Raw genomic sequence first — 111,425 nt, 5'->3', positions numbered from 1 at the left:
CCGCGCTCGCGGCCGGTGCCGACGCCATCCACCCCGGCTACGGATTCCTCTCCGAGAACGCCGGATTCGCCCGCGCCGTGCAGGACGCCGGACTCCTCTGGGTGGGCCCGCCGGCCAAGGCCATCGAGCTGATGGCGTCCAAGACCCGTGCCAAGGGCCTGATGGCCGCCGCCGGGGTGCCGCTCCTCGCCCCCGTCGACCCGGAACGGGTCACCGCCGACGACCTGCCGCTGCTGCTCAAGGCGGCAGCGGGCGGCGGCGGACGCGGGATGCGGATCGTACGCGAACTCGCGGAACTGCCCGCCGAGTTGATGGCAGCGGCCGCGGAGGCGGCAGCCGCTTTCGGGGACGGCGAGGTCTTCGCCGAGCCGTACGTGGAACGCGGCCGGCACGTCGAGGTCCAGGTCATGGCCGACGCGCACGGCGGGGTCTGGGCGCTCGGCACCCGCGACTGCTCGCTCCAGCGACGCCACCAGAAAGTCATCGAGGAAGCCCCCGCCCCCGGACTCGACGACGCGCTGCAGGGCCGGCTGCACGACGCCGCCGTGGCCGCCGCGCACGCCGTCGGCTACCAGGGCGCGGGCACCGTCGAGTTCCTGCTCGCCGCCGACGGACGCCCGTACTTCCTGGAGATGAACACCCGCCTCCAGGTCGAGCACCCCGTCACCGAAGCGGTCTTCGGCCTCGACCTCGTCGCCCTCCAGCTCCGCATCGCCGAAGGCGAACCACTGCCCACCACCGCACCCCCCGCACCGCACGGCCACGCCGTCGAGGCCCGCCTCTACGCCGAGGACCCCGCCCGCGACTGGCAGCCGCAGACCGGAGCACTGCACACGTTCCACGTACCCGGGGAACCCGGACTGCGCCTCGACACCGGGTACACCGACGGCGACACCATCGGCGTCCACTACGACCCGATGCTCGCCAAGGTCGTCGCCCACGCCCCCACCCGCACCGAAGCCGTACGGCTGCTCGCCCGCGCCCTGGAACGCGCCCGCATCCACGGCCCGGTCACCAACCGCGAGCTGCTCGTACGGTCCCTGCGCCACCCCGACTTCCTCGCCGCCCGCCTCGACACCGGGTTCTACGACCGCCACCTGGACGCCCTCACCCGGGCCCCGGCCCAGGCCGATCCCGAACCCCGCCTCGCCGCCCTGGCCGCCGCCCTCGCCGACGCCGCCGCCCGGCAGCAGGCACCCGGCGCCGGCCCGGCCCGCTTCGGCGCCTGGCGCAACATCTCCTCCCAGCCCCGGACCAAGCGCTACCGCACCGAACCCGACGGCACCGAACACGAGGCCGCCTACCGCACCACCCGCACCGGCCCCGTCCCCGAAACCGGAGAACGCGTCGTCGCCGCCCGGCCCCGCCGCGTCACCCTCGAAGCCGACGGCATCACCCGCCACTACGACATCGCCGTCCACGGCGACAAGGCGTACGTGGACACCGCCACCGGCTCGTACACCCTCACCGCCCTGCCCCGCTTCACCGACCCCACCGACCGCACCGAACCCGGCTCGCTGCTCGCCCCCATGCCCGGCACCGTCGTCCGCGTCGCGGACGGGCTCGCCGAAGGGGCGGCGGTCACGGCCGGACAGCCGCTGATCTGGCTGGAGGCGATGAAGATGGAACACCGCATCCTCGCCCCCGCCTCCGGCACCCTCACCGCACTCCACGCCGCACCCGGCCTCCAGGTGGAGGTCGGCACCCTGCTCGCCGTCGTACAAGACGCACAGACCGTCGTGCAAGACGTACAGGAGGAACCGAAGCGATGAGCACCGTCCTCGAAACCGAAGAGCACCAGGCCCTGCGCGCCGCCGTCGCCGCACTCGGAAAGCGCTACGGACGCGACTACATGACCTCCGTCGTACGCGACGGCGCCCACCCGCGCGAACTGTGGACCGAAGCCGCCAAGCTCGGCTACCTCGGCGTGAACCTCCCCGAGGAGTACGGCGGCGGAGGCGGCGGCATGGCCGAACTCTCCATCGTCCTGGAGGAGTTGGGTGCGGCCGGCAGCCCGCTGCTGATGATGGTGGTCTCCCCGGCGATCTGCGGCACCGTCATCGCCCGCTTCGGCACCGAGGCCCAGAAGCAGCAGTGGCTCCCCGGCCTCGCCGACGGCAGCCTCACCATGGCCTTCGGCATCACCGAACCCGACGCCGGATCCAACTCCCACCGCATCACCACCACCGCCCGCAAGGACGGCGAGGACTGGCTGCTCACCGGCCGCAAGGTCTTCGTCTCCGGCGTCGACATCGCCGACGCCACCCTCATCGTCGGCCGCACCGAGGACGCCCGGTCCGGCCGGCTCAAGCCCTGCCTCTTCATCGTCCCCCGTGACGCCCCCGGCTTCGGGCGCTCGCAGATCGACATGGAACTCCAGGCCCCGGAGAAGCAGTTCGAGCTGGTCCTCGACGACGTACGCCTCCCCGCCGACGCGCTCGTCGGAGACGAGGACGCCGGGCTCCTCCAGCTCTTCGCCGGGCTCAACCCCGAACGCGTCATGACCGCCGCGTTCGGCATCGGCATGGGCCGCTACGCACTCGCCCGCGCCGTCGACTACGCCAAGACCCGCCAGGTGTGGAAGGACCCCATCGGCTCCCACCAGGCCATCGCCCACCCGCTCGCCCAGGCCCACATCGAACTCGAACTGGCCCGGCTGATGATGCAGAAGGCCGCCCGGCTCTACGACGACGGCGACGACATCGGCGCCGGCGAGGCCGCGAACATGGCGAAGTACGCGGCGGGCGAAGCCTGCGTCAAGGCCGTCGACCAGGCCGTGCACACCCTCGGCGGCAACGGCCTCACCCGCGAATACGGCCTCGCGTCCCTGATCACGGCGGCCCGCGTCGCCCGGATCGCCCCCGTCAGCCGGGAAATGATCCTGAACTACGTCTCCCACCAGTCCCTGGGCCTCCCCAAGTCGTACTGAGCCACGGCAGTCCGTCCCCGATACAGCCGCTCCGGTCTCCCGCACCGCCGCCCCGAAGGGACCCGCCATGGTGCACGTGTTCCACAGCGACTACCCCGCCGTACCGGTACTCGACCTGCCCATCCATGACGCCGTCCTGGGAGAGGCCACCGCCGCGTACGGCGACACGGTGGCCCTGATCGACGGGACGGACGACGGCTCCGCCCTCACCTACCGGCAACTCGACGCCTTCCACCGCAAGATCGCCGCGGCGCTCGCCGAGGCAGGGCTGCGCAAGGGCGACGTACTGGCCCTGCACAGCCCCAACACCATCGCCTACCCGGCCGTGTTCTTCGGCGCGACCCGGGCCGGCGCCACCGTCACCACCGTCCACCCGCTGGCCACGGCGGAGGAGTTCGCCAAACAGCTCCGCGACTCCTCCGCCCGCTGGATCGTCACCGTCTCCCCGCTCCTGGCGACGGCCCGCGAGGCCTCCGCACTCGTCGGCTCGATCGAGCAGATCTTCGTCTGCGACCGGGCCGAGGGACACACCTCCGTACTCGACATGCTCGCCACCACCGCCCCCGAACCCCGCGTCACCGTCGATCCCGGCGAGGACGTCGCCGCCCTGCCCTACTCCTCCGGCACCACCGGCACCCCCAAGGGCGTCATGCTCACCCACCGCTCCATGGGCACCAACCTGGAGCAGCTCCGCCCCTTCATCCCCATGGGCCCCGGCGCCCGCATCCTGGCCGTTCTGCCCTTTTTTCACATATACGGGCTCACTGCCCTGATGAACGCCCCGCTGCGAATGGGCGCCACCGTCGTCGTACTGCCACGCTTCGACCTGGACCAGTTCCTCGCCGCGATCGAGAAGCACCGGATCACCGGCCTGTACGTGGCCCCGCCGATCGTCCTCGCCCTCGCGAAACACCCCTCGGTCGAGCGGTACGACCTCTCCTCGCTGGAGTACGTCGTCAGCGCCGCCGCCCCGCTCGACGCCGCGCTCGCCGCCGCCTGCTCCCGGCGCCTGGGACTGCCGCCGGTGCGCCAGGCGTACGGCATGACGGAACTCTCGCCCGGCACCCATGTCGTCCCGCTCGCCGCCGAGAACCCGCCCCCGGGCGCGGTCGGCAGGCTACTGCCCAGCACCGAGATGCGGATCGCCCCGCTCGGCGGCGACGGCTCCGAGGACGCCCCGGCCGGCACCGACGGCGAGATCCTGATCCGCGGCCCGCAGGTGATGAAGGGCTACCTCGGCCGTCCCGAGGCCACCGCAGACATGATCGACGCCGACGGCTGGGTGCACACCGGCGACATAGGACACGTCGACGCCGAAGGCTGGCTGTACGTCGTCGACCGGGTCAAGGAACTCATCAAGTACAAGGGCTACCAGGTCGCCCCCGCCGAACTCGAAGCACTGCTCCTCGGCCACGATTCGATCGCGGACGCCGCCGTCATCGGCGTGTACGGCACCGACGGCAACGAGCTCCCAAAGGCCTACGTCGTCCGGCAGCCGTCCGCACCGGACCTCACGCCGGACGACGTCATGTCGTACGTCGCCGAGCGCGTCGCCCCGTACAAGAAGATCCGGCAGGCCGAATTCATCGACGCGATCCCGCGCGCCACCTCCGGCAAGATCCTCCGCCGCGAACTGCGCGACCGGGAGAAGGCCCGCAGGACCACCAACGGTCAAGGAGACCACCGACCATGACGGCGCTCGCCGACCCCACCCACGACAGGGGCATCACCACACTCACCCTCGACTCGCCCGCCAACCGCAACGCACTCTCCGCGGCCCTGGTCGGCGAGCTCACCGCCGCCCTGGACGCCTGCGCGGCCGACGACACCGTACGGGCCGTCGTCCTCACCCACACCGGCAACACCTTCTGCGCGGGCGCCGACCTGACCGCACCGCCCGACCCGGCGGCCTTCGTCGCACTGATGCGGCGCATCGTCGCCCTGCCCAAGCCCGTCGTCGCCCGGGTCACCGGCCACGTACGGGCGGGCGGCCTCGGCCTGCTCGGCGCCTGCGACATATCGGCGGCCGGCCCGGGGGCCTCCTTCGCCCTCACCGAATCCCGCCTGGGCCTGGCCCCCGCAGTGATCTCGATGCCCCTGCTGCCCCGCACCGACCCGCGCGCCGCCGCCCGCTACTACCTCACCGGCGAACGCTTCGACGCAACCGAAGCCGCCCGCATCGGCCTGATCACGCTCGCCGCCGGGCCCGCCGAGGACGCCGAGGACGCCGAGGACGTCGACCAGGCACTCGCCCCCGTCCTGGACGGCCTGCGCAAGGCGTCCCCGCAGGGGCTGGCGGCGTCGAAGGAGCTGGTCACAGCTACTGTGCTGAGCAACTTCGACCAGCATGCCGAAGACCTCATCGCCCGGTCGGCGGCCCTCTTCGCCTCCGCCGAGGCCCGGGAAGGAATGACGGCCTTCCTCGAACGACGGGACCCCGCATGGGTGTTTTGACTGCTCCCCTTCCCTGAAGGAGGGGATTTCTGGCTCAGGCCGCCTTCCGGAGCGGCGCTCCGGAAGGTCCTATGCCCTCAACACCAGCCGGATTCAGACCAGCCCGGATGAGCATCACGTGGGCGGAGTTCTTGTCCCTGGGGGACACGGCTCCGCACGCGGCACAGGTGTAGATGCGTTCCGAAAGAGGGAGTGCGTGCTTGGTTCTCGCTCCGCACGAAGCGCAGTCCATAGTGGTGTGCGCGGGATGCACGAGACGGAATCCACCGGCACCGGCCCCACTCCGCCATCAGCGCCGCATGAGCAGTCGACGACACACGAAGCCGATACGCGTACCGGGCATGCCCGGTATCTTTGAGCGCATCTGGTGTCACCATGACACCACGGTACCACTAGAGTTCGTGACATGGATCACGAAGTGCGCGTCACGCTCAGGCTGCCCGCCGACCTCCATGCCCGGCTGGTCGAGGAGGCCAAGTCCGCCCGCAGATCCCTCAATTCCGAAATCGTGCACCGCTTGGAGAGCGGTCGTGTCGCGACTGGGATGGACAGCGAATCACCCTGACGGCGAATCACCTTTCCCTGCCCTGCTCCACAGGAGCCCTAATCCTTCCCGGCCCGAAGACCAGGGCATTCTCGGAGGTTCCCCGTGACGCCCCCCACCGACCGGACCCCCAAGCAGGACCGCAGCCGCGCCACCCGCCGCCGGCTCCTCGAAGCGGCCGTCGCCTGCCTCGCCGAGCACGGCTGGGCGGGCTCCACGGTCTCCGTCGTCGCCGAACGCGCGGGCGTCTCGCGCGGCGCCGCCCAGCACCACTTCCCCACCCGCGAGGACCTGTTCACCGCAGCCGTCGAGTACGTCGCCGAGGAACGCTCCGCCGCCCTGCGCGCCCTGCCCGTCCAGGGGCGCAGGGACGTCGTCGCCGCCCTCGTCGACCTCTACACCGGCCCGCTCTTCCGCGCCGCGCTCCAACTGTGGGTGGCCGCCTCCAACGAGGCACAACTCCGCCCCCGCGTCACCGAACTCGAAGCCCGCGTCGGCCGCGAGACCCACCGCATCGCCGTCGAACTCCTCGTCGCCGACGAGACGAAGCCCGGCGTACGCGAAACCGTCCAGGGCCTCCTCGACATGGCCCGGGGCCTGGGCCTGGCCAACGTCCTCACCGACGACACGGCCCGGCGTCAGAGGGTCGTGGCACAGTGGGCGCTGCTGCTGGACGACGTACTCGACTGACCGCGGGGGACCTGTGGGCGACTACTTCCAGACCATCGTCGACCTCGACGCCACCGAGCAGGACGCCGCACGGCTCGGCGCCGGGCTCCTTGACCGGCTGGTCGCCGACGGGATCGTCGCGGCCGAGCGCACCGACTGTGTCCTCGGCGGGGACGGCCACGGCAACCCGCCCGGACCGCACTACGCCAGGGCCGTCGACGACCCGGAACCGGTCGAGCTCTGGAGCAACGGCCTCCACATCACGACCGGAAGAACCGTCTTCGACAGCGGCCAGGGCGAGCCCCAAGCCGCCACCTGCCCGCTCTGCGCCACCGGGATTCGCCTGGTCGACGACACCTGGACCCCGGTCGACGGCGCCTGGGAACCCTTCGCGGGCCGGTTCGCGGACTGGGAGAAGGGCGGCGAAGGAGCCGTGGAATGCCCCGCCTGCCACCGGCCCTCCGGCATCGCCCGATGGAGCTGGGAGGACGACTACTACGCCTGCGGGCAGCTCGGCCTCACGTTCTGGAACTGGGCTGAGCTGACCCACGACTTCGAGCAGGAGGTGCGGCGCCACCTCGGCGGACACCGCACCGTCACCCTCCGCGGCAAGCTCTAGAAAGCCGTCCGCAAAAGCCGTCTGACCAAAACCGGCGCTCAGTTCCCCAGAGCCGCGAGCTGGTCGTACCCCTCGATCTCCCGCGGATCACGCGAGCCCGGACCCACGTAACGCGCCGAAGGACGCACCAGCCGGCCCGTCCGCTTCTGCTCCAGGATGTGCGCCGACCAGCCCGCCGTACGGGCACACGTGAACATCGACGTGAACATGTGCGCCGGAACCTCCGCGAAGTCCAGCATGATCGCCGCCCAGAACTCCACGTTCGTCGCCAGCACCCGGTCCGGGCGCCGCGCGTGCAGCTCCTCCAGCGCGGCCTTCTCCAGCGCCTGCGCCACCTCGAAGCGCGGCGCGCCCAACTCCTCGGCAGTACGCCGCAGCACCCGCGCCCGCGGGTCCTCCGCCCGGTAGACCCGGTGCCCGAAGCCCATCAGCCGCTCGCCCTTGTCCAGGGCCTTCTTCACGTACGCGGTGGCATCGCCCCTCCGCTCGATCTCCTCGATCATGCCGAGCACCCGGGACGGCGCGCCACCGTGCAGCGGACCCGACATGGCACCCACCGCACCCGACAGCGCCGCCGCCACATCGGCGCCGGTCGACGCGATGACGCGGGCGGTGAACGTCGAGGCGTTCATGCCGTGCTCGGCGGCCGACGTCCAGTACGCGTCGACGGCCTTCACGTGCTTGGGGTCCGGCTCGCCCCGCCAGCGGATCATGAACCGCTCGACCACGGAGTTCGCCTTGTCGATCTCGCTCTGCGGGACCATCGGCAGCCCCTGCCCGCGCGCCGACTGGGCGACGTACGACAGCGCCATCACGGCGGCCCGCGCCAGATCGTTGCGGGCCGTCTCCTCGTCGATGTCGAGCAGCGGCTTCAGACCCCACACGGGGGCGAGCATCGCCAGCGCGGACTGCACATCGACCCGGATGTCCCCGGAGTGCACCGGGATCGGGAAAGGCTCGGCCGGCGGCAGACCGGGGTTGAACGCCCCGTCGACCAGCAGGCCCCAGACGTTGCCGAACGACACATGGCCGACGAGATCCTCGATGTCGACGCCCCGGTAACGGAGCGCACCGCCTTCCTTGTCCGGTTCGGCGATCTCCGTCTCGAACGCGACGACTCCCTCTAGTCCCGGTACGAAGTCGGACATGGCGGCTCCCTCGGTCGACGGCTCTGCGCGGGCCACAGTGGCCTGCCTCAGATACTGGCGGGTCACCCGGGACACGGGAAGCGTGACATCCGGCACAGGACCTCGAATCGGCCCCGCTCCCGCGCCACCCTCCTTGCCGGGCCCGGCCCGCCGCTGCGGCAGGATGACCCCGTGCCCACCGCAGATTCACCCTCCGATTCCATCACCGATCCGGCCGCGATGCGCGAGCAGTACCGCTCCGAGGGCTTCACCGAGGACACGCTGGCCGCCGACCCGATGCAGCAGTTCGCCCACTGGTTCCGGCAGGTCGCCGTCGGCGGGCTGCTCCACGAGCCCAACGCCATGGTGGTCTCCACCGCCACCCCCGAGGGCCGGCCCTCCTCGCGCACCGTGCTGCTGAAGAAGTACGACGAGCGGGGCTTCGTCTTCTTCACCAACTACGAATCCCGCAAGGGCCGCGAGCTGACCGCCAACCCGTACGTCTCGCTGCTCTTCCCCTGGCACCCGATGGCCCGCCAGGTCATCGTCACCGGCCGGGCGGACCGCGTCGGCCGCGACGAGACGGCCGCCTACTTCCGCACCCGCCCGCACGGCTCCCAGCTCGGCGCCTGGGCGAGCCCCCAGTCGACGGTGATCGGCTCCCGAGAGGAGCTGCTCACCCGCTACGAGGAGCTCGCGGCCCGCTACCCCGAGGGCCAACAGGTCCCCGCGCCCCCGGACTGGGGCGGTTTCCGCGTCGTCCCCGACACGATCGAGTTCTGGCAGGGACACGAGAACCGGTTGCACGACCGGCTGCGGTACGTACGCGAGGAAGGCAGCGAGGACTGGCGCGTGGAGCGCCTGTGCCCGTAGCAGCCCAGCCCCATCTGGACATGCAGAGACCCGCAGGCTCTGGACCCTCCTTGCGGAGGAGCCGGCCGGACTTACCGGCGAGCCTGCGGGTCGGTGACTGCTTGGGATTGGCCGACGTCCGGCCTGCACTGCAAAGTGCGCGACAACGGGCGTCAGCCCGCAGCCACCTCACGAGTCCGAGAAGAAATCACTTCCGGAACACCTCCTTTCACGTGTGGCAGCAGCCTAGGAACGTCCCCGGCACCGCACAAGCGAATTAATGCGCCGGTCGATTTCCGGGAAGTCGGTGTGTGCCGGGTCACCTTCGAGTTCAATGGTCTGACGTGCGGAAATGCCGGATGCGTCCTGCGGGGGGTATGGGGTGAGTGCGTCCACAAGCAGTGGAACGGCCGACGCGCTCGGACCCGACGAGGGGCCGGGGGCGGGGCCCGGGGCCGAGTTGCTCGCGGCGTTGCTCGACGGGATGGACGCCGCGCTCTGCGCGTTCGACGCGGACGGCACGATCACCCACTGGAACCGCGAGGCCGAGCGGATCCTGGGCTGGTCCGCCCAGGAGGCCGTGGGTCGGCCCGGGTTCGCCGGGTGGGCGGTGCGGCGGGCGGACGCGGTGGAGGTGCAGGGGCGGCTGATGGCGGCGATGGATGCGCCGGGGCGTCGGGTGCATGAGTTCGCGCTGCTGCGGAAGGACGGCGGGCGGGTGCTGGTGCGGACCCAGTCGGCCGGGGTCCGGGGCGCGGACGGCAGACCGGCCGGGGTGTACTGCGCATTCAGCGAGGTGCATGCGCAGATCGATCTGGAACGGTCGATCGCGCTGAGCGAGGCGTTGTTCGAGGACGCGTCCTGGGGTGTGGTGCTGGTCGACGCGGATCTGCGGCCGACGATCGTCAACGCGCACGCGGCGCGGGCGTTGGGCGGCGGCCGTACGACGCTGCTGGGGCGCCCGCTGGGCGAGCTGATCGTGCAGGGCGTCGAGGACCTGGAGGGCGCGTTGCAGCATGTGCTCGCCGAGGGCGCACCACCGGCGCCCGCCGAGCTGTGGGTGACGCTGCGGACGGCGGAGGGGCAGCGGCGGCGGTGCTGGCGCAGCGGATTTCTGCAGCTGGCCTCGCCGCTCGCCGAGGAGCCGGTTCCGCTGGGGGTGGGCTGGCTGTTCCAGGACGTGACGGAGGAGAAGCTGGCGGCGCAGGAGGCGGCCCGGATGCGGTTCCGGTCGAACCAGCTGCACCGGGCCTCGCGGTCGGCGTCCGAGTGCGAGGACCCGATGGAGGCGGCGACGTCCTACCTGGACTACGCGCTCGCGGGCTTCGCGGACCACGCACTGGTCGATGTGGTGGCGGGGGAGCGGCTGGTGCGGGTGGCGGCGACCCCTGCCGGTGAGCCGGGGCCGTGCCTGCCGGTGGCCGGCGGTTCCATTCCGCTGCGGTACGCGGCGGGGCATCCGGCCCTCCAGGCGGTGGACCGTACGGGGTCGGTGCGGGCGAGCGCGGATGCCGGGTCCGGGGCCGCGGTGTGGGCGGCCGAGCGGCAGTGGCCGGGCGACGCCGTGCACGCGCTGTGCGCGGTGCTGCGGAGCCGGGGGCGCACGCTGGGCGTGGTGACGTTCCTGCGCTCCGCCCACCGCGCCGCCTTCGAACGCCCCGACGCGGCGTACGCGGAGAGCGTGGCGGTGCGGGTGGCGGCGGCGGTGGACCTGGCGCAGGTGACGAAGCGGCCGTAGGAGACGCGGTCCGGCCAGGGTGTGCCGGGCCCCGGCGTGGAGCCCGGCACCGACCCCGGCCGGGGCCGTCCTCACGCCGCGTGCAGCGCCAGCGTCGGTGAGAGACGGGACGCCCGCACGGCCGGGTAGAGGCCCGCGATCGTGCCGATCACCAGCGTCGCTCCGAAGCCGCCACCGACCGCCCACGGCGGCACCACCCAGGGCAGCCCGCCGGAGTACACGTACACCCCGGTCGCTGCCGCGCCGAGCGCCACGCCCGCCAGGCCGCCCAGGCCGGAGAGCATCAGCGACTCCGTGACGAACTGGACGCGGATCTGGCCCCGGGTCGCGCCGAGCGAGCGGCGCAGCCCGATCTCGTACCGTCGCTCCAGCACTGAGATGATCATGGTGTTGGCCACCCCGACGCCGCCGACGAGCAGCGCGATGCCGCCCAGGCCCAGCAGCAGGCTGCTGAACGCCCCCTCGGTCGCCGCCTTGGCCTGGAGCGCCGACGACGGGTCGGTGACCTTCACGTTCTGCGGGTTCTGCGGGTCGACCGTCGCCGCCATGACCTTGCGCACGTCCTGCACCGCCGCGTCGGCCGAGCGCTCGTACACCGACGTCGGGTGGCCCTCGAAGCCGAGCAGGCGCTTCGCACCCTCCCAGCCGACCAGTGCGGAGCGTTCGATCTCCGGGGCGAGCGGCAGCGGGGCGAGGATGCCGACCACGGTGAAGTACCGGTTGCCGATCCACACCTGCTGGCCCGGAGCGGTGATGCCGAGACGCTCCGCGGAGACATGGCCGAGCACGACGGAGGGGTAGCGTCCGGTCGCGTTGTTGAGCCAGCTGCCGCTGTGGACCTCGCCGCGCAGCACCCGCAGCAGGTCGCCGGTGGTCGCCTTGACGACGATCCCGCCCGTGTCGTCCTTGTCGATCTTCTCGTGGCGGCGTGCGGTCGTGTCGAGGTCGGCGGTCGCGCCCACCTCCTGGACGCCCTTGATGCGGCCCACCATCCCGACCGCGTCCTCGGGCAGCTTGACGTCCTGCCCGGCGAACATCGAATCGCCGGGGGAGGCCACGAGCAGGTTGGTGCCCAGCTTGTCGAGCTCCCGGAGCAGCTGGGCCTGGCTGGAGGCGGAGATGCCCACGACCGAGATCATCGTCGCGATGCCGATGGCGATGCCCAGGGCGGAGAGCACGACCCGCATCGGCCGGTTGCGTAGTCCCGCCGAGCCGACGTGCAGCACGTCCCGGGGGCCGAGCCGGGCCGCTTTGAGACGCCCCCGGCCGTCGGCGCCGCGGTCCGCGCGCCGCGCCCTCACCGGTCCGCTCCCGTCGTGGCGGGCGAGCGGCCGTTTCCGGAGATGTCGCGCACATCCGCGGACGGATCGCGCATGCCCGGGGGCTGATCGCGTGCGTCCGCGGACGGGTTGCGTACGTCCGCGACCACCTGGCCGTCCCGGATGCGCACCTCGCGCGGCAGGTCCCGGGCGATCTCGGTGTCGTGCGTGATGACCGCGATGGTGGCGCCCTCCCGGTTGAGGTCGCGCAGCAGCTTCATCACCGCTTCCCCGGACGCCGAGTCGAGCGCCCCGGTCGGTTCGTCGGCCAGCAGCAGCGCGGGTTCCCCCACGACGGCCCGCGCGATGGCGACCCGCTGTTTCTGTCCGCCGGAGAGCTGGTGCGGCTTGTGGTCGAGGCGGTCGGCGAGCCCGACCCGCTCCAGCGCGGCGGCGGCTTTGCGGCGGCGTACGGTACGGGAGAGGCCCGAGTACAGCAGGCCCTCCGCGACGTTGTCGCGGGCGCTGACGCCCGGCACCAGGTGGAACGCCTGGAAGACGAAGCCGACGTGCTGGGCACGCAGCGCGGAGAGCCTGCGGTCGGAGAGCGCCGCCACGTCGTGCCCCGCGATGTGGACGGACCCGGCGGTGGGGCGGTCCAGGGTGCCGATGATGTGCAGCAGCGTGGACTTGCCGGAGCCGGACGGGCCGACGATGCCGAGGAGTTCGCCCTCCTCGACGGTGAGGTCCACCCCGCGCAGGGCGGCGACCGGGCCCGGGTACTCCTTGGTGACGCCGCTGAGGCCGACGACCGTGCTCATACTTTCGGCACCCCGACCTTCATGCCCTCGCGCAGCCCGCCGCCGGACACCTCGACCCGGCCCTCGGCGAACATGCCGAGCTCGACCTTCACCTCGCGGACCGTGCCGTCCTGGACGACCTGGAGGCCGAAGCCGCCGCCGGGCAGCGCGAGCAGCGCGTTCACCGGGACGCTGAGGACGTTCTTGTGCAGTTCGCCGGTCAGGTTCACCGTGACCGGCGACTGGTCGAAGCCGCCGACCTGGTCCGGCTTGTCGAAGGAGACGGTCAGGGTGACCTTGGGGCTGTTGTCCTGCGGGTTCTTGCCGGGCTTCGCCGTCCGGCCGACCGAGGAGACCGACCCGGCCGCGCTGCTGCCGTCCGGCAGATCGACGGTGACCTTGGTGCCCGCCTTGGCGAGCTGGGTCTCGGCGACGTCGAGCTCGAACGTCACGATGCGCTCGGAGCCGGTCGTGGTGAGGACCGGAGCGCCGGGCTGGGCCAGTTCGCCGACGGCTGCCTCGACGCTCTTGATCCGGACCTCCGCCGGAGCGAAGGCGATGTCCTGCGGCCCCACCGTTCCGGTCCGCTCGCTGTCGTGGGACTTCTGCCAGCGCTTGACGGCGGCCGCGGTCAGCTCGGTGTACTCGTCGTCCGGGGTGAAGCCGGTGTAGCCGAGCTCCGCGAGGTTGCGCTCCAGCTGCTCCACGTCCCGGCCCCGGTCGCCGGGCTTCAGCGTCCGGTACATCGGCCCCGCGCCGTACATCAGCCACACCGCCCGGCCGTCGACCTCGTACAGCCGCTCGTTCCGCTTGACGGTCGAGCCGGTGCGCGGGGTCCAGGTCATGGTGCCTGCCGCGCCCGCGTTGATCTTGCGCTGCTTGTCGTAGCCGAGCGTTCCGTCCGCCTGGGCGCTGTCGCGCAGGTCGCGGCGCTCGACCGCGGCGGTGGCCGGGGGCAGCCCGGTGTTCCTCGGGCCGCCCGTCTCCCCGGCGGAGCCGAACTGGGTGAGAGCCAGTGACCCGGCTGCCACGGTGAGGACCGCCGCAGCGGCCACCATGACGCGTCCGCGCCTCACCGCCCGGCACTTTCGCACGCCGCGTTGGCCTTCTCGAACTTCTTCATGTCCTTCTGCTGTACGGCGGGCGCCTGCGCCATCCCGCCGTCGAACTTCGGGTCGGGCATGTCGATGCCGTTCTTGCGCATGCACCGGGCGAAGGCGAGCATCTTGTCCTTCTCGGCCTGGGTGAGCTCCTTGGGTCCGCCGCCGACCGCCTTGTCCTGGCAGGCCTTGAACGCCTTCTCCATCTCTGTCTTGCTCTTGCCGCCGTTGCCGATGGTTATTCCGCGGCTGTCCTCGCCCGGCTTCGGCTCCGCGACGTCCAGGCCGTGCTCCCGCAGACACTTGCGGTGCTCCAGGGCCTGGTCCTCGTTCGTCTTCTTGGTGCCCGAAGCGGATCCGCCGCTCTTGGTTCCGCTTCCGCTTCCGCCGCCGTCGCCCGAGCAGGCGGTGGCAGACAGGACGACGGCGGCGATCAGGCAGGCGGCGACGACGCCGCGGCTCTGCGTGCGGGAGGTGGTCCGGCGGGAAATAACCGGGTTCATGAGGACTCCTCGTCCGTTGCTGACAGGCCGGATACGTACGGCTCGAGCGTGCGCGAGGACGCGGTTTCGTTTCTCTCAGCCCGGATGCTTACACCGACGAAACATCGCTTTGGGCTAAACAGGGCGCATGCGTGTGCTGGTGGTGGAGGACGAGGAATTCCTGGCGGGGATGATCGCCGAGGGGCTGCGCCGCGACGCCGTCGCGGTGGACATCGCCCCCGACGGCCGGGCGGCGCTGGACCGGCTTCGGTTCGGCGCGTACGACGTGATGATCCTCGACCGCGATCTGCCGGGGCTGCACGGCGACGAGGTGTGCCGGCGGGTCGTCGGCATGCGCCTGCTGACCCGGATCCTGATGCTCACCGCGTCCGGGACGGTAAGGGACCGGGTGGCCGGCCTCGGGCTCGGGGCCGACGACTACCTGACCAAGCCGTTCGCGTACGACGAACTCCTCGCCCGGGTCCTGGCGCTCGGCCGCCGTGCCCGCCCCGCTCTCCCGCCGGTCCTGGAGCGGGCCGGGCTGACGCTCGACACCGCCCGCCGCCAGGTCTGCCGCGACGGCCGCTACCTCTCGCTCTCCCGCAAGGAGTTCGCCGTGCTGGAGGCCCTGCTGCGGGCCGAGGGCGCGGTCGTCAGCGGCGACGACCTGATCGAGGAGGTGTGGGAGGGGGACACCAGCTACCGCACCAACGCGGTCCGGGTCACCCTGTCCAAGCTCCGCGCCAAACTGGGCGCGCCCCCGGTGATCGAGACGGTCCCGGGGGCCGGCTACCGCATCGGGGACGGCCTCGCGGACAGGCCGGGGCACCACGGCCCCGCGGCCGGACCGGTGAGCGGGTCGGCGGACCAGCCGGACGACGGCCCCGCGGACCGGCCGGGGGAGCGCCGGTGAGGAGCGAGCGCGCCCGGCTCACCGCGCTGTACGGCGGACTGCTGGTGCTGGCCGGCGCCCTGCTGATGGGGCTGGTCTACCTGCTGGTCAGCGAGCGCCTCTATGCCAGTGTGCTGACAGCGGTGGCCCCGGCGGTCCCCGACGGGGCCACCGCCTCCGCCGTCCGGTCGGGCGTGGCCGCCATGCCCGAGCCGTCGTCGTCGGACTGGGCGCAGACCGTGGTCATGGAACCCGGGCAGTACGCGGTGGCGAAGAGGGTCACCACCGCGGCCGGGGACGCCGCGCTCAACCAGCTGCTGACGGTTTCCGGGGCCTCCCTCGCCGTCTACTCGGCGCTCTCCGTCGTGCTCGCCTGGTGGATGGCGGGCCGGGTGCTGCGGCCGGTCGGCGTCATCACCGCCCGCGCCCGCCGGCTCTCCGGCAGCAACCTGCACGAACGCCTCGCGCTGAAGGCCCCGCCCGGCGAGCTCAAGGAACTGGCCGACACCTTCGACGGGATGCTCGACCGGATCGAGGAGCTGGTCGCCGCCCGCCAGCGGTTCGCCGCCAACGCCGCCCACGAGCTGCGCACCCCGCTCGCCGTGCAGCGGGCCGCAGCCGAGATCGGCCTCGCCGACGACCCGCCGCCCGAGAAGGTCGCCTGGATCCGGGACAAACTCATCGACACCGCCGCCGACAGCGAGCAGCTCATCGAGGGACTGCTGCTCCTCGCGGTCTGTGACGAGGGCCTGCGGCGGCGCGAACGGGTCGAACTGGACGCGATCGCGGCCACGGTGACCGAGGCGCTGGAGCCGGAGGCGAAGAACCGTTCCATCACCGTCGAGGCTCAGGCCCGGCCACTGCCGGCCGAGGGCGACCCGGTCCTGCTGGGCCATCTCGTGCACAACCTGGTCGCCAACGCGCTGCGCCACAACCATCCCGGCGGGACGGTACGGATCCGGGTGGGATCGGGCGGTCTGGAGGTCGCCAACACCGGGCCGGTGGTGGAAGCGGCGACCGTGCCGCTGCTGTTCGAGCCGTTCCGCCGGGCGCAGGCCCGCCGCCACGCTCCCGGCGAGGGAGCCGGCCTGGGGCTCTCCATCGTGGCGTCGATCGCGAGGGCGCACGGCGGCGAGGCGAGTGCGACGGCGAACCCGGGCGGCGGCCTGACGGTCCGGGTCGTGCTGCCGACGTGCCCGTAGCGGGGCGGCCCGCGGCCCGGCGCGATCAGCGGCGATAGAAGATCCGGTCCCGGTACTCCGTCATCACGCGGCCGTTCCATTCATGGCCGCCGTCGACGTTCCCCGAGCGCAGCAGGGGCGGCTCGATGCCCCGGGCCACCAGCTGCTCCGCCGCGGCGGCCATCATGGCCTGCATCAGCGCGCTGGTGACGACCGTCGACGCGGGGGCGAACGGTGCCTCGATGCCCTCGAGCCTCAGCTCCGCGTCGCCGATGGCGATCTTGCTGTCGAGCACGATGTCGCAGTGGTCCCGCAGGAAGCCGCCCGAGCTGTGCCGGGAGCGGGTGCCGTCCGCGTACGCCACCGATGTCACGCCGATGACCTTCAGGCCGAGCGCCCGTGCGTTCAGCGCTATCTCCACCGGGAGGGCGTTGCGTCCGGAGAGCGAGATGATCACGAGGATGTCGCCGGCCGCGGCGGGGCTGGAGTCCAGCACGGCGCCCGCCAGTCCGTCGACCCGCTCCAGCGCGGAGCCGAGTGTCGCGGGCATGACGTCGACGCCGACCGTCCCCGGTACGGCCATCAGGTTCATCAGGGCGAGGCCGCCCGCCCGGTAGACGACGTCCTGCGCGGCGAGCGAGGAGTGTCCGGCGCCGAAGGCGAAGAGCCTGCCGCCCGCCTCGACGGTGTCGGCGATCGCGGCACCGGCGGCCGCGACGTTGCCGGACTCCTCGTCGCGTACCCGCTCCAGCAGACCGATCGCTGCGTCGAAGAACTGACCGGCCAGCTTGCTGTCGCTCATCGAGGAGCCCTTTCCGGCGGGGGAAGTGTTCACGGGTGTCCGTGCCGCGATCACGTTGCGGTCTGGACCAGTGACATGTCAATACCGCCTGCCCGGCTCCGCCGCACGGTGTTCGACCGGCCCGGCACGGTTGTCGGCGGTATGCGTCAGAATTGAAGGAGGGCCAGCGCGCAGCGCTTACGACGTTTTCCTGTCACAGCATCGAGGGGCACGAATGTCCGGACTGATCGACACCACGGAGATGTATCTCCGCACCATCCTCGAACTCGAAGAGGAAGGCGTGGTCCCCATGCGCGCCCGGATCGCGGAACGGCTGGACCAGAGCGGTCCGACGGTAAGCCAGACGGTGGCACGGATGGAGCGTGACGGCTTGGTGCAGGTCGCGGGCGACCGGCACCTGGAGCTGACCGACGAGGGGCGCCGCCTGGCGACGCGCGTGATGCGCAAGCACCGGCTCGCCGAGTGCCTGCTCGTCGATGTGATCGGCCTGGAGTGGGAGCAGGTCCACGCCGAGGCGTGCCGCTGGGAGCATGTGATGAGCGAGGCGGTGGAGCGGCGGGTGCTGGAGCTGCTGCGCCACCCGACGGAGTCGCCGTACGGGAATCCGATCCCGGGCCTGGAGGAGCTGGGCGAGAAGGCCGAGGCCGACCCGTTCCTCGACGAGGGCATGGTGAGCCTGTCGGAGCTCGACCCGGGGGCGGACGGCAAGACGGTGGTCGTGCGCCGGATCGGTGAGCCGATCCAGACGGACGCCCAGCTGATGTACACGCTGCGGCGCGCGGGTGTGCAGCCCGGTTCCGTGGTCAGCGTGACCCAGTCGCCCGGCGGCGTGCTGGTCGGCAGCAGCGGTGAGGCGGCGGAGCTGGACACCGAGGTCGCCTCGCACGTGTTCGTGGCCAAGCGCTGAGAGTCTCCCTGGGGGGAACCACTGCCGTCCGGCGCCGCTGAGGGGGCGTCGGCCGGTGGGACGCGGTCGAGCGGACACCCGGCGGCCGAATACGCGCTGTCGGGGCGCTGCTCGGCCGGATTTCGCGGCCGGGGAGCCGCCGGAGCGTTGAGGCGGCTCGTCCGCCGCTTGTTTCCGTCCGGAATGGCAGCGCCCGGACGGATCCCGTGCCAGGCTGTGGCTGAGGCATACCTGAGAGTGTCGGCCACCTGGCCGCGCGGTCGGGGAGGGAGCAGGTGCATGCGCCCGTCGTACTGGCAGGTCCGGCAGGTCCGGCATGCGTACCGGAGGGTGGTGGCCGGGGTTCCGGCCGCCCGTGAATCGTGCGCCGGGGCCCATGAACCGCACACCGCCGCTCCCGGAACCGGAACCGTCGACGGCGACTGCCGACGCGTATCGCCGCCGGCGGCTTTCCCGGAACCAGAGGGCCCCGGCGCCTCGCGGCGCCGGGGCCTGTCCTCCCCTGCTTCGACCTGGAGCCCCGAGCTCTCGAGGTCGATCCCCACGGGCCCTCATCCCCGAGTGGCCCGCCTCCCGGAGAAGGTCTCCCCTCCGCCACCGCGGTCAATCCTTGGAACCGGTCACTCGAACGAGGGGTGTTGGGTGGCAGAAGCCAGTTTTCGAATACAAGTTCGATAGTCTGGCGACGCGGCCAGGCGGCGATCGAGCAGTGATCAAGCGGTGATCGAGGACCAGAAGGGGGTGCCAGGACATATGGTGCGGCGCATCGATGTGACCGGGACCGACGGCGTACGCCTCGCGGCCTGGGAGTTCGCCGACCCGCCCAAGGGGCGCACGGAGGGCGAGCGCGCCCCCGGGGTCTTATTGCTCCACGGCCTGATGGGCCGGGCCGCGCACTGGGCCTCGACCGCCCGCTGGCTCACGGAGCGGCACCGGGCGGTCGGCCTCGACCAGCGCGGGCACGGCCGCAGCGACAAGCCGGCCGAAGGCCCGTACACCCGTGATGCGTACGTCGCCGACGTCGAGGCCGCGATCGAACAGCTCGGCCTCGCCCCCGTCACCCTGGTCGGGCATTCGATGGGGGCGCTCACGGCCTGGCAGCTCGCCGCCAAGCGCCCCGATCTCGTCCGGGCCCTGATCATCTGCGACATGCGGGCCTCCGCGCTGGGCGCGGCCTCGCAGCGCGAGTGGGAGGACTGGTTCAAGTCCTGGCCGGTGCCGTTCGCGACGCTCTCCGACGTACGGAAGTGGTTCGGCGAGGACGACCCCTGGGTGGAGCGGCCCAACCCGGCCCGCGGCGAGTTCTTCGCCGAGGTGATGGCCGAGCGGGCCGACGGCTGGCGCCCCGTCTTCTCCCGCCACCAGATGCTCCGGTCCCGCGCGACCTGGGTGTTCGACGCGCACTGGGAGGAACTGGCGCAGGTTCGCTGCCCGACCCTGGTGCTCCGAGGGCTCGACGGCGAGCTGGGCCGGGCGGAGGCCCAGGAGATGGTCCGCGTACTGCCGCGCGGGCAGTACGCGGAAGTGGCCGACGCCGGCCATCTCGTCCACTACGACCAGCCCGAGGGCTGGCGCGCGGCGGTCGAACCCTTCCTGGAGCAATTCGCCGAGGACCCCCAGGAGGAGCGCGAGCCCGTCTCGCCGTGACGGGGTGGCGGGACGGGCCGTCATGGCGGAATGAGGCGGGGGACCGCCGTGACGGGAGCGGCGCGGCCGCCGCCCGGGGGCCGGGCGGCGGCCGGGGGCCGGGCGGCGGCCGCCCTCGGCCCTCGCCCGCCTCGGCCCTCGCCCGCCTCGGCCCTCGCCCGCCTCGGCCCTCAGCCCTTGCTGACCGCCGCCAGGATCTCCGGGAGCCGGTCCGCCGTGCGCGGGGCGGCGGCCCGCAGCCCCGCCCAGGCGATCAGCGCCCCGTATACGGCCCCCACCGGCAGCAGCAGCCACAGCCACTGCTCGTGGTCCGCGACGTGCAGCCAGATCGTCACCGCGATCAGCGGTGCGCAGAGCAGCCCCGCCGAGACCATGCCGCCGAAGATCGAGATCCAGGCGAGCCCGGCCTGTCCCGGCGCCACGTTCTTGAACGCCCCGTCCTGCGGGATCGAGTACGGGAAGTTCGCCGAGGCCACCGCGCCCGTCGCCAGCATCCCGCCCAGCAGGGCGAGCGACAGCCCCATGACCTCCGGCAGCGCGGCCCAGTCGTCGAGCATCGCGGCGGTCACCACCGACACCACGATCGTGTAGGGCAGCGTGATCAGCAGCAACGCCAGTGCCCGCGCCCGCAGTTCCAGGTAGGCGTCCCGGGTCGAGGAGATCGTCAGCGCCACCATCCAGAACGCGGAGGTGTCCTGCCCGAACTGGTTGTACATCTGGATGCCGAGCATCCAGGCGGCGAAGCAGGCGAAGTAGACCGAGCCGGTGCCCTGGAGCGCGTTGAGGACCGGTACGATCAGCCCGATCGCCAGCGCCGTGGTCCAGGCGGCCTTGGTCTTCGGATCGCGTGCGATGTACCGCAGACTGCGCTCCATCACCGTCCCGGTGCGCCCCTGGGGCAGCAGCGCGGCGAGCCCGGAGCCGCTCTTGCCGGCCTTCTCGCGGCCCGGACCGGCGGCGGCCAGGGTCGAACCGTCCGGGGCAGTCATCAGCTTCACCAGACTCCGCTGCCACAGCCACAGCAGCGCGGCCAGCGCCGCGGCGGAGAGCAGCAGCTGCACGGACGCCTGCCCGTACGAGCCCCGCGCCGCCGAGTCCACCGCCCCGATCGCCGAGGCGGGCGGCAGCCAGCGCACCACGTCCGCGACCGGGTCGAGCGCGGACAGCCCGCCGGCCCGGCCGAGCCGCTGCGCACCGAAGTTGACGACCTGGAAGCCCACCGCGATCACCAGACCGCTGAGCACCGCGAGATCGCGGCCCTTGCGCGATGTCAGCAGCCGGGTGTTGGCCGTGGCCACGGCCCGCGCCAGCGCCACGCACACCAGCAGCGCGAGCGGTGCGGCCACCACGGCGAACACCGCGCCGGCCGCCCCCCGCGCCACCGCGAACACCGACCCGGCCGCCAGGCAGAGCGTGAACAGCGGACCGATCCCGACCAGTGAGGACACCAGCAGCGCCGAGACCAGCGGGCGCGGCCGCAGCGGCAGCATCACCAGCCGGCTCGGGTCGAGGGTCTCGTCACCGCTGGGGAAGAACAGCGGCATCACGGCCCAGCCGACCGCCGCCACCCCCGCCAGCAGCACGACGAGGGACGCGGCATGAGCGTGCCCGTGCAGCGCGGTCAGCCCGAGCAGCAGGCCCGCGGCGCACAGCAGGGTGACGACGACGGAGGTGATGTACGCGGCCCGCCGGCCGGCCGACTGCCGCAGCCCGTTGCGCAGCAGGGTCAGCTTCAGCCGCACGAAGACGGGGACGAGGTTCTCGCCCGCGGGCCGGCCGGCGGCGGCGCCCACGGGGGCGTCGAGCACGCTCATCGCTTGCCGTCCAGCCAGTCGAGGGAGCCGTCGGTGGCGCGGGAGCCGGCGCCGACGAGTTCGAGGAAGGCGTTCTGCAGCGAGGGCGCGTCGCCGCGCACCTGGGCCAGGGTGCCCTGGGCCCGGATCGTGCCGGCCGCCATGACGGCCACCCAGTCGCAGAGCGACTCGACGAGCTCCATCACATGGCTGGAGAAGACGACGGTCGCCCCCGAGCGGGTGTACCGCTCCAGGACCTCGCGGATGGTCTGCGCCGAGACCGGGTCGACGCCCTCGAACGGCTCGTCCAGGAACAGCACTTCGGGGTTGTGCAGCAGCGCGACCGCGAGCCCGATCTTCTTCCGCATGCCGGTCGAGTAGTCGACGACCAGTTTGTGCTGGGCGCCCGCCAGGTCGAGCACATCGAGGAGCTGGGTGGCCCGTTTGTCGACCTCGGCGCCCGGCAGCCCGCGCAAGCGGCCGGTGTACGCGAGGAGTTCGCGCCCCGAGAGCCGCTCGAAGAGCCGCAGCCCTTCCGGGAGCACGCCGATCCTGGACTTCACCTCGACCGGGTCGTGCCACACGTCGTGGCCGGCGACCTCGACCTTGCCCTGGTCGGGGCGGAGCAGCCCGGTGACCATCGACAGCGTGGTGGTCTTGCCCGCGCCGTTGGGACCGACCAGGCCGATGAACCTGCCCGCGGGCAGCTCCAGATCGATCCCGGCGACCGCGGTCTGTTGCCCGAACCGCTTCCACAGCCCCTGTACGCGAACGGCGGGCGTCGCCTCACCGGCTCCGCCCGCCTCTTCCGCCCCGTCCGCCCGTACCGTTCTGTCGGTCTCTGCGCGGTCACGCATGATGCCTCTGCCTTTCGGTGGCCCCGTGTTCCGGGACCAGCCTACGAAAGGGCGTCCCTGGAGAGGCGGGCCCGCGCGTCGGCGGCTTCCCTGGCGCAGGCGTAGGCGAGCGGGCTGATGAGCTCCTCCGCGTCCGGCAGCCAGCGGTTGGCGGGGGTGGGGCGGCGGGCCCACTGCACCGCTCCGCGGGCGCCGACCCGGGTCGGCGGACCTGTGACGTAGTGGCCCTCGCCGCGGCCGGCCAGATCGATGGTGGCGGCCCGCCAGCCCGACTTCCGTACCAGATCGTCCGACTTGGCCGCCGCGCCCGGCAGCACGAAGAAGAACATCCGCCGGTCGGGGCTGCAGATGACGGGGCCCAGCGGCAGGCCCATCCGTTCCATCCGCGCCAGCGCCAGGAAGCCGGCGGACTCCGGTACGTCGATCGCGTCGAAGCTGCGGCCGGTGGGAAGCAGGATCGACGCCTTCGGGTGCCTGGACCACATCCGGCGGGCGGCGGCCCCGCTCCCGGTCGCCTGGCCCGCCCAGTCGGGGCCGGTGGGGTGGGCGCCGGGGGCGTCGCAGCCGGTGTCGCCGCAGGAGCACTGCTCGGTCCCCTCCGCCGCCTCCAGCCAGGTGCCGGGGCACACGTCCCAGTGCCGCTCCTCCGTGTACCGCACCGCCGCGTCGAGCAGTTGCTCGCTCCGCTGTTGGGGGACCTTCGCGGCTTCCATGACTCCGACGGGCTCTTCGACTGCGATGGGCTCTTCCACGCACAGCACAACTACGGCCAACACCCGGGGTTACGGGCGTGGCGGCTGCGGTCACGGTGTATCGATCCGGCACACGGGGCGCATGGATGCATGGGCGGGGGCGCGCGTGAGGCGGTGTCGGCCAGGGCGGGTAGCCACATACGGGCAACCGCCGGATAGTCGTCGTGCGGGTCCGGAACGGTCGGCCTCTGTCATATGCCGACATGAATGGCAAGGAACACGACGCACGTGACGAACACGATGAATCTGTGCATTTTCCGCGTATTCGCCGGGCAGTGATCGGCTCAATGATCACTGCGGCCTCAGGGGGAAACATGGCAGCCAGGCCTCTCGTCGCCCGCCAGCCGAACGAACGGCTCCAGGCGCTCATTCAGGAAGCCGGATGCTCCAACGCCGGCCTCGCCCGCCGCGTCAACATGGTCGGCGCGGAACGCGGGCTCGACCTGCGCTACGACAAGACGTCCGTGGCCCGTTGGCTGCGCGGCCAGCAGCCACGCGGCAGGGCACCGGGAATCATCGCCGAGGCCCTCGGCCGCAAACTCGGCCGTACGGTCACGATCGACGAGATCGGCATGGCCAACGGCAAGAACCTGGCGTCCGGCGTCGGCCTCCAGTTCGCCCCGACCGTGATCGGCGCGATCGAGCAGGTCTGCGAGCTGTGGCGCAGCGATGTCGGCCGCCGCGACTTCCTGTCCGGTTCGGCGGTCGCCTCGTCCGCGCTCGTCGAACCCAGCCGTGACTGGCTGATCACCGGCGCCGACCCGCAGGTGGCACGGGCCGCCGGCGCCCGGGTCGGGATCTCGGACGTGGAGGCGGTGCGGGCGATGACGACCGCGCTGGTCGATCTCGACCACCGGTTCGGCAGCGGACATGTGCGGCCGGTCCTGGTGCACTACCTGAACAGCGCGGTCTCCGGGCTGCTCTCCGGGGCGTACCGCGAATCGGTCGGCCGACAGCTGTTCGCGGCGGTCGCCCGCCTCACCGAACTCGCCGGGTACATGGCGGTCGACACCGGTCAGCCGGGGCTCGCCCAGCGCTACTACATCCAGGCGCTGCGCCTGGCCCAGGCGGCGGGCGACCGGGCGTACGGCGGTTATGTGCTGGCCGCCTCGATGAGCCATCTCGCCGCGCAGCTCGGCAACCCCCGGGAGATCGCCCAGCTGGCGCGGGCCGCGCAGGAGGGCGCGCGCGGGCGCGTCACCCCGAGGGCGGAGGCGATGTTCTACGCCGCGGAGGCGCGCGGTCACGCCCTGCTCGGCGACGCCCGCACCTGCCAGGCGGTGACGGGCCGGGCACTGGCCGCCATGGAGCGGGCCGAGCCGGGCACGGGCGACGACCCCGACTGGATCGCCCATTTCGACCGCGCCTATCTCGCGGACGAGCTGGCGCACTGCCACCGCGACCTCGGCCAGGCGGAGGCCGCGGCGCGCCGCGCGAAGGAGTCCCTGGCCGGCCACCCGGAGTCCCGGACCCGCCGCCGGGGCATCGGCCTGGTGCTGCTGGCCACGGCCCAGGTCCAGATGCGCGAGGTGGAGCAGGCCTGCCACACCGGCACGCGGGCGATGGAGCTGCTGGGGTCGGTGCGCTCCAGCCGGGGAGCGGAGTACCTGGAGGATCTGCAGCAGCGGCTGATCCCGTACGGGGACGAGTCGGCGGTGCGCGAATTCGGTGCCCGCCTGGAGCTCCAGGCGGCCTGACCGGGGCCGGCGACCGGGGCCCGGCCGGGTGGACGTGTCCGGTGCCCCTTAACTGCGCCTTGAGAGCGCTGAGCGTTACAGCGCTTGTGAAAGGCTGGTGAGTGACAACACACGCTTGGCGAACGGCGGCAACCACCCGATAGCGTGAGCCGACGATTCCGTAGAGGTTTACACGTAGGAGTCCCGGTGACGCAGAGCGGACAGGGTGACGAGCAGCAGCTCCCTGCTGTACGGCCCACGCACGAGGGTGTCGTGCTGCCCGCAGGTGGCGGCGAGCCCTGGATACCAGGGGGGCCCGCGGATCAGGCCGCCCCGGCGGGTGGCCAGCCGTGGGGGCAGCCCTGGGGGCCGCAGGCGGCGCACCAGGACCCCTCGCAGCAGCACCACCAGCCCCAGGGGCAGGGGTCGTACGGGCAGGGGCAGTACGGTCAGGTGCAGCCGGGGCAGGGGTACGGACAGCCGTCCGCCCCGCAGCACCCCCAGATGCCGCAGCCCATGCCACAGCACATGCAACAGCCGCCGCACCAGCCCCAGCCGATGCGGCAGCAGATGCAACAGCCGCCGCACCAGGGGCAGCAGCCGCAGCAGATGCAGCAACAGCCCCAGCCGCCGCAGTCGTTCGCGCAGCCGCTGCCGCCCGAGGCCGTGCCCGGGATGAGCATGGGCGGGGACGCGGAGGCCACGCAGTACATCGCGCCCGTGCCGGGCGGGCTGCCGCCGGAGAACCCCGCGGAGTCGACGACGTTCCTCGGCCACGGGGGGCCGCAGCAGCAGGCGTACCAGCAGCAGTCCGGCAACGGCGGTGACGCCGAGGCGCCCCAGTACATCCCGCCGGTCCCCGGCGGGACCCCTTACGGCATCAGGCCCGGAGCCCCGGGCGACCGGCAGCCGCCCGCCGAGTTCGACAACCTGTTCCGCAGCGACGAACCGGCGGGCGCCACCCAGCAGATGCCCCAGCTCGACCCCCGGCAGCAGCATCAGGGCGCCCCGCCGCAGTACCAGGGCGCCCCGCAGACGCAGCACTCCGCGCAGGCCCCGTACCAGCCGGTGGGCGAGGAGCCGCAGCAGCCGCGCAAGAGGCGGGCCCACGTCACGCTCATCGCGGCGGTCGTGGTCGGCTGTGCCGTCGTCGGGCTCGGCGCGGGTGCGCTGCTGAGCGGCGGCGACGACGAGAAGGGCAAGGACGACAAGCAGGCGGTCGCCGCGGCGAGTTCACCCGCCGGGGAGCCCTCCACGCAGGCCGCCGCCGATCCGGCGAAGCCGCAGGCCGAGGCGCTCGACAAGCTCCTCGCGGACAGCAACAACAGCCGTGCCGCGGTCATCGGGGCCGTCGAGAAGACCAAGAGCTGCACGGATCTGGACCAGGCCGTGACCGATCTGAAGGGCGCCGCCCAGCAGCGCCGCGATCTGGTGACCCGGCTGGAAGCGCTGTCCGTCGACAAGCTGCCGGACCACGCCCGGCTGAGCACCTCCCTCACCAAGGCGTGGCGGGCCTCCGCCGCCGCCGACGAGCACTACGCCGCCTGGGCCGAGCAGGCCAAGAACGGCAAGAAGGTGTGCAAGCACGGAAGGGCGCGTACGACCTCCGAGACGCAGGCGGCCACCCAGCAGAGCGCAGAGGCGAGCAAGCAGAAGCAGCAGGCGTCCGGGATGTGGAACTCGATCGCGGCGAAGTACGGGCTGACCCGACGGGCGGCCACGCAGCTCTGACGGCACTTCCCGACGGCGCCCGTCCCGCGCATCCATGAGGGTGCCGCGAATCGGGACGGGTGCCGTGAACCCGGGCGTGTGGTGAATCCGGTCGGGAGGTGCGGGTCAGTGTGTCGCGCTGGCGTCCGACAAGGTCTTCGAGACGTCCATGAAGCCCTTCCGGTCCGCGACGAGCCGGCCGTTCCGCACCACCTGATACGTCACCCTGGTGTTGACGATCCGGGGGTACGAGGACGAGCCGAGCACGTCCGTGAAGCCCCAGCGCAGCACCGGGGTGAGCCCGCCGGTCTCGGCCGCCGTGCCCTTGTTGAGGGCGGAGGTGAGCTTCCAGGGGGTGATCTCCGGGGAGTCGATCGACTTCACGAGCTCCTTCAGCACGGTGTACGCGATCCAGGTGGTCTGCACGCCCGTGTCGTCCGGGTCGATCCGGTTGTCGCCGAAGGCGTGCTCGCGGATCACTTCGCGCATCGGGTCCCAGCGGGCGTCGCCCGCGTCCGGGTACCAGCCGGTGATGTACGCCCCCTCGAACGGGCTGTTCCGGCCGCCGGTGCTGTCGATCAGCGGCTGGTCGACGCTGCCCAGTACGGAGGAGATGCGGACGCTCCCGTACGACGGTTCGAGCCGCCGGAACGAGTCGAAGAAGGTCTCCGTGCGCTTCCCGAGCACGGCCGTCACGCAGCCGTGGGACGCCCCCGCCGCCCGGAGCGCGGGCGCGGCGGCCTCGTCGTACGAAGTGGCCGACTCCGGGGCCCGGATGTCGACGGGCGCGGGCCGGCCTGCCTCGGTGAGGCCGGTCCTGAGCAGCCAGGCCTGGCCGTCGCCGCTCAGGGTGTCGGGCCGGACCACGGACACCCGCTCGCAACTCCGGGCCAGCTGGCGGGCGTTGCCCGCGAGCAGGGCGGCCTGACCGCCGTTGACCGGAAAGGAGTTGTAGCTGCTGAACTCCTCGTCGGAAGCGCCGTAACCGCCGATGTAGGGGATTCCGGCGGCCTCCAGCGGCGACATGAACGCCGTCCCGTGCCGGCTGTACGAGCCGACGACCGCCACCGCCTTCTCCTTGACGGCCAGCCGGGCGCAGTTCGCCGCCCCGATCGAGGTGTCCTGCTCGTCGCAGGTGACGACGCGCAGCTTGTGACCGTCCAGCCCGCCGTCGGCGTTGGCCCAGCGGGCATAGGTGCGGGCCATGGCGGTCATGCCCGCCATGTTCACCGTGTCCGGCCCCGCGACCCCGCCGGGGGCCCAGGTCAGTACGGTGACGGGCTCCCTGGAGCCCCCCGTGGCCCCAGGGAGTACGCCGCAACCGGTCATCAGCAACGCCCCGGCTGCCGCCGTACTTGTGAGGAGCTTGTAGGGGCGGGAGGAGGTGGGGCGTCGCCATCCGGTCATGGGCATGAACATTTCCGGCCGCGGGGTAACGCCGCAGTGTGCTCCGTTCAACGCTCGGTGACATCCGGGTGAATTGCGGGGGGCGATGCGGGCGGCGGGAAAGGGAACGTACGATCGATGACCGTGCAGCAAGGTTCGGAGAACTCTTCCCGTCGCGGCCGTCGCTCCTCCACCATGGGCGGCATGCCGCTGAATGACATGCCTTGGTGGCGCTGGCGCAGCAACGTGCGCTCGGCGCTGCACATGCTCTCCGACCCCGTCTTCCACCACGAGTGCTGGCTGACCGGCCTGGAGGGGTACGGCGACGTCACCGACGCCGTGTACCGCCTGGTCGAGGACACCTGGCTGGACAACTGGTCCGCCGAGAAGTACATCGGAACGATCTTCCGCGACACCGACGAGGCCGCTCTCGTCGACGTCGCCGTGCTCCAGGTGCTGCGCATCATGCACCAGGTCGGCGCCGACGCCCCCGTCTCGGCGTATCTGGAGCACCACGGCTGGCAGGACGCCGTACGGGCCGCCCGCGAGGCCCATGTGCTGCTCGCGGGCAACGACGGCGAGGACCCCGACACGCCGCCGCGCTCCCTCGACGTACTCCGCATCATGACCAGGTCGGCCTGATTCCGGGCCGGTGTGGCACGCTACGGGGATGACCGCGCCGCAGCCTGCCGACACCGCCCCCGAGCAGTACGTCCTCACTCTCTCCTGCCCCGACAAAAAGGGCATCGTGCATGCCGTGTCGAGCTATCTCTTCATGACCGGCTGCAACATCGAGGACAGTCAGCAGTTCGGCGACCACGACACGGGTCTGTTCTTCATGCGGGTCCACTTCTCGGCGGACGCCCCGGTGACCGTGGAGAAGCTGCGGGCCAGTTTCGCGGCGGTCGGCGACTCCTTCCGGATGGACTGGCAGATCCACCGCTCCGCGGAGCGGATGCGGGTCGTGCTGATGGTCAGCAAGTTCGGGCACTGCCTCAACGACCTGCTGTTCCGCTCCCGGATCGGGGCGCTGCCGGTCGAGATCGCCGCCGTGGTCTCCAACCACACGGACTTCGCCGAGCTCGTCGCCTCGTACAACGTTCCCTTCCGGCACATCCCGGTGACCAAGGAGACCAAGGCCGCCGCGGAGGCGGAGCTGCTGGAGCTGGTCCGCGCGGAGAACGTCGAGCTGGTCGTCCTCGCCCGCTACATGCAGGTCCTCTCGGACGACCTCTGCAAGCAGCTGAGCGGCCGGATCATCAACATCCACCACTCCTTCCTGCCGAGTTTCAAGGGCGCGAAGCCGTACCACCAGGCACACGCCCGTGGTGTGAAGCTGATCGGTGCGACGGCGCACTATGTGACCGCGGACCTCGACGAGGGGCCGATCATCGAGCAGGAGGTCGAGCGGGTGGGCCACGGCGTCACGCCGGACCAACTGGTCGCCATCGGCCGCGATGTGGAGTGCCAGGCGCTGGCGCGGGCCGTGAAGTGGCACGCGGAGCGCCGCATCCTGCTCAACGGCCGCCGCACGGTGATCTTCGCGTAGGACCCCGCCGGGAGAGGTGTCACAAGCGGCTCAGCGAGGCCGCGGCGCACAGCACGTCGCGGATGGCCTCGCGGTCGCCCTCCTGACCGGCTGCCGCCTCGACCGGCGGCACGTGCCCGGCCACCAGCCGGCAGAACTCCACGCCGTCCAGCGCGATCTGCGCCACGGTGTGCGCGGGGGAGCCGAGCGCGGCCGGGGAGTCCAGCGGGATGTACCAGTCGCCGCCGCCGGAGCCCTCGACCTCCAGATGCAGCGAACGGCCAGGTGACCCGGCCGTCACCAGCTGCCGGGCGGGCCCGGCGAGACCGGTCCTGCGGCGTTCGGCGAGGGCGGCGGGCAGCAGCCGGGCCGCCAGGTCGATCATCCGGTTGAGATGGGTGGCGGACGGCGCCTCGTACGGATAGTCCACCGCCTTCGCGATGTCGCCGCCGTGCACCCAGCACTCGAAGGCCCGGTCCAGCAGGGCGTCGTGCATCGGGAGGGCGAAGTCCCCGTACGAGACGGAGAGCTCACAGACCCCGCGGCCGGCGAAGGAAACCGTACGGATGAGGGTGTGGCTCTGCGCGCGCCACGGCTCGTGGACCGCGCGGGTGGGCGGCCGCCGCGCGGCGGACCAGTACTTCTCGGTGCGTGCGGCGGGGGAGAGCGGCCAGTCGGCGCCCCGGCCGAGGACTCCGTCGCCGAGCGGCACTTCGAGGTCGAGGGCGGCGCCGATCAGCCCGTCGACGGCCATGAGATGACCGATGACGCCCGCGACCGTGGTCTTGCGGCCGGCCTCCTGCTCGCCCTCGAACCACTTCAGGCGCACCGGCGCGTGCCACTCCGCGCTGCCGATGTCACGGAGCAGCGCGTCGAGCCGCGCGGTCTCCGCGTCGTACGGGGAAGCCCAGTCCGGCACCGGGATGTCGGCCGGGCGGCGGCTCAGGCAGGAGTCGATCACCCGGGTGCGCAGCGTCGGGTCGAGGTCCAGGCTGCGGTCGGTGTGCAGCAGCCCGACGGCGTCACGCAGCCGCAGGGCCTCGTCCGCGCAGGCGGCGCACTCGGTCAGATGCGCCTCGACGGACTCGGTCTCCTCCGCCGAGCAGGCCGCCAGGGCCCACGCACCGAGGAGCGCCTTGAGGACGCGGTGCGCCGGCACCGACGGGTCCGGCGGGGCCGATGGGTCCGGTGATGCCACGGCGGTTTCCGGTTCCGGTGTCGTCGGCGGTGAGGCCGGTCGCGGCTCCCAGGGCGGGATCGCGGGGACGGGCGGCGGCAGGGGTACGGCGGAGAGGTCGAAGTCGTCCGCGGCGGCCCGGGGTCCCGGTACGCGCCGGGCGCCCCGCACCTCGTCGTCACGCCCGCCGTCGCCGCGCCCGTCCGAATCGTCGCCGGTCACAGGGGCCGTCCGTATCCGGGCGGCGACGTTCCTTCGAGCGGGCGGGTGTGTGCGGTGGAGAGCAGTTGCAGCCCGAGCCGGAGCCGGCGGCGGGCCTCGTCCTCGGTGACCCCGAGGTCGGCCGCGGTCTGCCGGTAGTCCCGGCGCTGGATGTACGCGAGCTCCAGCGCGGCCCGCAGCGGGGCGGGCATGGCCGCGACGATGTAGTCGGCGCGGGCCGCGACGGTGGCCCGGTGCACCCGCTCCTCCAGGCCGCTCCCGTCCTCGTCCGGGCCGTCGAGGCGGCCGTGCTCCTCGCGCAGCCGCCGCACGGACTGGCGGTGCGTGAGCCGGGCCACCCAGGAGCGCATCGAGCCCTGCTTGGGGTCGTAAGCGTCAGGGTTCTCCCACACGTAGCCGAAGACCTCGCGGGTCACCAGGTCGGCGGCGGTCTCGTCGTCCAGCATCCGGTGTGCCTGGCTGTGCACCAGCGAGGCGAACCGGTCGTAGAGCTCACCGAGAGCCGCCGCCTCACCGCGTGCCAGCCGCTGCTGCATCTTGCGGTCCCAGCGGGGCGGTGCGTTCCTGGTCATGCGACCCCCGACCTGTTTCCTCTGCTCTGTTCCCCTCGTCACATCGAATGTAGTCGGCGGTGTCGGCCGTGCACGTCCCTTTACGGCAAGTACCCCCCTGAAAAGGCCCGGGATGATAGTGAAGTGATCATTTCTGCCTGAATCCGCCTGTGTCCTGACAGGCCGCTCGGTGTTTCATGAGGGTCCGGCCGGGGCAGCCGCGAGAAGGAACGGAAACTTCCGGATCGTCGGAATCCCCGGAACGAGAGGGTCGGTCGCGTGACATTGAAGGTGGCCGGGACCGTGCAGGGCGAATGGACCGTACTGCACATACGCGGTGAGCTGGATCTGCTGACGTCGCCCGCGGTGCGCCAGTCCGTCCATGACGCGGTCGCCGTCGGCCGCCACGACGTGGTGCTCGACCTCTCCGAGGTCCAGTTCTGCGATTCCAGCGGGGTCGGTGTGCTGATCGCCGCCCGGCGGCTGATGCGTTCCTGCGGGGGCCGGCTGCGGTTGATCCTGCCGGCCCGGGGCGCGGAGGAGGGCTCGCACGTCAACCGGGTGCTCGCCGCCCTCGGCGTACGCCGGCTCTTCGACGTCTACCCCGACTGGGACACGGCCGTCGACGACCGGGCCCGGCCGCTTTCCGCGTGAAACCGCTCCGCGACGACCCCGGGTCGGGTGCCGGGCGCTCCAAAGTGACACGTGACGCCTTCCGGCGTCGTACGCTCCCCGCATGGACAGCGCAGAGTACGAGCGCAAGATCGCCCACCGCTTCGCCGCCTTCGACCAGGACGGCAACGGATACATCGATCGCGCGGATTTCAACGCAGCCGCGGCCCGTCTGCTCGCCGAGTTCGGCACGACGGCGCGCTGCGACAAGGGCCAGGCGCTCTACACCGGGGCCGAGGCGTTCTGGCAGGGTATGGCAGGCATCGCCGATGTCGACGGTGACCAGCGCGTCACCCGTGAGGAGTTCGTGGGCGGGGCCGTGAAACGGCTGCGCGACAGCCCGGAGCGCTTCGCGGAGATCGCCCGCCCCTTCCTGCGGGCGGCTATCGCCGTGGCGGACGGGGACGGCCTGGGCGCGGCGGTACCCGCCGTGGAGCGGGCGCTGCGGGTGCTGGGTGCGGATGCCGGGACGGCCCAGCTCGCCGCGCGGACCCTGGACGCGGACGGAGACGGCAGGATCACCGAGGGCCAGGCGGTGTCGGCGTTCGCCGACTACTTCACGGTGATCGCCCCGGACGCGTAGGACGTACGGGGGGTGCGGGGCGGCGCCCCGCACCCCCCGTCGGGCGAGCCGTCCCCCCTCCCGTCAGGCGAACTGCTCCCGCAGCCGGTACTTCAGCACCTTGCGCAGGGCGTCGTTGCGCGGCAGTGCCGCCACCACCTCCAGGCGTTCCGGCAGCTTGTGCACGGAGAGCCCCTCGGCCCGCAGGTACCCCGTGACCTGAGCCAGCGTCAGCGGAGCGGCGCCCGCCGGCTGTTCCACGACCGCGCAGACCAGCTCGCCCCGCTCCGGGTCCGGCAGCCCGATCACCGCCGCGTCCGCGACGTCGGGGTGCCGGTGCAGCAGGTCCTCTATCTCCTTCGCGGAGATGTTCTCGCCCTTGCGGATGATGATGTCCTTCAGTCGCCCGGTGAGCACCAGATGCCCGCCGGCCCTGACGTGGCCTATGTCGCCGGTGATCAGGAAGCCGTCCGCGTCGAAGACCGACGCGGACGCCGCCGGGTCCAGATAGCCCTTGCAGACCGCCTCCCCGCGCAGCCGCACCTCGCCGTCCGTGCCGTGCGGCAGCGGTTTGCCGTCCTCGTCGGTGATCCGGATCTCCATGCCCGCGGGCGGCCGGCCCTCCGTCTCGGCGAGGTGTTCCACCGTGTCGTCGGGGGCGCCCATCGTGATCATGGGGACCTCGGTCATGCCGTACCCGTGGGTGAGCTGGACGCCCATCTCCCGGACCACCGCGTGGTAGATCTCCGGCGGCTTCGGGGCCCCGCCGCCCGCCAGCAGCCGCAGGCTGGGGATCAGTTTCCGGTCCGGCGCCTTGCGCTGCTCGGTCAGGAACATCGAGTAGAACGCCGTGGACCCGCCCGCGACCGTCACTCCGTGGCGCCGGTACTCCGCCACCGCGTCCGGCATCGCGAAGTGTTCGAAGAGGACCGCCGGGAAGCCGTACAGGAGCAGCATCACCGAGTAGTCGGGCCCGGCGACATGGGCGAAGGGGAAGGCCATCGAGCCGATGTCGTCGGCCGACAGATGCAGCGCGTGGGCCAGGCAGGAGCCGCCCGCGATCAGGCTGCGGTCGGTGTGCAGCACCCCCTTCGGGTCGGAGGTGGTGCCCGAGGTCCAGTAGATCCAGCGCACCGCCGTGCCGTCACCGGGCGGCGGCGGGAGCACCGACGGATCGCCGTCCGGCAGCGACGCGTACGCCTCGAACACCGTCACCGGCCGGTCCGCCGTCACCCGTGAGGCCATCGCCGTGTGGTCGAAGCCGCGCCAGGTGCCCGGTACGGCGAAGAACTCCGCCTTCGACTCACGCAGCGCGAACCCCACCTCGCGGTCCCGGTAGAACGGGATGACGGGCGACTGCACGGCGCCGATCCGGGTCAGCGCGAACGACAGCAGCACCGTTTCGATCCGGGTCGGAAGCTGCCAGGCGACGACGGTGCCCGGACGTACGCCCATCTCCCACAGCCCGGCCGCGACCCGCTCGCCGCGGCTGCGCAGCTCGCCGAAGGTCAGGGTGCGGTCGTCCTGGATCAGGAACGGGCGGTCCGGGGTCAGGCCGGCCCGGCGTTCGACGAGTTCCCAGAAGGTGCCCGATGCACCCAGGGCGTGCGCGGTCTCGGTCACGGCGAACCCCTTAAAGCTGACGGACAGTCAGATGGTGCGGAGAGCGTAGAGCGCCGCGCCTTGTCGGTCCAGGGGTGCGGGGCTAGCCTGATGGCGACATAAATCTGACGGGTCATCAGAAAATCGCGCGCCGGAGGGGACACCATGACGGAACTGCCTCGGATCGTCAGCGTCGACGACCATGTGATCGAGCCGCCGCACCTCTTCTCGACCTGGCTGCCCGCCAAGTACCGCGAGCGCGGCCCGCAGCCGCTCACCGCGGGCATCGGCGAGCTGGCCTACACGGGCGGCAAATACGTCATCACCATGGACCCGGACGGCCCGCCCACCGACTGGTGGATCTACGAGGACCTGAAGTTCCCGTACAAGCGCAACATCGCCGCCGTCGGCTTCGACCGCGACGACATGACGCTTGAGGGCATCACCCGGGCGGAGATGCGGCCCGGCTGCTGGGACCCGGCCGAGCGGCTCAAGGACATGGACCTCAACCACGTCGAGGCCAGCCTCTGCTTCCCGACCTTCCCGCGCTTCTGCGGCCAGACCTTCGCAGAGGCCCACGACAAAGAGGTCGCGCTCGCCTGCGTGCGCGCCTACAACGACTGGATGGTCGAGGAATGGTGCGGCGACAGCGGCGGCCGGCTCATCCCGCTCTGCATCATCCCGCTCTGGGACATCGGCCTCGCGGTCGCCGAGATCCACCGCAACGCGGCCCGCGGGGTGCGCGCGGTGACGTTCTCCGAGATCCCCACCCACCTCGGCCTGCCGTCGATCCACACCGGGTACTGGGACCCGTTCTTCGCGGCCTGCCAGGAGACCGGCACGGTCGTCAACATGCACATCGGGTCCAGCTCGCAGATGCCCGCCGCCTCGCCGGACGCCCCGCCCGCCGTACAGGCCAGCCTCTCCTTCAACAACGCCATGGCCTCGATGATGGACTTCCTGTTCAGCGGGGTCCTGGTGCGGTTCCCGCAGCTCAAGCTCGCCTACAGCGAAGGGCAGATGGGCTGGATCCCGTACGCCCTGGAGCGCGCCGACGACGTCTGGGAGGAGCACCGGGCCTGGGGCGGGGTGCGCGGTCTGATCCCCGAGCCGCCGTCCACGTACTACTACCGGCAGATCTTCTGCTGCTTCTTCCGCGACAAGCACGGCGTCGCCTCGCTCGACGTCGTCGGGCGGGACAACGCCACCTTCGAGACCGACTACCCGCACGTCGACTCGACCTTCCCGCACACCAAGGAGGTCGCCCTCGACCACGTCAAGGGACTGGACGAGGAGACCGTCTACAAACTGATGCGCGGAAACGCGATCCGCATGCTCGGCCTGGACCTCGACAAGTAGGCCCGCGATGGACCTCGCGTACACCCAGGAGGAACAGGAGTTCCGGGCACGGCTGCGCGAGTGGCTGGCCGCCGTGCTGCCCGGACTGCCGCCGAAGCCCCGCCCCGACGACTGGCCGGGGCGCCGCGCGTACGACACGGCCTGGCAGCGGATGCTGTACGACGCCGGCTACGCCGGTCTGCACTGGCCCGTCGACGCGGGCGGCCGGGGCGCGACCCCGACCCAGCACCTGATCTTCCTGGAGGAGACGGAGAAGGCCGGAGCACCGTACGTCGGCGCGAACTTCGTCGGGCTGCTGCACGCCGGCCCGACGATCGCGGCCGAGGGCACCGCGCAGCAGCGGGCGCGCTGGCTGCCCCCGGTGCTCAGCGGCGACGAGATCTGGTGCCAGGGGTTCAGCGAGCCCGACGCCGGCTCGGACCTCGCCGCGCTGCGGACCAGGGCGGTGCGCGACGGCGACCACTACGTGGTGAGCGGCAGCAAGATCTGGACCTCGCACGCCGAGGTCGCCGACTGGTGCGAGCTCCTGGTGCGCACGGACCCGGCGGCGCCCAAGCACCGCGGGATCACCTGGCTCGCGATGGAGATGGACGCGCCGGGGGTCACCGTCCGCCCGCTGCGCACCCTCGCCGGGTCGACCGAGTTCGCCGAGATGTTCCTCGACGAGGTGCGGGTGCCCCTCTCCCACCGGGTCGGCGCGGAGAACGACGGCTGGCGGGTCACCATGGTCACCCTCTCCTTCGAGCGCGGTACGGCCTTCGTCGGCGAGGTCGTCGCCTGCCGCCGCACCCTGGACGCGCTGGCCGCCGAGGCCCGGCGCAGCGGACGCTGGGACGATCCGGTGCTGCGCCGCAGGCTGGGCAGGCTGAACGCCGAATTCCGGGCGCTGTGGCGGCTCACCCAGTGGAACGTCAGCGAGGCACAGCGGGCCGGGGCCGGCGGCGTACCCGGGACCGGCGGTTCGGTCTTCAAGCTGCGCTACTCGCACGCCCGCCAGGAGCTGTACGAGGCGGCCGCCGAGGTGCTCGGCGCCGACAGCGCGGACCTGGACCGGGAATGGGTCCTGGACCGGCTCTCCTCGCTCTCGTACACCATCGCCGCGGGCACCTCGCAGATCCAGCGGAACATCGTCGCCGAACGCATACTCGGCCTGCCGAAGGGGCGCTGACGCACTCATGGACTTCCAGCTCTCGGACGACCAGCGGGCCCTGCGGGCGGGGGTGCGGGAACTCCTCGCCGGGCGTTTCGGCAGGGACCGGATGCGGGCGGCACTCGACGGCGGCACGGGCATCGACCGGGCCCTGTGGCGGGAGCTCGGCGAGGCCGGGTTCTTCGCGCTGCGGCTCCCGGAGGCGGAGGGCGGCGTCGGTCTCGGGCTGCCCGAAGCCGTCCTGCTCTTCGAGGAGGCGGGACGCTCGCTGCTGCCCGGACCGCTGATCGCCACCCACCTCGCGGCCGGCCCGGTCAAGGGCGCGGCGCAGGGCGAGACGGTGGTCGCCGTGCTCGACCCGGGGCAGCCGGTGGCACACCTGGGCGAGGCGGACGCGCTGCTGGTGCTCGGCCTCGGGGGCGGACCGCGGGAGTCCGGCGCCGCACCGGTGGACGTCGCCCGGGTCCGGGACGCCGCCACCCCCGTACGTTCGATGGATCCGTTCACGCCCCTGTGGCGGGTCGCGGACCCGGTGGAGGCGGGCGAGCCGCTGGCCAGGGGCGGGCGGCTGCGCGACGAGGGCGCCCTGCTCGCCGCCGCCGAACAGCTCGGCAGCGCCGCCCGGACGACCGAGATGGCCGTCCAACACGCCGGTGAACGCGAACAGTTCGGGTCGCCGATCGGCTCCTTCCAGGCGGTCAAACACCTGTGCGCCGGAATGCTGGTCCGTGCCGAACTGGCCCGCTGCGCCGTGTACGCGGCGGCCGTGACCGCGGACCCGGTGGAGATCGCGGGCGCCAAACTGCTCGCCGACGACGCGGCGGTCCGCAACGCGCGCGACTGCCTCCAGGTGCACGGCGGCATGGGCTTCACCTGGGAGGCAGACGTCCACCTGCACCTCAAGCGGGCCTGGCTGCGGTCCGGGCAGTGGCTGACGGCGGCGGCGGCCGAGGAGGTGCTCGCGGCGAACCTGTGCTGAAACCGGGCGGGTTCCGTGCAGACCTCGGGTGCCCGGCGGCGGATGAATGCGCGGTGTACGCAGATGACAGGCAGAGCCGCAGGCCTCACGCTGCGGAGTTACGCAGTGCAGTTGACGGGCGCCGGCCCCGGCCCGCGGCCTTCACGTCATCCGTCACGGGGTGGAGTCGGTGCCGGGCTCGGGTACCCTCCGTGGGATGCGACAGGAACTGGAACCGGGCGGTCCGGGCGTTGCCCCTGCGGTGACTCCGGCTCCGGAACGGTGCCCTGCTCGCGATCCAGGCAGAAGCGCCGGGCATGCCCCGGGGGCGGTTCGTACGGCCTCGACGCGCCTCTGTTCGACTTCCCGCAACGTGCGTCGCACAGTATGCATCACGCGTACTCCTTCGCGCTGGAATATGCCCGAAGCGCTTGTTGCGGTCACTGTACGTCAACCATGCTGTCTCGCAGGGGAATCACGTTCCGTGACCCCGAGGAGGCGCGAGGCGATGTGTCCGCCGGTTCGGATGGTGTGAGCGGTGCAGGTGCTTCAGGTTCAGCTGGAAGTCGGGCCGGATCCCGCAGAGGTCGGGCGGGCCCGTAGATGGGCCCGGTCGAGACTGGTCGGGTCCGGGATAAGGGACGACGAGCCACTGGCCGAGACGCTCATCCTGCTGATCTCGGAGCTGGTCACCAATGCGGTGGTGCACACCGGGTGCCCGGCGGTGCTGCGCATGCTGTTCGGTCTGACCGGCTCGGCCGGGACCGTCCGGGTCGAGGTGGCCGACACCAGCTGTCGCCCGCCGCAGCAGCGCCACGCGGCGGGCGAGGACACCAACGGCCGGGGCCTGGAGCTGGTCGACGGCCTCGCCGACCGCTGGGGCTGGCAGCCGGAAGGTGCGGGCAAGCGCATCTGGTGCGAGGTCGACCGGGGCGCGCCGCTGGTCCAGCTGCCGCTGCACCCCGGTGCGCAGGGCGCGACGCCCTGCGCGGGGGATGCGGTCCGTGATGCGCGCCAGGTGCCACAAGCCGTCAAGCGCTTTGCATAAAGGTTAAAGCAGTTCGCTGAGGGCTCTCCGTCACAGGACGGCGACCGGCGCCACCGGGGTGCCGGTCGCGCCGGTGAACGGCTCCGGCATGGCGGAGAGCAGGAAGGTGTACCGCTTCTCCTGCGCACAGGCTGTGGACAGCGCCTCCAGATTCCAGTTCTGGCCCTGCAGCATGCCCATCTCGACCAGGTCCAGCGCGTGCACCCCCAGCCACAGGTCCTCGATCTCCGGCGGGAAGATCTCGAAGGTCAGGGTGTCGTTGGCGACCGCCGCCACATCGCGCGCGCGGAACCACTCGGGCGTCCGGACCGACAGGCCGGGCGACGGATAGCCGTACGCGTGCTTGTCGCCCGCCAGATACACCTGCACCTGCCCGGTCCGCACGAGCACGATGTCGCCGGACCGGACCCGTACCCCCGCCAGATCCTCGGCCGCGTCCAGGTCCTCGGGGGTGACGGCGTGACCGCCCTCCAGCCGGTCCACGCCGCGGGCCCGCGCCACGTCGAGCAGCACCCCGCGCGAGACGATGTGCGGCGCCTTGTCTATCCCGCTGAACTGCGCGCCGCCGTGCGCGGTGATCGTCGAGGCCGGCCGGCCGTTGTAGATCTTCCCCGAGTGCGAGGCATGGGTCAGCGCGTCCCAGTGGGTGGCCGTCTGCAGGCTCAGGACCGCCGTGTCGTCGCTGGTGGCGACGGTGCCGGGGCCGAAGAGCTCCTGGTTGATCTGGATCATGGTGTGCAGCGGATTGACCCGTCCGGGGATCAGTCCGCTCTGCACCCCGTCCTGCTGGAGGGGGAGCGCGAGCGGGATCCGCAGACCGGTGCGGATGGTGGCCGCCGCCTCGCGCACGACGTCGTCGGTGATGAGGTTGAGCGTCCCGATCTCGTCGTCGGCTCCCCAGCGGCCCCAGTTGTTGACCCGCTTCGCGATGTCGTGGAACTCGGCCGGCAGTGACATGGCGCCTCCTGGGGCTTGTGCTCGTGGACCTGATGGCCCATAAAATCTAACGGTCCGTCAGAAACCGCGGGAAGGGGCCGGGCATGGGGAACTTCTTGGCAGGCAAGGTGGTGGCCGTCACGGGTGCCGGGCGCGGCATCGGGCGGGCGGTCGCGCTCGCGGCCGCGGCCGAGGGGGCGCGGGTCGTCGTCAACGACTACGGCGTCTCCATCGAGGGCGGCGAGCCGAGCAGCGAGGTGGCCGAGTCGGTCGTCAAGGAGATCGAGGCGGCGGGCGGCGAGGCGTTGGCGGTCGCCGACGACATCTCCACGATGGCGGGCGGCCAGCGGATCGTGGACACGGCGCTCGCACGGTTCGGCCGGATCGACGGGGTCGTCTGCGTGGCCGGCATCCTGCGGGAACGGATGCTGTTCAACATGTCCGAGGAGGAGTGGGACCCGGTGGTCGCCACCCATCTCAAGGGAACCTTCACCGTCTTCCGGGCCGCGTCGGCGGTGATGCGCAAGCAGGAGGGCGGCGGCACCCTGATCGGCTTCACCAGCGGCAACCACCAGGGCAGCGTCGCCCAGGCCAACTACAGCGCCGCGAAGGGCGGGATCATCTCGCTGGTCCGCAGCGCGGCGCTCGGCCTGCACAAGTACGGAGTCACGGCCAACGCCGTCGCCCCGGTCGCCCGCACCCGGATGTCCGCCAACGTCCCCATGGAGCTCAAGGAGATCGGCGAGCCGGAGGACGTGGCGGCACTCGTCGTCTACCTGCTCAGCGAACGGGCCCGCCAGGAGAAGATCACCGGCCAGGTGTACACGGTCGCGGGGCCGAAGATCGCGGTCTGGGCCCAGCCCAGGGAGCTGCGGGCCGGGTACGTCGAGGGGGCGTGGACCCCGGAGCGGATCGCGGACTTCCTGCCGGGGACGGTGGGCACCGACCCGATGCCGATGCTGGCACGGCTGGAGGAGATGGCCGCGGCGGCAGCGGCGAAGGCGCGCCCGAACGCGTGAGGCCCCGGACGGCGAGCGGCAACAGCAGGAGGCACCCGTGGACTTCAGCTTCGGCCCCGACGACACCGCCTTCCGTGCGGAGGCACGCGGCTGGCTGGAAGAGCACCTCGTGGGCGAGTACGCGGCGGCCGCCGGCACCGGCGGCCCCGGCAGCGAGCACGAGGGCGTCGCGGTCCGGCGCGCCTGGGAGCGCGAACTGGGCCGTGACGGCTGGATCGGCCTCGGCTGGGACGACCACGGCGCCGGCCACGGCAACCGCCGCGCCAGCCTGACCGAGCAGGTCGTCTGGGCCGAGGAGTACGCCCGCGCCGACGCCCCCGCCCGGGTCGGTCACATCGGCGAGAACCTCCTCGCCCCGACCCTGATCGCCTACGGCAGCCAGGAGCAGCAGCGCCGCTTCCTGCCCGCCGTGGCGCGCGGTGACGCGCTCTGGTGCCAGGGCTACAGCGAGCCGGACGCCGGATCGGACCTGGCCGCGGTGCGCACGGCCGCGGTGCGCGACCCGGGCAGCGGCGGCCACCGGGTGTCCGGGCAGAAGATCTGGACGTCGCTCGCGAAGGAGGCCGACTGGTGCTTCGTGCTGGCCCGCACGGAGCCCGGCTCCCGCCGCCACCACGGCCTGTCGTTCCTGCTCGTGCCGATGGACCAGCCCGGCAGGATCGAGGTGCGGCCGATCCGTCAGATGTCCGGGACCAGTGAGTTCAACGAGGTCTTCTTCGACGGGGCGCACGCCGAGGAGTGCGTCGGCGGCGAGGGCAACGGCTGGACGGTCGCCATGGGGCTGCTGGCCCTGGAGCGCGGTGTCTCCACGCTCGTCCAGCAGATCGGCTTCGCCGCCGAGCTGGGCCGGGTGGTGAAAGCGGCAGTCGACAGCGGCGCCGTCATGGACCCGGTCCTGCGTGAACGTCTCGTACGGCAGTGGGCCCAGCTGCGGACGATGCGCTGGAACGCCCTGCGCACCCTCGGCTCCACCGGCGACCCGGGCGCGCCCAGCGTGGCGAAACTGCTCTGGGGCGGCTGGCACCAGCGCCTGGGCGAGCTGGCCGTGCAGATCAGGGGCACAGCGGCGGCCGTCGGCCCGGACGACTGGTCGGCGAAACAACCGTACGAACTCGACGAGGCACAGCGCCTGTTCCTGTTCACCCGGTCCGACACCATCTACGGCGGCTCGGACGAGATCCAGCGGAACATCATCGCCGAGCGGGTGCTCGGCCTACCGAGGGAGCCGAGATGAGAGGCGTCGTCTTCGACGGCAAGCGGACCGAGGTCGTCGACGATCTGGAGATACGCGATCCGGGCCCCGGCGAGGTGCTGGTGGCGGTGGCCGCGGCCGGGCTGTGCCACAGCGATCTCTCGGTGATCGACGGGACGATTCCGTTCCCGCCGCCGGTGGTGCTCGGGCACGAGGGCGCGGGCGTGGTCGAGGCGGTCGGCGCCGGCGTCCGCCATGTGGCGCCCGGCGACCACGTGTCGCTGTCCACGCTGGCCAACTGCGGGGCGTGCGCCCAGTGCGACCGGGGGCGCCCGACCATGTGCCGCAAGGCGATCGGGATGCCGGGGCAGCCGTTCTCGCGGCACGGGAAGCCGCTGTACCAGTTCGCCTCCAACTCGGCCTTCGCCGAACGGACCCTGGTCAAGGCCGTGCAGGCGGTGAAGATCCCCAAGGACATCCCGATGACCTCGGCGGCGCTGATCGGCTGCGGGGTGCTGACGGGTGTCGGCGCCGTGCTCAACCGGGCGAAGGCCGACCGGGGCGACACGGTCGTGGTGATCGGCACCGGCGGCATCGGGCTCAACGTGATCCAGGGCGCCCGGATCGCGGGCGCGCTGACGATCGTCGCCGTCGACGCCAACCCGGCGAAGGAGGCGGCGGCCCGGCAGTTCGGCGCGACACACTTCCTGACCTCGGCGGACGGGGTGCGGGACATCCTGCCGAACGGCGCCGACCACGCCTTCGAGTGCGTCGGCCGCACGGAGCTGATCCGTACCGCGATCGACCTGCTGGACCGGCACGGCCAGGCGATCCTGCTCGGTGTCCCGGCGGCCACGGCGGAGGCGTCGTTCCTCGTCTCGTCGATGTACCTGGACAAGTCGATCCTGGGCTGCCGGTACGGCTCCTCGCGCCCGCAGCGGGACATCGCGCTCTACGCGGAGCTGTACCGGGAGGGGCGGCTGCTCCTGGACGAACTCGTCACCACCACCTACCCGGTGGAGGACTTCGCCAAGGCGGCGGACGACGCGCACCACGGCCGGGTGGCGCGGGGCGTGCTGGTGTTCTGACCTTCGGGGCGTTCCGGCCCTCCGTGCGTTGCGGCCTTCCGCGCCGGGCGCCCCTCAGGCACTCCCGGCGCGGAAGGTGCGCCGGTACACCGTCGGGGACACCCCCAGTGCCGCCTGGAGATGCTGCCGCAGTGATGTGGGCGTCCCGAAGCCCGCGTCCCGCGCCACCTGGTCGATCGACAGGTCCGTCGACTCCAGCAGATGCCGGGCCCGTTCGACCCGCTGCCGGGTCAGCCACTGGACGGGACTGACCCCGACCTCCTCCCGGAACCGCCGGGTGAAGGTGCGCACGCTCATCGACTCCTGCTGCGCCATGTCGCGCAGCAGGATCGGGCGCTCCAGCCGCCCGAGCGCCCAACTGCGCGCGGTGGTCGTGGTCGCGAACCGGGCCTCGGGCAGGGGGCGTTGGATGTACTGCGCCTGTCCGCCGTCCCGGTGCGGGGGCACGACCGTGCGCCGGGCGACGTCATTGGCGACGGCGGTGCCGTGGTCCCGGCGCACGATGTGCAGACAGAGATCGATCCCGGCGGCGACCCCGGCGGAGGTCAGGACGTCCCCGTCGTCGATGAACAGGACGTCCGGGTCGACGCGGACCTCGGGGAAGAGCTGCTGGAAGTGGTCGGCGTGCGACCAGTGGGTGGTGGCGGGGCGCCCGTCGAGATACCCGGCGGCGGCCAGCACATAGCTGCCCGTGCAGATCGAGACCATCCGGGTTCCCGGCCTGATCCGGGCGAACGCGGCGGCCAGTTCGTCGGTGAGCCTGCCCTCGTCGAAGACGGGGCCGAGCTCGTAGCTGGCGGGGATCACCACCGTGTCGGCGGTGGCCAGGGCCTCGGGGCCGCGTTCGACGGTGATCGTGAAGTCCGCGTCGGTACGGACCGGGCCCGGCGGGCGGACGGAACAGGTCACGACTTCGTACAGGCCACGGCCCTTCTCGTGCGGCTCGATGCCGAACGCGCGGCCGAATATCCGCTGGGGGATGCCCAGTTCGAAAGGCAGCAGCCCGTCGAGGGCCAGGACGGCGATTCGGTGCGGCATTGGCGGACTCCCTTCACCCCTAGTGGTATAGACCTCAACCCTGATACATGTCACTCCTGTGAAGGAAAAGTCAGCGGAACACCCGCACATTCCCGCCGTCGAACGCGATGGTGCGCAGCCCCTTCCGACTGGTTCGTCCGGGCTGCGCACGATGGGCGAGGGCCTGGGGAGCGACCGGCCGGAAGGGCTCTGGAACCGTAATTTCCGGCTCTTCTTCGTCGCCCGCACCGCCGCGCTCTTCGGTGACGGCATGATCCCGGTGGCGCTCACCGCCGGGCTGCTGGGCGCCGGCCGCCCTCACTCCTCCGTGGGGTTCGCGCTCGCCGCCTGGATGGGCCCGTTGGCGGTCTTCGTGCTCTTCGGCGGCGTACTGGCGGACCGGTTCACCCCCCGCCGGATGATGATCATCGCGGACGCGCTGCGGCTGGTCGGGGCCTCGGTGCTGGCGTTCTCCTTCGCCACCGGCAACCCGCCGCTGTGGGCGGTGTACACGCTCAGCGCGGTGGCCGGGGTGGGTGCCGCGCTCTTCCAGCCGGGCGTCGCCTCGACCGTGCCCCGGGTCGCCTCGGACGTGCAGCGGGCCAACGCGGTACTGCGGGTCTCCGAGGCGCTGATGACCATGGCGGGCCCGGCCTTCGCGGGCATGCTCGTCGGGCTGGCCAGCGCCGGCGCGGTCTACGCGGCGAACGCCTCGACGTTCCTGGTCTCCGGCATCTGCCTGTTCCTGCTCCGGCTCGCCCCGGCCCCCTCGGACGAGGCGCAGCGCGGCGGTTTCGTCGCCGAACTGGCCGACGGGTGGCGGGAGTTCCGGGCCCGAAGCTGGCTGTGGGGGGTGATCGCGATCTGGACGGTGTACGGCTTCACGGTGCTCGGCCCGATGCTGCCGCTCACCGCGGTCGAGGTCACCGAGGCGCACGGCTCGGGCACGTACGGCGTGATGATGGCGGTGAACGGCGCGGGCAGCGTCGTCGGCGGGCTGCTGGCCCTGCGCCTGAGACCCCGCCGCCCGCTCACGGCGGGCGCCGTCGCGCTGACCGGGGTCTGCGTGAACCTGCTGGTGCTGGGGCTCGGGCTGCCGGTGCCCGCGCTCGGGGCGGGGCAGTTCGCGGCGGGCGCGGCGTTCGCGTTCTGGCTGGTGATGTGGTCGACGACGGTCCAGACCCATGTGCCGCCCGAGGCGCTGAACCGCCTGCACGCGTACGACGTGGCGGGCTCGCTGCTGATGCTGGCGGCGGGCCGGGCCCTGGCCGGGCCGGTCGCGGACCGGGTGGGCACCGCCGAGGTACTGCTGGCCGGCGCGGTGATCAACCTGATGGTGGTGGCGGTGCTGCTGGTGGCCCGGCCGATCAGCCGGCTGGAGCGGATCGCGTGACCGGGCGAGGGGACGAGGGCGGGGTCGGGGGCGGGGCCGGAGTCGGGCTCGGGGCCGGGGGAGCCCGGACGGCCGGGCGCGCCCGTGCGGTCGCGGCCGGCGCCGCGGCGCTGACCGTGCTCGCCGGGCTCGGGGTCAGGGCCTTCATGGACGGCGACCTCGCCAAGTACGCCGGGGACGCCCTCTACACCGTGCTGATCTGCGCCCTGGCCGCTGTGATCGCGCCCGGCGCGCGGCCGGTCGTCACGGCCGGGGCGGGGCTGGCGTTCAGCTGGGCGGTGGAGCTGCTGCAACTGACCGGGGTGCCCGCGGAGCTCTCCCGGAACAGCACGGTGTCGCGGCTGGTGCTCGGCTCGACCTTCAACGCGCCCGATCTGCTCTGGTACGCGGTGGGCGCGGGCTTCGCCTGGGCGGTGTCGGCCCTGGCTACTTCTCCCGGCTCCGCTCCTCGGACTTCTGCATCTCGATGACCTCGAAGACATGGGCGCTGGTCTGCCTGCGCACACTGCCGGCGACCAGCAGCCCCGCACCGAGGACGGACAGGGGCGCGGAGATCCCCAGGACGGTCAGCCCCTTCGGTACGTCGCTCTCCACCTCGCACACCGACGACCTGCCCACGTAGCAGTACATGCCGTCCTGGTCCGCCAGCAGGAAGCCCAGCCAGACCCACAGCGCACAGGCGATGAGCAGCATCACGGAGCCCCAGGCCTGCATCAGCGCGGAGCGGTGGTGGAAGTGCTGGCGTGCTGCCCACTGCATGGAATCCCCCGGATCGGTGTGCTGTGCGACGAGGCCGGCGCGCCCGGCCCGTCGGCCGACTGGCGATCGTACGCGCACCCGGGCCCGTTCGTCCGCCCCGGCCGGGAAGCGGTGATCACGATGGCCCGGTGGCCCGATTCCTGCGAAGGGTGTCCCTCCGGCCACTCGTGGGGAGGTGCACCGCGACCCGATGCTGAGTGACGTGACCCAGACAACCGACAGCGCCGCCCGGTACGACGACCGGCCGGCCACCACCCCGGCAGCCCCCGGGCGTCCCTCGCGCCGACGTGTTCACCGCGCCTGGATCGTCGCCGCCGTCACCTTCGTGACGATCATCGGCGGTGCCGCCTTCAACTCCCTCCCCGGCCTCCTCATCGAGCCGCTCAACGCGCGGTTCGGCTGGTCGCGCGGGGAGATCGGACTCGCCGTCTCCATCGACATGGCGCTGTACGGTCTCACCGCCCCGTTCGCCGCCGCGCTGATGGACCGCTTCGGCATCCGCCGGGTGGTCGTCGTAGCCCTCACCGCCGTGGCCACCGGGGCGCTGGCCAGCGTATGGATGACGGCCTCCTGGCAGCTGATGCTCTACTGGGGCGTGCTCGTCGGCCTGGGCACCGGCTCCATGGCGATGGCGTTCTCCGCCACGGTCACCAACCGCTGGTTCGTGGCCCGGCGCGGCCTGGTCACCGGCATCCTCACCGCGGCCGGCGCCTCCGGCCAGCTGGTCTTCCTGCCGCTGTGCGCCTGGATCGTCGAGCACCACGGCTGGCGCCCTGCCTCGGTGACGGTGGCGCTCGCGGCCCTGGTCGTCGTCCCGTTCGTCTGGTTCCTGCTCCGCGACCACCCGGCCGATGTGGGCCTCGCCCCGTACGGCGGCAGCTACGTGGAGAAGCCGGCGCCCGCGCGCGGGGCGGCGCGGCGGACCCTGCGCGTACTGACCGACGCGGCGCGCACCGGGCCGTTCTGGCTGCTGGCCGGTACGTTCGCGATCTGCGGGGCCTCGACCAACGGCCTGATCCGTACGCACTTCGTGCCCTCGGCCCACGACCACCACATGCCGATCACCGCCGCGGCGTCACTGCTCGCCGTCATCGGGATCTTCGACATCATCGGCACCGTCTTCTCCGGCTGGCTCACCGACCGCTTCGACGCCCGGAGACTCCTCGCCGTCTACTACGCGCTGCGCGGAGTCTCGCTGCTCTTCCTGCCGATGCTGATGGCGCCGACGGTGCAGCCGCCGATGGTGTTCTTCATCGTCTTCTACGGCCTGGACTGGGTCGCCACCGTCCCGCCGACGCTGGCCCTGTGCCGCGAGCAGTACGGGGAGGACAGCGCCATCGTCTTCGGCTGGGTGCTGGCGTCCCATCAGGTCGGTGCGGCACTGGTGGCTTTCCTGGGCGGGGTGGCGCGCGACGTGTTCGGCTCGTACGACGTGGTCTGGTACGCGTCCGGGGCGCTGTGCGCGATGGCGGCGCTGATGGCGCTGGTGATCCGCCGGGTGAAGGAGCCTTCGGACGCCGCCGTCGCCGGCCTCGGCTGATGTCGCCGGGAGCCGGGAGCGGTGAGCCGGGAGCCGGGCGCCGGGCGCCTCAGGCCGACGAACTTTCGGCGCAAAGGTGCTGGGCGACGGCCAGGAAGACGTGCAGGTTCGCGATGTCGCTGACCGCGGCGCTGCACCGGCGCCCGGAGCCGCCTGTCCCCATGGCGTTCACCCGGCCCGCTGACACGTGGATCTCCTGGACGTCGGACCAGGGGAGGTGGCCCTTCCCCCGGGCGGTCAGACCGGTGCGGGAGAGCGAGAATTCCCCGAAGTCGGCTGTCCCGCCCGCCAGGACCGATTCCAGGACCGCCGGGCCCTGGGCCCGCAGGACGGCCTGCTGCATATGGGGCCCCCAGGTCTCGGGGCCCTCGTAGAAGTGCGTGATCCTCGCGTGGTCCCGGCCCGGTCCCACCACGGAGTAGACGTACTCGGTGGTCGACGGGACGCCGTTGATGATCTTCTGGGTGATGTCCTGGTAGAGCCGCACGGAGTCCCAGCGGATGACGGCCCTGCCGTCGCCGGACTCCGGGTTCACGATCAGTCCGTTCTCGAACAGGTGGAGGCGCTTGGCGGCCTGTCTCCGGCTGAAGTCCGGGTACCGGCGCAGCCACCAGAAGAACAGCAGGCCGGGTATCACGAGCATCGCCAAGAGGTGGAGGGTCGTGAAGACGTAGAGGACGAAGAGCGCCTTGTTCAGGCGCTTGGGGGCGAACGTGCCCTGCGGAGCGCCGAGTCGGTGGGCGGCGGCCAGCTCGGCGGCCTCGGGCGACAGGGTGTTCGGTGCTGCTGCCATGGACGTTCCCTCGTCTCGAAGCTCGCGAACTCCTGTCGACGCTAGGACCGGACAAGCCATTCCACCAGCGACTAGATTGCATGCGAGTCATGCGAGGGAGGAATGTGTTCGAGATCGACGCGCTGCGTCTGCTGGTGACGGTGGCCGAAACCGGATCGTTCACGAAGGCCGCGGTCCGGCTCGACTACACGCAGTCGGCGGTGTCCCGGCGAATCGCCTCGTTGGAGAAGCAGGCGGGCGGACCGCTCTTCGAACGGCTCGCCCGGGGCGTACGGCTGAATCCGGCCGGCCATGCGCTGCACCGGCACGCCGTGGAGGTGCTCGCGCGCCTGGCGGGTGCGGAGCACGAGATGGCCGCGATCCGGGCCGGGCGGGGCGGGCGGCTTCGGGTGGGGGCGTTCGCCACGGCCAATGTCTCGCTGGTGCCCGCCGCGCTGCGGGCGTTCGCCAGGTCCAGGCCGGATGTCGAGTTCGTCGCGGTCGAGGGCCGGACCGGTGAGTCGATGCGGCGTCTGGCGGACGGGGCGCTCGACCTGGCCGTGGTCAGCGACTACCCGTCGGGTCTGCCGTCGGCCGACGGTGTCACGACCGAGGCGCTGCTGGAGGACGAGTTGTTCGTCGTGCTCCCCCGCGACCACCGCCTGGCCGTAACCAGGACGGTGGATCTGCGCGAACTGCGCGACGAGACCTGGCTCCAGGACGTGTCCGCCGACCGGCCCATGATGCTCGCCGAGGTCTGCGGCCGGGCCGGCTTCCGGCCGAAGCGGATCGTCCGGATCGCCGAGTGGACCGGCAAGTTCGGTTACGCGGCCGCCGGGTTGGGGGTCGCGCTGGTCCCCTCGCTGGCCGCCTGGGCGGTACCCGCCGAACTCGCCGTCTGCCGGCTCGGCGACCTCGCCCCGCGCCGGACCGTACATGTCGCACTGCCCGCGGCCCCGCTTCCGGCGGCGCTGAAGCTGCGGGATCTGCTGCGCGACGCGGCCGCCGGCTGAAGGCGTGCGCGTACCGGCGCGCCGAGGCGCCGGCGTACCCGCCGATCCGTCCTTGGCGCGTGCTCACCCGTCGAGCGGCCCGAACCGTCCGAACGTCCCCCGGTGGAACAGCAGCGGATCGGCGCCGTCCGCCGCTCCCATCGCCGCCACCCGGCCGACGACGATCAGATGGTCGCCTCCGGTGTGGACCGCCTGTATGCGGCAGTCGATCCAGGCCGGTACGGAGTCCAGCAGCGGTGACCCGGTCGCCGGGGCGGCCTCGTACGCCACCCCCGCGAACTTGTCCGCGCCGCTCACCGCGAAGCTCCGGCACAGCTCGCCCTGGCCCGCGCCGAGGATGTTGACGCAGAAGGCCCCGGCGCGCGCGATGCGCGGCCAGGTCGTCGACGTACGGGCGACCATGAACGTGACCAGCGGCGGGTCGAGTGAGAGCGAGGCGAACGACTGGCAGGCGAAGCCCGCCGGGCCCTCCTCGTCGTCCGGGTCGTGTGCGGTGACGATGGTGACGCCGCTGGCGAAGTGCCCCAGTACGCGGCGGAATTCGCCCGGGTCGACGGGCGGCCGCTCCCCGTCGGCCACGGCTCGCAGATGCGGGCGCGGCAGTGCGTCGACCGGTGCCGGCCCTGCGGTGGTGGCGGCGCCGACGGACCTGAGGTACCGGACGGCGATGGCGGCCATGCCTGCGTGTCCCATCACCCTTCGATTAGAGCTGACGCCCCATCAGATTGGAAGGGTCGCGGACCGGCAGCTTGGACCTGCCGGTGCGGCAGGGACCACCCCTGACGATCGTCGGGGGTGGTCCCTGCCGTTCGGCCCGGGTCCGCGGCCCCGCCGCTTTCTAGGTTCACGTCCATGTTCAAGTTCAGGTTCAAGAGACGAGAAACCGGAAGCGGAACCCGGGCCGGGGCGGGGACGGGTACCGGGCGGCCCCTGCTCGCCTGCGTCGTGCTGGCCTCGGGAGCGGCGGCCGTCATGGCGCTCGCCCCGGGCGGCCTGGGCACGGCCCGTGCCGTGGAGGTGACGGACGGCGCATCGGCGTCCGTCTACCGGTCGGTGACCCGGGCGGTGGCCGACGGGCCCTCCTGGGCGGGCCCCCTGTTGGAGGCGGCCACCGACGGCACCCTGGTGGTCCTCGGCCTGCTGCTGGCGTGGGTCTGGTGGAGCGCCGTACGACGCGGGGACACCCGGGTCTCCGCGGGCACGGTGCTCACCGGCATCGGCACCGTGGCGGCGTACGCGGTCAGCGAGGCGGCGAAACTGGTGGTGGACGAGGAACGCCCCTGCCGGGCCCTGCGCTCCATCGCGGAGACGGCCGCGGAGTGCCCGCCGCCCGGCGACTGGTCCTTCCCGAGCAATCACGCCACCCTCGCCGCCGGCCTCGCCGTGGGCCTCGCAGTGCTGCGCCCGCGCCTCGCCGCCGTCACCCTGTCGGTGGGCGCGGCGGCGGCGCTGCTGCGGGTCGCGGTGGGGGCGCACTATCCGCACGACGTGCTGGCCGGCGCGGTCCTCGGGGCCTCGGTGGTGGCGGCCGTACTCCTCGCTTTCCTGCCGCTCGCCCGGCGTGCGGCGTCAGCGGTCGAGCGGCGGCTGCGCGGGCGCGACGATTCCGGCCTCGTGGGCGACGACGGCCGCGGCGGCCCGGTTGTCCACGCCCAGCCGGGCCAGGATGGAGCTCACGTGCGCCTTGACCGTCCCTTCCACCAGGTGCAGGCGCCGGGCGATCTGCCCGTTGGACAGCCCGCTGCCGAGGAAGGCCAGTACGTCGCGTTCCCGCCCGGTGAGCGCGCCGACCCGTTCCCGGGCGGCGGCGCGGCGGCCGGCCAGGGCGCCCGCGCCCGTCGCCGAGAGATGGGCGACGACCCGCGCCGCGACCTTCGGTGACAGATAGGCGGCCCCGTCGGCCACCGCGCGGACCCCCGCGATCAGCTCCTCGGGCTCGCCCGACTTGATCAGGAAACCGGCGGCGCCGCCTCCCAGCGCCTGGAGGATGTAGTCGTCCTCTCCGAAGGTCGTGAGCATCACGACGCCCGTCTCCGGCACGGTGCGCCGGATCTCGGCCGCCGCCTCGATGCCGTTCGTCCCGGGCATCCGGATGTCGAGCACGGCGACGGCCGGGCGGTGGCGGCGTACCAGCTCCACGGCGTCGCGCCCGTCGGCGGCCTCGGCGACGACGTCGATGTCCGGATCGGTGGAGAGCACGGAGCGCACCCCCGCGCGGATCATCGGCTCGTCGTCCGCGATCAGCACCCGGATCACCGCCCGCTCACCCTTCCTGTCGTGTGTGGCGCCTGTTGTGTGTGGCGCGCTCGCGGCATCAGCGCTTCCCGAGGCATCAACCGGACTCACGGCGTCAGCGCCTCCTTGGACATCAGCCGGCCGTCCCGGAAACAGAGCCGGTAGGCGTCCCCGGACCGGTCGTCGAAGCGGTCCGCCGTCATCGCGTAGTACCGGCATGTGATGCCCTCTCCCTTCGGTTCCCCGGCCACCGGCCGCTGGGTGGTCTCGCGGTCGGGCAGCAGCCGCCCGACGCTCTCCCGATCCTGTCCCACCCGCAGCCGGGCGTAGTCGCCCGGGTCCAGCACGGACAGCCGGGCCGAGCGGATGTCCCAGGCCATCAGCGCCGCACTCAGCACCGCCCACGCCACCAGGGGCAGCACGACCGCGACGGCCAGCGCCCGGCGGGCGCGGCTGCGGGCGTGCCGGTGCTCGGGGGGCAGGGCCGGGGGAGCGGGCCTCGGTGCGGCGGGCGGCCGGTGGGCGGGCGGGGCGTGCGGTATCCGCGCGGTGACCGCGAAGCCGCCCGCGTACCGGCCGTGGGTGAAGGTGCCGCCGGTCAGCCGGACCCGTTCGTCGAGCCCGATCAGGCCCCGACCGGTGCCCGGTACGTCCTCGGCGCGGGCCGGTGCGGGGGCGGGCCCGTTCTCGACCCGTACGGTCGTCTCTTCGGCCGTGTGCGTCACCCGTACGTCCACCGGCGCGCGCGGCGCGTGTTTGGCCGCGTTGGTCAGGGCCTCCTGGACCACTCGGTGAGCGGCGCGCGAGGCCGACGGGGGCAGGGCGCCGGCGTCCCCCTCGACCCGCAGGGTCACCGCGAGCCCCGCGGCCGCGGCCTCCTCGACCAGCTGGGGAATGCCCGTGCCGGGCGGCTGCGGCGGCCCGTCGTCCGCCTCCTCGCGCAGCAGGCCGATCACCTCGCCGAGCCGCTCCACGGACGCCGCCGCGCGCGCCCGGATCTCCCCGGCCGCGGCCCGGTGCGCCTCGTCGAGTCCGGGGGCCAGCTTGAGGGCGCCGGCCGACAGGGCGATGAGACTGAGGTCGTGCCCGAGGACGTCGTGCATGTCCTGGGCGATCCTGGCCCGCTCGCGGGACCGGGCCTGCTCGGCGACGAGCCGCTGTTCGCGCTCCAGCCGGTCCGCCCGCTCCCAGCCCGCCCGGACGAGCTCCTGGTACTGGCGCCAGAACCGCCCCGCGAACCACGGCAGCATCGCGGCCACCGCCACCACCGCGACGAACCGCCCCGCCATCAGCAGCCAGGAGGGCACCAGCGCCACCGCCACCACTCCGCAGGCCACCACCGCCACGAGCACGAGGACCGGGGGCCCGGCCCTCCCCGGCTCCCGGCCCGCGAAGAACGCCGCCGCGGCGGCGGGCAGCGCCCACCACGGGCTGACCGCGCTCAGCCCGACACAGACCGCCGCACCGACGACCAAAAGATTCCCCGGGGCGACGAGGGCCCGCCGGACCGCACCGCTCAGCATCAGGCTCTTCACCCTCAAGCTCTTCACCGGACGACCGTACGCAGCCGAGGAGCGCCCCCGGCACTGCCGAAAGTCACCGTTGCCCAAATTCCCTGGCGCCGGCCAGGCAGAGACGGCTACGGTCACTCACGAGACGGGGTGTTCGTCTCGTTGCCGGACGAAGGAGTCGGATTCCGTGCCGAGCGCCAGGACTTGGTTCATTACCGGCGCTTCCCGTGGCCTGGGACGCGCCTTCGCCGAGGCCGCACTGTCCACCGGAGACCGGGTGGTTGCAGCCGCCCGCGACATCGGCCCGCTCGCCGACCTGGCGGAGAAGTACCCGGTCGCACTCCTGCGGCTCTCCCTCGACGTCTCCGACCGCGAGGCCGTGTTCGAGACCGTGAAACGTGCGGCGACGGCCTTCGACGGCCTGGACGTCGTCGTCAACAACGCCGGCGGTCTGCTGTACGGAATGGTCGAGGAGGCCACCGAGAAACAGATCCGCGACCACCTCGACGTCAACTTCTTCGGCGCGGTCTGGGTCGCCCAGGCCGTGATCCCCCAGCTGCGAGCCCGGGGCGGACGCCTCCTTCAGATCACGTCGATGGGCACCGGCGGCGGCATGGCCTCCGTCGGGTTCTACGGAGCCGGGAAGGCGGCGCTCGACTCGCTCAGCGAGGCGCTGGCGATGGAGGTCGAGCAGTTCGGGATCAAGGTCACCGTCGTGCAGATGGGCGGCTACGCCACGGGCCTGTTCACCTCCGGCACCACCGCGACCGCACCCGACCCCGCCTACGACGAGTTGCGCACCCGATTGACGGAGATGTGGGGCGACGACGCAGGCCCGGACCCGAGCGAGGCGGCCCCCGCACTCCTGGAACTGGCCGCCCTGCCCGACCCGCCGCGCCGCCTGATCCTCGGCGACCGGTCGTTCGACATGGTCCTGGAGATGGGCCGCGCCCGCGAGGAGCAGTACCGCGCCTGGGAATCCCTCAGCCGCATGGCACCGGGCTGAGCACCCCGACGGCTACCGCAGCCGGTTGCGGACCGCTGCTCCGGGTGACCCGAGCGGCCGAGCGGGTCGAGTCGAGGAGGTGGAGCGGGGCGCGGACACCAGAGCCCTGTCACCCGCGTGACCCGGACGACCCGGACAGAGAAGACGCCCCAGACACCGCCTAGATCCCCCGGTACTTCGGCGCTCTCCGCTCCACGAAGCTCGCCACGCCCTCGTTGGCGTCCTGCGTCGTCATGTTGATCTCCTGGGCCGTGGCTTCGGCGGCGAACGCCGTCGACCGGTCGGCGTCCAGCGACGCGTTGACGAGCTGCTTGGTCAGGGCGATCGACCGGGTCGGCCCCTCGGCCAGCCGATGCGCCCACTCCCGCGCCGTCGCCGCCAGCTCCTCGTCCGGCACGACCCGGTTGACCAGCCCAAGGCGTTCCGCCTCCGCCGCCGGGAGCGAGTCGCCGAAGAACATCAGCTCCTTGGCGCGCTGCGGGCCGATCAGCCTCGGCAGCAGATACGCACCGCCGCCGTCGGGCACGAGGCCGCGCCGTACGAACACCTCGATGAACTTCGCCGATCCGGCGGCCAGCACCAGATCGCAGGCGAACGCGAGATGGGCGCCGATGCCGGCCGCCGTGCCGTTGACGGCCGCGATGACTGGCTTCTCGCAGTCCAGGACCGCGGCGATCAGACGCTGCGCGCCGAGGCGGATCGTACGGGCCACATCGCCCGGTACTCGCTCGCCGGTCGCCGGGGCGCCGCGCAGGTCGGCGCCCGCGCAGAAACCGCGGCCGGTGGCAGTGAGGACGACGGCCCGGACCGCCGGGTCGGCGGAGGCCTCGGCGAGCAGGCCGATGACGCGCTCCCGCTGCTCCCAGGTGACGGCGTTCATCGCTTCGGGGCGGTTGAGCGTGATCCACGAGACGCCGTTGTCAGTGGCGTGGAGTACCAATGAATGGAGCGGGTCGGCCGACTTGGCGGACTCGGCGGACTCGGTGATGTCTTCGGGGGAGGACGGCATGGGGCAGCTCCTGGGTGGGCGTGGTGGCGGTCGGGAAGGCGGGCGATTCGAGAGATTTGGCCGGTCCGACGGGTCCGACGGGTCCGACGGGTCCGACCGGGCCGGTCGATTCGGTCGATGGTGCCTGCGGTGGCGGGGCCGACGCGGGAAGGACCGGTCAGCGGCAGACGGCGAGCGCGTCCAGTGCCACCGCGCCCTGCCCCCGCCCGAGCACCATCAGCGGGTTGATGTCCAGTTCGGCGAGGTCGTCGCCCAGTTCCAGCGCCATCCGCTGCACCCGCAGCACGACCTCGACGAGCGCGTCCACATCCACCGGCGGACCACCGCGCACACCCTCCAGCAGGGCCCGGCCGCGCAGTTCGGCCAGCATCGACCGCGCCTGATCCTCGCCGAACGGCGGCACCCGTACCGCCGCGTCGTGCAGCACCTCGACGAGTACGCCCCCGAGCCCGACCGTCACCGTCGGCCCGAACAGCGCGTCCTGGGTTACGCCGACCATCATCTCGACGCCCCGCTCGACCATCTGGCAGACCAGGATCCCGTCCAGCTCGATGCCCTCGAACCGCGCGATGTCGGTCAGTTCGCGATACGCGTCCCGCACCTGGCTCGCGGAGGTGAGCCCGACCTTGACCAGGCCCAGTTCGGTCTTGTGGGCGAGCCGGGCGCCCGACGCCTTCATGACGACCGGGTAGCCGACCAGTGCCGCGGCCCGGACGGACGCCGCCGCGCTGGTCACCAACTGCTCGCGCGGCACGCGGATCCCGTACGCCCGCAGCAGCTGCTTCGCCGCGTGCTCGCTCAACTGCTGGCCCGGACGCATCAGTGCCTGCGCCTTGCGGAACGAGGGCGAGGGCGTGCGCGGCGCCTCGTCGAAGGGGGAGCGGTAGGAAGCGGCGAACCGGTGGTGGTCCAGGTAGGCCTTCACGGCGGTGATGCAGTTGCCGAAGGTACGGAAGGTGGCGACGCGGGACGAGCCGAGCAGCGTCGTGCGGTACGCCTCCTCCGTGCCGACGGGCGAGCCCCACACCACGCACACCAGCTTGTCCGTGGCCTCCGCCGCGTCCACCAGGTCCTGCGCGAGCTTGTCGCTCATCGGCGGGAAGGGGCCGGTGATCGGACAGATCAGCACCCCGACGTCGGGGTCGGCGAGTATCGCGTCGATGATCTTCCGGCCGCGCCAGTCGCCGACCGGATGCCCGCCGTTGTCGACCGGGTTCGCCACGTTCAGATAGCCGGGGATCCACTCGTGCAGCTCGCGCTGCTTCGTTTCGGACAGGGTGGGCAGGCTCAGCCCCGCGCCGGTCGCCAGGTCCGAGAAGTGCGCGCCCGTGCCGCCCGAGATCGAATACACGACGACCCCCTCGGCCTGCGGCTTCCGGGCCCGCGCGAGCAGCGCCGCGGTGTCCTGGAGTTCGTCGAGTCCGTCAACCCGGATCACGCCGAACTGCCGCATTGCCGCGTCCACCACCTGGTCGGCGCCGGTCAGCTTGCCGGTGTGTGACGCGGCCATCCTGGCCCCCGTCTCGGTACGCCCCACCTTGACCGCCACGACCGGGACCCCGGCCCGCGCGGCCCGGTCCGCGGCCAGCAGGAAGGAGCGCCCGTCCTTGAGCCCCTCCACGTAGCAGGCGATGGCCCCGACCTCGGGGCGCTGAGAGAAGTACGAGATGAAGTCGGCGGTCTCCAGATCCGCCTCGTTGCCCGTGGGCGCCCAGTGCGAGAGCCGCACACCCAGCTCCTGAAGGGTGTAGACGGGGCGGCCCTGGTGGCCGGACTGGGTGATCAGCGCGATGGCCGGCCCGTCCAGATCGTCCCGGAACTCCTCGAAGGCGTTGAGGTTGGTGTTCGGCCCGAGCAGCCGCAGCCCGGACCGTTCCACCGCGGCGGCCAGCCGTGCCTGGGCGGTGGCGCCCTCCTCGCCGGTCTCGGCGAACCCGGAGGCGAAGGCGACGGCGAACCGCACCTTGGCCTGGGCGAGTTCCTCGATCACCGGGAGCGGGTCGCCGACCAGCAGCACGGCCAGATCCACCTGCTCCGGCAGCTCCGCGACGGAAGGAGAACAGGCCAGCCCGAACACGGATTTCCGGGTGGGGTGCACGGGATAAAGCCGTGCCCCGACCCGCTCGGCCCAGCGGATCAGCTGCCGGGTGATGCCGGTGTTGGGCCGTCCCTCGGTGTCGGACGCGCCGACGACGGCCACGGACCCGGGCCGGAAGAACCGGTCCAGATCCGGTACGGCCGCGTACAACGGTCGGCCGCTGACGTCCAGCACGCCTTCCGTCGCGGCGGCGACCGTCATGCTGTGGACGGCGGCATGCGGCTCTTCGCCGCAGGCCACCACCCTGGCGCGGAAGTCGGTGGTGAGGGTGCCGTGAGTCGATCCAAGCATCGTTCCGCCCACTCCTGCTCGGGGTCCGTCGGGGTGATCGTGCCGGGCCAGCCAAAAGCTGACGCTCTGTCAGGTTACTGAACTGACGGCTCGTCAGGAATGGGTGTGCAGGCAAAGCCTGAGAGAGGGAGGAGACATAGGCCGGAGCCGTACAACCTCCGGGTGATCTTGAAGGTCCAACGGTCGGACCGGACACACCGGCCGCCGTACGCCATCCATCACCATCCATGGCTCACCCCTGGGAGAAACATGAGACCCGTCTCCGCCCGGCGCACCGTGCGCCTCGGTGTCTGTGTCGCCGCAGCCGCCGGACTGCTGACCGCCGGACTCGCGGCTCCCGCGTTCGCCGAGGAGCAGACCGATCAGCTCTGGATACAGGCCCCCAGCGAGCAGAAACTGACGCCCGGCGGCAGCACGTCGGAGGGCAGTCCGCTGGACATCGGGCTCTATCACGACAACGACAACTTCGCCGTCACCGACGGCCGGCTCTCGGTCGACATCTCCGGTGTCGCCGGGGTGGCCGATGTGACCTGGCCCGACAACTGCGCCCCGACCGGGACCACAGCCGTGTGCACCGTCCCCGAGGTCCCCGTCATCGGTGAGTCCTACAGCCCGCAGGTCCACCTCACGGTCCGCGCCGCCGACGGCGCCGAGCCCGGGGCCCAGGGGCGGATCACCTACGCCGCCGTGGCCACCGGCGGCCCCGACGGCACGCTGGAAGCCCCGCTCGATTCGTTCGACACCGCGGTCTCGGTCGGTTCGGCCCCCGACCTGTCCCTCGGGGAGATCGCGCCGGTGAAGAACCTCCAGCCGGGCACCGCCCGGACCGTACCGTTCGCGGTGACCAACAAGGGCAGCGAGCGGTCCGAGGGCCTCACCGCCACCTTCACCGCTTCGTACGGGCTCGACTTCCTCACCAAGTACACCGAGTGCGCCTACAGCACGACCGGCGGCGACTACGCCCCGATGTCCCAGGCCACCTGCTCCTTCGACCAGGTCATCGAGCCGGGCGACTCCTTCACCCTGCCGACGCCGCTGCGGGTCGCCCTCGCCGCGCACGCGTACACCGAGCGGCTGGACATCAGCGTCGAGCCCGGCAACGGAACGGCCGACCTCTCGGACGAGGACAACTACACCATCGCCGCGTTCGGCGCGGTGAACACGGCGGACTTCGCGGCACAGGGCGCCCAGGTCACGGGCGGCGTCGGCGAGACCGTCACCGCCGAGCTCGGCTTCCGCAACAACGGCCCCGCCTGGATCGGCAACCTCGGCTCCGGCGACCCGGTCGCGGCCGTCGACTTCACCGTCCCCGAGGGCGTCACCGTCACCAACGCCCCCGCCGACTGCGAGCCGCGCACCCTGAGCGGCGGCTACTACCCGCAGCGGACCGGCGCACCGCGTTACAGCTGCGAGATGCCGTACTGGGCGCTGCCGGACACGACGCGTTCCCTCCCGTTCCAGCTGCGCATCGACCGCGTCGTCCCCGGCGCGACCGGCCGCGTCACGCTCACCACCGGCGGCTCCAGCCCCGCGACCTTCCCCTTCGACCCGCAGTCGGCCAACAACACGGCCCAGCTCGTACTGAACGCCACGCCCACGGCCTGACCGGGCCCCCGAAACGCCTGCGCGGGGCGCGGCCGGATCTCCAGGCCGCGCCCCGCGCGGGGCGGTTGCTGATGCCGGTCAGCGCGAAGACGCGTAGCTCACGAACTCTGCCCATGCCGCGAACGTGACAGTGAACGGGGGAAGTGTCACGTTCTTCGAGTCGCGGACGTGGGCGGTGCCCGGAGCGGTCGCGACCTCGATGCAGTCGCTGGGGTTGCTGCTGTCGCTGTAGGTGCTCTTGAACCACTTCAGCTCGGAAGTGTCCCCGGCAGAGGGCTTGTGGATCACGTCTCTCCCATCACTTGCGTCACGGGCACGGACGGTGTCGGTCAGTTCGTGGATGCGTAGTTCACGAAGTCGGTCCACGCCACGGACGTGACGGCGAATCGGGGGCCCGGAACGCTCTTCGAGTCGCGGACGTGGACCACTCCTGGAGTGGTCGCCACCTCGACGCAGGAGTCACCTTCGCTACTGCTGCTGTAGCTGCTCTTGAACCACTTCAGTTCGGAAGCATCCCCGGCAGAGGGCTTGCGGATCATGTCTCTCCCAGCACTTGCTCGATGAAGGCCAGAGACTCTCGCGGCGAGAGAGCCTGAGCCCGGATCATCCCATAGCGCAGTTCAAGGATCCTGAGCTGTTTTGGATCGGAGACCGGGCGGCCGTTGAGGGCCCCGTCTGACCGTCCCACCGCCGTGCCGTCCCCGAACTTCAGTACCTCGATCGCACCGCCCATCCCTGCGTGGTCCTCGCGGTTGGTAGGCATGACCTGGACTTCGACATGCCTCAACCGGCTCAAATCCAAAAGACGTTCCAGCTGTTGCCGCAACCCCGTCATGCCTCCGATGGGGCGCCTAAGCGTCACTTCCTCCTGGACGAAGCTGAGCGCAGGCGCAGGAGTCCTCCCGAAGACGGACTGCCTGGCAATGCGCGCGGCCAGAGCCGTCTCCACCTCGTCCACCGAGTACGAGGGCCTCCTCATCTCGAACAAGGCGCGCGCGTACTCGGGCGTCTGCAGAAGCCCGTGGATGTTGTGGTTGCTGCACAGCCCGATCTCAACCGCCCGCTTCTCCAGATTGGTCAGCTGACGAACCTTCTTCGGGTACCGGGCCACCGCCACGTCCTTCTTCATCGCGGAGAGCTTTCCGCCCGCGCTCAGTACCTCGTCCGCTCCGTCCAGGAACTCCGGCCGGGGGATGCGGCGGCCGCCCTCCACTTTGTAGACCTGGTCCTCCCCGTACCCGATCGCCTTGCCGAACTCACAGGCGCGCAGGCCGGCCGACTCCCGCCATGCCTTGATCTGACGGCCCACCGCAGCGAGCACGGCCAGGCCCGACTCGTCATCGGGGTCGACGTCCCAGCCGGGCTCGTCCGTTCCTCCGGCAGCGTGTTCCGTACCGGTCTCATCCACGCTCATGCGTGCCCCATTTCTGCTGTGCGTGCCGTTCTTCCTCAACCCCTTCTGTCCCCGGCCCGTCACTACGGACAGCCAGGACAGCACTGGACAAGCCCGGGACAATGGCCGTACGCAACGGCTTTGTCACTGTTCACGGTAGGCAGGCCCGACCACGCTGAGTGATGTGAATCGAGAAATCGCTCAAATTCAACTCGCCGCCCCCAACCGAGCGTTCGCCGTGCTGCTCTCGCCCACGCGCCGAGGTGCCCGTCTCGCCCGGCTGCTGGCAACGGCGCATCTGGGGGACTGGGGGATCGCCTGCGAACCGGCCGCGCACATCGTCGCCGAACTGGCTGCCAATGCCACGGTCCACGGCCGAGTGGTCGGCCGGGACTTCCGGCTGGGCCTCGCGGTGCACGGTGACGCGCTGTTGCGGATCGAGGTGAGCGACGCCCGGGGCGAGCGCCTTCCGCCCGGTCCCGGCGCGACCGCCGTCCCCGCCGACGACGCCGAGCACGGGCGCGGTCTGCTCATCGTCGAGGCGCTCGCGGACCGTTGGGGTGTCGTTCCCGGTCCGTTCCCGCGCAAGACGATCTGGGCCGAAATCGACCTCGCGCGGTGACTGTCCCCACCGGATCGCGGCAGTCGCGACCCGGTGGACCACGATTCGGGGAACGGCGAGGCGGCGGGCCGCGACGTGGCGCACCGCGACGCGGTCGCGCACGACGTCAAAAGAACCAAGAACCGGGGAGAAAACCCTTCCCGACCAAACCCGACCCCCCGTCACTCGCAAGGGTGACGTTCCCCAACTCGGCTGGATGTCGGAACGGTTGGCTGGCATATGCTCGCCACACAACCCCAGACACGCGACGGCCCTCGGCCAGGACGGCAATCCTGAACGAGGGCCTGACCAACGAGGAAGAAGCACCTTCCTGATGGATACCCCGCAGATTATCGCGCCCTCGCGCGCCCCGTCATCCGGTGTCGTACACAGCAACACCCGGCACACCAGCCGCTTCACGGTCGTCGGCAACCACCTCACCCAGCACAACGAGCTGTCCCTCACCGCGATCGGCCTCGCCGCCCACATCCAGTCGCTGCCCGCCGGAGCCAGGATCGGCATCAAGCACCTCGCCGAACGCTTCCCGGAGAGCGAGACCCGCATTGCCGCCGCCCTGCGCGAGCTGGAGGCCCACGGCTACCTGAAGCGCACCCGCGAGCGCCTCCCCAGCGGCCGGGTAGTCACGCGCACGGTCTCGTACAACCAGCCCGTCGCCGGTGCGGCCCCCGCCGGAGCGGCAGAACCGCAGCCGGAGCCAAGGCCGCGGCCGCAGCCGAGACAGCAGCCGGTGCCGCAGCCGCGGACACGGCCGCAGCAGAACCAACAACAGAGGCAACAGCCGCAGCCGCAGCCGCAACCCAGGCCCGTTCGCCCCGTTCCCCAGGCCCCCGCTCCCGGGACCCCGGCCCCCGAGGCCCCGGACCCCGCGCCTCTGCCTCGGCCGGAAACAGACAAACTCGCCCCCGCCTCCGAGCCCGTCTCCATCCCCGTACCGACTCGCCCGTCGCTCCCCAGGCCGCAGGTCCATGACCTCGACCGCCATCGCACGGCCCTCGATCTCCTGGCGGATCTGCGACGCCATGAACCCCGGCTGCTGCTCGGCGAGGCGGACATCCACCGGCTGGCCCCCGCCGTCGCCGCCTGGTTCGAACGCGACGCTCACCCCGATGCCGTACGCCGCACTCTCGTCGCTGACCTGCCCGAACCGCTGACCCGCCCGGCGGGCCTCATCGCCCACCGCCTCACCACACTCCTGCCGCCACCCCTGCCCACCGCCGCCCCGGCCGAGGAAGCCGCGCCGCGCCATGACCCCCTGCAGAACTGCGACGGCTGCGACCGGGCCTTCCGGGCTCCGGAGCCGGGCCACTGCCGCGAGTGCCGAACCGACCTGAAGGAGGCCGCCTAGCATGAACGTGACGACCCTTGCCCCCGGGCGCAGACGAGGAGCGCATGCCATGGCCAACGCCCCGGACCACGTACAGCGGGACTCGGCCCACTACCGGGCCATGCGCAACATCGTCGAGCAGATGCAGGACGACGCTCCCGGAAAGTTCGAGATCACCCGAGAAGGAATCGTCCACGACATGATGGCGCCTGCCGGACTCCACGAACTGACAGCACTCCGTGTGCGGAAGCGCCTGGAGAAGGTGATGCCGGAAGAGCTGGTGGCCCACACCGGGACTCCCGACGTGGAGAACGCGGCTCACGGCATCATGCGGCACCCCGATGTCATGGTGATCGCCGAGGCCGACATGGAGATCGACTGCTCCTTCGACGCCCGTACGCTCATCGCCGCCGTCGAAATCGTCTCCCGGTCCAATCCGGACAACGACTGGGTGAGCAAGCTGCGGGACTACCCACTGCTCGGCGTCCCCATCTACGGGATCTTCGATCCCCGTACGGGCACGGGTGCCGTCCTCTCCGAGATCCACGCGACGCCGGAAGGCCCGCGTTACGCGATCCGCAAGGATTTCGTGTACGGCGAGGACGTCACCATCGGCGAGTGGACGATCTCGACCGAAGGGTTGCCGCTGTACGGCTGACGCCCGTGCTTCTGCCGCTGTGCGCCGGGCGCCCGTGCGTCTGCCGGTGCACGCCGGGTGCCCGCCCGGCCTCAACCCCTGCGTGCCACCCTCTTCGCGATCTTCCGTGCGTCCAGGGCCAGTTCGCGCAGCATGCCGCTGATCGGGTTGGTGAAGCCGGTGAAGTACAGACCGGGGGCCTGCTTGGGGGTGCGGGCGCCGTGGACCACCGGCCGGCCCCGGGCGTCCAGTACGCCGAGATGGCCGACCAGCCCCTCCAGGGCACGCCGGTAGCCGGTCGCCGCGATCACCGCGTCCGGGGTGATCCGCTCGCCGTCGGCCAGTACCACCGCGTCCCCGTCGAACGACTCGACGGCCGCCACCGGTACCACCCGGCCGCGCTTCACCGCGTCGATCAGTCCCACGTCCTGCACCGGGATCGCGCCGTCCTTGACCCGTGAGTACAGACCGGTGTCGGGGCGGGGGAGGCCCTGCGCGGAGAGGTCGGGCACGGCGGCCCTGGCCATCAGGCGCCCGGCCCGGTCGACCAGCCGGACCGGCAGCCTGCGTACCAGGATGCCGGTCAACTGCGCGGGCCAGCCCGCCGTCGAGCGGCGCACGATGTGCGGCACGGTGCGCACGGCGATCCGCACCCGGGACGCCCCGCCCTCGACCAGGTCGACGGCGATCTCCGCGCCCGTGTTGCCGATGCCGACGACCAGGACGTCCTTGCCCGCGTACGGGGCGGGGTTGCGGTAGTCGCAGGCGTGGACCAGATCGCCGGTGAAGGTGTCGAGGCCGGGCCAGTCGGGGACGCGCGGGGTGTGGTTGAAGCCGGTGGCGACGACGACCGCCCGGCCGGTCAGCACCCGTCCGCCGGTCGCGGTCAGTTGCCAGTCCCTGCCGTCCGGGGCGCGGTCGATCCGTGACACCTCGACGCCCGTCACCACTTCCAGCTCATGGTGCTCGGCGTACTTGTCCAGATAGCGCACCACGTCGTCCCGGGACACCCAGCGGCCGAACCGGCGCGGCATCGCGAGCCCCGGCAGCGCGGACCGGCTCCGGGTCGTGTGGAGGTGCAGCCGGTCGTAATGACGGCGCCAGGACGCGCCCACGGCTCCGGACTTCTCCAGCACGACCGCCCGTACGCCCTGCTCGCGCAGGGCCGCCGCGGCCGCGAGACCGCCCGGACCGCCGCCGACCACGTAGACGGGGCGGCCCTCGGTGAGGCCGGTGGGGGCCGATATGGGGGTACCGGCGGTAAGTGCGCTGTCGGACATGGTTCGGAGCGTAATCGCGCACCCGGTTGATGGGTCTCGGTCAAGACCGAAATCGATTGCGAATTGATCACGCGTGCAAGCCGACTGGCGGATCTCGCCCGGTCGGACGACGCGAGGATGTCAGTGGTGGGCGACATGGAATCTGTCAGCGCCGAAACGCCCCCGGCGCGGGCTTGCGCCAGGGGCGGTCCGGTGTGGCCAGGAACTGCTGACACAGTGGGCTTTTGCCTCGGGGCTGTCGGGGCCGCCGACGGCGGGTTGCGTCAGCGCGTGGCCACTCCCCGCGGCGGCGTCGGCGAGGCGCCCCAGCTCTGGGGTGTGTCACTCATCGCGAAGCGGAGCTGACCGCCCCGCAGCAGGTCGGAGTGGCGCAGCGTCGGCGTGGTGATGGCGCGGCCGTTCAGGGACAGGGACTGGACGTACTGCTTCGTCGCCGCTCCCGAGGCGCTGATCACCAGCGGGCGGGACGCGGCCGGCAGGCGCACTTCCGCCCGGTCGAAGAAAGGGCTGCCCACCGCGTACGTCGCCGATGCGGGGTTGACCGGGTAGAGGCCCAGCGAGGAGAGCACGTACCAGGCGGACATCTGTCCGCAGTCGTCGTTGCCGCTGAGTCCGTCCGTGCGGTTCGCGTAGTTCGCCGCGGCGATGCGGCGCACCATCTCCTGTGTCTTCCACGGCCGGCCCGCGTCGTTGTAGAGGTAGGCGGAGTGGTGGCTGGGTTCGTTGGTGTGGTTGTTGTGGCCGCCGTCGAAGTAGCGGTCCAGCCACGACGCGAACTTCTCCTTGCCGCCCATCAGGTCCATCAGCCCCGGGACGTCGTGCAGGACGTCGAGCGTGTACACCCACCGGTCGCCCTCGGTCCAGCCGCCCAAGGCCCACCAGCCGTTGCGGAAGCGGGCCTGCATGAAGCCGGTGGCGGGGTTGTACAACTTCTTGTAATTGGCGCTGCGCTTCAGGAACATCTCCGCGTCGTCGGTCTTGCCGACCGCCTTGGCGACCTGCGCGACCGCCCAGTCCTCGTGGGCGTAGTCCAGCGTGCGGGACGCGGATTCCGCCGTATGTTCCGCCGCGACCCAGCCGTTCTGCTTGTAGTAGGTCAGGCCCGCCCGCGCTTCCACCGGAGTGCCCTCCTGGCGGTCGTAGTAGAGCAGTTCGGTGTCCTTGTCCGGCGGGGTCATCGCGTCCTTGTACACCGCTTCGTACGCGAGCTTGCGGTCGAAGCCGGTGAAGCCCTTGGCGATGGCCTCCGCGATCACCGAGTCCGCGTTGCTGCCGACCATGATGTTGGTCTCGGTGATGTTCTTCCACATCGGCAGCCAGCCGCCCTCCTGGTAGTCGTGCAGCATCGAGGTGACCATGCCGTCGATCCGCTCGGGGGCGAAGAGCGTCAGGAACGCGTTCTCGGCGCGGTAGGTGTCCCACAGCGAGTAGCCGGTGTAGCTGACACCGGTGTGGACCTTGTCGTCGTACGCGCTGTAGTAGCGGCCCTGTTCGGAGTTCTCCGACGGGTACTGCAGGGCGTGGTACATCGATGTGTAGAAGAGCGCCTGCTGGTCGGCGGTCGCGCCGCGCAGGCGGACCTGATCCAGCTTCTGGTTCCACTGCGTGCGGGTCTTTCCGGCGGTCTTCTCGAAGGACTGGTCGTCCGGCGCCTCGGCGGCCAGGTTCGCGCGGGCCTGCTGCAGTGAGATGAACGACGTCGCGATCCGTACCTGGACCGTCCGGGTGCCGGCCGGGAACCGTACATACGCGGACACATCGCCGTCGGTGCGGTCGCTTCGGCCCTCGTGCAGCGTCGCACCGGTGGCCGTGCCGTAGCTGTCGAAGCCGGTGTCGAACCGGGCGACGAAGTACCCCTTGAAGTTCGGCGCCCTGAACGGCCCGAGGTTGCCGTCCTGGCGGTCGGGGTTGTAGCCGGTGACCTCCCGGGCGGCGGGATCGACGTGCACGTTGCCGGTGACGCCCGCGCGGGTGGCCTGCACGACGAAGTGGGTGTCCACACCCTGCGGATACGTCGTACGCAGCAGGCCGACGCGGGATGTCGCGGTCATCTCCGTCTTCAGCGCCCGCCCCTCTCCGGCCTGCATCTGAACCGAGTACCGGTCCGGTGCGGCGTGCTCGTCGGCATGGCTGAACGGCAGTGCCCGGTCATCGGCCGACGTCTTGACCGGCCCCACCCCGGGCATCCCCGCCACGTAACCGGAATCGCCCATCCAGATCGCCGGCTGGTGGGTGCCGATGAAGCCGCTGATCTTCGTGTCGTCGTAGTGGTACGGCGTCCGGCTGACGTAGTTCTGCCGGGTCATCGGCGACCAGCGGGTCATGGCGAACGGCGGGGCGGTGCTCGGGATCATCCCGCCGTACTCGGTGGCGCTCCGGCCCGACGTCCCGATGAACGGGTTGACCAGGTCCACGGTGGACCGCCCGGACTCCGCCCAGCCGGTGGCCGTGAACGGTGGTACGAACCCCGCCACCAATGCCGTCGCGATGACAAAGGCCCACACTGTGGTCGCCGATCGCTGACACCAAAGACGCAGGGCTCCGGGAACACCGGGCGCCGGGGATCTGCCGTTGTACATACTGGCTACCTCCACAGGTGACATCGTTGTCAATGGCCCGTGGAGTCTGGCGTACGGGCCTTTGACACACAAGACCCCGGGGCACTCCCTGCACGCCCCTTGCGCGAGTCGCCTGCCATCAGGTGAACTGACGTACCGTCAGATTCAGTGAACGGAGGCCCCATGCAGACGATCTGGCTCGGCGGAGCCGAGTGGCTCGCCGTTCTCCGGATAGGCCTCGGCCTGTGGTGGCTGGAGAGCTGGCGGCACAAGGACAAGAAGGGCTGGTTCGAGCGCGGAACAGGCATCGCCTGGGCCGCGGACGTCGCGGGCAAGCACCGCTGGCCGGCCGTACGCACCGGATTCCAGAAGATCGTCGCCCCGCGTCCCGAACTCATGGCATACGTCGTCGTGTACGCCGAACTCGCCCTGGGGCTCGGCCTGGTCGTCGGATTCCTCACCCCCGTCGCACTGGTCGCGGGGCTCCTCCTCAACCTGCTCTATCTGGTGCTGATGATCCACGACTGGGCCGAGCAGGGGCAGAACGCGATGATGGCGCTCATCTCGCTCGTCGCGCTGTTCGCGATGGCCTGGCAGACCTGGTCCCTCGACAACGCGATCGGACTCTTCCTGTGACCGCGGCCGCCGTACGTTTCGACCTTCCCGAGCCCGACGCCTTCACCCGCCCGTACTGGGACGCCGCCGCCCGGGGGCAGTTGCTGCTGCGCCGCTGCCACGACTGCGGGCGCGCGCACCACTACCCGCGCGAGTTCTGCCCGAACTGCTGGAGCGAGGACTGCGCCTGGGAGCAGGCGAGCGGGGATGCCACGCTCTACACCTGGTCCGTCGTCCACCGGAACGACCTGCCGCCGTTCGGCGCCCGCGTCCCGTACGTCGCCGCCGTGGTCGACCTGGCGGAGGGGCCGCGAATGATGACGGAGGTCGTGGGGTGCGAGGAGGCCGTGCTCGCCATCGGCATGGCGCTGCGGGTGACCTTCCGGCAGGAGGAGGGGCAGGAGTCCGTTCCGGTCTTCCACCCCGGGGACTGCTGAGCGCGCTTCGCCGGGCCGGCCCGCCCTGCTTCTACCGCTGCGCGGGACCGAGAGCGGGCGGGTTCTGGCCGTCCCCGGGGAGGCCGGTGTCGCCGCTCCCCCACTCGGGGTCGTAGGCGCAGGGCACGGAGGCACCACCGGTGAAGTACTCCCGGTCCGGGTACCAGTTGAAGGACATCCGCTCGTTCCCGTCGTCCCGCTCGACGTACAGGTCCCAGGACTTGCTCTTCCCGCCCTCGCGGTAGGACGAGACCTCCCAGCCGTCGTCCTTGAGCTGCCGGTGCAGTCGGCGGAGGCCGGAGACGGCCTGGTCCGCGGGTACGTGGTCCAGTGCCCAGCTGTGACTCATCCGATAGGCGCCGTCGACGGTCTTGTCCTCCATCCCGAGCAGACCCCCGTCGTAGCAGTAGCCCGAGCTCAGTGTGTTCTCCGTGCTGACGCCGAGCTTCTCGACCCCTGGCCGCACGGTGCGCGTGAACCCCATGAGGTCGTACGCCTCCTGGGAGCGCTGGAAGGCGCGGTCCGCCATCTTCCCGGGCGCGACCTTGGGAAAGTCCGTCGACCCAGAAAAGCCCCCGGAGAGCAGGACGACCAGGGCGACGACGGGTACGAGGAGGAGCGCGGCGCAGCCGCATCCGAGGGCCCCGAGGACGGAGGAGGAGGACTTGGACCCGGCCGGGGCGGGAGCGGTAACGGGATCGGGCGTGGCGTCGGCGGGTGCGGTCTCGTCGGGCATACGAGGGACGGTATGCCCTCGGCAATGGGCGCCGGATGGGCGCGGTCACCCGCAAGGAGTAGGTATGCGTACTCAGTTGATCCGCACCGGGTGCCGGTGCGGATCGGCGCGGCTCAGGGCTCGATGCCGCGCAGCTTGCGCCGTTCGCGGAAGTTCGGGTGGCGTACGACCACACCGCCCATGCCGCAGGAGCCCGTCAGCCGCAGGAGCGGGGCGCCGGGGGTCCGCGCGTCGCTGGTCTTGTCCTTCAGGCCGCCGATCCCCAGGTCCAGACCGTCGGTGTGCACGGTCCAGCCCTCCGGGATCACGATCCTCACCCCGGCCATCTCGCCGCGCACTTCCAGTGAGATCTCGCGCAGCCGGCACTCGGCGCGGGTGAAGTCGAGCCGGACGCCGCCGATGCCGCCCTGGGCACGTATCACCGGGGGCACCTTCCAGACGCCCGAGCGCGTCGCGCCGTGCATGCCGCCCTTGACGACCAGCGGTTCACCGGTGGCCACCTCGATGGGGACCAGGTCCTCGGTGAGGGGCGCGAGTTCGGCGTAGGTCTTGGCGGAGAGCGCCGCCCCGAGCCGGGTGTCCAGCTCGTCCATGTCGATGCGGCCCTCGGCCGCCGCCTCGCGCAACTGCTCGACCACCGCCTCGCGATCGGCATCCGAAGCGCGCATACGGGCGGCGGAACGGGCGGGCTCAGCAGTCATGGAAGCGATGATACGGGCGGGTACCGCGCCGGGCCTCCCCGCTCTTTTCCCGCGCTTTCCCCTGGTCCTTCCTCCGGTCCTTTCTCCGCCCGCGTCACAGCCCAGGCGCCCCCCACACCGGGAACCACCGAGCCAGGTCCTTCTCCACCCGCAGGTCGTCGCCGAGCACCGCTCTGACCTGCAACTCCAGCTGGTTGTCCCGCCTCTCCACGCCACCGGGCACGGGTGCGAACGGGTAGAACGTGCCGCGCTTGTAGAGGTAGACCAGGGCCAGCGGACGGTCCCGCGCATCGCGGAAGCCGATCAGGGAGCAGAGCAGGTGCGGGCCGAACCCGCCGTCCTGGAGCAGGGTGTTGACCGCGTGCAGGTCGTTGACCAGGGCGGCGGTGTCGTCGGCCGGGCGGCTGGAGAGCAGCCAGGTGTAGCCGTACGCGTCCTGGCTGAACTCCACCGGGATTCCGCCGCGGCCGGTGTCGGCGTCGAGCAGTTCTCGTACGTCCTGCTCGACGCGGGCGAAGGTGCCGCCCTCGACCCCCGCGAAGCACACCGATCCGAGACCGGTCGGTGTGAAGCCCGCGCCCGCCTGGAGGGTGAGGGCGGCGGAGGGTACGGCGAAGAGCTGGTCGAGGTCGGGGCGGACCGGCTTGCTGCGGCCGAGGATGGTGTCGAGAAGACCCATGGGGCGTTCCTCCGGGCGTCGCATCGGGCGCGTTGTTTTCGGGCGGTGCTCCGGGTGCCGCAGCGGTGGCGGCACAGCGGGCTTCGCAGCGGGCGTTGCTCACGGACGGGCGAGGTCGGCGGAGATGCGGGCCAGCTGGTCGAGGCGCTGTTCGAGCGTCGGGTGGGAGGAGAGCAGCCGGCTCAGGCTCTCCTTGGAGGAGAACGCGGGGACGAAGTAGAAGGCGTTGTACGGCTCCGCCTTGCGCAGGTCCTCGGTCGGGATCCGGGCCATCTGGCCGGTCACCTTGGTGAGGGCGGAGGCGAGCGCGGAGGGGCGACCGGTGAGCAGGGCGGCGGTGCGGTCGGCGGAGAGCTCGCGGTAGCGGGAGAGCAGCCGGGTCAGCAGGAAGCTCAGGGCGTACACGACCGCGCTGACCAGTGGGATCAGCATGATCGCGATGCCGACCGGGTCGTTGCTGCGGCTGTTGCGGGAGAGCCCGCCCCACAGGGCGACGCGGGTGATGACGCCGGCGAGCACGCCGAGGAACGAGGCGATCGTCATGACGGCGACATCGCGGTGCGCGACGTGCGACATCTCGTGCGCGAGCACGCCCTCCAGCTCCGGGGGATCGAGTCTGCGCAGCAGACCGGTGGTCGCGCAGACGAGGGCGGTCTTCTCGCTGCGGCCCGTCGCGAAGGCGTTAGGTACGTCGCTCCGGGCGATCGCCACGCGTGGTTTCGGCATGTCGGCAAGGGCGCAGATCCGGTCGACGGCACCGTGCAGCTCGGGCGCCTCCTCCGGGGTGACCTCACGGGCGCCCATGCTGAACGCCGCGATGCGGTCGCTGAACCAGAACTGCGCTATGAACATGCCACCGACGAGAATCAGAATGATCGGCCAGGCGCCGCGCAGTACGGCGAGCAGTACGCCGATGAGAACCACGTAGAGCAGGCCGATCAGGAACATGGTGCCGACCATGCGCGTGGTCAACCCGCTGTCGGGGGCGTAACGGGAACGGGGACGCGCGCCGACGCGGGTGCGGGAAAGGGTTCGGCTCATTTTCGCCTCCAGTCCGCCTGATGCCTTCCATATTGCTCCTTTCGAAAGGAACACGGAGGCGATCGGGTGGCTCGAAATGCCCACCCGGTCGGGCGGGCGGAGAATGGATCTTCCCGATGACATTTGGCCGAACATCACCTAGACCCATTAGGTGCCCGAGGCATCTAGTGACGGGAGATCGACAGGACTCCCCCTCTCTTTGCGAGGTCCGCCATGGCAGATGCCGAGACCGTCTCCTTTCCGCAGAACCGCACCTGTCCCTACAACCCGCCGACGGGATATCGCGAGCACCGGGGGCAGCGGCCCGTGTCTCCCGCCAGACTCTTCGACGGCCGCATTGTGTGGCTGGTGACCGGGCACGCCGAGGCGCGTTCGCTCCTGGTGGACCAGAGGCTCTCGTCCGACCGGGAGAACCCCGCGTTCCCGTTCTTCGCCGAGCGGGTGGCCGCGAGCACCCTGCGCCGTGTCGAACTGCTCGGGGTCGACGATCCGGAGCACAACGCCCAGCGCCGGATGCTGATCCCGAGCTTCACGGTCAAGCGGACGGCCGCGCTCCGGCCGCAGATCCAGGAGACCGTGGACCGGCTGCTCGACGCGATGGCCGAGCAGGGCCCGCCTACCGATCTGGTCGACGCCTTCGCCCTGCCCGTACCGTCCATGGTCATCTGCGCCCTGCTCGGAGTGCCCTACGAGGACCACGAGTTCTTCGAGGCGCAGTCGCGCAAGCTGCTCCGCGGTCCGGCGGCCGCGGATGTCGAGGCGGCGCGGGACGAGCTGGACGACTACTTCAGGGTGCTGATCGAGCAGAAGCGGGCCGCCCCGGGCGAAGGGCTGCTGGACGAGCTCATCGTCAAGCAGCTGGAGACCGGGGGCGTGGACCACGACGAGCTGGTGCGGCTGGCCCAGATCCTGCTCGTCGCCGGGCACGAGACCACCGCGAACATGATCTCGCTCGGCACGTTCACACTGCTCCAGCATCCCGATCAGCTGGCCCGGATGCGTGAGTCCGAGGGGCTGACGGGTTCGGCGGTCGAGGAACTGCTCCGCTTCCTGTCCATCGCCGACGGGATTCCCCGGGTGGCCGTCGAGGACATCGAGATCGGCGGGGTGACCATTCACGCGGGGGACGGTGTCATCCTGACCATGGCGGTGATCAACCGGGACGAGGCCGTTTATCCGTCACCGGACGATCTGGACCTCGGCCGGAACGCGCGCAATCACGTCGCTTTCGGGTTCGGAATCCATCAGTGCCTGGGCCAGAATCTGGCACGGGCCGAGCTGGAGATCGCGCTGCCCGCGCTTTTCGACCGCCTTCCCGGTCTGCGGCTCGCGGTACCCGCGGAAGAAATCCCGTTCAAGCCCGGTGACACCATTCAGGGGCTGCTCGAACTACCCGTGACCTGGTGATCGAAACGTGCTGATCGGAACATGGTGATCGCAATGCGAGCGGAAGGATCTGCCGGAATGCGGATCAGTATCGACAAGGACCGGTGCATCGGCGCGGGCCAGTGCGCGCTCACCGCGCCGAAGGTGTTCACCCAGGACGACGACGGGTTCAGCGAACTGCTGCCCGGCTACGAGGAGGCCCTCGACGGTGCCACGGTGAAGGAGGCCGTACGGGTCTGCCCGGTGCAGGCGATCACCCTGGACTGACGGACCGCCGCCCGTGCCCGTGCGGCAGGTACCGCGCGGGAAGGGGCGTGCGCGGGCCGACGCAGGCGGGTACGGGCCGGCATGGGTGCGGGCAGGGCGCGGGCCTCACGGCCAGAGCAGCTCCCGGGTCCAGGCCGCGTCGTTCCCGGCCGCGTCCTGTCTGCGGTAGCGCAGCCGTACGTGCCGGCGCGCCGCGTCGCCCTGGAAGAACTCGACTTCCCGGGCCTCGGCCACGTACCGGGTCCAGCTCGTCACCTCCGCGTCCGGCTCGGCCCGTGCCCGCTCCCAGGCGGCGTCGGCGGTGCGGGTCAGCTCCTCCAGCGAGCCCAGCACCTCGCTCTGCGACCCGGTCAGCGCGGATGCGAGCGCGCCGGTCGAGCGGGCGTGCAGATCGGCCAGGCTCTCGTCGGGTGCGCAAGCGGTGACCGGCCCCCGAACCCGTACCTGCCGGCCCTGCACCGGCCAGTAGAAGCCGAGCGCCGCATACGGTCGGGAGGCCAGCTGGCGGCCCTTCGCGCTGGTGCGATGGGTGGCGAAGTGCCAGCCGCGCTCGTCCGCGTCGTGGAGCATCACCGTCCGCACATCGGGGTGGCCCTCGGCGTCCACGGTGGCCAGCGACATGGTGTGCGGCTCCACCTGCCCGGCGGCCACCGCCTCGGCGAACCAGCTCCGGAAGAGGGGGAGCGGGTCCGGGGGCGCGGCGGCCGGGTCGAAGCCGGGGAGCTCCACGTCCCAGACGCGCTGGGCATGGAGGAGGTCCAGGAAGCTCTGGTGTGCGTCGGTCATGCCCCCATTGCAGCGCACGGCGCCCCACGGGGCGGGCGAGGCGATCGCTGTAGCGCAGCGGGACACGCAGGGCTACCCTGACGCGGCCGACTTCGAGGGGCTGGAGGGTGCGCTCACCGTCGTCCCGGTGTGACCGCTCCCGGCCGCGGAGCCCGCCCTCTCACCGTCGTCCCGGTGTGACCGCCCCCGGCCGCGGAGCCGCCCCCTCACCCCCGCCCCAGCACCACCGTCCCCGAGGAGCAGAACCAGCCGCCCGTGCCCGAGGCCACCGCCAGTTCCGGGAGCCGGCCGCCGGCCTTGCGCACCTGGCGTTCGCCCGCCTCGCCGCGGAGTTGGCGTACCGCCTCCACCAGCAGGAACAGCCCGCGCATCCCGGGGTGGCAGGCGGACAGGCCGCCGCCGTCGGTGTTCACCGGGAGCTCGCCCGTCAGCCCGGTCCGGCCCTTCTCCACGAACGCGCCGCCCTCGCCCTTCGCGCAGAAACCCAGGTCCTCCAGCGTCACCAGGGTCATGTAGGTGAACGCGTCGTAGACCTCGGCGAGGTCGATGTCCGAGGGCCGTACCCCGGCCCGCTCGAACGCCACCCGTCCCGAGACCGCCGCCGGGGAGACCGTGAAGTCGTCCCACTCCGACATGGTGGCGTGCGAGACGTGCTCGCCCGTGCCGAGGATCCACACCGGTGCCTTCGCCGTGTCCGGTACGTACTCCTCGGCGGCCAGCAGCACCGCGCAGCCGCCGTCGCTGCGGATGCAGCAGTGCAGTTTGGTGAACGGGTCCGCGATCATCGGCCCCGACAGCACGTCGTCCACCGTGACCGGATCCCGGAACATCGCGTCCGGGTTGGCCGCCGCGTTCGCCCGCGCCTGGACCGCGACCTCGGCGAGCTGCTCCAGGGTCGTCCCGTACTCGTGCATGTGGCGGCGGGCGGCCATCGCGTACTTGGCGATCAGCGAATGCCCGTACGGCACCTCGAACTGGAGCGGGCCGCGCGCGCCGAAGGAGAGGTTGGAGGTCCGCCGGCCCGCCTTGATGTCCGCGCGCGCCGTCGACCCGTACACCAGCAGTACGGCGTTGGCGCGTCCCGCCGCGATGGCGTCCGCCGCGTGGGCCGCCATCACCTCCCAGGTCGAGCCGCCGACCGAGGTGGAGTCCACCCAGGTGGGCTTCAGGCCCAGGTACTCGGCGACCTCGACCGGGGCGAGCGTGCCGAGTCCGGCGGAGGCGAAACCGTCGACGACGGACCTCTCCAGCCCCGAATCGGCCAGCGCCCGGCGGGCGGCCTGGGCGTGCAGGGCGTACGGCGTGGCCGTGTCGACGCGCCCGCAGTCGGCGAGGGATATGCCGACGACAGCGACCTTGCGGTGGGAAGAAGGCATGAATCTGACGGTACATCAGATCGGCGCGCCAGGGGGCCGTCCGGCAGGGTGGGGACCTTCCGGCTCCCTTCCGTGCGCGACTCTGGGCATCTGGAGAATTCGCCCCTAGCATGACGCACCGTCAGATCGGAGGCCGGAGGCCTCCGAGGGGAAGGAGTCCGACGATGGATGCCGCCTTCACCGCGGAACAGGACGAGATCCGCCGCACCTTGCGCGAACTGCTCGCCGAACACTGCGCGCCCGACGACGTCAGGAGCGCCGTACGGACCGCCGACGGGTACGACGCGGCCCTGTGGCGAAGGCTCGCCCAGGACCTCGGGCTGCCCGGACTCGCGCTCCCGCAGGAGTACGGGGGCGTCGGCTGCGGCCTCACCGAGCTCGCCGTCGCCTGCGAGGAGACCGGCCGCGCCCTGCTGCCCTCGCCGCTGATCGCCACCGCCGTGCTCGCCGCGCCCCTGATCGCCGCACTCGGCACCGACGCCCAGCGCACCGCCCTGCTGCCCCGCATCGCGGCCGGTGAACTGACCGCGACCCTGGCCGTTCCCGGCGGCTCGCTCGCCACCGCCCTCGGTCTCACCGGCGACCCCGCCGACGGCTCCTGGGCGGGCGGCGGCCGGGCGGGCGGCGTGCAGGCCAGGCCGGGCGCCGGCGACGGGGGCTGGCGGCTGTACGGGGAGGCCGCGCAGGTCCTCGACGGGCACAGCGCCGAACTGCTCCTGGTCGCGGCCCACGCCGGGGGCTTCCCGCGCAGCCGCACGCTCCTCTTCCTGGTCCGCCCGGACACGGCGGCCGGAGTCGTCCGCGCCCGCCGGACCTCGCTCGACGAGACCCGCCCGCTGGCCCGCATCGAACTCCGCGACACCGAGGCCGAACTCCTCGGCGCCGACGACACCGCCGACGTGAGTGGCGCACTCGCCTCGGCCGGACACCCGGTCGCCGCGCTGCTCGCTGCCCAGGCGGTGGGGGCGGCGGGCAGCGCGCTGGAGCGGACGGTCGAGTACGTCAAGGCGCGCGAGCAGTTCGGCCGGGCGATCGGCTCCTTCCAGGCCGTGAAACACCGCCTGGCGGATCTCTATGTGCAGGTGCAGGCGGCTCGTTCCGCCGCGTACTACGCGGCCTGGGACCCGGCCGACGCCGGGGGGCTCGCCCTGGCCCAGGCCCTGGAGGCGCTCCGGATCACCACCGCCGAGGCCGTCCAGCTGCACGGCGGACTCGGCTTCACCTGGGAGCACGAGGCGCACCTGTACTTCAAACGGGCCGCCGCCGACGAACTGCTCTTCGGCCCCGTCCACCGGCTCCGGGACCACGCGGCGCAGCTGGCCGGACTGTTCGCGGGACCGGCCCCGTCCGCCGCGTCGGCCTCGTCCGAGCGGGTGGCGGTCTGATGGCGCCCGGCATCCGGCTGATGCAGAAGGTCTCCTCCACCCGCGCGTTCGCGAAGGTCGCCCCGCATGTCGTGCCGGCCATGGACCGTGCGGTGCACCGGCTCACGCGGGGCAAGGTGCTGCTCAGCTCCCGGATGCTGCCGGGGCTGATCCTGACGGTGCCGGGGGCGCGCAGCGGGCAGCTCAGAACCACTCCGCTGGCCTGTATGCCCGAGAAGGGGACGGAGCGGAGCTGGATCCTGGTCGGCAGCAACTTCGGCCGTACGGGGCACCCGGCCTGGACCGCGAATCTGCTGGCCGGTCCCGACAGGGCGGTCGTCAACTGGCAGGGCCGGGACGTTCCGGTGCACGCCACGCTGCTGGAGGGCGGGGAGCGGGAAGAGGTGTGGCGAGCGGCGCTGAAGTTCTGGCCGCCGTACGCGACTTACCAGGCGCGGGTGGAGCGGGAGATCCGGCTCTTCAGGCTGCGCGAGAGGGGCGACGCCGCGCCCTGATGCCGGGGGTACCGGCAGCGGGGAAAGGTCCGGGTGCACCGACGGCGGGCCACATGCGTGGCCCGCCGTCGGTGAGACAGGACCTGGGGCGCCCGGGACGGCCGCGCGAAACCCGGTGGGGGAGGGGCCGTCGGCGCCTGTGCTACCTCGTGGGCTTCTTTCCGGTGATGCCCAGATGCACCAACAGGGCGAGGTTCGGCTTGAGTTCGGCCTGCTTCACACCCCAGGTCGTGAAGCCCTTCTGGTGCGAGGCGACGGCGGCCAGCATCGCGACCAGCGAGCCCGCCATCGCGGCGGCGCTGACCTCCTTGTCGACCTTGCCCTTGGCCTGGAGCTCCTTCACCGAGTCGGTGAGCGAGTTGGTGACCGAGTTCAGGATCTTCATGCGGATCTTGTAGAACCGCTTGTCGCCCTCGGCCGCACCGAGGTCGACCACGCGCAGGATCGCGTCGTGATGCCGCCAGAAGTCGAGGAATCCCTCGACGAGTTCCTCGGCCGTCTGCCAGCCGGCCTTGCCGACCCAGGAGCGGCCGGCGACCAGTTCGGTCAGTCCGGCGCCCTCCTTGGCCATTTCCTCGGCGATTTCGAGGACGGCGCCCTCGACGTCGGGGAAGTATTGGTAGAAGGTCGCAGGTGAAGTCCCCGCCTTCCGGGCGACGTCGATGACTTTGACGTCCCGGTACGGCGAGGAGCTGAGCATCTCGCTGAGGCAGTCGAGCAGCTTCTGCCGCGTCGCCTGTCCGCGTCGACCGGCCACGCGGCCGTCGACGGTGCGCACTTGTCCTGTCATGCCGTCAGCTTACCGAGGGGTGATCCGAGCGCGATTCGGCCGACTGCAAATGGGGATCACCGCAGACACGGCGGGGGGAGTGGCCGGATTTCGACGCATGCGCCCCACAGGTCGATAAGTCTTATCAACAGCCTGTGGATAACTTCCGTGGATAACTTTCCGTGATGCCACGGGCATGGAACGCTTCCATCGAGATTCTTCGAAAATGAGTTCGATGTGGAGGGGTCGGGGCGCGGTGCGGGCGATGCGTGGTTACGTTTGCTGTGACGAGTGTCACTGTCATGACCCGTGAACGACGCGGGATCACGGAAGGACCCGGGCCCATGGCCGCATTCGCGCGATCCGCGCCGTGCTGGGTGGATGTGCAGCTGCCCGACCTGGAAGCGGGCAAGCGCTTCTACGGCGAGCTGTTCGGCTGGACCTTCCGGGCCGGTGAAGGGCCGCACGGTGAAAGGCCGTACGCGGATGCCTACAGCGGCGGCAAGCTCGTCGCCGCGCTCGCCGCCAAGAAGGACGGCCGGATGCCCACCGCCTGGGGGATCTACTTCTCCACCGACGACATCGCCGCGTCCGTCGCCCGGATCAGGGAGGCGGGCGGCCAGGTGATCACCGAGCCGGTCCGGGCCGGCCGGGCCGGGGTGCTCGCCCAGGCGGCCGACCCCGGCGGGGCGGTCTTCGGACTCTGGCAGGCCGGTGACCGCGAGGGATTCCAGAAGCAGAACGAACCCGGCTCCTTCTGCTGGACAGAGGTCCACACCCGGCAGAAGGACCGTGTGGACGCCTTCTACGAGGAGGTCTTCGGCTTCCAGGGCACCGACCTCTCCCAGGGCACCGACCTCTCCGAAGGCGCCGACCTCGACGTCTCCGACGTGGCACCCGGCGAATCCGGCGTGGACGAGGCGGAGGCGTCGGGCTTTCGCATGTGGTCCCCGGCGGGCACCGAGCCCGGCCCGGACACCGCGGTCGGCGGCCGCAGCGTCATGACCGACGCTTTCCCGGCGGAGATGCCCAGCTACTTCCTCAGCTACTTCGCCGTCGAGGACTGCAACCGCGCCGCCGGGAACGCCGTACGCCTCGGCGGCCGCATCTCCGCACCCCCTTTCGACATCCCGTACGGGCGGATGGCCGTCCTCCAGGACGATCAGGGCGCCGTGTTCGCCGTACTTCAGCCCCCTGTGTCCGAGAACGGGGCAGAGTGAGCTGTGACACCCCGATCCGCCCCCGGGTTCGCAACCAGGGCCTCAGCCAGGAAGAATCGGGGGTGCGCACCGCCGGGTGGTGCCCAGTGGTGAGACGCCGTACAGGGCGGGTTTCGCGGGCTTCTGTTCCTGAGGCTCGTACGGGGAGGTGGCAGGGCAAGTGGTGGAGCAGCTGACGCAGCACGACCCGAGGCGGATCGGCCCGTTCGAGGTGCTGGGACGGCTCGGTGCCGGCGGCATGGGGCTGGTCTATCTCGCCCGCTCGGCTTCGGGCCGGCGCGTGGCGATCAAGACGGTCCGTACGGAGCTCGCCGAGGACCAGCTGTTCCGGGTCCGGTTCACGCGCGAGGTGGAGGCCGCCCGCGCCGTCAGCGGCTTCTACACGGCGGCGGTGGTGGACGCGGACCCGCGCGCGGCCGTGCCGTGGCTGGCCACCGCCTACGTGCCGGCCCCCTCGCTGGAGGAGATAGTGAGCGAGTGCGGGCCCATGCCCGTCCAGGCGGTGCGCTGGCTGGCCGCCGGTATCGCCGAGGCGCTCCAGTCGATCCACGGCGCGGGACTGGTCCACCGCGACATGAAGCCCTCGAACGTGCTCGTCGTCGAGGACGGCCCCCGGGTGATCGACTTCGGGATCGCGTCCGGGGTCTCCAACACCCGGCTGACCATGACGAACGTCGCCGTCGGAACGCCCGCCTACATGTCGCCGGAGCAGGCCAGGGACTCCCGCAGCGTCACCGGCGCCAGCGACATCTTCTCGCTCGGCTCCACCCTCGTCTTCGCCGCCACCGGCCACGCGCCCTTCCACGGCGCCAACCCCGTCGAGACGGTCTTCATGCTGCTGCGCGAGGGCCCCGACCTGGAGGGCCTGCCCGGCGAGCTGCGGCCGCTGATCGAGTCCTGCATGCAGATGGACGCCGGACTGCGGCCCACCCCTGCCGACCTACAGGCCCAGCTCGCCCCGCACCTCTTCGCCTCCGGCGGTGACGACAGCGGTACCGCCTCGGCCTGGCTGCCGGCCTCCGCCACCGCGATGATCGAGCAGCGCCGCGGTGGCCGCAGGCCCGTGGGCCCCGGCCCGGCCCAGCCGCCGGGCCCGCCGCCCGGACCGCCGCCGGGCATCGACCCCGGCCGGCGCGCCAACACCGATCCGCGCCCGCAGGTTTCCGATCCGCGCCCCCAGGCACCTGACCCGCGCCCGCAGGCCCCCGAACCGGTGCTCGCGTCCGACGCGGGCGGTCCGGTGCGGCTGCCCGGTGCGAAGGTGCCGATCGGCCCCGGCCCGCGGGCCCAGGACGTACGGTCCACGGCCACCGCGGACGCGGGCCCCGCGACCGGCTGGGTGCGCGCGCCCGCCGGAGTGAACGGTTCCGCCCCGGCAGCACCCGCCGTGCCCGTGCCCGGCCCCGCGCAGCCGCCGGAGCCGCCGCCGGGTCCGGACCGCTGGCGGCCCTGGCGGTTCCGGATGTCCAACGACGTCTGGGGGACACCCGTCGTCGCCGGGGACCTCCTCTACGTCACGTCGTTCGAGGTGCACGCCCTGGACGTGGGCAACGGGCGGCGCCAGTTCAAGACCCGCGACGTGGCCTGGGCGATGGCCGTCGAGGCCGGCCGTATCCACGCCTCCGACGGGCCGTCCCTGTACGCGCTGGACGCGACCACCGGCGCCGAGCAGTGGCGGCTCCAGACGGACGCCTGGGTGTACTCCCTCAAGGCCGACCGCGGCACGGTCGTCACCGGCACCCGGGGCGGCGGCGTCCAGGCGTGGGAGGCGTCCACCGGCGAGAGGCTGTGGGAGAGCGGCGGCGTCCAGACCGACTTCGAGACGGCGGAGGCCGGCCCCGCGATCCACGACGGCACGGTCTACCTCTGGCAGGACGCCCGGCTGCGCGCCGTCGACGCCCGTACCGGCATCGAGCGCTGGTCGTACCCCATCGGCGACGCCGCCTCCTGCGGCGGGGTGCCGGTCCGGGTGACCGCGGCGCCGGACGGCTTCGTCTACGTCAGCGCGGGGGCCCGGGTCCTCGCCGTGGACACCGTGTCCGGTCATGTGCGCTGGCACTTCGAGTCGCCCGCGGTCTTCCTCTCCCCGCCCGCGTTCGCGCCGGGCCCCGCCGTCACCGGCGGCGGGGTGTACCTCGCCGACTACCTCGGCACGGTGTACGCGATCGACGCCTCGACCGGCAAGGACCGCTGGCGCATCGCCACGGAGGCCCGCCAGTCGACCGAACCGGTGCTGGTGACGGCCGGAAACGTCCATGTCGGCAGCGGCAGCGCGCTGTACACGCTCGACGCGGTCACCGGCACCCCGAAGTGGCGGTTCGCAGCGGGCGGTGAGGTGGTGGGCGCCCCGGTGGTCGCCGACGGCCGGGTCCACTTCGGCTCCGCCGACCACGTCCTGTACACCCTGGACGCGGCGGGCGGGCAGCTCCGCTGGAAGCTGGCGACCGGCGGCGAGATCACGGGTTCGCCGGTGGCGCAGGGCGGTGTCGTGTACGCGTGCAGCAAGGACCGCTGCGTGTACGCGCTGGACGCGCTGAAGGGAACGGGGACGGGCAGCCGGGCCAGGGCGTAGCGCCCCGGGATCCGGCCCGTCCGGGGCCAGGCCGGGACGTGGGCCGGGACGCGGCGAATCCGGCCCGTCCGAGACCAGGCTGGGAACCGGGCCTGGACTCGGTGAAACCCAGCCCGTCCGGCGTTTGAGCACGGAACCCCGGCACGAAGGGCCTCAGCCGTTCGGGCGCCCGTCCGCATCCGGGGCCTTGCCCGGGGCCTCGTCCGGCGCGACGGGCTGCGGGGCCGTGTCCCGGCCGTCCGGGGCCGGGCGGGGGGCCGGGCCCGAGCCCGGACCGTGCCGTTCCGCCGGATCCGGCCCCGTGTACAGCTCCGGCTCGGGCTCCGGCAGGGTGCTCGTCTGCACGGACGGCCCCGGCTCCTGCGTCGGCGGCCAGGTGTCCGGGTGCTCCGAGCCGGGCGCCGTGTACGGCTGGTCGCGCCGCTTGCGGGCGAGCCGGCGTCCGGCCCCGTGCCGCCCCGGCATCACCGCCGCGCCCAACAGCAGCAGCACCCCGCCCGCCGCGGCCTCGGCCACGCCCCACCCCAGCCCGGAACCGTCGCCCGCGATCGCCAGACTGCCCACCGACTCCCCCTGGCGCACCATCCACAGCACGGTGAACCCGAGCACCACCACACCCGCCGCCGCCACCAGCAGCCGAGACCGCAGCACCACCCCGGCCACCGTCAGCAGGGCGGCGAAGAGGAACGCGAGCAGGATCGAATCCAGCGGTCCGGGCCGGTTCGCGCTGATTCCGGAGAACAGCTCCGCGACCCGGTAATCACGCCCGGGGCGACCGTCGTACCAGTGACGGAAGGGGCTCAGCACGGCGGCCGCCGCTCCGGCGAGAGCGAGCACCGGGCCGAGGACGTTGCGGATCATCATCGGCCTCCTGCGTGGCACGGACCGGCGTCACAGCTCTGCACCGCTCTAGGCCTCGACGCTACGCCCGGCCCCTCGCCCTCGCACCTTGCGCTAGCGTGACGGACGGTCGTTCGACAACTGCAGAGACGGACAACAACACAAGGGGGGCTGCATCGATGATGCGGCAGCACATAAAACTTTCCGCGGTACTGGTCGTGGTGGTGCTCGCGCTCACCGGCTTCTCGACCTCCAGTCACGGCGGCCGCAGCGGCGGGGGCAAGAGCAAGAGCAAGAGCAGCGGGTCGAGCAGCGGCGGCGGCTGCTCCAACTCCAAGAAGAGCAACAACGGTTACCACAGCAGCGACTACGACGACGATGACTACGACTCGTCGAGCAGCTCCTCCGGCTCCACCGACTACGGCACCCCGACCCCGACCGCCATGGCGTCCGACGAGCCCCAGGCGTACGTCTTCCGCTGCGCCCAGCCCCGCAAGGGCAAGCGCAAGGCCGTGACCGCCTCCACCGTGAGGCTCACCGCCGACGCCGGTGCCACCGGCTCGCACACGTACGAGGTCGACGTGACCTTCCTCGACGCACGCGGCAACACCGTCGACACCGGTGACGCGACCGTGGAAGCCGATGGCGGCGAGACCAAGACCGTCTCCGTGCGAATGGACAACCCGCGCAAGGTCTCCAAGGTGAAGAACTGCCGCGTGGATGCCGAGCTGAGCTACTGACCCGCCGGCCGGCCCGTCAGCGCGTCCGGAACTCTCCCGCGCCCCGCCCCCGGAACAGTTCGTCCTGCCGCTCCGGCGGCAGATTGCCGAGTGCGACGAGGTGCGGGGCGTGGGCCATGGCCTGCGCCCTGGCCGCCTCCCGCGCGGACCACACCGCCCGTACCGTCCCCTGCACCGCCCCGGTCGGGTACGAGGCGATCACGGCCGCCGCCCGCAGCGCCGCGTCCACCGCGCCGCCGGGCGCCGTCAACTCGCTCACCAGGCCGGTCTCGTACGCGCGGCGGGCCGAGACCCGTTCCGCCGTCCCCATCAGCGACATCCGGGCCACCTCGCCGAACGGCATCCGCTGCGCCATCGAGATCGCCTCGAACGCGCTGACCATGCCGTACGTCGTGTGCGGGTCGAAGAACGTCGCCTCCTCGGACGCGATCACGAACTCCGACTCGCCCAGCAGATAGAAGGCCCCGCCGCAGGCCATCCCCTCCACAGCCGCGATCACCGGCTTCCACAGGTCGTTCGCCTTCGGCCCGATCGCGAGCAGCGGATCGTCGATCGTGTACGGGGACGAGGGCTGCGGCACGGCCACGCCCCGGTCGATCCCGGTGCAGAAGGCCCGGCCGCCCGCACCGGTGAGGACCACCGCCCGCACCCCGTCGTCGAAGCGGAACGCCCGCCATGCGGCCGCCAGTTCGGCGGCCGTGGCCAGGTCGATCGCGTTGTGCTTCGCGGGCCGGTCGAGGGTGACGAGCGCGACCCCGGTCTCCTTGTCCGTCTCCGTGCGCAGCGCCATCGCCCGTCACCTCTCCAGCAGCCAGCGCACCAACGTGACCCCGGAACCGGCCGGGCAGAACACCGCCCGCACCGGCGCCCCGATCCGCAGCCGCTCCGGATCGACCGAGTCCAGCGGGGCGTCCGGACCGCTCACCACGTTCCCCACCAGCCGGATCTGCGGGGCGTCCGCCAGCTCGACCACCACCGCGTTGTACGGGGCCTGCGCGGCGTACGCGGGCAGCAGCGGCGGATGCGGCCGTATGTAGGACCAGATGCGGCCGCGTCCGCTCATCGGCCGCCACTCGCTCTCGAAGGACTGGCAGTGCGGGCAGCACGGCCGCGGCGGGAAGCGAAGCCGTCCGCACTCGGGGGCGGCGCACGCCTGGACGCGGAGTTCACCGCGGGCCGCGTACTCCCAGAAGGGGGCGCCGTCCTCGTCCACGACGGGCAGCAGCAGTCCGTCCATCCCGGTCAACTCCCTCAGCTCCTCAGCAGTACGGCGGATGTGGGAACGCCCTCCCCGGCGGTGACCAGGCACGTCCCGGCGTCCGGGACCTGGGCGGTGGAGACGCCGCGCAGCTGCTTGACGCCCTCGTTGATCAGGTTGAAGCCGTGCACGTACGCCTCGCTGAGCCCGCCGCCCCCGGTGTTGATGGGCAGCCGTCCGCCGCTCTCCAGCGCCCCGCCCTCGGTGAACGCGGCGCCCTCGCCGCGCCCGCAGAAGCCGTAGCCCTCCAGGGAGAGCGGGATGAGCGGGGTGAACGCGTCGTAGATCTGGGCCACATCGACATCGTCCGGTCCGAAGTCGGCCTGCTTCCACAGCTGCCGGGCGGCCGTCCAGGCGGGTCCGCTGAGCGGGTCGTCGTTCCAGTAGTTGACCATCCCGTGGTGCTGAGCGGGCAGCCCCTGGGCGACGGAGTGGATGTAGACGGGCTTCTGCCGGCAGTCGCGGGCCCGCTCGGCGGAGACGATCACGCAGGCCAGCGCCCCGTCCGTCTCCAGGCAGTTGTCGAAGAGGCAGAGCGGATCGCTGATCCAGCGCGAGGTCATATACATCTCGCGGGTCAGCGGCCGTTCGTACATCATCGCGTCCGGGTTCTGGTTGGCGCGGTTGCGGCAGGCGAGGGCGACGTTGAAGAGGTGGTCGCGGGTCGCCCCGTACTCGTGCATGTACCGCCGCGCCAGCATCCCGATCTCGTCGGCCGGCCGCAGCAGCCCGTACGGGCGGGTCCACTGGGCTGGGGTGGGCAGTTGCACGGCGGTGTTCTTCCAGGGCCGGGGCCCCGACCCCCGCTTGCGCGACCGCCAGGCGACACCGACGCTCGCCTGCCCGGTCGCCACGGCGGCGGCGAGGTGCGCGATCGTCGCGCAGGAGCCGCCGCCTCCGTACCCCACCTTGCTGAAGAAGGTGACATCGCCGGCCCCGATGGCCTTGGCGACCTCCACCTCATCGGTCTCCTCCATCGTGTACGAGGCGAATCCGTCCACCTCCGACGCGGCGATGCCCGCGTCGTCGAGCGCCGCGACGATGGCCCGGCAGGCCAAGGTCTTCTCGGATTCCGGCAGTTGTTTCGCGAAGGCCGTCTGTCCTATGCCGGCTATCGCCGTCGCGTCCTTGAGTGCCGTCACCGCACCTCCCAGGCCGTCATGACTGCTGACAGCGGCTGAGGCTACAGCTAATCTGACGGATAGTCAGCTACTGCGTCAGGAGGGCCAGTGATGCGCGGTGACGAGGAGTGGGGCAGCATCCCGGGACTCATCCGGGCGGCGGCGCGACGCTACGGGGACCGGGAGGCGGTCGTCGAGGGCCGCACCCGGGTCTCGTACGCCGAACTCGGCGAGCGCGTGGAGCGGGCCGCCGCGGCGTGCATCGCCTCGGGCGTGGAGCCGGGGGACCGGGTCGCGGTCTGGGCCCCGAACACCCTGGACTGGATCGTCTCCGCGCTGGGGGCGGTGACGGCCGGCGCGGTCCTCGTCCCCCTCAACACCCGCTTCAAGGGCAGCGAGGCGGCGTACATCCTGCAGCGCAGCCGGGCGAAGCTTCTCTTCGTCACGGGCACCTTCCTCGGCACGTCGTACGTGGCGTCGCTGCGCCGGGCGGACGTGCGGCTCCCGCACCTGGAACGAGTGGTGGTGCTCGCCGACTCCGCGCCCGAGGACTACGTCACCTGGAAGGACTTCCTGGCGGCGGGGGAGGAGGTGTCCGGGGCCGAGGTGCGCACCCGGGCCGACGCGATCGCCTCCTCGGCCCCCTCCGACATCATCTACACCTCGGGCACCACGGGCCGGCCCAAGGGCGCGGTCATCACCCATGCCCAGACCCTGCGCTGCTACGCGATCTGGAGCGAGCTCGCGGACCTGCGCGAGGGGGACCGCTATCTGATCGTGAACCCCTTCTTCCACACCTTCGGCTACAAGGCGGGCATCATCGCGTGCCTGATGCGGGGCGCGACGATGGTCCCGCAGCCGGTCTTCAACGTGGACACGGCCCTGGCCAACATCGCCGCCGAACGGATCTCGGTGCTGCCCGGCCCGCCCACCCTCCACCAGTCCCTCCTGGACCACCCCGCGCGCTCCACCCACGACCTCTCCGCCCTGCGCCTGGTGGTGACGGGCGCGGCGGTGGTCCCCCTGAAACTGGTGGAACGGCTGCGCACCGAGCTCGGCATCGCCACGGTCCTCACCGCGTACGGCCTCTCCGAGGCGAGCGGCATCGTCACGATGTGCCGCCGCGGCGACCCGGCGGAGACGATCGCCTCGACGTCCGGCCGGGCGATCCCGGACACCGAGATCTGCGTCCTGGCCGACCCCGGCGCCCCCGGCGAGGTCCTGGTCCGCGGCTTCAACGTGATGCAGGGCTACTTCGAGGACCCGGAGACCACGGCCGCCGCGATCACCCCCGACGGCTGGCTCCACACGGGCGATGTGGGCGTTCTCGACGAGGCGGGCAACCTCCGGATCACCGACCGGATCAAGGACATGTTCATAGTCGGCGGCTTCAACGCATACCCGGCCGAGATAGAGCAACTCCTCGGCCTGCACCCCGATGTGGCCGACGTGGCGGTCATCGGCGTCCCCGACCCCCGCCTCGGCGAGGTCGGCAGGGCCTACGTGGTGCGCCGCCCGGGTGCGACGACGACAGCCGACGACCTGATCGCCTGGTCCCGCCGCGAGATGGCGAACTACAAGGTCCCCAGAGCGGTGGAGTTCGTACCCGAACTGCCGCGCAACGCGAGCGGCAAGGTGGTGAAGGGGGAGCTGCGGGGGCGGGCGTAGCGGTCGGTGGCGGTCGTCGTCGCGGTCCTGGCGGCCCGCCGCAGGCCACGTGGCCCCGGCAAGTAGCGTCTTCGTCCAGTGAGCCCCACCAGCCACCGGACCGAGGAACGACACGTTGAACATCGGCAGCTACTACGAGCCCATCGACGAGCACCGCTACAAGCCCACCGCCCACGCGAGCGGTGCCTGGGACACCGACGAGCAGCACTTCAGCCCGCTCGGCGGCCTCATCGTCCACGCCATGGACCGTCACCTGGCCGCGCGCCCGGACAGCGGCCCGGACAGCGACCCGGACCGCCGGCCGGTCCTGTCCCGGATCAGTTTCGACATCCTCGGGCGGCTCGCCCTCGACGAGTGCGAGATCCGGGTCGAGACCCTCCGGCCCGGCCGCACCATCGAACTGATCGAAGCCGTCGCCCTGATCGCGGGCCGCCCCGTCGTCCGCGCCCGTGCCTGGCTCCTCGCCTCCGGCGACACCACCTCCGTCGCCGGCGGCCCCGCGGACCGGCTCACCCCTCCCCAGGCGCTCAAGTCCTGGCCCATGAGCGAGGTCTGGCCCGGCGGCTACATCGCCTCCCTCGACGTCCGCCCGCTCGCCGAACCGCAGCCGGGCCGTACGACCGCCTGGATCTCCACGCCCCTGGACCTCGTCGCCGGGCAGACCGCGAGCCCCCTCGCGTCCTACATCGCGCTCGTCGACACCGCCAACGGCATCGCCGTACGCGAGTCGCCCACCGCCTGGATGTTCCCCAACGTCGACCTGACCGTCCACCTTCACCGCCGGCCCGAGGGCCGCTGGACGGGACTGGACACCACGGTGACCTTCGGCCCCACCGGCCAGGGCGTCACCAGCACCGTCCTGCACGACGCCGACGGGCCGGTCGGCCACGCCCAGCAGATGCTCACCGTCCGGCCCCTGTGACCACCGGCCCTGCCTGGGGCGTCCAGCGCGTACGTGAACGCGGAGAGGGGCACGAGACGTTGGCTCGTGCCCCCTCTCCGCGTCCGCAGACATGCAGCGGCCGCGACGGCTCCCCCTCCGCGCCGCCGCGGCCGCTCCCCCGTCGAGTGACGCTCAGGCCGTCTCGGAACCCGCGTGGTTCTCCTGCGTCTTGAGGAGGTCCTTCGGCGTGCTGCCGGCGTGGTTCTCCAGGGTCGTGATGTCCTCGGTCACGCTGCCGGCGTGGTTCTCCAGCGGCTTGACGGTGCCTGCACCGCTGCCCGGGCTGCCGGCGTGGTTCTCCTGAGTGGTCGCACCTGTCTTCGGCTTCAATGCGTCGCTCATGCCTGTCAACTCCCAAAGTTCTTGCTTGCGTGGTCGGCGATGCCCGTCCGGCTGCTCCCCCGTGGGCTGCCGGACGGGCATATCAGGGCCGTTCACCCTAGCGGTGTGGTCCCCCGTACAACCCGCCTGCCCCCCGACACGACGGATCGATGGGCTTAAGACTGACGAGTGGTGATAAACGTTCGATGAACGCCGACGGCTCGCGGCCCGTCCCGGTGCGTCAGGCGGCACTGACCGGATTGAGGAGTGCCCGGACCTTGTCCGCCTCCACCGCTCCGAACTGCTCGTGGATGGCCAGTGCTTCGGTCCAGCATGCATGGGCCCGATCGATCTGACCGAGGCGTTCGAGGGCGTGTCCCAGGGTGATCAGAACGTTGCCTCGCATCCATTCGCCTCCGATGACCCGTAGGGCCAGGGCCTGCTCCGCGTGCTGGGCCGCCTGCGCGGGGCGTTTGTCAGCCAGGTGGGCCTCGGCGATACGGAAGTGGGTCGAGCCTTCCCAGAGTCGTTGCCGGTTGCCCCGGAACACGCGCAGCGCCTCGTCGAGCTCCTCCAGGGCGTCGGACGGCCTTCCGGCCTGAGTGAGCGCGATGCCCAGCGCGAAGCGGCCGTTGGCCGTGCGGAGGCTGAGTCCCATGCCGTCGAAGATGGCCGTGCCCTGCTGGGCGAGCTCGACCGCGCTGGCCGTGCGGTCCATGTTCACGTGGATGCGCGAGAGATTGCACAGCGCGGAGGCCTCGCCGACCAGGTTTCCGTCCGCGCGGTAGTTCTCTATCGCTGCCTGCAGGAACTTCTCGCCCTCTTCGTGCCTGCCCTGGTAGAACGCGATGATGCCGCGATCGTTGGGTGCCCAGCACGCGGGGATCGGGTCCTTGGTGCTCTCCGCCAGATCCATTGCGTGCCGCGCCTCCTCGTCGGCCAGCGTGAAACGGCCGGAGACGAGGTAGACGGTGGACAGCGAGGCGCGGGCTCGCGCCTCGGAGCGGGGGTCGGCGGCAGTCCGCGCCGCGTCACGCAGAGCCGCGGCGGTGGTCTCGTACTGGCGGGAGTTCGCGCCCGACTCGGCGAGGTCCTTTGCCGCGCAGAGCAGGTCGACGGCTCGCTGAAGCATTCCGTTCGACGCGCTCTGATGAGCGCAGGCGAGCAGCGAATTGGCCTCGCTGTACAGCCAGTCCACGGCCTGCGGCCCGTCCGTGAATTCGAGCCCCGGGTGCTCGGTGTCCACCAGGTGGGCAACAGCCCGGTCCCCCGGCCGCTCCAGCGCATACACCCCCGCCGCCGTCGCCAGGTAGAAGTCCAGCAGCCGCGACAGCGCCGACTCCCGTTCCTCCAGGGGCTCTTCGCCCCGCTCCGCGCAGGAACGCGCGTAGAGGCGCACCAGGTCGTGGAAGCGGTAGCGGCCGGGGGCCGCGGACTCCAGGAGGCTGGTGTCGACCAGGGCCTCCAGGAGGTCCTCCGCGGCGTGCACGTCCAGGTTCAGTACGGCGGCCGCGGCGGCCAGGGAGATGTCGGGGCCGTCCGCCAGGCCGAGAAGGCGGAAGGCGCGGGCCTGGGCGGGCTCCAGCTGGCCGTAGCCGAGTTCGAAGGTGGCCTTCACCGCGAGGTCGCCGGCCTGGAGCTCGTCCAGGCGGCGGCGTTCGTCGGCGAGCTTGGCGGCCAGGACGGAGACCGTCCAGGTGCGGCGGGAGGCCAGGCGGGAGGCGGCGATGCGGATGGCCAGGGGGAGGAAACCGCAGGCGGCGACCACGTCGAGGGCGGCGTCGCGCTCGGCGTTGATCCGCTCCTCGCCCACGATGCGGGTGAAGAGCTGGAGCGCCTCCTCGGGGGACATCACGTCCAGGTCGACGAGGTGGGCGCCGGCCAGGTCGACCATGCGGACGCGGCTGGTGACCAGGGCCGCGCAGCCCGCGGTGCCGGGAAGGAGGGGGCGGATCTGGGCCGCGTCGTGGGCGTTGTCGAGGAGGACCAGTATGCGGCGGCCGTCCAGCGTGGACCGGTACAGCGCGGCGCGCTCGTCCACGGAGTCCGGGATCGCCGAGTCCGCCGTGCCCAGGGCGCGCAGGAACGCGCCGAGGACCGTCTCCGGCTCCGCCGCCCGTGCGCCCGCGCCCTGGAGGTCCACGTACAGCTGGCCGTCCGGGAAGTGCTGGCGGGCCTGGTGGGCGACGTGCACGGCGAGGGTGGTCTTGCCGACGCCGCCGATGCCGGCCAGCGCCGAGACCGCCATCACCGAACCCTCGGCGGTCGCCAGCCGGTCGCCCAGTTCGCGTACGAAGGAGGCGCGGCCGGTGAAGTCCGGGACGGTGGCCGGAAGCTGGGCGGGGCGCACCGGAGCCGGGGCGGGAGCAGGTTCGTCCGCGGGGCGGGCGAGTTCCTCGTCGGCCTGCAGGATGCGCTGCTGGAGCTGGGCGAGCGCGGGACGCGGGTCGACGCCCAGTTCGTCGGCGAGCAGCCTGCGGGTGTCGGCGTAGACGGCCAGCGCCTCGGCCTGACGGCCACTGCGGTACAGGGCGACCATCAGGAGCTCGCGCAGCCGCTCCCGCAGCGGGTGCGCGGCCGTGAGCGCGGTGAGCTCGGAGACCGCCTCCGCGTGGCAGCCGACCTCGAGGTCCAGGTCCAGGCGGGTCTCGGTGAGCTGGAGCCGCCACTCCTCCAGACGGGCGCGCTGGTTCTCGGCGTACGGTCCGGGCACGGAGGCCAGCGCCTCGCCGTCCCACAGCCCGAGCGCCTTCCCGAGCAGGGCCCGGGCCTGGCCGCGGTCGCCGGACGCACGCGCCTTGTCCGCGTCGGCCGCCAGCTCCTGGGCCACCGTCACGTCGAGGGCGTCGGGGCCGGTCCGGATCGCGTACCCGCCGGCGTCGCTGACCAGCGTCCGGGGGTCGAGGACCTTGCGGAGCCGGGAGGCGTACGTACGTATGGTGGCGAGCGCCTGGGAGGGCGGCTCGTCGCCCCAGATGGCGTCGATGAGCTCCGAGGCGGTGGCGGTGCGGCCGCCGCGCAGCAGGAGTGCCGCCAGCAGGGCGCGCTGCTGCGGCGAACCGGACGACAGGGCTTCGCCGTCCCGCCAGGCCCGCACCGGGCCGAGCACGGAGAAGCGCAGATCGATGCCGCCCGCCGACCGCTGTTGTGGAGCTCGTTGCTCCGGAACACGCACGTGTGGCCCGCTGTCACGGTCCATTGCTACCCCCTGTCCTGCTCGACCCGCCTGTGCTGCCCATCGTGCTTGATGCTGTCCGCCTGGATTGCCCGCCCGTGTGCCGGTCCAGGGCGGGTGGATTCGGATTGCTCGCTACCGCTGGTATCGCGCTCAACAGTCTGCCTTGTCTTGGGTGGCACGTCAGCAGTGGGTGACGCTCTGCACAAGGCCTCGACAACGATTACCGAACAGGGTCGGGTCCGAGGAGCTGACGGTTCGTCAGATCGACGCTACGGTGGTATGCATGGAGACCTTCCCGAAGATCATCTCGGTGGACGACCACACGGTGGAGCCCGCTCATGTCTGGCGGGACCGGCTCCCGTCCAAGTACCTCGACCGCGGCCCGCGGATCGTCCGCGCACCGCTCAAGGAAATGACCTTCATGGGCGGGAAATTCGCGCCCGTGATGGGTGCGAAGGGTGACGACGGGCCGATCGGCGACTGGTGGGTGTACGAGGATCTGCACCGTCCGCTCACCCGGCTCGACACCGCGGTCGGCTACGACCGGGACGAGATCAAGCTGGAGATCATCACCTACGAGCAGATGCGTCCGGGTTCGTTCTCGGTTCCCGAGCGGCTCGCCGACATGGACGTCAACCACGTCCAGTCCGCGCTCTGCTTCCCCACCTTCCCGCGCTTCTGCGGCCAGACCTTCACCGAAGCGAAGGATCGCGAACTGGGGCTGCTCGGAGTGCGCGCGTACAACGACTGGATGGTCGAGGAGTGGTGCGGGCCCGAGGCGCACGGCCGGCTCATCCCACTCACGCTGATTCCGCTCTGGGACGCGGAGCTGGCCGCGGCCGAGGTGCGGCGCAACGCGGCGCGCGGCGTGCGCGCGGTGGCGTTCTCCGAAATACCCCCGCACCTCGGACTGCCGTCGATTCACACGGATGAGTGGGATCCCTTCCTGCGCGCCTGTGACGAGACCGGGACGGTGATCGCGATGCACATCGGCTCGTCCTCGAAGATGCCGTCCACCTCGGCGGACGCCCCGCCCGCTGTCGGCTCCACCATCACCTTCGCCAACTGCTGCTTCTCGATGGTCGACTGGCTGATGAGCGGCAAGTTCGAAAGGTTCCCGAACCTCCGGATCATGTACGCGGAGGGTCAGATCGGCTGGATCCCGTACATCCTGGAACGTGCCGACGTGGTCTGGGAGGAGAACCGGGCCTGGGGCGGCGTCGCCGACAAGGTCCACCGCCCGCCGTCGGAGCTGTTCGCCGACCATGTCTTCGGCTGCTTCTTCGACGACGCCTTCGGGCTGAAGAACCTGGACTCGATCGGTGTGGGGAACGTCCTGTACGAGACGGACTACCCGCACTCCGACTCCACCTGGCCCAAGTCGCGCGAGGTCGGCGAGGCGCAGATGGGGCATCTGGACGCGGATGTGGTGGACCGGATCGTGCGGCGCAACGCGATCGACCTGCTGGGGCTGACGGACGACGGGCTGTGGGCGGGGCCCGGCGGCGGGCACTAGGCCTGTCCGGCGGATCAGGGTCGGTCAGAACCGAGGGGTGGAAAGGAACGTGACACTTCGGGTGCCGAGTGTCACGTTCCTTTCCCGCCAGAGGTATCCGGAGCGGGTCAGAGCTTGATGACCGGCTCCTGGAGCTCCGTCACCCACTGGTCCCGGTCCTCGGGGCACTCCAGGTTGATCTCCCGGGCGTACCCCGCGGACCGGTAGCCGTTGGCGTCGATCCAGCGGGCCAGGGTCTGGGACGTCGGCAGGACGCCGTCCATCGAACCCCGGTGGACGATGGTCGCCGCCTCGAACGGGGGCAGCTCGACCACCGTGACCCCGGTGCCGCCCAGCGGGCCCACCGGCGCGGAAACCGTGACCCCCGCGTGGACGACGATTGCGCCGCCGCCCTCCGGGGCGTCCTCGTAGTACGCGATCCCGGGACCGCTCGGAGCGACGCCGGCCTCTCCCAGCAGCGGGAACAGCCGGTCGTACAGCGGAACGATCACCGGAGTGATGTGCTCCGGCTCGTAGCCGGACGCGGTGCCGGTCAGCTCGGCGACCCGTACCGCGGCAACACTTTTGACGACGACATCGTCCACGGACATGCTTCCCTCGCTCTCGATCGACCGGAGCCTCGCCTCGATCTGCGTCAGCCGTGCGGCCGCCGCCCTCATGGCCTCCTCCAGCTCCGCCCGGCGCAGCCGCAGCATCCCGCGCAGCTCCTCCGGCCCCACCTGCTCGTCGAGGATGGCCCGCACCTGCTGGAGCGTGAAGCCGAGATCCTTCAGAGCGATGACGCGGTTGAGGCGGGCGAGTTGGGCGGCGCCGTAGAAGCGGTAGCCGGTGGCGGGGTCGGTGCGGTCGGGGCGCAGCAGCCCGATGGCGTCGTAGTGACGCAGCATCCGGGTCGACACCCGTCCGTACCTGGCGAAGTCTCCGATGGTGAACATGATGTGTCCCAGCCCACCGCTTCACACGGTGTCAAGGTCAAGCGCCGCCGCCCGGGGCCCGGCACCGGAAGGGCCGGAAGGAGAAGAACGCGAAGACGAACGGGAAGGCGAAGGAGAAGGAAGAGGGATAGGGGACGAGAAAGGGATGGGAAAAGGCAGGAGCCCCGTTCCCCGCCGAAGCGGAGGAGCGGGGCTCCTTGGGTACTACTAGCCGGCCGCGATCGGCCGACCCGGGCAACTAGGCCGGGGTGACGTTCTCAGCCTGCGGACCCTTGGGTCCCTGAGTGACGTCGAAGTTCACGACCTGGTTCTCCTCGAGGGAGCGGAACCCGGACGCGTTGATCGCGGAGTAGTGGACGAAGACATCCGGGCCGCCGCCGTCCTGGGCGATGAAGCCGAAGCCCTTTTCAGCGTTGAACCACTTGACGGTTCCGGTAGCCATAAGCCCTCCTTGGGCCAAAGGGTTGCCCTGCTCCAGAACCTGCAAAGAAGTCTGAAAACTACAAAAGCCTGCGGGTTACATGCTCCGCAGGCTCTGTACTGCAAGGGAAACCAAACTGCAACTTGCGTCGAGCCTAGCACGCAGCGTGTATCGAAGGGTAGAGGGAAAGATCACTTCACTCGGATGTTTGATTGCAGTGCCGACGAGCTGACGAAGTGGGGCTGCGAGAGGGTGTCGCGGGGGTGACTTCCGGGGGTTCGGAGGGTGCCTCCGGAGCTCCGGAGGGCGCTCCCGGGGGCGAGTTCGGGTGTGCCCCGCGCCCCCGGTGCCGTCCGGATCGCGCCACGGGTCTAGCCTCGCGATGTGGACAATTCAACCGTCTCAACCGTCGCAGGCGACGACCGTCGCAGCAGGCCGCGCGTCGGCCACATCCAGTTCCTGAACTGCCTTCCCCTGTACTGGGGGCTGGCACGCACCGGGACCCTGCTCGACCTGGAGCTCTCGAAGGACACCCCGGAGAAGCTCAGTGAGCAGCTGATCAGGGGCGATCTGGACATCGGCCCCGTCACGCTGGTCGAGTACCTGCGCAACGCCGACGACCTGGTCGCCTTCCCCGACATCGCGGTGGGCTGCGACGGGCCTGTCATGTCGTGCGTGATCGTGTCCCAGGTCCCGCTGGACCAGCTCGACCGGGCCAGGGTGGCCCTCGGCTCGACCTCGCGCACCTCCGTCCGTCTGGCCCAGTTGCTGCTCGCCGAGCGGTACGGGGTCAGCCCGGACTACTACACCTGCCCGCCGGACCTCGGCCTGATGATGCAGGAGGCGGATGCCGCCGTGCTGATCGGCGACGCCGCGCTGCGCGCCAACCTGCACGACGCGCCCCGGCTCGGCCTCCAGGTCCACGACCTGGGGCAGATGTGGAAGGAATGGACCGGGCTGCCGTTCGTCTTCGCGATCTGGGCGGCCCGCAAGGACTACCTGGCGGCCGAACCCGACCAGGTGGGAAAGGTGCACGAGGCGTTCCTGGCCTCCCGGGACCTCTCCCTGGAGGAGGTCACCAAGGTCGCGGAGCAGGCGGCGCGCTGGGAGGCCTTCGACTCGGAGGTGCTGGAGCGGTACTTCACGACCCTGGACTTCCGCTTCGGCCCGGACCAGCTGGCGGGCGTGCAGGAGTTCGCGCGCCGGGTCGGTCCGACGACCGGCTTCCCGGCGGACGTGAAGGTCGAGCTGCTCGGCGGCTGAGGCGGGCCGGAAGCGGGGCGCGGCGCGGGGACGCGAGTACGGGGGAGCGGGTACGGGAGTAAGGAGCGCGGGGCGTGCGCCTCGCGCGGGAATCCCCGGGGTATAGGTGAATCCCGAACCTTTCGTGGTCGCTTATCCCTTCCCGCGACCTCTCCCGCCGCTTCCCGCCGCTTCTCCCTATGTCCTTCTGCATGTCCTTCTGCCGGTACGGCCTCGATTCGGGTTAATACGCGTCGAATAGCCGATTCCCGGACGGTGCCCGCCGAGTGTCCCGGCCGGTCCCGGAATCGCTCGGGTGAACGACGCATTCACGCCTTTTGTTGTGTCGAAAGCAGTTGTTCGTTCCCTTGGGGGTGAAATAGGCGGATGGTTTCCTCTGTGACCCGATGACCTTCGCCCCCTAGGCTTCGGTCGGAGGTCAGGCCGGGTCCACAGGGGGAGTGTCCATATGCAGCCGCTGGAAACCGGCGAACCGCTGACCATCGGTTCCTACCGATTGCTCGGCAGGCTCGGTGCGGGCGGTATGGGCCGGGTCTATCTGGGGCGCAGCGCGGGCGGACGCACCGTCGCGGTCAAGGTCGTGCATCCCCATTTCGCGCTGGACGAGCAGTTCCGCGCGCGCTTCCGGCGTGAGGTGGACGCGGCCCGGCGGATCGGTGCGCAGTGGACGGCCCCGGTGCTGGACGCAGACCCGGACGCCCCCATTCCGTGGGTCGCCACCGGCTACGTGGCCGGCCCCCCGCTCTCCGCCGCGGTCCCCGAGCACGGCCCGCTGCCCGAGAACGCGGTGCGGACGCTGGGTGCCGGGCTCGGGGAGGCGCTGGCGGCGGTGCACGGGCAGGGCCTCATCCACCGTGATGTGAAGCCGTCCAACGTACTGCTGGCCCTGGACGGCCCCCGGCTGATCGACTTCGGCATCGCCCACGCCATCGGCGCCACCGCCTCGCTCACCTCCACCGGCGTCTCGGTCGGCTCGCCCGGCTACATGGCGCCGGAGCAGATCCGGGGCGTCGACATCTCGGGCGCCGCCGATGTCTTCTCGCTCGGCGCGGTGCTCGCGTACGCGGCGACCGGCACCGCCCCCTTCCTCGGCGACTCCTCCGCCGTACTCCTCTACAAGGTGGTGCACGAGGAGCCCGAGCTGGGGGAGTTGGAGGGGGATCTGCGGGAGGTCATCGCCGGGTGCCTGGAGAAGGAGCCCGAGGACCGGCCCACACCCGTGGAACTGGCCCGGCGGCTGGCGCCGGGCGGGGCCGCCGCGCTGGTGGCGGCCGGCTGGCTGCCCGGACCGTTGGTGCGCGAGGTCAGCCGGGCGGCGGTCGCGCTGCTGGACCTGGAGCCGCAGGACACGCCGGTGCAGTCGGGGCCGGTGCCGTTCAGCGGCGCGGCGTGGGGTGCGGACGGCGCCGATGGCACGAGCGGGGCGAACGGGGTCAGGGGCGTGGGCGGCGGGTTCGGTTCGCCGGCCGAGCCCTTCCCCACGCACGACCCGACCCGGCTGTCCCATCCGGGCGTACTGCCCTCGTGGCCCGCGGCCGCGGGCACGGCCGGGCCGGCCAGGGCGGCGGGGGTCCCCGGACAGTCGCCGCGGACCGGTGACTCCGGGCTGCCCGGCCAACGTACGGCCGACCCCCGTTTCTCCGTCACCGTCAGCGCGGACTCCTCCCCGGCCCGGCCGGACGCGAACAGTGGCCGGCGGCTCAGCTGCACCGTCGCCCTCGCGGTGGCGGGTGCGCTGGCCGCCGTGACCGTGGGCAGCGCGTTCCTCTTCGACCTGATGCCGGGCGGCGGAGGGAAGAACAGCGCCGAGCACGGCAACGTCGGCGGCACCCCGACCGCCGCCACCCCGCCCGCCGCCACCCCGTCCGACGGGCCGTCGCAGCCGACGGGCTCGGGCGATGGGAGCCCGGAGCAGATCACCGGACTCCCGAAGGAGTTCATCGGCACCTGGCGGGGCCCGGTCACCGAGAAGACCACCGGGCAGCCGCACGGCACGCTCACCGCCGTCTTCACCGCGGGAAAGAAGGGCACGGACGTGGTCCGGATGAACACCGAGCTCACCAGCCTCGGCGTCACCGTCAGCTGCAACAGCGTCGCCAGCCTCACCTCCGGCACCGCCGAGGAGCTGACGCTCCACGAGCGCGTCGACCCGGACCGCCCCAGCACCCCGGCCCTGTGCACCTCCACCACCACCGACGTCCACTTCACCCTGGCCGCCGACGGCACCCTGCGCTTCCGGTCCGAGGAACGGGCCGCGGGCCTGCCGTACGGAACGCTGAGCCGGTCCGGCGGCTGACCCCGCAAGGGGCTGGCGTACGCTGAACCGGTCCGTAGATCCGTTGAAAAACCGCCGAAAGGTGACAGCCCGGTGACCGAGAAGGCCGACCTCCAGCCCATCCTCGACCGAGCCGCCGAGGGCGGTCGGATCTCCCCGGAGGAGGCGCTCGACCTCTACCGCTCGGCGCCGCTGCACGCGCTGGGCGCGGCCGCCGACGCCGTACGCCGCCGCCGTTACGCCGGTACGGAGCACATCGCGACGTACATCATCGAGCGCAACATCAACTACACGAACGTCTGTGTCACGGCCTGCAAGTTCTGCGCCTTCTACGCCGCGCCGAAGGATACCGCCAAGGGCTGGTCCCGCGACCTCGACGACATCCTGCGCCGCTGCGCGGAGACCGTCGAACTCGGCGGTACGCAGATCATGTTCCAGGGCGGGCACCACCCGGACTACGGCGTCGAGTACTACGAGGAGCACTTCTCCGCGATCAAGAAGGCGTTCCCGCAGCTGGTCATCCACTCGCTGGGCGCCTCCGAGGTCGAGCACATGGCCCGGATCTCCAAGGTCTCCGTCGAGGAAGCCATCCAGCGCATCCACGCCGCCGGTCTCGACTCCTTCGCGGGGGCCGGCGCCGAGCTGCTGCCGGCCCGTCCGCGCACCGCGATCGCCCCGCTCAAGGAGTCCGGCGAGCGCTGGCTGGAGATCATGGAGATCGCCCACCGCCTCGGTGTCGAGTCCACCTCCACCATGCTGATGGGCACCGGCGAGACCAACGCCGAGCGCATCGAGCACCTGCGGATGATCCGCGACGTACAGGACCGGACGGGCGGCTTCCGTGCGTTCATCCCGTACACGTACCAGCCGGAGAACAACAAGCTGAAGGGCCAGACGCAGGCCACGCTCTTCGAGTACCTGCGGATGATCGCCATCGCCCGGATCTTCCTCGACAACGTCGCCCACATCCAGGGCTCCTGGCTGACCACCGGCAAGGAGGTCGGCCAGCTGTCGCTGCACTACGGCGCCGACGACCTCGGCTCGATCATGCTGGAGGAGAACGTCGTCTCCTCGGCGGGTGCCAAGCACCGCTCCAACCGCCTGGAGATCATCGACCTGATCCGCAAGGCGGACCGGGTGCCGGCCCAGCGCGCCACCACGTACGAGCACCTCGTCGTCCACGACGACCCGGCGAACGACCCGGTCGACGAGCGCGTCGTCTCGCACATCTCGTCCACGGCGATCGAGGGCGGCACGGCCCACCCGGAGCTGAAGCTCCTCAACGCCAACTGAGCCCGTCTTGCTGACGGTTCACACCGCCGACGCGGTGCACGGCGCCCCCGACGGGGCGGACTCCGTGGCCGTGGACGGCGGCGTGGTCGTCGCCGTCGGCGCGTACGAGGAGCTGACCGCCGCCCGTCCGCAGGCCCGGATCCGGCGGTGGTCCGGGCTGATCACCCCCGGCCTGCTGAACGCGGCGGCCCCGGCGCTGCTGGAGGCCGCCTACCACCCGGACCCGCGCGAGGCCGACGAACTGGGCACCGAACCCCTCACCGGCGACGCGCTCACCGCACTCGGCATGGACGACGCCCGCTGGGGCGCGAGTGCCCGGCGCGGCCTGCAACGGATGCTGCGGCACGGCACGACCGCCGTCCGGGGCCCGTTCACCCGCCCCGCCGTGCGCACCGCGGTCGCCCGCTCGGGTATGCGCGTCCACGCCCCCGGCCCGGTACCGGGACGAGACGTGTCGCTCGACCCGCTTGCCTCGGTGGCGGAGCCGGGCGAGGCGTTCGCGACGGCGCTGACCGTCGGCGGGCCCGCGGACCTGGCGGTGTTCGGGGTGGCGGGCCTGGCGGCGCTGCGGGCCGAGGGTGCGGGGAGCTGCGTGGCGACGGTGCTCGGCGGCCGGCTGGTCTTCCGCCGCAGCTGACACGTACGCGCGGCGGGCCGGCTCACGGCACCTGCGGGCCGCCCAGATAGCGGCCCTTCGCGTCGTACGGCCAGGCGTTGGCGACGCACCCCTTCAGCCCGTAGATCTGCTGCATCATCGCGGGGGCGGGGCGGCCCTTGCCCGGACAGGTCTCGTGGCCGTGGCCCAGCCAGTGGCCGACCTCGTGGTTGATGATCAGGGCCCGGTACTCGGCGAGCGGGCCGTGGAACTCGGGCGATCCCCGCTGCCAGCGCTTGAGGTTGACCATCACGTCGGCGCCGACCCGGCAGTTGACCTCGCCGTGGGTGTCGAGGCCGCCCTTCCGGCAGATCGCGTCGGTGGTCGCGGGGGTGGCGATCCGGACGACGAGTCCGGCCGGCCCGTCGGAGACCCGGCGGAAGGTGTGCTCGCCGTGGTGCGACCATCCCCGTGGTGCGGCCAGGATGCGGGCGATCTCGGCGGCGGCCCGGTCCGGATCGACGCCCGAACCGCCCTCCACCTCGACCCGGTACGCCAGACCGCTGTCCCCGCCCGCGCCCCCGCTCCTGCCGGTGTCCTGGGCGCGGGCGACGGTGAACTTCCCGGTGCCCGCCGAACTCCCCGACGCGGACGGCCCGGACGACGCGGGCGGCCCGGCCGGCTGCTCCTCGGCGCCGGTGCTCCACCGCGGCCCCAGCACGGCGGCGGCGCAGATCAGTGCCGCCGGAACGACCACGGCGGCGGACAGGCGTCTTCGGCTGCTTTCGGGCCCTGCTCCTCGTGCGGACATCTGGGCTCCCCCCTGGATCCCGGCGGCTCGGTGCCCCCACTTGTACTGACCACCGATCGAACCGATTGGTTCAGTCCACTCGGGTAACGACTCGCGACCGGCGCGGAGCGGCGCGGACCGGGCTGCTTGAATGGACGGGTGACCCGAGCATCCCTGGACAAGCAGCCGCACGAAGTCGCCTCGATGTTCGACGGCGTGGCGGCCAACTACGACCTCACCAACGATGTGCTGTCGCTCGGCCAGGCCCGGCTGTGGCGCAAGGAGGTCGCGAAGGCGGTGCACGCCCGGCCCGCGGAGAAGATCCTCGACCTGGCCGCGGGCACGGCTACGTCCTCGCTGCCGTTCGCCGCCACCGGCGCGTACGTCGTGCCGTGCGACTTCTCCCTCGGCATGCTCCAGGAGGGCAAGAAGCGCAACTCCTGGCTGCCCTTCACCGCGGGCGATGCCACCCGGCTGCCGTTCCGCGACGAGAGCTTCGACGCGGTGACGATCTCCTTCGGGCTGCGCAACGTCCAGGACACGGACGCGGCGCTGCGCGAGCTGTACCGGGTGACCAAGCCGGGCGGCCGGGTGGTGATCTGCGAGTTCTCGCAGCCGACCTGGGCGCCGTTCCGCACGGTCTACACCGAGTATTTGATGCGGGCGCTGCCGCCGGTCGCGCGTGCGGTGTCGTCCAACCCCGACGCGTACGTCTACCTCGCCGAGTCCATCCGCGCCTGGCCCGATCAGCCGGGCCTCGCGGCCGCGCTCCAGCGGGCCGGCTGGTCGAAGGTCGCCTGGCGCGACCTCACCGGCGGTGTGGTGGCGCTGCACCGGGGCGTGCGCCCCTGAGGCAACGGTTCGGCGACTTCCGCCGACGGGAACCGGGCGATGGGGAAGATGTGTCCGTTGAAGCACACATGTCTTCCCCGACATCGTCGTCCCCCTCCCCGTTCCCGTTGCCGGAGTCCGCATGCCGCTGTACTGCCCCTTCTGTGGAACACAGGCCCCGGACGGGGCGCGCTTCTGTATGAAGTGCGGGCGCGAGCGCCCGACGGCTGCCGATACGGCACCGGCCGCCACGCCCTCGATGCCGGAAGCGCCGCCCCGGCCCGAACCGTTCGGGCCGCCGCCCCACCAGCCCCCGCCGCCCGGTCACACGCCGCTGCAGGCCGCTCCGCCGCCGCCGGGTCCGCCGGTTCCCTCGCCCCTCGGCGCCTTCTTCGGCCGGACCTTCCGGGGCGACTGGGCGGATTCGGTGAAGGCGGCCGCCTGGCCCACCGGACTGATCCTGGCCCTCGCGGTGGCGCTCGCCATCCCCTCGTACGGGCAGGGCGACGATGTCGTCGTCGGCTGGGGCGACCGGCTGCGGATCGCGCTGGCGATGCTGCTCCAGGCGTTCGGCGGCGGCTTCGAACTGCGGCCCACCGGCCCGGTCGGCGGCAACGGCAGCGATTTCGAGGCCGGGTGGTACGACCTCGAAGAAGGCATGTCGCAGGGCGGCGCCTCGCTCTCGGTCGTCCCGCTGACCGTCACCGTGCTGTGGGTGGGCGCACTGATCCTGGGCGCCCGCAGGACCCGTGCGCAGGGCAGCGGTCTTGAGGCGGCGGTACGGATCGGCCTGGTGGCCTCCGCCGCCGTCCTGGTCCTCGGGCTGTTCGCCCAGCCCGATGTCCAGGGGGTATCGGTCTCTTCGGCGCCGCTCCTGGCCACGCTCGGGGCGCTGGTCATCTCGCTGCTCGTCACGGGCGGCGTACTCCAGCGCGACGCCGCGGCACAGTGGCTGGCCGCGCGCCCGGGGGCGCTCACCACGGTCCGGGCGGTGGGGACGGCGGTACGGGCGCTGGGCGCCGTAGTCCTCCTCTGCGGCCTGATCGGGTACATCGCGTACGCCAACGCCGACGACGTGGACGGCACGGCCATGCTGCTCGTGCTGCCGCTGCTGCCGAACATCGGCCTGGCGGTGCTCGGGCTGAGCTGGGGCGCCCCGGTCGAGTACGACGTCCGCGGGCAGGTGAGCTTCTTCGGCTCGGGCACGGAGCACGGCAGCGTCGGGCTGTCCGAACTGGGCGAGGCAGTGAACGGCTGGGCGGTGACCGGCGCGCTGGCCACCGGTGTCGTCTGTGCGCTGACCGTGGGGGTATGGGCCGCGCGACGCTCGGCGGACCGGCGTGAACAGGCCACCGCGGGCGCGCTGTTCCTGGCGATGTTCCTGGTGCTGAGCGGCGTCGGCGGGGTGTCCGTGAAGCTGGCGGGCGGCTTCGGGGACATGGGCGGCCAGGGCACGGGGGAGCTGGCGACGAGTGTGTCGGACGCGCTGCTGTTCGGGCTGTTGTGGGTGGGCGGCGCGGTGCTTGTGGCGCCCCATCTGCTGCGGCTGACGGGGCGGGGCACGCCGGTCGCGCCGCAGGTGCCGATGCCGATGCCGGGGGCGACGCCGATGTCGATGCCGGCGCCGCCGCTGCCCGGCGTGGCTCCGGACAACCCGACCACGGTGGTCCCGGTGATGCCGAATCCGACCCCGGTTCCGGCTTCGACCCTGGCTCCGCCTTCGGCTCCGACTCCGACCCCGGCTCCGGCTCCGGCTCCGACTCCGACCCCGGCTCCGACTGCGTACGACCCGCAGACCGTCGGGCTCTCCGCCGCGCCGACCACGCCCGCCGCGCCCGCCGCGCCCGCCGCGCCGGATCCGTACGACCCGCAGACCGTCGGGCTCTCCGCCGCGCCGACCACGCCCACCACCCCCACGCCCGTGGTCTCGCCCGCCTCCCCGCCCGACTCCCGCAAGCGCGCCGCCCTCATCTGGACCGGCACCCTCGTCGCGGCGTTGCTCGTCGGCGGCGGCGCGACGGCGGGAGTGCTGGCCCTTACGGACCGCGGGGGCGGGGCCGGAACCGTCGAGGACGGCAGGCCCACCGCCCGGGCCCGGAGCAGTCAGTCACCCTCGGCCGAGCCGTCGCAGCAGCAGACCCCCTCCGCCGACCCGGCCCCCACCGCCTCCGCCGTCTCCACGACCCCCGACGCGACCCCCTCCGCCCCGACCGTCCCCGAGGGCTTCCGGCTCGTCTCCGACACCGCAGGGTTCTCCTTCGCCGTCCCCACGGTCTGGGACCGGCGGAGCGAGAAGAACAACCAGATCACCTACGCGGGTTCCACCGGACGGGCCGAGCTCAAGGTCGGCGTCATCCACAATGCCCCGTACAGCTCGTACGACAACTTCACGACGCTGGAGCGGACCGCCGACGCCAACCAGAAGAACTACCGCCGCATCGGGCTGACGGCCAACACCTTCCAGGGGCGGCCCGGCGCGATCTGGGAGTACACCTACGAGGACCGGGAGAGCGGCGAGACGATCCACGCGATCGACCAGAGCTACATCGCTGACGACGGCACCGAGTACGCCATCTACACCACCGAACGCGACACCGAATGGCCCGGCGCCCGGCGGATCTTCGACACCGCCCTGTCCACCTGGATGCTCAACGACATCGACTGACGCCCGAGTTCACGGCGCCGGTGTCACAGGGCCAGCCGGAAGCAGACCACTTCCCGGCCCGCCCCCGGCGTCGTGAAGCTTTCCGCCCGCTCCATCCCGAGCCGCCGGGCCACGGCTATGGACCGTTCGTTCCCCGCGTCGATCGTCGCCACCACCCGCTCCACCCCGGCCGCGCGCAGCCGCTCCAGCGTGAGGAGCGCGGCGGCGGTGGCGTAACCCCGGCCCCAGGCGCTTCGGGCCAGCCGCCAGCCGATCTCGGTCTCGCCGACCGGCCCGTAATCGGCGCGCGGCCACGGCTGGGCGCCCGTGAACCCGGCCACCTCGCCGTCCTCGCCCAGCACCGTCCACAGGCAGTAGCCGAGTTCGGCGTCGAGCCGGCGCTGCCGGGCGGTCCACTCCTCGTACATCGAGAGCTCCTCCGACGCACCGCCGAAGAACTCCATCACCTCCGGATCGTCGAACGCGCGATGCCAGGAGAGCGCGTCCTCGTCGGTCGGGACGCGCAGCTGTACGGAGGGAGCACCGGGAAGCACGGTCGACATCTGGGAGCCCTTCGGAAAGTTGATCAGCGGACCCCCATAGACTGCATGGGACAGGTGCCGCGCGGCACGTGATTTCGAGTCTTCGGGAGATCCGACCGTGACCGAGCAGCCCCTCTCCGAACACAGCGCGGATGTGATCGTCGTCGGGGCAGGCCCGGCCGGCTCCACGACGGCGTACTACCTGGCCAAGGCCGGACTGGACGTCCTGCTCCTGGAGAAGACGGCGTTCCCCCGCGAGAAGGTCTGCGGCGACGGCCTCACCCCGCGCGCCACCAAGCAGCTCGTCTCCATGGGCATCGACATCTCCGAAGAGGCCGGCTGGCTGCGCAACAAGGGCCTGCGCATCATCGGCGGCGGTGTCCGTCTCCAGCTGGACTGGCCCGACCTCGCCTCGTACCCGGACTACGGGCTGGTCCGCAAGCGCGACGACTTCGACGAGCAGCTGGCCCGCCAGGCGCAGAAGGCGGGCGCGCGGCTGTACGAGCGCTGCAATGTCGGCGCCCCGATCGTCGACGACCGCACCGGCCGCATCACCGGCGTCAACGCGAAGCTCGGCGAGGAGAAGACCCCGGTCACCTTCCACGCCCCGCTCGTCGTGGCCGCCGACGGCAACTCCACCCGGCTGTCGCTCGCCATGGGCCTGCACCGCCGCGAGGACCGCCCGATGGGCGTGGCCGTCCGCACGTACTTCACCTCGCCCCGCCACGACGACGACTACCTGGAGTCCTGGCTGGAGCTGTGGGACCGCCGCGGGCCCCAGGACCGCCTGCTGCCCGGCTACGGCTGGATCTTCGGCATGGGCGACGGCACGTCCAACGTCGGCCTCGGCATCCTCAACTCCTCCTCCGCGTTCAAGGAGCTGGACTGGCGCGAGGTCCTCAAGGCGTGGTGCGCCTCGATGCCGGAGGACTGGGGCTACACCCCCGAGAACATGACGACGCCGATCCGCGGCGCCGCCCTCCCGATGGCCTTCAATCGCCAGCCGCACTACACCAAGGGCCTGCTGCTCGTCGGTGACGCGGGCGGCATGGTCAACCCGTTCAACGGCGAGGGCATCGCGTACGCCATGGAGTCGGGCCAGATCGCCGCGGACGTCATCGTCCAGGCCCACGCCCGCGCGACCCCCGCCCAGCGCGAACTGGCCCTGAACAACTACCCGAAGGTGCTCAAGGAGACCTACGGCGGCTACTACACGATGGGCCGCGCCTTCGTGAAGCTGATCGGCAACCCGAAGGTCATGAAGGTCGCCACCCAGCGCGGCCTGACGCACCCGCTGCTGATGAAGTTCACCCTGAAGATGCTCGCCAATCTCACCGACCCCACGGGCGGCGACGCGATGGACCGCATCATCAACGGCCTGTCCAAGGTGGCCCCGAAGGCCTGAGCAGCCCCCCCTTCTCCTGGCGTCAAGTCGGATTTCTGGTCCGGGAAGAGCTCTCCCTCTTCCCGGACGTGACCCGTCGGCAGGGTGCCGCTTTCGCCGACGCCGGTCAGCGGCGGCCCGTCCGCCCGTAGCACCGCGCCAGTGCGTGGAAGGCCTGCTTCGGTTCCCAGTGCCAGTCGGACTCCGGGTCGTCGAACCGGTCCTTGATCGGCTTCACGACCGCGTAATTAGCCATGTCCAGGTCGTAGCGCGGGACGGGGGAGTGCGGGGCGTCGGCGGTGATGAACTCGAAGGCCATCGCGGCGTACAGGCCCATTTCCTCGAAGACGCCGAGAAGGTCGGTGAGGTAGGCGGCCTGGGTTCGCTCACTGCGTACCAAGTCGCCTTTGATCTCCGGCGGTTGCTTGGTGTAGTCGACCGTGTCCCATCCCATGCCGCCCTGCTCGGGCGCCCCCGCATACGTACACGTGCCGAACTCCGTGATCGCCACCGGCTTTCCCCAGCGCAGGTACGAGCGCAGCTCGCGCACGTAGTCCGCGCGGTCGGGGAAGTACGAGTAGTAGTCGATGCCCACGATGTCGAAGAGGTTCCAGTCGACCTCGTCGTCCTGCGCGGCCGCGTACGAGAGCTTGCCGCCGAAGACCGACCGTCCGACCGACGCGGCCCGTGCTGTGAACTCGGACAGGCAGCGCATCATCTGCTCCGGGTCGAAGTTCCCGGCCATCAGATTGCGGATCCGTTCCTGTGCGTCGTCGCCGGGCACGATGCCCGGCACGAACAGCCAGAACTCGCACCCCACGCTCAGATCGGCCCGCGCGCCCTGGCGGCGCAGCCGCTCCAGGTGCCGGCCGGTCTCCGCGAGGTGGTCGAGGATCTCCGACGCGGCGCGGTCGCCCAGGGTCGGCTGGAGCCAGATGTGCAGGCCGAGCTCGGCGGCCTCGGACGCGGTGGCGTTGAGACGGTCGACGCCGTCGCCCGTCACCTCGATCGAGGTGGCGTGCAGATCGTTCCTGATGGCACGGAGGTCCTTGCGCATGCGGGCGGTGCTCCACGCGGTGCCGGGGGTCTCGCCCGCGCCTACCGTGTAGCAGATCCCTCGGTGCTTCAGTCCGCCGCTGCCTCGGCGGTCGGCCGTGGCGGCCGCCCAGGCCGACGGCCCGGTCAGGAACGATCCGGCTGCCGCCGCGGCCCCGACCGCCCCAGCTCCGGCCAGGAACCCTGCCCGGCTGATTCCCCCGCTGCGCCCGTCGCGATGCACTCTGACTCCCCGTATGGTCGGCGGTTCGTGTGTCGCCGCCAGTCTGCGGAGCGGGGGCGGGTGCGGGCGTCCCCCGAAAGTCTGCGGATGCGCGACCAAAGGATGAACCCGGCGTCCGGAACGGCTACTTCAGTCGCCGAGGATCCGCTCCCACAACAGCCCGTCCCGCCAGCTTCCGTCGAGAAAAATCGAGGAGTGCGCGACGCCGTACGGGCTGAACCCGTTGCGGCGCAGTACCCGCTGCGACGGCAGATTCTCCAGGCTGGTGGACGCCTCGGCGCGATGCAGCCCGAGTTCCTCCGTCATCACCCGGAGCACAAGGGCGACGGCGTGGCCGGCGTGCCCTTGATTCTGGGCGACGCCGGCGATCCAGTATCCGACGGAGCCGCGGCGCAGGTGCGGCTGCGAAAGGATGCCTCCGACGGTGACCTGCCCGATCACCTGGTCGTCGGCGAGCACCACGCCCGGCCAGACCGTGCCGGCCCGGTATCCGGCCAGCAGGCTGTCGATTCGCTCCGCCTGGCCCTCCGGGGTGAAGAACGCGGCGGGCTGGGCCGGTTCCCACGGCCGGAAGGCCTCGAAGTCGCGCACCCGATGCGCGGCTATCGGGGCGGCATCGGTGGGCTCGATCAGGCGGATCACGGTGCTGTTGCGCATGGGCTGATCCTCGTCGCGGTGCGTCGGATGAAACGGTCAGCCTATGCGGGCCGCGAGAGCCGCCACCGTGTCCGGCGGCCCGGCCCGCGTGACGCCGGATACCGCAGGCGCTGCCGACGCAGCCCCGCAGCGCAATCCGCCCCAGGGCCCGGTCCTGCCCTGATCCGCCGGACAGGCCCCGGGCCGCGCCCTCGGCGGCCGGAGCACCGCGCTCACCTGGACGGGACCCGGCGCTCCTCCTCGACCTCGGCGCGCCTCCCGCCGGAGGCGACCACGCGGCCCCCGGACCTGCGCGGCAGCAGGCGACGGGTGAGGCCGGACGCGTAGCGGGGCTGGAGCAGCAGGAACAGGCCCACCGCGCAGACGGACGCGACCCCGAAGAGCATCCAGGACTTGGCGCCCCGCGCCGAGTAGGCCACGATCCCGAACGAGAACAGCGCCGACCAGAAGTACATGAGCAGCACGGCCCGGCGGTGCGAGTGGCCGAGCTGGAGCAGACGGTGGTGGAGGTGGCCCTTGTCGGCGGCGAAGGGGGACATCCCGTTCCACGTACGCCTGATGACGGCGAGCACCAGGTCCGCGACGGGCAGCGCGATGACGGACAGAGGAAGCATCAGCGGAATGTAGACGGGCACCATCGCGGCCGACCCGGACGTGCCGTCCACCGACTGCTTGAGGAGGCTCGGGTCGACCTCACCCGTCACCGAGACCGCGCACCCGGCGATGAGCAACCCCAGCAGCATCGAGCCCGAGTCACCCATGAAGATCCGGGCCGGGTGGGAGTTGTGGACCAGGAAGCCCAGGCACATGCCCGCCAGGATCGCGGAGATCAGCGTGGTGGACGCGGCTGCCTCGATCCCGTAGCCGTACCAGAGCCGGTACCCGTACAGGAAGAACGCCGCCGCCGCGATGCCCACCGTGCCCGCCGCCAGCCCGTCGAGCCCGTCGACGAAGTTGACCGCGTTGATGGAGACGACGATCAGCCCCACGGTCAGCAGGGTGCCCTGCCAGTCGGAGAGGTAGATCCCGTCGGTGCCCGGCACCGGGAGCCAGAGAATCGTCAGCCCCTGGAAGACCATCACTCCGGCCGCCAGAACCTGGCCGCCGAGCTTGACCAGCGCGTCCACGCCCCATTTGTCGTCGAGTACGCCGAGCAGACAGATCAGTGCCGCGCCGGACAGCAGCGCCCGTGGCGTCGAGCTCTGGGTGAAGATGTCTTCCAGGTGCGGCAGGTGGGAGGCGACCAGCAGCCCGGCCAGCAGCCCACCGAACATGGCCATGCCGCCCAGGCGTGGAGTGGGCTCGCGGTGCACGTCGCGCGCCCGGACCTCGGGGACCACTCCGATGGAGATCGCGAACTTTCGTACGGGGCCGGTCAGGAGATGGGTCACGGCCGCCGTGATGAACAGCATGAGCAAGTAGTCCCGCACGGGCGGCCTCACATTCCGGCCCAGCGGGCCGATACCTGAGCCCGATCGATGCCCTCGCTGCGCCCCGGCGAGCCTAACTCATACGTAGTTCTGTGCGACGGGGAGCGGGGTGGGGTGGCGGTGCAGGCGCCGAGCGATACGTACGTCAGTGGGCGGACGTGCCATTAGATGTGCCGGCCGCCGTGCAGCATGAGCGTGAACCCGCAGGTCTCGCCGCGGTGGAGCGCCCCCAGGGCCTGCACCCAGCCGCCCTGGTCCGCCCAGTGGTGGGCGCGGATCAGTTCGCGCGGCGTGAGGCCGAAGAGGTGGTTCGCCCGGAGCTGGACGCGGATGGCGCGGACGGCCTCCTGCGGTGTGGCGAGGATGCGGAGGTCGATCGGTTCGGGGACGAAGTCGGTGGCGGGGGCGTAGCGGAGGGCCTCGAACCGGTGGCCGTGTTCGACGGCTGGTCGTAAGGGGGTGAGGGGGGTGCGCATGGTCGACCGTCCGATCGCTGCGAGCACGCCAAGTGGCGTGGGCATGGGCCCTCCCCTTCGTGCGGGTACGAGTGTGCCGCCCAGTCGTGCCACTGGTCCACTCGTATGGGTGCTACGGCCGTCACAATGTTGCGCCGTCCCACTGGTGCCCTAGCGTCCAGTGCTGTCGAGCCCAAGGTCGGTCAGGCCCGAAGTGCAGCCGCCCGTAAGCGAGTTGAACGTTCACGGAGCTCGGCCAATGCCACGGGCCACGCCCACCGCACGACCCCCGGAGACCACCTCACGCAGGGAGACCGCGCCATGACCCCCGCAACCGCTCCTCCGTCACCCGCCCCCTACCTCCCCCAACGCGGCGAGCGCTACCGGCTCGTCGTGCCGAACGCCCCCACCGCCCCCAAGATCGTGCGGGACTTCGTGGCGACGGTGCTGTGGGTCGCCGAACACCCGCATCTCGTCGACGACGCCCGGCTCTGCGTGAGCGAGGTCGTCGCCAACGCCTACTGCCACACCGACTCGCCGCAGATTCGGGTGGAGGTCACCGTCAATCACCGGCAGGTGACCGTGTACGTGACGGACGACGAACCCGGTTCGACGCACTGTCCCCGCACCGCCGTGCAGCCGGACAAAGACGAGCACGGCAGGGGGCTCCTCCTCGTGGACGGACTCGCCGCCCGGTGGGGGACCACCGCTTACGGAGCGCAGTGACCGCACTCGAAGACGGTGTCGTTCACCCTCTCCGCTGCGAGCGCGGCTAGGGCCTGTTGCGAAAGTGGATCTTGGTCGTGGACGATCACGCCCTGTGGGGCGTGGTGATCTGACGAATGGACAGTGGGCCCGGCTTGAGCCGTTGTTGCCGCAGGGCATCAAGCCGGGCCGTCCGCCGGTGTGGACGCGACGGCAGCTGATAGACGGCATCCGGTGGCGGACCCGTACCGGTGCTCCCTGGCGTGATGTGCCGGAACGCTACGGGCCCTGGGAACGGGTCTACGACCTGTTTCCAACAAACCCTAGTCGACCCTGACCACGTACTTGCCCTGCACCCCGCCCGCCTCCAGCGCCCGGTGTGCGGCCGCTGTCTCTTCCAGCGGGAAGACCGTGTCCACCGCCGGCCGCAGCTTCCCCTCTGTCACCTGGCGGGCGAGGTCGTCGAAGAGCGCACGTTCGGGGTTGCCGCTGAAGAAGCGCACCCGGCCGCGTCCGTGGACGGCGCTGGCCGCGATGTAGCCCAGCGAGGCGGCGGGCCGCGTCAGGTCGAAGG

105 protein-coding genes and 3 pseudogenes (2 of these 108 only partly in view) are annotated in these 111,425 nt (G+C 71.7%); 58 read left to right on the top strand and 50 right to left on the bottom strand.

Features of this window, described 5'->3' with window-relative positions; all coding sequences use genetic code 11:
* The 4 genes from ACIRJP_RS10750 to ACIRJP_RS10735 form a co-directional block, all read left to right on the top strand.
* Positions 1-1,772 carry the 3' portion of a biotin carboxylase N-terminal domain-containing protein gene (locus tag ACIRJP_RS10750; protein ID WP_404170950.1) on the top strand. It extends 205 nt beyond the left edge of the window, so 1,772 of the gene's 1,977 nt are visible here — the last part of the coding sequence; its start codon lies off the left edge, out of view; its stop codon occupies positions 1,770-1,772.
* Positions 1,769-2,929, top strand: a complete 1,161-nt coding sequence (locus ACIRJP_RS10745) for an acyl-CoA dehydrogenase family protein (protein ID WP_404170948.1) — start codon at positions 1,769-1,771, stop codon at positions 2,927-2,929. The genes ACIRJP_RS10750 and ACIRJP_RS10745 overlap by 4 nt, the downstream gene beginning before the upstream one ends.
* Positions 2,930-2,996: 67 nt before the next feature.
* Positions 2,997-4,622, top strand: a complete 1,626-nt coding sequence (locus ACIRJP_RS10740; RefSeq protein WP_404170945.1) for a 4-coumarate--CoA ligase family protein — start codon at positions 2,997-2,999, stop codon at positions 4,620-4,622.
* The gene (locus tag ACIRJP_RS10735; RefSeq protein ID WP_404170942.1) at positions 4,619-5,383 is read left to right on the top strand and encodes an enoyl-CoA hydratase family protein; all 765 of its coding nucleotides are present in this window, start codon (positions 4,619-4,621) and stop codon (positions 5,381-5,383) included. The genes ACIRJP_RS10740 and ACIRJP_RS10735 overlap by 4 nt, the downstream gene beginning before the upstream one ends.
* A 34-nt stretch (positions 5,384-5,417) precedes the next feature.
* Here the strand turns inward: ACIRJP_RS10735 and ACIRJP_RS10730 are convergent.
* Positions 5,418-5,642, bottom strand: a pseudogene (locus ACIRJP_RS10730) (zinc ribbon domain-containing protein); the annotation flags it as partial.
* A 147-nt stretch (positions 5,643-5,789) separates the two neighbouring features.
* Between ACIRJP_RS10730 and ACIRJP_RS10725 the strand changes: the two are divergent.
* From ACIRJP_RS10725 to ACIRJP_RS10715, 3 genes are all read left to right on the top strand, one after another.
* Positions 5,790-5,948, top strand: a complete 159-nt coding sequence (locus ACIRJP_RS10725) for an Arc family DNA-binding protein (protein WP_404170939.1) — start codon at positions 5,790-5,792, stop codon at positions 5,946-5,948.
* A gap of 84 nt (positions 5,949-6,032) precedes the next feature.
* Positions 6,033-6,617 (top strand): TetR/AcrR family transcriptional regulator, encoded by a 585-nt coding sequence (locus ACIRJP_RS10720; protein WP_404170936.1) that lies wholly within the window; start codon positions 6,033-6,035, stop codon positions 6,615-6,617.
* A gap of 13 nt (positions 6,618-6,630) precedes the next feature.
* The gene (locus ACIRJP_RS10715; RefSeq protein WP_404170933.1) at positions 6,631-7,215 is read left to right on the top strand and encodes a hypothetical protein; all 585 of its coding nucleotides are present in this window, start codon (positions 6,631-6,633) and stop codon (positions 7,213-7,215) included.
* A 38-nt stretch (positions 7,216-7,253) separates the two neighbouring features.
* Here the strand turns inward: ACIRJP_RS10715 and ACIRJP_RS10710 are convergent, their stop codons facing one another.
* On the bottom strand, positions 7,254-8,363 hold the full coding sequence (locus ACIRJP_RS10710; RefSeq protein WP_404170930.1) for a citrate synthase 2: 1,110 nt from the start codon (positions 8,361-8,363) through the stop codon (positions 7,254-7,256).
* A gap of 219 nt (positions 8,364-8,582) precedes the next feature.
* On the opposite strand from ACIRJP_RS10710, the gene pdxH reads away from it, so the two are divergent.
* Entirely contained in the window at positions 8,583-9,215 is a 633-nt protein-coding gene (gene pdxH, locus ACIRJP_RS10705) for a pyridoxamine 5'-phosphate oxidase (RefSeq protein ID WP_404171164.1), read from the top strand.
* Between the two features lie 361 nt (positions 9,216-9,576).
* The gene (locus ACIRJP_RS10700) at positions 9,577-10,932 is read left to right on the top strand and encodes a PAS domain-containing protein (protein WP_404170927.1); all 1,356 of its coding nucleotides are present in this window, start codon (positions 9,577-9,579) and stop codon (positions 10,930-10,932) included.
* A gap of 71 nt (positions 10,933-11,003) precedes the next feature.
* Here ACIRJP_RS10700 and ACIRJP_RS10695 read toward each other — a convergent pair whose 3' ends face one another.
* The 4 genes from ACIRJP_RS10695 to ACIRJP_RS10680 are packed head-to-tail and all read right to left on the bottom strand — an operon-like array spanning position 11,004 to position 14,594.
* On the bottom strand, positions 11,004-12,233 hold the full coding sequence (locus ACIRJP_RS10695; RefSeq protein WP_404170924.1) for an ABC transporter permease: 1,230 nt from the start codon (positions 12,231-12,233) through the stop codon (positions 11,004-11,006).
* Positions 12,230-13,012, bottom strand: a complete 783-nt coding sequence (locus tag ACIRJP_RS10690; protein ID WP_404170921.1) for an ABC transporter ATP-binding protein — start codon at positions 13,010-13,012, stop codon at positions 12,230-12,232. Before ACIRJP_RS10690 ends, ACIRJP_RS10695 begins: the two co-directional genes overlap by 4 nt.
* Complete coding sequence (locus ACIRJP_RS10685; protein ID WP_404171161.1) at positions 13,009-14,049, bottom strand: peptidoglycan-binding protein; 1,041 nt, start codon at positions 14,047-14,049, stop codon at positions 13,009-13,011. Before ACIRJP_RS10685 ends, ACIRJP_RS10690 begins: the two co-directional genes overlap by 4 nt.
* A 14-nt stretch (positions 14,050-14,063) precedes the next feature.
* Positions 14,064-14,594 carry a hypothetical protein gene (locus tag ACIRJP_RS10680; RefSeq protein ID WP_404170918.1) on the bottom strand — a complete coding sequence of 177 codons (531 nt, stop codon included), beginning with the start codon at positions 14,592-14,594 and terminating at the stop codon, positions 14,064-14,066.
* 127 nt (positions 14,595-14,721) lie between these two features.
* Here ACIRJP_RS10680 and ACIRJP_RS10675 point away from each other — a divergent pair, with 127 nt between their 5' ends.
* Together ACIRJP_RS10675 and ACIRJP_RS10670 are read left to right on the top strand one after the other, a co-directional pair.
* Entirely contained in the window at positions 14,722-15,486 is a 765-nt protein-coding gene (locus ACIRJP_RS10675) for a response regulator transcription factor (RefSeq protein ID WP_404170915.1), read from the top strand.
* A complete protein-coding gene (locus tag ACIRJP_RS10670; RefSeq protein ID WP_404170912.1) occupies positions 15,483-16,667 on the top strand; it encodes a sensor histidine kinase in 1,185 nt (394 codons plus the stop codon). Before ACIRJP_RS10675 ends, ACIRJP_RS10670 begins: the two co-directional genes overlap by 4 nt.
* 25 nt (positions 16,668-16,692) lie before the next feature.
* On the opposite strand, the gene ACIRJP_RS10665 is transcribed toward ACIRJP_RS10670, so the two are convergent.
* On the bottom strand, positions 16,693-17,448 hold the full coding sequence (locus ACIRJP_RS10665; protein ID WP_404170909.1) for an SIS domain-containing protein: 756 nt from the start codon (positions 17,446-17,448) through the stop codon (positions 16,693-16,695).
* 214 nt (positions 17,449-17,662) lie between these two features.
* On the opposite strand from ACIRJP_RS10665, the gene ACIRJP_RS10660 reads away from it, so the two are divergent.
* Both ACIRJP_RS10660 and ACIRJP_RS10655 read left to right on the top strand, forming a co-directional pair.
* On the top strand, positions 17,663-18,355 hold the full coding sequence (locus tag ACIRJP_RS10660; RefSeq protein WP_351261730.1) for a metal-dependent transcriptional regulator: 693 nt from the start codon (positions 17,663-17,665) through the stop codon (positions 18,353-18,355).
* Positions 18,356-19,108: 753 nt separating this feature from the next.
* Positions 19,109-20,002, top strand: coding sequence for an alpha/beta hydrolase (locus tag ACIRJP_RS10655; RefSeq protein WP_356091105.1), 894 nt, complete (start codon positions 19,109-19,111; stop codon positions 20,000-20,002).
* Positions 20,003-20,172: 170 nt separating this feature from the next.
* Here the strand turns inward: ACIRJP_RS10655 and ACIRJP_RS10650 are convergent, their stop codons facing one another.
* Genes ACIRJP_RS10650 through ACIRJP_RS10640 form a run of 3 tightly spaced genes read right to left on the bottom strand, consistent with a single transcriptional unit; the run spans position 20,173 to position 23,365 of the window.
* Entirely contained in the window at positions 20,173-21,816 is a 1,644-nt protein-coding gene (locus ACIRJP_RS10650) for a transporter (protein WP_404170906.1), read from the bottom strand.
* Positions 21,813-22,652, bottom strand: coding sequence for an ABC transporter ATP-binding protein (locus ACIRJP_RS10645; protein WP_404170903.1), 840 nt, complete (start codon positions 22,650-22,652; stop codon positions 21,813-21,815). The genes ACIRJP_RS10650 and ACIRJP_RS10645 overlap by 4 nt, the downstream gene beginning before the upstream one ends.
* 41 nt (positions 22,653-22,693) lie before the next feature.
* Complete coding sequence (locus ACIRJP_RS10640; RefSeq protein ID WP_404170900.1) at positions 22,694-23,365, bottom strand: bifunctional DNA primase/polymerase; 672 nt, start codon at positions 23,363-23,365, stop codon at positions 22,694-22,696.
* 353 nt (positions 23,366-23,718) lie between these two features.
* Here ACIRJP_RS10640 and ACIRJP_RS10635 point away from each other — a divergent pair, with 353 nt between their 5' ends.
* Together ACIRJP_RS10635 and ACIRJP_RS10630 are read left to right on the top strand one after the other, a co-directional pair.
* The gene (locus tag ACIRJP_RS10635; RefSeq protein WP_404170897.1) at positions 23,719-25,101 is read left to right on the top strand and encodes a transcriptional regulator; all 1,383 of its coding nucleotides are present in this window, start codon (positions 23,719-23,721) and stop codon (positions 25,099-25,101) included.
* Between the two features lie 186 nt (positions 25,102-25,287).
* Complete coding sequence (locus ACIRJP_RS10630; RefSeq protein ID WP_404170894.1) at positions 25,288-26,811, top strand: hypothetical protein; 1,524 nt, start codon at positions 25,288-25,290, stop codon at positions 26,809-26,811.
* Positions 26,812-26,916: 105 nt separating this feature from the next.
* Here the strand turns inward: ACIRJP_RS10630 and ACIRJP_RS10625 are convergent, their stop codons facing one another.
* Positions 26,917-28,197 (bottom strand): ABC transporter substrate-binding protein, encoded by a 1,281-nt coding sequence (locus ACIRJP_RS10625; protein WP_404170891.1) that lies wholly within the window; start codon positions 28,195-28,197, stop codon positions 26,917-26,919.
* 117 nt (positions 28,198-28,314) lie between these two features.
* On the opposite strand from ACIRJP_RS10625, the gene ACIRJP_RS10620 reads away from it, so the two are divergent.
* Both ACIRJP_RS10620 and purU read left to right on the top strand, forming a co-directional pair.
* Positions 28,315-28,818: a hypothetical protein gene (locus tag ACIRJP_RS10620; RefSeq protein ID WP_404170888.1), complete on the top strand. Its 504-nt coding sequence runs from the start codon at positions 28,315-28,317 to the stop codon at positions 28,816-28,818.
* A gap of 28 nt (positions 28,819-28,846) precedes the next feature.
* The gene (gene purU / locus ACIRJP_RS10615) at positions 28,847-29,725 is read left to right on the top strand and encodes a formyltetrahydrofolate deformylase (RefSeq protein ID WP_404170886.1); all 879 of its coding nucleotides are present in this window, start codon (positions 28,847-28,849) and stop codon (positions 29,723-29,725) included.
* A 19-nt stretch (positions 29,726-29,744) separates the two neighbouring features.
* On the opposite strand, the gene ACIRJP_RS10610 is transcribed toward purU, so the two are convergent.
* Entirely contained in the window at positions 29,745-31,103 is a 1,359-nt protein-coding gene (locus ACIRJP_RS10610; RefSeq protein ID WP_404170883.1) for a zf-HC2 domain-containing protein, read from the bottom strand.
* The gene (locus tag ACIRJP_RS10605) at positions 31,100-31,675 is read right to left on the bottom strand and encodes an RNA polymerase sigma factor (RefSeq protein WP_404170880.1); all 576 of its coding nucleotides are present in this window, start codon (positions 31,673-31,675) and stop codon (positions 31,100-31,102) included. Before ACIRJP_RS10605 ends, ACIRJP_RS10610 begins: the two co-directional genes overlap by 4 nt.
* A 258-nt stretch (positions 31,676-31,933) precedes the next feature.
* Between ACIRJP_RS10605 and ACIRJP_RS10600 the strand changes: the two genes are divergently transcribed.
* Together ACIRJP_RS10600 and ACIRJP_RS10595 are read left to right on the top strand one after the other, a co-directional pair.
* Complete coding sequence (locus tag ACIRJP_RS10600) at positions 31,934-32,308, top strand: STAS domain-containing protein (RefSeq protein WP_404170877.1); 375 nt, start codon at positions 31,934-31,936, stop codon at positions 32,306-32,308.
* An 82-nt stretch (positions 32,309-32,390) separates the two neighbouring features.
* Positions 32,391-32,909, top strand: coding sequence for an EF-hand domain-containing protein (locus ACIRJP_RS10595; RefSeq protein ID WP_404170874.1), 519 nt, complete (start codon positions 32,391-32,393; stop codon positions 32,907-32,909).
* 63 nt (positions 32,910-32,972) lie between these two features.
* Here the strand turns inward: ACIRJP_RS10595 and ACIRJP_RS10590 are convergent, their stop codons facing one another.
* Positions 32,973-34,511, bottom strand: a complete 1,539-nt coding sequence (locus tag ACIRJP_RS10590; RefSeq protein ID WP_404170871.1) for a class I adenylate-forming enzyme family protein — start codon at positions 34,509-34,511, stop codon at positions 32,973-32,975.
* 144 nt (positions 34,512-34,655) lie between these two features.
* Between ACIRJP_RS10590 and ACIRJP_RS10585 the strand changes: the two genes are divergently transcribed.
* The 4 genes from ACIRJP_RS10585 (at position 34,656) to ACIRJP_RS10570 (ending at position 39,005) form a co-directional block, all read left to right on the top strand.
* Entirely contained in the window at positions 34,656-35,849 is a 1,194-nt protein-coding gene (locus ACIRJP_RS10585; RefSeq protein WP_404170868.1) for an amidohydrolase family protein, read from the top strand.
* Positions 35,850-35,856: 7 nt separating this feature from the next.
* A complete protein-coding gene (locus ACIRJP_RS10580) occupies positions 35,857-37,017 on the top strand; it encodes an acyl-CoA dehydrogenase (protein WP_404170865.1) in 1,161 nt (386 codons plus the stop codon).
* Positions 37,018-37,024: 7 nt separating this feature from the next.
* On the top strand, positions 37,025-37,978 hold the full coding sequence (locus ACIRJP_RS10575) for an acyl-CoA dehydrogenase family protein (RefSeq protein ID WP_404170862.1): 954 nt from the start codon (positions 37,025-37,027) through the stop codon (positions 37,976-37,978).
* A gap of 517 nt (positions 37,979-38,495) precedes the next feature.
* Positions 38,496-39,005, top strand: coding sequence for an ATP-binding protein (locus ACIRJP_RS10570; protein ID WP_404170859.1), 510 nt, complete (start codon positions 38,496-38,498; stop codon positions 39,003-39,005).
* Positions 39,006-39,035: 30 nt separating this feature from the next.
* Here the strand turns inward: ACIRJP_RS10570 and ACIRJP_RS10565 are convergent, their stop codons facing one another.
* A complete protein-coding gene (locus tag ACIRJP_RS10565) occupies positions 39,036-39,962 on the bottom strand; it encodes a cyclase family protein (protein ID WP_404170856.1) in 927 nt (308 codons plus the stop codon).
* Between the two features lie 83 nt (positions 39,963-40,045).
* Between ACIRJP_RS10565 and ACIRJP_RS10560 the strand changes: the two genes are divergently transcribed.
* Genes ACIRJP_RS10560 through ACIRJP_RS10550 form a run of 3 tightly spaced genes read left to right on the top strand, consistent with a single transcriptional unit; the run spans position 40,046 to position 43,240 of the window.
* A complete protein-coding gene (locus ACIRJP_RS10560) occupies positions 40,046-40,960 on the top strand; it encodes an SDR family oxidoreductase (RefSeq protein WP_404170853.1) in 915 nt (304 codons plus the stop codon).
* A gap of 37 nt (positions 40,961-40,997) precedes the next feature.
* Positions 40,998-42,194: an acyl-CoA dehydrogenase family protein gene (locus ACIRJP_RS10555; RefSeq protein ID WP_404170850.1), complete on the top strand. Its 1,197-nt coding sequence runs from the start codon at positions 40,998-41,000 to the stop codon at positions 42,192-42,194.
* On the top strand, positions 42,191-43,240 hold the full coding sequence (locus tag ACIRJP_RS10550; RefSeq protein WP_404170847.1) for a Zn-dependent alcohol dehydrogenase: 1,050 nt from the start codon (positions 42,191-42,193) through the stop codon (positions 43,238-43,240). The genes ACIRJP_RS10555 and ACIRJP_RS10550 overlap by 4 nt, the downstream gene beginning before the upstream one ends.
* Before the next feature lie 54 nt (positions 43,241-43,294).
* Here the strand turns inward: ACIRJP_RS10550 and ACIRJP_RS10545 are convergent, their stop codons facing one another.
* Positions 43,295-44,278: a helix-turn-helix domain-containing protein gene (locus ACIRJP_RS10545; RefSeq protein WP_351262979.1), complete on the bottom strand. Its 984-nt coding sequence runs from the start codon at positions 44,276-44,278 to the stop codon at positions 43,295-43,297.
* A 151-nt stretch (positions 44,279-44,429) separates the two neighbouring features.
* On the opposite strand from ACIRJP_RS10545, the gene ACIRJP_RS10540 reads away from it, so the two are divergent.
* Both ACIRJP_RS10540 and ACIRJP_RS10535 read left to right on the top strand, forming a co-directional pair.
* Positions 44,430-45,650, top strand: coding sequence for an MFS transporter (locus tag ACIRJP_RS10540; protein ID WP_404171157.1), 1,221 nt, complete (start codon positions 44,430-44,432; stop codon positions 45,648-45,650).
* Positions 45,651-45,760: 110 nt separating this feature from the next.
* Positions 45,761-46,120 carry a DUF2809 domain-containing protein gene (locus ACIRJP_RS10535; protein WP_404171154.1) on the top strand — a complete coding sequence of 120 codons (360 nt, stop codon included), beginning with the start codon at positions 45,761-45,763 and terminating at the stop codon, positions 46,118-46,120.
* On the opposite strand, the gene ACIRJP_RS10530 is transcribed toward ACIRJP_RS10535, so the two are convergent.
* Entirely contained in the window at positions 46,077-46,409 is a 333-nt protein-coding gene (locus ACIRJP_RS10530; RefSeq protein WP_404170844.1) for a hypothetical protein, read from the bottom strand. The genes ACIRJP_RS10535 and ACIRJP_RS10530 overlap by 44 nt on opposite strands.
* Before the next feature lie 190 nt (positions 46,410-46,599).
* Here ACIRJP_RS10530 and ACIRJP_RS10525 point away from each other — a divergent pair, with 190 nt between their 5' ends.
* Positions 46,600-47,949 carry an MFS transporter gene (locus tag ACIRJP_RS10525; protein ID WP_404170841.1) on the top strand — a complete coding sequence of 450 codons (1,350 nt, stop codon included), beginning with the start codon at positions 46,600-46,602 and terminating at the stop codon, positions 47,947-47,949.
* Positions 47,950-47,998: 49 nt separating this feature from the next.
* On the opposite strand, the gene ACIRJP_RS10520 is transcribed toward ACIRJP_RS10525, so the two are convergent.
* Positions 47,999-48,742: a DUF6585 family protein gene (locus tag ACIRJP_RS10520; protein WP_404170838.1), complete on the bottom strand. Its 744-nt coding sequence runs from the start codon at positions 48,740-48,742 to the stop codon at positions 47,999-48,001.
* Positions 48,743-48,846: 104 nt separating this feature from the next.
* On the opposite strand from ACIRJP_RS10520, the gene ACIRJP_RS10515 reads away from it, so the two are divergent.
* Positions 48,847-49,734 (top strand): LysR family transcriptional regulator, encoded by an 888-nt coding sequence (locus ACIRJP_RS10515; protein WP_404171151.1) that lies wholly within the window; start codon positions 48,847-48,849, stop codon positions 49,732-49,734.
* 63 nt (positions 49,735-49,797) lie between these two features.
* Here ACIRJP_RS10515 and ACIRJP_RS10510 read toward each other — a convergent pair whose 3' ends face one another.
* The gene (locus ACIRJP_RS10510; protein WP_404171148.1) at positions 49,798-50,412 is read right to left on the bottom strand and encodes a flavin reductase family protein; all 615 of its coding nucleotides are present in this window, start codon (positions 50,410-50,412) and stop codon (positions 49,798-49,800) included.
* Positions 50,413-50,586: 174 nt separating this feature from the next.
* On the opposite strand from ACIRJP_RS10510, the pseudogene ACIRJP_RS10505 reads away from it, so the two are divergent.
* A pseudogene (locus tag ACIRJP_RS10505) lies at positions 50,587-51,216 on the top strand (phosphatase PAP2 family protein); the annotation flags it as partial.
* Positions 51,217-51,303: 87 nt separating this feature from the next.
* Here ACIRJP_RS10505 and ACIRJP_RS10500 read toward each other — a convergent pair.
* Positions 51,304-51,990 carry a response regulator transcription factor gene (locus ACIRJP_RS10500; RefSeq protein ID WP_356089491.1) on the bottom strand — a complete coding sequence of 229 codons (687 nt, stop codon included), beginning with the start codon at positions 51,988-51,990 and terminating at the stop codon, positions 51,304-51,306.
* A gap of 86 nt (positions 51,991-52,076) precedes the next feature.
* On the bottom strand, positions 52,077-53,519 hold the full coding sequence (locus tag ACIRJP_RS10495) for a sensor histidine kinase (RefSeq protein ID WP_404170834.1): 1,443 nt from the start codon (positions 53,517-53,519) through the stop codon (positions 52,077-52,079).
* Between the two features lie 148 nt (positions 53,520-53,667).
* Here ACIRJP_RS10495 and ACIRJP_RS10490 point away from each other — a divergent pair, with 148 nt between their 5' ends.
* Positions 53,668-54,486, top strand: coding sequence for an SDR family NAD(P)-dependent oxidoreductase (locus ACIRJP_RS10490; RefSeq protein ID WP_404170831.1), 819 nt, complete (start codon positions 53,668-53,670; stop codon positions 54,484-54,486).
* 160 nt (positions 54,487-54,646) lie between these two features.
* On the opposite strand, the gene ACIRJP_RS10485 is transcribed toward ACIRJP_RS10490, so the two are convergent.
* A complete protein-coding gene (locus tag ACIRJP_RS10485) occupies positions 54,647-55,495 on the bottom strand; it encodes an enoyl-CoA hydratase/isomerase family protein (protein WP_404170828.1) in 849 nt (282 codons plus the stop codon).
* Between the two features lie 157 nt (positions 55,496-55,652).
* Positions 55,653-57,884, bottom strand: a complete 2,232-nt coding sequence (locus ACIRJP_RS10480) for an acetate--CoA ligase family protein (RefSeq protein WP_404170825.1) — start codon at positions 57,882-57,884, stop codon at positions 55,653-55,655.
* 249 nt (positions 57,885-58,133) lie between these two features.
* Here ACIRJP_RS10480 and ACIRJP_RS10475 point away from each other — a divergent pair, with 249 nt between their 5' ends.
* The gene (locus ACIRJP_RS10475; protein ID WP_404170822.1) at positions 58,134-59,489 is read left to right on the top strand and encodes a hypothetical protein; all 1,356 of its coding nucleotides are present in this window, start codon (positions 58,134-58,136) and stop codon (positions 59,487-59,489) included.
* Positions 59,490-59,567: 78 nt separating this feature from the next.
* On the opposite strand, the gene ACIRJP_RS10470 is transcribed toward ACIRJP_RS10475, so the two are convergent.
* From ACIRJP_RS10470 to ACIRJP_RS10460, 3 genes are read right to left on the bottom strand one after another with little or no spacing between them, the layout of a single operon-like run.
* The gene (locus ACIRJP_RS10470) at positions 59,568-59,777 is read right to left on the bottom strand and encodes a DUF397 domain-containing protein (RefSeq protein ID WP_404170819.1); all 210 of its coding nucleotides are present in this window, start codon (positions 59,775-59,777) and stop codon (positions 59,568-59,570) included.
* 41 nt (positions 59,778-59,818) lie between these two features.
* Positions 59,819-60,028 carry a DUF397 domain-containing protein gene (locus tag ACIRJP_RS10465; protein WP_404170816.1) on the bottom strand — a complete coding sequence of 70 codons (210 nt, stop codon included), beginning with the start codon at positions 60,026-60,028 and terminating at the stop codon, positions 59,819-59,821.
* Entirely contained in the window at positions 60,025-60,903 is an 879-nt protein-coding gene (locus tag ACIRJP_RS10460; protein WP_404171145.1) for a helix-turn-helix domain-containing protein, read from the bottom strand. Before ACIRJP_RS10460 ends, ACIRJP_RS10465 begins: the two co-directional genes overlap by 4 nt.
* 163 nt (positions 60,904-61,066) lie before the next feature.
* On the opposite strand from ACIRJP_RS10460, the gene ACIRJP_RS10455 reads away from it, so the two are divergent.
* From ACIRJP_RS10455 to ACIRJP_RS10445, 3 genes are all read left to right on the top strand, one after another.
* A complete protein-coding gene (locus tag ACIRJP_RS10455; RefSeq protein WP_404170813.1) occupies positions 61,067-61,504 on the top strand; it encodes an ATP-binding protein in 438 nt (145 codons plus the stop codon).
* A 313-nt stretch (positions 61,505-61,817) separates the two neighbouring features.
* Entirely contained in the window at positions 61,818-62,849 is a 1,032-nt protein-coding gene (locus tag ACIRJP_RS10450) for a helix-turn-helix domain-containing protein (protein WP_404170810.1), read from the top strand.
* 49 nt (positions 62,850-62,898) lie between these two features.
* Positions 62,899-63,486 (top strand): Uma2 family endonuclease, encoded by a 588-nt coding sequence (locus tag ACIRJP_RS10445; protein WP_404170807.1) that lies wholly within the window; start codon positions 62,899-62,901, stop codon positions 63,484-63,486.
* Positions 63,487-63,557: 71 nt separating this feature from the next.
* Here the strand turns inward: ACIRJP_RS10445 and ACIRJP_RS10440 are convergent, their stop codons facing one another.
* Both ACIRJP_RS10440 and ACIRJP_RS10435 read right to left on the bottom strand, forming a co-directional pair.
* On the bottom strand, positions 63,558-64,745 hold the full coding sequence (locus ACIRJP_RS10440) for a flavin-containing monooxygenase (RefSeq protein ID WP_404170804.1): 1,188 nt from the start codon (positions 64,743-64,745) through the stop codon (positions 63,558-63,560).
* A 263-nt stretch (positions 64,746-65,008) separates the two neighbouring features.
* Positions 65,009-67,219 (bottom strand): GH92 family glycosyl hydrolase, encoded by a 2,211-nt coding sequence (locus ACIRJP_RS10435; RefSeq protein ID WP_404170801.1) that lies wholly within the window; start codon positions 67,217-67,219, stop codon positions 65,009-65,011.
* A 267-nt stretch (positions 67,220-67,486) separates the two neighbouring features.
* On the opposite strand from ACIRJP_RS10435, the gene ACIRJP_RS10430 reads away from it, so the two are divergent.
* Together ACIRJP_RS10430 and ACIRJP_RS10425 are read left to right on the top strand one after the other, a co-directional pair.
* Entirely contained in the window at positions 67,487-67,939 is a 453-nt protein-coding gene (locus tag ACIRJP_RS10430) for a DoxX family membrane protein (RefSeq protein WP_404170798.1), read from the top strand.
* Complete coding sequence (locus ACIRJP_RS10425) at positions 67,936-68,355, top strand: Zn-ribbon domain-containing OB-fold protein (protein WP_404170795.1); 420 nt, start codon at positions 67,936-67,938, stop codon at positions 68,353-68,355. Before ACIRJP_RS10430 ends, ACIRJP_RS10425 begins: the two co-directional genes overlap by 4 nt.
* Positions 68,356-68,386: 31 nt before the next feature.
* On the opposite strand, the gene ACIRJP_RS10420 is transcribed toward ACIRJP_RS10425, so the two are convergent.
* From ACIRJP_RS10420 to htpX, 4 genes are all read right to left on the bottom strand, one after another.
* Entirely contained in the window at positions 68,387-69,091 is a 705-nt protein-coding gene (locus ACIRJP_RS10420; protein ID WP_404170792.1) for a hypothetical protein, read from the bottom strand.
* A 113-nt stretch (positions 69,092-69,204) separates the two neighbouring features.
* Positions 69,205-69,792: a DUF1707 domain-containing protein gene (locus ACIRJP_RS10415; RefSeq protein WP_404170790.1), complete on the bottom strand. Its 588-nt coding sequence runs from the start codon at positions 69,790-69,792 to the stop codon at positions 69,205-69,207.
* 94 nt (positions 69,793-69,886) lie between these two features.
* Entirely contained in the window at positions 69,887-70,471 is a 585-nt protein-coding gene (locus ACIRJP_RS10410) for a hypothetical protein (protein WP_404170787.1), read from the bottom strand.
* A gap of 99 nt (positions 70,472-70,570) precedes the next feature.
* On the bottom strand, positions 70,571-71,512 hold the full coding sequence (gene htpX, locus ACIRJP_RS10405; RefSeq protein WP_404170784.1) for a zinc metalloprotease HtpX: 942 nt from the start codon (positions 71,510-71,512) through the stop codon (positions 70,571-70,573).
* Positions 71,513-71,725: 213 nt separating this feature from the next.
* Here htpX and ACIRJP_RS10400 point away from each other — a divergent pair, with 213 nt between their 5' ends.
* Both ACIRJP_RS10400 and ACIRJP_RS10395 read left to right on the top strand, forming a co-directional pair.
* The gene (locus ACIRJP_RS10400; protein ID WP_404170781.1) at positions 71,726-72,919 is read left to right on the top strand and encodes a cytochrome P450; all 1,194 of its coding nucleotides are present in this window, start codon (positions 71,726-71,728) and stop codon (positions 72,917-72,919) included.
* 57 nt (positions 72,920-72,976) lie between these two features.
* A complete protein-coding gene (locus tag ACIRJP_RS10395) occupies positions 72,977-73,165 on the top strand; it encodes a ferredoxin (protein WP_266730567.1) in 189 nt (62 codons plus the stop codon).
* Between the two features lie 105 nt (positions 73,166-73,270).
* Here the strand turns inward: ACIRJP_RS10395 and ACIRJP_RS10390 are convergent, their stop codons facing one another.
* Positions 73,271-73,951 carry a pyridoxal 5'-phosphate synthase gene (locus ACIRJP_RS10390; RefSeq protein WP_404170778.1) on the bottom strand — a complete coding sequence of 227 codons (681 nt, stop codon included), beginning with the start codon at positions 73,949-73,951 and terminating at the stop codon, positions 73,271-73,273.
* Between ACIRJP_RS10390 and ACIRJP_RS10385 the strand changes: the two genes are divergently transcribed.
* Complete coding sequence (locus ACIRJP_RS10385; RefSeq protein ID WP_404170776.1) at positions 73,950-74,084, top strand: hypothetical protein; 135 nt, start codon at positions 73,950-73,952, stop codon at positions 74,082-74,084. The genes ACIRJP_RS10390 and ACIRJP_RS10385 overlap by 2 nt on opposite strands.
* A 73-nt stretch (positions 74,085-74,157) precedes the next feature.
* On the opposite strand, the gene ACIRJP_RS10380 is transcribed toward ACIRJP_RS10385, so the two are convergent.
* On the bottom strand, positions 74,158-75,327 hold the full coding sequence (locus ACIRJP_RS10380; protein WP_404170773.1) for a thiolase C-terminal domain-containing protein: 1,170 nt from the start codon (positions 75,325-75,327) through the stop codon (positions 74,158-74,160).
* A 164-nt stretch (positions 75,328-75,491) separates the two neighbouring features.
* On the opposite strand from ACIRJP_RS10380, the gene ACIRJP_RS10375 reads away from it, so the two are divergent.
* A complete protein-coding gene (locus ACIRJP_RS10375; RefSeq protein ID WP_404170770.1) occupies positions 75,492-76,712 on the top strand; it encodes an acyl-CoA dehydrogenase family protein in 1,221 nt (406 codons plus the stop codon).
* Positions 76,712-77,206 carry a nitroreductase family deazaflavin-dependent oxidoreductase gene (locus ACIRJP_RS10370; protein WP_404170767.1) on the top strand — a complete coding sequence of 165 codons (495 nt, stop codon included), beginning with the start codon at positions 76,712-76,714 and terminating at the stop codon, positions 77,204-77,206. Before ACIRJP_RS10375 ends, ACIRJP_RS10370 begins: the two co-directional genes overlap by 1 nt.
* Positions 77,207-77,348: 142 nt before the next feature.
* On the opposite strand, the gene ACIRJP_RS10365 is transcribed toward ACIRJP_RS10370, so the two are convergent.
* Positions 77,349-77,996 carry a TetR family transcriptional regulator gene (locus tag ACIRJP_RS10365; protein WP_124717053.1) on the bottom strand — a complete coding sequence of 216 codons (648 nt, stop codon included), beginning with the start codon at positions 77,994-77,996 and terminating at the stop codon, positions 77,349-77,351.
* Between the two features lie 323 nt (positions 77,997-78,319).
* Between ACIRJP_RS10365 and ACIRJP_RS10360 the strand changes: the two genes are divergently transcribed.
* Both ACIRJP_RS10360 and ACIRJP_RS10355 read left to right on the top strand, forming a co-directional pair.
* A complete protein-coding gene (locus ACIRJP_RS10360; protein WP_404170763.1) occupies positions 78,320-79,195 on the top strand; it encodes a VOC family protein in 876 nt (291 codons plus the stop codon).
* 160 nt (positions 79,196-79,355) lie between these two features.
* Positions 79,356-81,767, top strand: coding sequence for a PQQ-binding-like beta-propeller repeat protein (locus tag ACIRJP_RS10355; protein ID WP_404170760.1), 2,412 nt, complete (start codon positions 79,356-79,358; stop codon positions 81,765-81,767).
* 153 nt (positions 81,768-81,920) lie between these two features.
* Here ACIRJP_RS10355 and ACIRJP_RS10350 read toward each other — a convergent pair whose 3' ends face one another.
* The gene (locus ACIRJP_RS10350) at positions 81,921-82,628 is read right to left on the bottom strand and encodes a hypothetical protein (protein ID WP_404170757.1); all 708 of its coding nucleotides are present in this window, start codon (positions 82,626-82,628) and stop codon (positions 81,921-81,923) included.
* Positions 82,629-82,786: 158 nt separating this feature from the next.
* On the opposite strand from ACIRJP_RS10350, the gene ACIRJP_RS10345 reads away from it, so the two are divergent.
* On the top strand, positions 82,787-83,347 hold the full coding sequence (locus ACIRJP_RS10345; protein ID WP_404170754.1) for a hypothetical protein: 561 nt from the start codon (positions 82,787-82,789) through the stop codon (positions 83,345-83,347).
* Positions 83,348-83,363: 16 nt separating this feature from the next.
* On the opposite strand, the gene ACIRJP_RS10340 is transcribed toward ACIRJP_RS10345, so the two are convergent.
* From ACIRJP_RS10340 to ACIRJP_RS10330, 3 genes are read right to left on the bottom strand one after another with little or no spacing between them, the layout of a single operon-like run.
* Positions 83,364-84,137, bottom strand: coding sequence for an enoyl-CoA hydratase/isomerase family protein (locus ACIRJP_RS10340; protein ID WP_404170751.1), 774 nt, complete (start codon positions 84,135-84,137; stop codon positions 83,364-83,366).
* 6 nt (positions 84,138-84,143) lie between these two features.
* The gene (locus ACIRJP_RS10335) at positions 84,144-84,584 is read right to left on the bottom strand and encodes a Zn-ribbon domain-containing OB-fold protein (protein WP_404170748.1); all 441 of its coding nucleotides are present in this window, start codon (positions 84,582-84,584) and stop codon (positions 84,144-84,146) included.
* A 14-nt stretch (positions 84,585-84,598) separates the two neighbouring features.
* On the bottom strand, positions 84,599-85,747 hold the full coding sequence (locus ACIRJP_RS10330) for a lipid-transfer protein (protein WP_404170746.1): 1,149 nt from the start codon (positions 85,745-85,747) through the stop codon (positions 84,599-84,601).
* Between the two features lie 90 nt (positions 85,748-85,837).
* Here ACIRJP_RS10330 and ACIRJP_RS10325 point away from each other — a divergent pair, with 90 nt between their 5' ends.
* Both ACIRJP_RS10325 and ACIRJP_RS10320 read left to right on the top strand, forming a co-directional pair.
* Complete coding sequence (locus tag ACIRJP_RS10325) at positions 85,838-87,394, top strand: FadD3 family acyl-CoA ligase (RefSeq protein WP_404170744.1); 1,557 nt, start codon at positions 85,838-85,840, stop codon at positions 87,392-87,394.
* 115 nt (positions 87,395-87,509) lie between these two features.
* Complete coding sequence (locus ACIRJP_RS10320) at positions 87,510-88,316, top strand: thioesterase family protein (protein ID WP_404170742.1); 807 nt, start codon at positions 87,510-87,512, stop codon at positions 88,314-88,316.
* 153 nt (positions 88,317-88,469) lie between these two features.
* Here ACIRJP_RS10320 and ACIRJP_RS10315 read toward each other — a convergent pair whose 3' ends face one another.
* Both ACIRJP_RS10315 and ACIRJP_RS10310 read right to left on the bottom strand, forming a co-directional pair.
* The gene (locus ACIRJP_RS10315; RefSeq protein WP_404170740.1) at positions 88,470-88,679 is read right to left on the bottom strand and encodes a hypothetical protein; all 210 of its coding nucleotides are present in this window, start codon (positions 88,677-88,679) and stop codon (positions 88,470-88,472) included.
* Positions 88,680-88,899: 220 nt separating this feature from the next.
* Positions 88,900-91,857, bottom strand: coding sequence for a BTAD domain-containing putative transcriptional regulator (locus ACIRJP_RS10310; protein ID WP_404170738.1), 2,958 nt, complete (start codon positions 91,855-91,857; stop codon positions 88,900-88,902).
* 262 nt (positions 91,858-92,119) lie between these two features.
* Here ACIRJP_RS10310 and ACIRJP_RS10305 point away from each other — a divergent pair, with 262 nt between their 5' ends.
* Complete coding sequence (locus tag ACIRJP_RS10305; protein WP_351259274.1) at positions 92,120-93,352, top strand: amidohydrolase family protein; 1,233 nt, start codon at positions 92,120-92,122, stop codon at positions 93,350-93,352.
* 107 nt (positions 93,353-93,459) lie between these two features.
* On the opposite strand, the gene ACIRJP_RS10300 is transcribed toward ACIRJP_RS10305, so the two are convergent.
* A complete protein-coding gene (locus ACIRJP_RS10300; RefSeq protein ID WP_404170736.1) occupies positions 93,460-94,287 on the bottom strand; it encodes a MerR family transcriptional regulator in 828 nt (275 codons plus the stop codon).
* Between the two features lie 238 nt (positions 94,288-94,525).
* Positions 94,526-94,729 carry a cold-shock protein gene (locus ACIRJP_RS10295; RefSeq protein ID WP_003967102.1) on the bottom strand — a complete coding sequence of 68 codons (204 nt, stop codon included), beginning with the start codon at positions 94,727-94,729 and terminating at the stop codon, positions 94,526-94,528.
* A 363-nt stretch (positions 94,730-95,092) separates the two neighbouring features.
* Here ACIRJP_RS10295 and ACIRJP_RS10290 point away from each other — a divergent pair, with 363 nt between their 5' ends.
* The 4 genes from ACIRJP_RS10290 (at position 95,093) to ACIRJP_RS10275 (ending at position 100,176) form a co-directional block, all read left to right on the top strand.
* On the top strand, positions 95,093-95,971 hold the full coding sequence (locus ACIRJP_RS10290) for a menaquinone biosynthetic enzyme MqnA/MqnD family protein (protein WP_404170733.1): 879 nt from the start codon (positions 95,093-95,095) through the stop codon (positions 95,969-95,971).
* A 448-nt stretch (positions 95,972-96,419) separates the two neighbouring features.
* Entirely contained in the window at positions 96,420-98,267 is a 1,848-nt protein-coding gene (locus ACIRJP_RS10285; protein WP_404170730.1) for a serine/threonine-protein kinase, read from the top strand.
* A 72-nt stretch (positions 98,268-98,339) separates the two neighbouring features.
* A complete protein-coding gene (gene mqnC / locus ACIRJP_RS10280) occupies positions 98,340-99,539 on the top strand; it encodes a cyclic dehypoxanthinyl futalosine synthase (RefSeq protein WP_266730534.1) in 1,200 nt (399 codons plus the stop codon).
* Positions 99,540-99,546: 7 nt separating this feature from the next.
* A complete protein-coding gene (locus ACIRJP_RS10275; protein ID WP_404170727.1) occupies positions 99,547-100,176 on the top strand; it encodes a hypothetical protein in 630 nt (209 codons plus the stop codon).
* A 22-nt stretch (positions 100,177-100,198) separates the two neighbouring features.
* Here the strand turns inward: ACIRJP_RS10275 and ACIRJP_RS10270 are convergent, their stop codons facing one another.
* Entirely contained in the window at positions 100,199-100,945 is a 747-nt protein-coding gene (locus ACIRJP_RS10270; protein ID WP_404170724.1) for a DUF3152 domain-containing protein, read from the bottom strand.
* A 138-nt stretch (positions 100,946-101,083) separates the two neighbouring features.
* Here ACIRJP_RS10270 and ACIRJP_RS10265 point away from each other — a divergent pair, with 138 nt between their 5' ends.
* Both ACIRJP_RS10265 and ACIRJP_RS10260 read left to right on the top strand, forming a co-directional pair.
* Entirely contained in the window at positions 101,084-101,776 is a 693-nt protein-coding gene (locus ACIRJP_RS10265; protein ID WP_404170721.1) for a demethylmenaquinone methyltransferase, read from the top strand.
* Positions 101,777-101,897: 121 nt separating this feature from the next.
* Entirely contained in the window at positions 101,898-104,420 is a 2,523-nt protein-coding gene (locus ACIRJP_RS10260) for a zinc-ribbon domain-containing protein (protein ID WP_404170718.1), read from the top strand.
* A 23-nt stretch (positions 104,421-104,443) separates the two neighbouring features.
* On the opposite strand, the gene ACIRJP_RS10255 is transcribed toward ACIRJP_RS10260, so the two are convergent.
* Positions 104,444-104,962, bottom strand: a complete 519-nt coding sequence (locus ACIRJP_RS10255; RefSeq protein ID WP_404170715.1) for a GNAT family N-acetyltransferase — start codon at positions 104,960-104,962, stop codon at positions 104,444-104,446.
* 97 nt (positions 104,963-105,059) lie between these two features.
* Here ACIRJP_RS10255 and ACIRJP_RS10250 point away from each other — a divergent pair, with 97 nt between their 5' ends.
* Entirely contained in the window at positions 105,060-106,346 is a 1,287-nt protein-coding gene (locus ACIRJP_RS10250) for a geranylgeranyl reductase family protein (protein WP_072485638.1), read from the top strand.
* A 106-nt stretch (positions 106,347-106,452) separates the two neighbouring features.
* On the opposite strand, the gene ACIRJP_RS10245 is transcribed toward ACIRJP_RS10250, so the two are convergent.
* From ACIRJP_RS10245 to ACIRJP_RS10230, 4 genes are all read right to left on the bottom strand, one after another.
* A complete protein-coding gene (locus ACIRJP_RS10245; RefSeq protein WP_404170712.1) occupies positions 106,453-107,604 on the bottom strand; it encodes an abortive phage infection protein in 1,152 nt (383 codons plus the stop codon).
* 129 nt (positions 107,605-107,733) lie between these two features.
* Entirely contained in the window at positions 107,734-108,261 is a 528-nt protein-coding gene (locus ACIRJP_RS10240; protein WP_404170709.1) for a GNAT family N-acetyltransferase, read from the bottom strand.
* Between the two features lie 212 nt (positions 108,262-108,473).
* Positions 108,474-109,691, bottom strand: coding sequence for an MraY family glycosyltransferase (locus ACIRJP_RS10235; protein ID WP_404170706.1), 1,218 nt, complete (start codon positions 109,689-109,691; stop codon positions 108,474-108,476).
* A 164-nt stretch (positions 109,692-109,855) separates the two neighbouring features.
* A complete protein-coding gene (locus ACIRJP_RS10230; protein ID WP_404170703.1) occupies positions 109,856-110,212 on the bottom strand; it encodes a hypothetical protein in 357 nt (118 codons plus the stop codon).
* A gap of 255 nt (positions 110,213-110,467) precedes the next feature.
* Here ACIRJP_RS10230 and ACIRJP_RS10225 point away from each other — a divergent pair, with 255 nt between their 5' ends.
* Both ACIRJP_RS10225 and ACIRJP_RS10220 read left to right on the top strand, forming a co-directional pair.
* The gene (locus ACIRJP_RS10225; protein ID WP_404170700.1) at positions 110,468-110,872 is read left to right on the top strand and encodes an ATP-binding protein; all 405 of its coding nucleotides are present in this window, start codon (positions 110,468-110,470) and stop codon (positions 110,870-110,872) included.
* A gap of 94 nt (positions 110,873-110,966) precedes the next feature.
* Positions 110,967-111,164 (top strand): annotated as a pseudogene (locus ACIRJP_RS10220) (transposase); the annotation flags it as partial.
* Between the two features lie 10 nt (positions 111,165-111,174).
* On the opposite strand, the gene ACIRJP_RS10215 reads toward ACIRJP_RS10220, so the two are convergent.
* A protein-coding gene (locus tag ACIRJP_RS10215) for an NAD(P)-dependent alcohol dehydrogenase (RefSeq protein WP_030578233.1) crosses the window boundary here: on the bottom strand, positions 111,175-111,425 show its final stretch. 715 nt of this gene lie beyond the right edge of the window; the window shows 251 of its 966 coding nt (coding positions 716-966); its start codon lies off the right edge, out of view — the gene reads right to left on this strand; it ends in the stop codon at positions 111,175-111,177.

The sequence above is a fragment of the Streptomyces sp. NPDC102437 genome (assembly GCF_044765565.1).
GTDB lineage: Bacteria > Actinomycetota > Actinomycetes > Streptomycetales > Streptomycetaceae > Streptomyces.
Note: the sequence above shows the minus strand (reverse complement) of the source record. Positions and strands in the feature narration are given on the sequence as shown.

Excerpts from the sequence above, each read along its gene's own strand:
- ACIRJP_RS10650 (WP_404170906.1), bottom strand. The coding sequence starts at position 21,816 with ATGAGCGTGCTCGACGCCCCCGTGGGCGCCGCCGCCGGCCGGCCCGCG.
- ACIRJP_RS10345 (WP_404170754.1), top strand. The coding sequence starts at position 82,787 with ATGATGCGGCAGCACATAAAACTTTCCGCGGTACTGGTCGTGGTGGTG.
- ACIRJP_RS10410 (WP_404170787.1), bottom strand. The coding sequence starts at position 70,471 with ATGGGTCTTCTCGACACCATCCTCGGCCGCAGCAAGCCGGTCCGCCCC.
- ACIRJP_RS10530 (WP_404170844.1), bottom strand. The coding sequence starts at position 46,409 with ATGCAGTGGGCAGCACGCCAGCACTTCCACCACCGCTCCGCGCTGATG.
- ACIRJP_RS10430 (WP_404170798.1), top strand. The coding sequence starts at position 67,487 with ATGCAGACGATCTGGCTCGGCGGAGCCGAGTGGCTCGCCGTTCTCCGG.
- ACIRJP_RS10370 (WP_404170767.1), top strand. The coding sequence starts at position 76,712 with ATGGCGCCCGGCATCCGGCTGATGCAGAAGGTCTCCTCCACCCGCGCG.
- ACIRJP_RS10635 (WP_404170897.1), top strand. The coding sequence starts at position 23,719 with ATGGCAGCCAGGCCTCTCGTCGCCCGCCAGCCGAACGAACGGCTCCAG.
- ACIRJP_RS10395 (WP_266730567.1), top strand. The coding sequence starts at position 72,977 with ATGCGGATCAGTATCGACAAGGACCGGTGCATCGGCGCGGGCCAGTGC.
- ACIRJP_RS10690 (WP_404170921.1), bottom strand. The coding sequence starts at position 13,012 with ATGAGCACGGTCGTCGGCCTCAGCGGCGTCACCAAGGAGTACCCGGGC.
- ACIRJP_RS10525 (WP_404170841.1), top strand. The coding sequence starts at position 46,600 with ATGCTGAGTGACGTGACCCAGACAACCGACAGCGCCGCCCGGTACGAC.
- ACIRJP_RS10295 (WP_003967102.1), bottom strand. The coding sequence starts at position 94,729 with ATGGCTACCGGAACCGTCAAGTGGTTCAACGCTGAAAAGGGCTTCGGC.
- ACIRJP_RS10270 (WP_404170724.1), bottom strand. The coding sequence starts at position 100,945 with ATGTCCGCACGAGGAGCAGGGCCCGAAAGCAGCCGAAGACGCCTGTCC.
- ACIRJP_RS10260 (WP_404170718.1), top strand. The coding sequence starts at position 101,898 with ATGCCGCTGTACTGCCCCTTCTGTGGAACACAGGCCCCGGACGGGGCG.
- ACIRJP_RS10420 (WP_404170792.1), bottom strand. The coding sequence starts at position 69,091 with ATGCCCGACGAGACCGCACCCGCCGACGCCACGCCCGATCCCGTTACC.
- ACIRJP_RS10625 (WP_404170891.1), bottom strand. The coding sequence starts at position 28,197 with ATGACCGGATGGCGACGCCCCACCTCCTCCCGCCCCTACAAGCTCCTC.
- ACIRJP_RS10675 (WP_404170915.1), top strand. The coding sequence starts at position 14,722 with ATGCGTGTGCTGGTGGTGGAGGACGAGGAATTCCTGGCGGGGATGATC.
- ACIRJP_RS10340 (WP_404170751.1), bottom strand. The coding sequence starts at position 84,137 with ATGGCGCTGCGCACGGAGACGGACAAGGAGACCGGGGTCGCGCTCGTC.
- ACIRJP_RS10365 (WP_124717053.1), bottom strand. The coding sequence starts at position 77,996 with ATGACAGGACAAGTGCGCACCGTCGACGGCCGCGTGGCCGGTCGACGC.
- ACIRJP_RS10645 (WP_404170903.1), bottom strand. The coding sequence starts at position 22,652 with ATGCGTGACCGCGCAGAGACCGACAGAACGGTACGGGCGGACGGGGCG.
- ACIRJP_RS10640 (WP_404170900.1), bottom strand. The coding sequence starts at position 23,365 with ATGGAAGCCGCGAAGGTCCCCCAACAGCGGAGCGAGCAACTGCTCGAC.
- ACIRJP_RS10660 (WP_351261730.1), top strand. The coding sequence starts at position 17,663 with ATGTCCGGACTGATCGACACCACGGAGATGTATCTCCGCACCATCCTC.
- ACIRJP_RS10325 (WP_404170744.1), top strand. The coding sequence starts at position 85,838 with ATGCGCGGTGACGAGGAGTGGGGCAGCATCCCGGGACTCATCCGGGCG.
- ACIRJP_RS10740 (WP_404170945.1), top strand. The coding sequence starts at position 2,997 with ATGGTGCACGTGTTCCACAGCGACTACCCCGCCGTACCGGTACTCGAC.
- ACIRJP_RS10545 (WP_351262979.1), bottom strand. The coding sequence starts at position 44,278 with ATGCCGCACCGAATCGCCGTCCTGGCCCTCGACGGGCTGCTGCCTTTC.
- ACIRJP_RS10440 (WP_404170804.1), bottom strand. The coding sequence starts at position 64,745 with ATGTCCGACAGCGCACTTACCGCCGGTACCCCCATATCGGCCCCCACC.
- ACIRJP_RS10710 (WP_404170930.1), bottom strand. The coding sequence starts at position 8,363 with ATGTCCGACTTCGTACCGGGACTAGAGGGAGTCGTCGCGTTCGAGACG.
- ACIRJP_RS10400 (WP_404170781.1), top strand. The coding sequence starts at position 71,726 with ATGGCAGATGCCGAGACCGTCTCCTTTCCGCAGAACCGCACCTGTCCC.
- ACIRJP_RS10480 (WP_404170825.1), bottom strand. The coding sequence starts at position 57,884 with ATGCTTGGATCGACTCACGGCACCCTCACCACCGACTTCCGCGCCAGG.
- ACIRJP_RS10680 (WP_404170918.1), bottom strand. The coding sequence starts at position 14,594 with ATGAACCCGGTTATTTCCCGCCGGACCACCTCCCGCACGCAGAGCCGC.
- ACIRJP_RS10475 (WP_404170822.1), top strand. The coding sequence starts at position 58,134 with ATGAGACCCGTCTCCGCCCGGCGCACCGTGCGCCTCGGTGTCTGTGTC.
- ACIRJP_RS10735 (WP_404170942.1), top strand. The coding sequence starts at position 4,619 with ATGACGGCGCTCGCCGACCCCACCCACGACAGGGGCATCACCACACTC.
- ACIRJP_RS10310 (WP_404170738.1), bottom strand. The coding sequence starts at position 91,857 with ATGGACCGTGACAGCGGGCCACACGTGCGTGTTCCGGAGCAACGAGCT.
- ACIRJP_RS10745 (WP_404170948.1), top strand. The coding sequence starts at position 1,769 with ATGAGCACCGTCCTCGAAACCGAAGAGCACCAGGCCCTGCGCGCCGCC.
- ACIRJP_RS10225 (WP_404170700.1), top strand. The coding sequence starts at position 110,468 with ATGACCCCCGCAACCGCTCCTCCGTCACCCGCCCCCTACCTCCCCCAA.
- ACIRJP_RS10385 (WP_404170776.1), top strand. The coding sequence starts at position 73,950 with ATGCCCCCATTGCAGCGCACGGCGCCCCACGGGGCGGGCGAGGCGATC.
- ACIRJP_RS10620 (WP_404170888.1), top strand. The coding sequence starts at position 28,315 with ATGACCGTGCAGCAAGGTTCGGAGAACTCTTCCCGTCGCGGCCGTCGC.
- ACIRJP_RS10255 (WP_404170715.1), bottom strand. The coding sequence starts at position 104,962 with ATGTCGACCGTGCTTCCCGGTGCTCCCTCCGTACAGCTGCGCGTCCCG.
- ACIRJP_RS10520 (WP_404170838.1), bottom strand. The coding sequence starts at position 48,742 with ATGGCAGCAGCACCGAACACCCTGTCGCCCGAGGCCGCCGAGCTGGCC.
- ACIRJP_RS10550 (WP_404170847.1), top strand. The coding sequence starts at position 42,191 with ATGAGAGGCGTCGTCTTCGACGGCAAGCGGACCGAGGTCGTCGACGAT.
- ACIRJP_RS10285 (WP_404170730.1), top strand. The coding sequence starts at position 96,420 with ATGCAGCCGCTGGAAACCGGCGAACCGCTGACCATCGGTTCCTACCGA.
- ACIRJP_RS10725 (WP_404170939.1), top strand. The coding sequence starts at position 5,790 with ATGGATCACGAAGTGCGCGTCACGCTCAGGCTGCCCGCCGACCTCCAT.
- ACIRJP_RS10605 (WP_404170880.1), bottom strand. The coding sequence starts at position 31,675 with ATGACCAGGAACGCACCGCCCCGCTGGGACCGCAAGATGCAGCAGCGG.
- ACIRJP_RS10240 (WP_404170709.1), bottom strand. The coding sequence starts at position 108,261 with ATGCGCAACAGCACCGTGATCCGCCTGATCGAGCCCACCGATGCCGCC.
- htpX (WP_404170784.1), bottom strand. The coding sequence starts at position 71,512 with ATGAGCCGAACCCTTTCCCGCACCCGCGTCGGCGCGCGTCCCCGTTCC.
- ACIRJP_RS10375 (WP_404170770.1), top strand. The coding sequence starts at position 75,492 with ATGGATGCCGCCTTCACCGCGGAACAGGACGAGATCCGCCGCACCTTG.
- ACIRJP_RS10460 (WP_404171145.1), bottom strand. The coding sequence starts at position 60,903 with ATGAGCGTGGATGAGACCGGTACGGAACACGCTGCCGGAGGAACGGAC.
- ACIRJP_RS10485 (WP_404170828.1), bottom strand. The coding sequence starts at position 55,495 with ATGCCGTCCTCCCCCGAAGACATCACCGAGTCCGCCGAGTCCGCCAAG.
- ACIRJP_RS10230 (WP_404170703.1), bottom strand. The coding sequence starts at position 110,212 with ATGCCCACGCCACTTGGCGTGCTCGCAGCGATCGGACGGTCGACCATG.
- purU (WP_404170886.1), top strand. The coding sequence starts at position 28,847 with ATGACCGCGCCGCAGCCTGCCGACACCGCCCCCGAGCAGTACGTCCTC.
- ACIRJP_RS10300 (WP_404170736.1), bottom strand. The coding sequence starts at position 94,287 with ATGTTCACCATCGGAGACTTCGCCAGGTACGGACGGGTGTCGACCCGG.
- ACIRJP_RS10415 (WP_404170790.1), bottom strand. The coding sequence starts at position 69,792 with ATGACTGCTGAGCCCGCCCGTTCCGCCGCCCGTATGCGCGCTTCGGAT.
- ACIRJP_RS10360 (WP_404170763.1), top strand. The coding sequence starts at position 78,320 with ATGGCCGCATTCGCGCGATCCGCGCCGTGCTGGGTGGATGTGCAGCTG.
- ACIRJP_RS10595 (WP_404170874.1), top strand. The coding sequence starts at position 32,391 with ATGGACAGCGCAGAGTACGAGCGCAAGATCGCCCACCGCTTCGCCGCC.
- ACIRJP_RS10315 (WP_404170740.1), bottom strand. The coding sequence starts at position 88,679 with ATGAGCGACGCATTGAAGCCGAAGACAGGTGCGACCACTCAGGAGAAC.
- ACIRJP_RS10540 (WP_404171157.1), top strand. The coding sequence starts at position 44,430 with ATGGGCGAGGGCCTGGGGAGCGACCGGCCGGAAGGGCTCTGGAACCGT.
- ACIRJP_RS10560 (WP_404170853.1), top strand. The coding sequence starts at position 40,046 with ATGGGGAACTTCTTGGCAGGCAAGGTGGTGGCCGTCACGGGTGCCGGG.
- ACIRJP_RS10390 (WP_404170778.1), bottom strand. The coding sequence starts at position 73,951 with ATGACCGACGCACACCAGAGCTTCCTGGACCTCCTCCATGCCCAGCGC.
- ACIRJP_RS10575 (WP_404170862.1), top strand. The coding sequence starts at position 37,025 with ATGGACTTCCAGCTCTCGGACGACCAGCGGGCCCTGCGGGCGGGGGTG.
- ACIRJP_RS10450 (WP_404170810.1), top strand. The coding sequence starts at position 61,818 with ATGGATACCCCGCAGATTATCGCGCCCTCGCGCGCCCCGTCATCCGGT.
- ACIRJP_RS10685 (WP_404171161.1), bottom strand. The coding sequence starts at position 14,049 with ATGGTGGCCGCTGCGGCGGTCCTCACCGTGGCAGCCGGGTCACTGGCT.
- ACIRJP_RS10580 (WP_404170865.1), top strand. The coding sequence starts at position 35,857 with ATGGACCTCGCGTACACCCAGGAGGAACAGGAGTTCCGGGCACGGCTG.
- ACIRJP_RS10335 (WP_404170748.1), bottom strand. The coding sequence starts at position 84,584 with ATGGACGGACTGCTGCTGCCCGTCGTGGACGAGGACGGCGCCCCCTTC.
- ACIRJP_RS10565 (WP_404170856.1), bottom strand. The coding sequence starts at position 39,962 with ATGTCACTGCCGGCCGAGTTCCACGACATCGCGAAGCGGGTCAACAAC.
- ACIRJP_RS10510 (WP_404171148.1), bottom strand. The coding sequence starts at position 50,412 with ATGGCCGCCATCGCCGTCCGGTACCTCAGGTCCGTCGGCGCCGCCACC.
- ACIRJP_RS10665 (WP_404170909.1), bottom strand. The coding sequence starts at position 17,448 with ATGAGCGACAGCAAGCTGGCCGGTCAGTTCTTCGACGCAGCGATCGGT.
- ACIRJP_RS10350 (WP_404170757.1), bottom strand. The coding sequence starts at position 82,628 with ATGATCCGCAACGTCCTCGGCCCGGTGCTCGCTCTCGCCGGAGCGGCG.
- ACIRJP_RS10655 (WP_356091105.1), top strand. The coding sequence starts at position 19,109 with ATGGTGCGGCGCATCGATGTGACCGGGACCGACGGCGTACGCCTCGCG.
- ACIRJP_RS10380 (WP_404170773.1), bottom strand. The coding sequence starts at position 75,327 with ATGCCTTCTTCCCACCGCAAGGTCGCTGTCGTCGGCATATCCCTCGCC.
- ACIRJP_RS10585 (WP_404170868.1), top strand. The coding sequence starts at position 34,656 with ATGACGGAACTGCCTCGGATCGTCAGCGTCGACGACCATGTGATCGAG.
- ACIRJP_RS10305 (WP_351259274.1), top strand. The coding sequence starts at position 92,120 with ATGGAGACCTTCCCGAAGATCATCTCGGTGGACGACCACACGGTGGAG.
- ACIRJP_RS10465 (WP_404170816.1), bottom strand. The coding sequence starts at position 60,028 with ATGATCCGCAAGCCCTCTGCCGGGGATGCTTCCGAACTGAAGTGGTTC.
- ACIRJP_RS10445 (WP_404170807.1), top strand. The coding sequence starts at position 62,899 with ATGGCCAACGCCCCGGACCACGTACAGCGGGACTCGGCCCACTACCGG.
- pdxH (WP_404171164.1), top strand. The coding sequence starts at position 8,583 with ATGCGCGAGCAGTACCGCTCCGAGGGCTTCACCGAGGACACGCTGGCC.